The organism is Bradyrhizobium septentrionale (genome assembly GCF_011516645.4).
GTDB classification, from domain to species: domain Bacteria; phylum Pseudomonadota; class Alphaproteobacteria; order Rhizobiales; family Xanthobacteraceae; genus Bradyrhizobium; species Bradyrhizobium septentrionale.
In genome coordinates this window covers 1,428,977-1,539,499 of the sequence record NZ_CP088285.1, presented here as the reverse complement: position 1 = coordinate 1,539,499, position 110,523 = coordinate 1,428,977, and the positions used below count along the sequence as shown (strand labels likewise).

Here is a 110,523-nt window from a genome sequence, read left to right as displayed (position 1 = left end):
CCGGAGACTGATGCAGCGCGTCGATCGCGGCATCGAGGTCGCGGTGCTCTTGTTGCAGACGCGCGAGCTCGGCGTGGAGTTCGCGCTCATCCTGATCGTTCATGGTTGTGTATTAACTGATAAGCACGATGAGATTGTTGCGGCCGAAGCAGCCGCTTGCTGGAATATCCTCCTTGGGCGCGCGCCGCGCAAGCCGGTCCGGTTCCATAGTCACGATTGGTTACAGATAAACCGAAACACGTGCACGCGGCATTTCGCTTTCCCCGTCGACAGCGCCGTCCACTTGTGTACACTCGGGAGTCCGGATCGAACCTGAGGTTTAACGCACCGAGGAGAGTTCGCAATGGCAATACAGGCCCATCTCGTTGAGCTGGAGCGTAAGCACAAAATACTCGAAAACGAACTGCACGAAGCGCTCGTGCACCCCTCAGTCGACGACCTGCATATTTGCGAGCTGAAGCGCCGCAAGTTGATGGTCAAGGATCAAATCGAGCGGTTGAAGAGTTCCGCGGACGATACGGTCCACTAGTTCCCCCACCAACATCAACCAAGCTTATCTGCCGCCGGATGGACGCTTGAGCGCGACCATCCCCCGGCAGGCTATGCTGCACGCGCTCAGAGCTCGGCCAGGTCGCCAACATGGTCGGCGACCGCGAGCGATGACGTCAGTCCGGGCGATTCAATCCCGAACAGGTTGATCAGGCCAGCGACGCCGTGCTCGGCCGGCCCCTGGATCAGGAAATCCTGGGTCGCCACCGCGGGCGGCACGATCTTGGGCCGGATTCCGGAATAGCTCGGCATCAGCGCGCCATCCGGCAGCGTCGGCCAGTATTTCCGGATCGCCGGATAGAACCGCTCGGCCCGCGCCGGATCGACGGCGTAGTCGATGTGATCGATCCATTCGACGTCGGGGCCGAACCTCGCCTGTCCGGCCATGTCGAGCGTCAGGTGCACGCCGAGCCCGCCGGGCTCCGGCACCGGATAGATCAGCCGCGAGAACGGCGCCCGGGCGCTGCAGCTGAAGTAATTGCCCTTGGCCAAATAGGCCGTTGGAATCAATTCGATCGGCATGCCCTCGACACTGCGGGCGACCGCCGTGGCGCCGAGTCCGGCGGCATTGACCAGGAGGTCGCAGGCGAGCGTCATCGGCGCCGCGCCGCCGGTCTCGATCTCGAACCCGTTGGCGGTGGCCCGGGCGTGCAGCAGCGGCGTGTGGAACGCGAATGCCGCGCCGGCGGCCTCGGCGTCGCCGCGCAGCGCCAGCATATAGGCATGGCTGTCGATGATCCCGGTCGAGGGCGACAGCAGCGCGGCGTCGCAATTCAGCGCCGGCTCCAGCGCACGCGCGGCCTCGCCTGACAACAGCTGCATGTCGTCGACGCCGTTGGCCTCGGCATGCGAGCGGATCGACTGCAGCTTCTCGGTCTCCGCTGCTGTGGTGGCGACGATCAGCTTGCCGCAACTCTTGTGCGGGACGCCGTGCTCGGCGCAGTAGCGATAAAGCGCCCGCTTGCCGCTGACGCACATCCGCGCCATCAGGCTGCCGGCGCGATAGTAGATGCCGGCGTGGATCACCTCGCTGTTTCGCGACGAGGTCACCGTGCCGATCGCCTCGGCCTCGTCGATCACAATCACTTCGCGGCCGGCCTGTGCCAGCCGGCGCGCCACGGCGAGGCCGATCACCCCCGCACCGACGATCACGCAATCAACCCTGTCCATCTCGTCCTTCAGGTCCGAATATTTCCGCGTATTGCGGGCTTGCCGCCCTGCGCCAGCATCGTTCAGCCGATCCGGCGCATTTGGGCAAGTGGTTGGGCCATCTCGAATAGTTGGGGAGCCATGCCTTGTTAGTGGAGCATTAATCATGTCAGGGCAATTGCCGTATATTAAGTCACATTTTCCGGTTGCATCCCTACGCGTTTACCCGATCCAAACTGCCGGAGCCGAACACTCGCACCGGAAATCCGCGGGTGATCGATGGCTGGCAGGAAGTGGCAGGCGGGCGGGAAGAATTCGATTCCGGCAAGGGCCGTGCTTTGCCTGATCGCCGCCGTCACCCCGTGCGGTGTCGCCTCGGCCGGCACCGGCGCGTTCGCGCCGTCGACCTATCTCGGTGACCTCGACCCCGGCGTGGTCTGGGAGCTTTTGATCGGCAGCGTGGTGGTCGCGTCCTTCTTCGGTGCGGTCGGGCTCTGGATCCTCTCGGCCCTGCGCAAGGCCAAGCGCGCGCAACTGCGGCGCAACGCCTTTGTCTCGTCGGCGCTCAACCATCTGAACCAGGGCGTCGTGATGACGGATGCGCGCGAGCGCATCGTGTTCTGCAACGACCGCTATCTCGATATCTACGGCCTGTCGCGCGCCGATATCAGGCGCAACATGACCGGCGTCGAGCTGCTGGAGCTGCGCCGCAGCCGCGGCGTGCTCGATATCAGCGCCGTGGATTTCTTTGCCAGGGCCGCGGCGCCGGAGGGGCTGGTCACCGAACTGCCCGGCGGCAGGTCGGTGCTGGTGAGATATTTTCCGCTGCCCAACGGCGGCTCGGTCGCGACCCATCTCGATTGCACCGACCAGCGCAAGCTGTCGCGCAAGCTCGCCTCGACCACGCAATTCCTGGAATCGGTGCTCGACAACGTTCCGGTCTGCGTCGCGGCCAAGAACATCGAGGACGGCCGCTACATCTTCGCCAACCGCGCATTCGAGCGCTTCTCGCGTTTCTCGCGCGAGCACATCGTGGGCAAGCGCGCCGACGAGATCTTCCGTCCCGAGACCGCCGTCAGCATCGACACCGCCGACCGTGCGGCGCTGAACGCGCCGGAAGGCTATCACCGCAGCGAATTCTTCGTGGAGCGCGGTTCGGAGAAACGCATCCTAGCCTCGAACCGGGTGATCGCCCGCAACGAGGCCGGCGAACCGGAATTCCTGATCGCGCTGTTCGAGGACGTCACCGACCGCCGCTCGCTGTCGCGCGAGCTCGAGAACAACAAGAAATTCCTCGAGCTCGTGGTCGACAACATCCCGGTCTCGCTGATCGTCCAGCGCGTCAGCGACGGCCGCTATCTCTTGGCCAACCGCAGCGCCGAGACGATCCTCAATCGCCGCCGCGAGGATGCAGCCGGCCTTACCGCCTCCGACATCTTCAATGCGCGCGAAGCCAAGCTGATCGTCGCCCGCGACGAGGCCGCGATCAGGAAGCGCAGCATGATCGCCGAGGAGCACCCGATCTCGACCAAGGACGGCCTGCGGCTGTTCCTGACCCGCCGCATGACCGTGCTCGACGATGTCGGCGAGCCGCAATATCTGATCAAGACCCATGAGGACGTCACCGACCGGCGCCAGACCGAGTCGCGCATGGCGCACATGGCCTACCACGACGGCCTGACCGATCTGCCGAACCGCGCCGCCTTCCTGCAGGCGCTGACCCAGATGATCGAGGCCTGCGCCGGCACCGACGAGGAGTTCGCCGTGCTCTGCGTCGACCTCGACGGGCTGAAGGAGATCAACGACGTCTACGGCCATGCGATGGGCGACAAGGTGCTGATCGAGGTCGCGCAACGGCTGCAGGGTGCGGCGCGCGGCGGCGTGGTCGCACGCCTGTCCGGCGACGAATTCGGCCTCATCATCGACGGCAAGCAGCCTGCCGCCGGCATTGCGCTGGCCGAGCAGGCCGCCGAGGCGCTCGCGGAGGATTTTGCGATCGACGGCAAGTCGGTGCGCACCGGCCTCACCACCGGCATCGCGGTGTTCCCGCACAACGGATCCGACGCAGCCTCGCTGCTGGCCAATTCCGGCGCGGCGCTGTTCCGCGCCAAGGCGAAATCGCGCGGCACGATCTCGATCTTCGAGCCGGAGATGGATCAGCAGATTCGCGATCGCCGCGTGTTGCACCAGGAGCTGTCGGTCGCGATCAAGAACGGTGAATTGTCGCTCTACTACCAGCCGCAGGCGGCGGCGGGCGCGAGCGTTGCAAGCAGCGAGATCATCGGCTTCGAGGCGCTGGCGCGCTGGCACCATCCGGTGCGCGGCTTCGTGCCGCCCGGCGACTTCATTCCGCTCGCGGAAGAAAGTGGCCTGATCGTCGAGATGGGCGAATGGATCCTGCGCGAAGCCTGCCGGGAAGCGGCCTCCTGGGCGGCTCCGCTGCAGGTCGCGGTCAACCTGTCGCCGGCGCAATTCACCCATGGCGACCTCGTCGGCCTCGTCCATTCGATCCTGCTCGAGACTGGGCTGACGCCCGACCGGCTCGAGCTCGAAATCACGGAAGGCGTGCTGATCGAGGATTTCGACCGCGGCCTGTCGCTGCTGCGGCGGCTGAAGGCGCTCGGCGTCCGCATCTCGATGGACGATTTCGGCAGCGGCTATTCCTCGCTGAGCTACCTGCAGGCGTTTCCGTTCGACAAGATCAAGATCGACCGCGCCTTCGTCATCAATCTCGGCCGCAATCCGCAATCGGCCGCGATCGTGCGCGCGGTCATCGATCTCGGCCACGGCCTCGAAATGTCGATCGTCGCCGAAGGCGTCGAGACCGAGGCGCAGCTCCTCTTCCTCTCGGAAGAAGGCTGTGACGCGGTGCAGGGCTATCTGATCGGCAGGCCGGCCCCGATCAGTCAATTTGCCGCGCTGGTCGGGGGCGACCATCTTGCGGAATCCGTGCGCAAGGCCGGGTAGGCGGGCCTGAACCGCCGGTCCGGACCGGCCGGCGCTGCTTGCCATCCGTTGCATGCCCGGATACATCTTGGGCCACCACAACATGTGAACCGAGAAAGGAGGGCTGCGTCGTGGCGCGATTCACCGATCCCCACCTCAAGCGTGGCCCCGTCAACGCCCTGCAAATGCGTTTGCAGGGCTGACCGGAAACTCGCGTAAAATCTCTGGTCTGCCCTTCGTGGCCGTGCAGCGTCGAACGTTTGCGCCTGCACTTGAATCCCTCGCCGCGCTTCGACACGCACATCCGATGACGGCTGCAAGCCTCCGGATGTCGTGATTGCCGGCAAGACCAGAGATTTGATCGTGACCCTCATCAATGTACGCGGTCTCGGCGTGACGCTGAACGCGCCGCTGTTTTCCGAACTGAATTTTGTCGTCAATGCCGGTGACCGGATCGGGCTGGTGGCCGCCAACGGCCGCGGCAAATCCACGCTGCTGCGCTGCATCGCTGACACGATGGAGCCCAACGAGGGCGATATCACCCGCGCGCGCGGACTGACCGTCGGCCATGTCGCGCAGGATGCGCCGCCAAGACTGCTGGATATGCCGTTCCATGCCGCAGTGCTTGGGGCGCTGCCCGCCGAGCAACGCGCCGGCGAGGGCTGGCGGGTCGACGTCGCCTTGCAGTCGCTCGACGTGCCCGAGGAGCTGTGGGCGAGGCCGCTGAAGCAACTGAGCGGCGGCTGGCTGCGGCTTGCGCTGCTCGCCCGCGTGCTGCTGACCGAGCCGGATGTGTTGCTGCTCGACGAGCCGACCAACCATCTCGACCTCGCCAAGATCGGTAGGCTTGAGGCCTGGCTGAATGCGCTGCCACGCGAGATGCCGGTGGTGATCGCAAGCCACGACCGCGCCTTTCTCGATGCGACCACCAACCGGACGCTGTTCTTGCGCCCGGAGCGGTCGCAGCTGTTCTCGTTGCCCTACACGCCGGCGCGCGCCGCGCTCGACGAATTCGATGCCGCGGACGAGCGGCGCTTTCAGCGCGACATGAAGACCGTGCGGCAGTTGCGGCAGCAGGCCGCGAAGCTCAACAACCTCGGCATCAATTCCGGCAGCGACCTGCTGCTGTCCAAGACCAAGCAATTGAAGCAGCGCGCCGAGAGACTGGAGGAGACGGCGAAGCCGGCGCATCTGGAACGCTCGGCCGGAACGATCCGGCTCGCCAACCGCGACACCCATGCTAGGGTGCTGATCAGGCTGAATAACGCCGCGATCGCCACGCCCGACGGTAGGCTGCTGTTCCGAACCGGGCAGCAGTTCATCTGCAAGGGCGATCGCATCGCGCTGCTCGGACCGAACGGCGCGGGCAAGACCCGGTTCGTCGCGGCGCTGCGGCTGGCAATCAAGAGTCCCGAGGCTGCAATCGCCGAGATCCGCGCCACGGAGTCACTCGTACTTGGCTATTGCGACCAGGCGCTGGCCGATCTCGCGGATAGCGACACGCCGATGCGCATGCTGACCCGGCGCTTCGAGGTCGGCGACCAGCGTGCGCGGGGTCTGCTCGCCGGCGCCGGGCTCTCGATCGAGATGCAGGGCCGTCCGATCGGGCGGCTGTCGGGCGGGCAGAAGGCGCGCCTCGGCATGCTGGTGCTGCGGCTCACCCAGCCCAACTTCTATCTGCTCGATGAGCCGACCAACCACCTCGACATCGAGGGCCAGGAGACGCTGGAGGAGGAACTGATGGAACAGCAGGCCAGCGGCCTGTTGGTGTCGCACGACCGCCAGTTCGTGCGGACGGTCGCCAACCGGTTCTGGGTGATCGAAGGAAAGAAGCTGATCGAGGTCGATGGCCCCGAACACTTCTTCGCCTCGGTCGGCGCAAGCTGACGCCTTTTTTGTGCGAGCACATACTCCGTTCGCATGGAAATGCGATAGGCGTTGCGCATGGCGGACTACGACGTCGCGATCATCGGCGGTGGCCTGAACGGCACGAGCATTGCGCGTGATGCGGCCGGCCGCGGCCTGCGCGTGATCCTGCTGGAGCAGGGCGATCTCGGCTCCGGCGCGTCGCAGGCGTCGCCGCGGCTGGTCCACGGCGACCTGGCGGGGTTGGAACGGCGCGAGTTCTTCCGCGTCCGTCGCGCGCTCAGGGAACGCGACGTGTTGCTGCGCATCGCGCCGCATCTGGTGCGGCCGGCGCGCTTTGCGATCCCGGCGCATGCCGAGGAACGGCCGCTGTGGCAATTGCGGTCGTTGCTGCTGCTTTACGAGCGTCTCGCCTCGCGCAGCGGCCTGCCGCGCTCGGCGACGCTCGACGTCACCCACCATCCGGTCGGCAATGCGTTGAAGCGGCCGTTCGGAACCGCGTTCGAATATTCCGATTGCGTCGTCGACGATTCCCGGCTCGTCGTGCTTACCGCCGTCGATGCCGCGGCGCGCGGCGCCGATATCCGCACCGGCGCCCGCCTGACCCGGGCCGAGCGTGGCGAGACCTGGCGGCTGGTCGCGATCGACCGCGGCTATCGCCGGGTGATCACGGCGCGGTCGCTGGTCAACGCGACCGGCGCGTGGACCGCTTCCGTCGCCGACACCGTGTTGCGCGTGCCGGCGCAACCGCTTGCGACGGTGCAGATCAGCCAGATCGTGGTGCGCCGCCTGTTCGACTGCGACAACGTCTATGCATTCCAGAACAGTGACGGGCAACTGATCTTCGCCAGCCCCTATGAGCGCGACTTCACCCTGATCGGCAGCGTCAGCCATCCCTTCAAGGGCGATCCGGCTATTGTCGCGATGGGGGTGCGAGAAGTGGCGTATCTCTGCGAAGCGGCCAATCGCTACTTTCGCGAACAGATCGCGCCGGTCGATGTGCTGCGAACGATCTCCGGCGCTAATTCCGTCGTTGCGTCAGCGCACCGGCGCGCGAGCGACGGGATCGCGTCGCTCGATTTCAGGCGTGGCAAGGCGCCGCTGCTCACGATCTTCGGTGGCGACGTCACCACCTCGCGTCGCCGCGCCGAGCGGGCGGTCTCCGAGTTCACGCGGTTCTATCCGATGACGCCGCGCTGGACCGCGACAGTGCCGTTGCCGGGCGGCGAATTCGCCTGGCAGCGCTTTGAGACCGAGGTCGACATCGCCCGCGACCGCTGGCGCTTTCTCGGCGAGGCGCAGGCGCGGCGGCTGGTGGCCGCCTATGGGTTGAACGTCAAGGACGTCCTCGGAGACGCGAGGGAGAAGGCCGATCTGGGCCCTGCCTTTGGTCCCGAATTAACCGGCGCGGAGGTGCGCTACCTCATGCGCAAGGAATGGGCGCGCTTTCCGGACGACGTGCTGTGGCGGCGCTCGAAGCTCGGGCTGACCATGCCGCCAGCCGATCGCGCCGCGCTCGCAGCATTCATGGCGAAGCCGGAGTAAGCGCAACTCTCAAACCTCCCCTTGCAAAGGGGAGGTCGCTTGCTCGCCAGAGCAAAGCGGCTGGGGATCCTGTCTCCATGACAACCGGTGTCGCTTGTGGCCGACCCCCATCCCGACCTTCCCCCTTTTCAGGGGGAAGGAGAACAGTTCCCGGCCGGCGCGACAGCGTAGCTCGAATGGAGCGCAGCGAAATCCGGGAACAGGCGGCGAGACAGTCACCAACCGCAACAGCGGCTATTGCCTTGCCGCCTCCTGCGACCAGGCGAGGTCGCGCCGGGACGGACGCCGGTGCAGCCGCTCCGAGATCAGGCCTGTCGCTTGCCGGCCCTGACCGGCACGCAGGCACGCGACGATGAAGGTGTCCTCCCACAATTCGCGCTGCGCATGGCTGCCGCCGATCCGCACCAGCTCGGGCATCAGCGGCGCCAGGATGCGCACGGCGTTGTCGTGGTCGCCGGCGGCGAAGGCCGCGACGCCCCGGCCGAGCCCGATCGCGGCAGGACCGGGCGCCAACTTGCCGTCGGCGTCGCGCACCGCCATCTCGGCGAGCCGCGCCTCGAGCGCGTCATTGTTGCTCGTGGCCGAGACCAGCGCGTGGTGCACATCGGCGAAATGCGCGCCGGCTTTCGGGAAATAGCCGTCGCCATAGGCGGCGACGTCCTTCCAGTGCGACTCGAGACCGCTCTTGCCGGCGACCGACAGCCGCCAGAGCAGCGAGGCCGTGTCGGTGTAGATATTGAGCGGCGGATAGGGCCGGCCGGCCGGCTTGATGTGCTGCTCGTAGATGTCGAGCGCACCGTCGGCGTCGCCTTCCTCGATTGCGATCAAAGCGAGGTGCCAGGCGAGATGGCCCTGCAGGAAGCTGGTGCGATCATTCGCCGGCAACCAGTTGGAGAGGAAGCTGCGGCCTTCCGCCCCGTCGCCCTGCTCGAACAGCGCATGCGCCACGGCGTGCGCGGCGCCGGCGTTCTCCGGCTTCAGCGCATAGCCGCGCTCGGTGACGGCGCGGCCCGAGACGACATCGCCGGCTTCGGTCTTCGACCAGCCGAGATAGGTCAGGAACCACCAGTCATTGCCATAGTCGCTGATGTAGCGTTCGCAGATGGCGAGCCGCGCGGCGTCATGGTCCGGCCGGCCGGAGAAGGCGTAGAGGCCGAAGGCGCCCAGCAAGAGCGACAGCACCTGGGCATCGCGCGGATATTCGGTGAGGTGCTGTTCGGCAGCCGTCATCGCCTTCTTGCCCTGGCCCTCGATCACCGACGCGATGATCTCGATGTGCTGGAGCTCGCGCGGGCTCGCCGCGGCGGCCAGCTGTCGTGCATCGGCCGCCTTGGCGCGGGCCTTAGCACCTTCCATGTTGAGCTGGTGCACGCGGGCGCGCCCGATATGGGCCAGCGCGAAATCCGGGTCCGCGGCAATGGCTGTCTCGAACGCCGCATCGGCGCCGTGCAGCGCCGCCAGCATGCGATCGACGCCGTCGACATAATATGCGGCGGCTCGATCTGAGGCGGTGGTCAGTGGCAGGCCGTAACGGTCGTGAATCATCGGTTGTCCTCCCGAATTTGGCTGCGAAGTCTAGCAGAGGCATGGGAGCCGACAATATTGCGGGAGATGTCCGTGAGACGGTTGAGCCGGCAGCGATCCGCCGCTAGCTTGCGGCCGGGATTGGACCTTGCGGGGAATCGGGGCTGGCGGACGTGACATCAGGCGAAGCGAGTGCGGAGGCGGCAAAGCCGTTGCCTGAACCGGCCGTCTCGGACATGCCCCTGCTGCGGATCGAGGGCGTCGCAAAATCGTTCGGCAATTTCCGTGCGGTCGAAAGGCTCTCGCTCGATATCCGCGCCGGCGAGTTCTTCGCGCTGCTCGGCCCGAGCGGCTGCGGCAAGACCACGCTGCTGCGCATGCTCGCGGGCTTCGAGACGCCGGACGAGGGCCGTATCCTGCTCGCCGGCGGCGACATCGCCCAGGTGCTGCCGCATGAGCGGCCCGTCAACATGATGTTTCAGAATTACGCGCTGTTCCCGCATCTGTCGGTGCGCGACAACATCGCCTTCGGGCTGAAGCGCGCCGGCATGGCGCGTCGCGACATCGCGGCCCGCGTTGCGGAGATGGTGGCCCTCGTCAAGCTCGAGGGGCTCGAGAAGCGCAGGCCCGACCAGCTGTCCGGCGGACAGCGGCAGCGCGTTGCGCTGGCGCGCTCGCTGGCGCGGCGTCCTCAGGTGTTGCTGCTCGACGAGCCGCTCGCCGCGCTCGACAAGAAGCTGCGCGAGAGCACGCAAGGAGAGCTGATGGAGCTGCAGCGCCGGCTCGGCATGACCTTCATCATCGTCACCCACGATCAGGAAGAGGCGATGACGATGGCGGGCCGGATCGGCGTGATGGATGCCGGCCGTCTGGTCCAGGTCGCCACGCCGCGCAATCTCTATGAGGCGCCTGCCTCGCGCTGGATTGCCGAGTTCGTCGGCGACATCAATTTGTTCAACGGCCAGGTCGCCGCCCGCGAGCATGGCCGCCTGACGGTCTCGACCGCGGACGCGGGCCGGCTCGTGGTCAGCGAGTTGTGGCCGCCGGTGACCAAGGAGGCCGTCAGCGTCGCGATCCGTCCCGAGAAGGTGAAGCTGTCGCGCCGCGCGCCAGCAACGGATGAGAGCGGCTCTCACGCGATCAACCGGCTGGAGGGCGTCGTCGTTGACGTCAATTATCTCGGTGGTGTCACGAGCTATCGGGTGAAGCTGGAGTCTGGGGCGCTGGTGCGCTCGTCGATGGCCAATACCGCGCGGCTCGACGTCGATGCCTATCTCGCCGGCCAGCGCGTGGTGGCGTGGTTCACCGCCGACGATTGCCTGGTGCTCGAGCAATGAGCGCGCGCCGCATCTTCGCCCGGCCGGCACGGTTTGCCGCGATCGCGCCCTATCTCTGGATGGTGCTGTTCTTCCTGGTGCCGTTCGGCTTCGTGCTGAAGATCAGCCTGTCGCAGACCGCGATCGCGCAGCCGCCCTATACGCCGGTGTTCGATTTCACCGATGGCCCCGCGGCGCTGGCGGCCGCGTTTGCGCAATTGTCGTTCGACAATTTCCGCCTGCTGCTGCAGGACAATCTGTACATCCTGTCCTATCTGCGCAGCCTCGTCGTCGCGGTGACCTCGACGCTGATCCTGCTCGTGATCGGCTACCCGATCGCGTACGGCATGGCGCGGCTGCCGCAACGCTGGCAGGGCGTGGCGATGATGCTGGTGATCGTGCCGTTCTGGACCTCGTTCCTGATCCGCATCTATGCCTGGATCAACATCCTGCAGCATGACGGCCTGCTCAATAAGATCCTGCTGGCGCTGCATATCGTGTCATCGCCGGTGGTCTGGTTGTCGACCGACAGCGCGATGTATCTCGGCATCGTCTATTCCTATCTGCCGTTCATGATCCTGCCGCTCTATGCGACGCTCTCGAAGATGGATGCGTCGCTGTTGGAGGCCGCAGGCGATCTCGGCGCCTCGCCGCGGCAAGCGTTCTGGCTGGTGACGTTCCCGCTGTCGCTGCCGGGCGTCGGCGCCGGCGCGCTGCTCTGCTTCATTCCGATCGTCGGCGAGTTCGTGATCCCCGATCTGCTCGCCGGCTCCAACTCGCTGATGATCGGGCAGGCGTTGTGGCTCGAGTTCTTCACCAACAAGGACTGGCCGGTGGCGTCCGCCGCCGCGGTCGCGCTGCTGCTTTTGCTGGTGCCGCCGCTCGTGCTCTACGACCGCCTGCAACGCCGCCAGCTTGGGAGCAACCGCTGATGGCAGGCAACGCCACCAGGCTCACGCGCTTCAACATGACCTCGCTGGTGCTCGGGCTGGCGTTCCTCTATCTGCCGATCGTCATCCTCGTGATCTACTCGTTCAACGCCTCGCGGCTGGTGACGGTGTGGGGCGGCTGGTCGCTGCGCTGGTACCACGAGTTCTTCAACGACCGCGCCATGCTGGAGGCAGCCTGGATGAGCCTGTCGGTCGCAGCGGTGTCGGCGACGCTTGCGACCCTGCTCGGCACGCTGGCGGCGGTCGGGCTGGCGCGGGGCGAACGGTTCCGCGGGCGGGCGCTGTTCTCCGGCATGCTGTATTCGCCGCTGGTCATGCCGGAGGTGATCTCCGGCCTGTCGCTGCTCCTGCTGTTCGTGGCGCTCAACGCCGAGCGAGGCTTCTGGACCGTGACGATTGCCCACACCACGCTGACGATGTGCTTCGTCACCGTGGTGGTGCAGTCGCGCCTGACCGCGCTCGACCGCAGCCTGGAGGAAGCCGCGATGGACCTCGGCTGCGATCCGGTGCGCGCGTTCCTGCTGGTCACGCTGCCGCTGATCGTGCCGGCGATCGTTGCCGGCTGGATGCTGGCCTTCATCTTGTCGCTCGACGATGTCGTGATCGCGAGCTTCACCACGGGGCCCGGCTCGGCGACATTGCCGATCCGGATCTATTCCGAGGTTCGGCTCGGCGTGAAGCCCGAGATCAACGCGATCTGCACGCTTGTGATCGCGCTGATCGCCGTGATCATCGTGATCGCCTCGTTCGCCTCGAAGCTATCGAGCGCACGCGGCGAGAGCGCCGCGCCGCTCTAGATTCTTGTTTGACGCGTTTTCTTCACGCGAACCGGCGTCCACTTCGCTCGAAAACGCTCTGAGACCTCACGACTTGACGGCGCCGGCGGTCAGCCCGCCCACCATGTAGCGCTTGAAGGCGTAATACACCGCGGCCGGCGGCAGCGCGTAGATGAAGCCCGTGGTCATCAAGAGCTCCCACGGCGAATCGTCGGCGGCGAGGAAGTTGCCGAGCGCGACCGGCAGCGTGATGTCGGTGTCCTTCGACAGCAAGAGGAACGCGTAGAGATATTCGTTCCAGGCGAGCAGGATCGCATAGGTGCCGACCGCGACCAGCGATGGCATCATCAGCGGCACATAGACCAGGCGGAACAGCTGCAGCGTGGTGGCGCCGTCCATCGTCGCGGCCTCGTCGAGCTCGACCGGCAGCTTGTCGGAGGCCTGTTTCAGCACCCAGATCGCGTAGGGCGCGGCGATCGTCACCATCGCCAGGATCAGCGACCAGTGATTGTTGAGCAGGCCGTAGGTGCCCATGGTGCGGTACATCGGCACGGCGAGGAACGCCGCCGGAATGAAGTAGGTGAACAGCGCCAGGTTCATCACCGCGCGGCCGCCCGGCACCCGCAGCCGCGAGATCGAGAACGCGGCGGCGGTGGCGATGAACAGCGTCAGCGCGCCGACCGCAAGCGCAATCACGGTCGAATTCCAGAACTGGATCCAGAAGTCGCGCAGGAAGTAATGCTGCTGGTGGAACACGATCGAGAAATTGTGGAACGTCGGATGCGTCGGCCACAGCTTGCCGGCGAATGCGTCCTCCTTCGGCGAGATCGCGAACACGAACATGTGGTAGATCGGGATCATGGTCCAGATGAAGACCGGGATGCCGATCAACAGCAGCTTGGCCTCGGTGCCGACTTCGCGGAGGGTAGGCAGCTTCATCGCGACAACCGTTTCATCATGTAATAGACCAGCGGCAGCACGAACGGCATCGCGCAGACGATCGAGGCCATCGCCAGCGAGAGCTGGTCGAGCCTGAGATAGCGGATGCCGAGCGTCGACAGCACGTGGGTGAGGTCGGCGGGCCCGCCGCCGGTGAGCAGATAGACGCTGTTGAAGTCGCCGAGCGTCCAGATCATCGAAAGCAGCGTACAGGTGATGTAGAGCGTCTGCATCGACGGCCAGGTGATGTAGCGGAATTTCTGCCACCAATTGGCGCCGTCGACGTCGGATGCCTCGTACAGATCGTGCGAGATGGCGAGCCGCCCGGTCAGCAGGATCAGCGTCCAGAACGGCAGCGATTTCCAGATGTGGACGCCGATCGCCATCGCGAGCGCGACCGCCGGATCGTTCAGCCAGTTCGGGCCGTCATCACCGGTGAACTTGAAGATCAGCTGGTTGACCACGCCCCATTCGGGATTGAGCATGAAGCGCACGGAGAGAATGGTCGGGATCGACGGCACCGCCCAGGGCAGGATGAAGATCACCGACAGCCATCTGATCCACGGCCGCTGTTGGGCAAAGAAGCCGGACAGGAACAGCGCGATCAGCATCTTGATGTTGATGCCGATGACCAGGAAGATCAGCGTGTTGACGGCGGCACGCGCGAAGATCGGGTCGTGATAGAGCGCGACATAGCTCGCCGGATGGCGCGCCAGCCACAGCCCGTAGCAGACCGGATAGACCACGAAGGCGAGGAAGACGAGCAGATAGGGCGCGAGCAGCACGATGCCCCAGACCTGCGGCGGCGACAGCCGCGCCGACAGCGGCGGCGAGGGGACGTCGGATGCGGAGAGTGTGATCGCCATTCGGTTACTCTAAGAGCGAGATATCGCCTACGACCTATCCGTCGTCCTCGCCTAGTGCGCCGTTGCGCACGGAGCAGGGACCCATAACCACCGGCCTTCGTTGTTACACGAAAGCCGATGACCAGCATCATTCAAAACGACCGCCGCGGCGTATGGGTCCCTGCTTTCGCAGGGACGACGAATACATACGTTCGCGGCGGCCAGCATCGTTTACGTTACCCCGCGACCTGCTTGATGCGGGCGATCAGTTCGTCGACGGCCTTGTCGACCGGCACCTTCTCGCTGACCACGCGGTTCATCGCCTTGGCCCAGACGTTCTCGTTGTTCAGGATGGTGAACTTCCAGTTCTTGGTAAAGTCGAACGGCGCGGTGCCGCCGGTGAACTGATTCCACACCGCCTTGCGATGCCGGTCGGCCTGCCAGAACGGGCTCGCCTGGCTTGCCTTGGTCACCGGGAACCAGCGGCCGAGCGCGCCCTCGACATAGGGCCGCACGTTGTCCTCCTGCATCAGGAACGCGATGAACTGCTTGCCCTCGGCCTTGTTCTTGGCGTTGGCGAAGATCAGCCCGGTCTTGACGTCGGAGCGGTACTTGATGGTCGAGCCGTCTGGTGCCTTCGGGAAGGACGCCGTGATGATGTCCTGCTCATAGGCCTGCTTGCCGGCGGCGCGCTGCGCGTCGGTCAGCGCCGGGTTGGTGGAATCCTCGAACCACTTCGCCGCGATCGAGATCGTGAAATTGTGGGTCATCACGATCGTCTTGTTGTGGAAGGCGACGTTGTTGTCCGGGTCCTTCCAGGTCGTCGAGGAGGGCGGCGTGCAGCCCTTGATGTAAGTGTCGGTGTAATCCTTCAGCGCGTGGATCAGGCCGTCGCGCACCTTGGCATCGTCGACCAGCAGCTTGCCGTCGTCGTCGACCAGCTTGACGTGATAGGCGTCCATGAAGGTGTAGAACGACTGGAACGAGTCGGTGGATTCGACGCCCATCGGCTGGCCGACGCCGTAGGTGCGCTGGCCGGTCGCCTTGCGGATCGCCGGCTGCACTTTGTCGCACCAGAACGTCCAGTAATCCTCCCATTTGGTCGGGATGTCGGCGGCCTTAAAGCCGGCCTTCTCCAGCATGTCGCCCCAGATCTGGACGTGCATGCTCTGCTGCTTCAGCGGGAAGCCGTAATAGGATTTCTTCTTGGTGACGTCATTGTAGAGCAGGGCGGCTTCCAGCGTGTTCGGCGCGAACGCGTCCTTCATCGGCAGCATGATGTCGGAGAGATCCTCGAGCTTGCCCTCGAAGGCCCACTTGCCCTGCGCCAGCACATCGTAGGTGTCGGAATAGGCGACGTCGGGCACGGTGCCGGAATCGAGCGCAGCGACCGTCTTCGGAATCATGTCCTGGATCGCGTATTGCGACAGTTCGACCTTGATGCCGGTCTTGGCTTCGAATTTCTTGATCGTCTCGAGCAGCGCGTCGTCTTCGGACTTGTAGAATCCCTTGCCCCACCAGACCGTGATGGTCTTGCCCTGGGCCAAAGCAGGTGCCGTGGCCGCGAACAGTCCGACCGCAGCGACCGCGAGTGATAGCGCACCGATAACCTTGGATCTCACGTTGTTCTCCCTCATGGCGCCGGTTTTTTAACCGGTTGGATAAAACACTAGCGCATGCCCGTGACCTGATAAAGATGTCGCATCGACGACTTCTGTAGGGGGCTCGCGGCAGGGCGTGGATCAGTCCCGGTGCATCGATGCGGAAAGTGAATGGATCGATCAGTTCGACTTCGCATTGTCGGCTGCCGTCGCCGGTGCGCTGGCGGGCGCGCCGGTCGCAGCATCCGCTGCCGGCTGCCGCGCGGCTCCGCCGGTGAAGCGCTCGATCACCGAGCGCACCGCGTCGCGGGTCTTGCGATCCTTCACCGCATCGAGCAGCGGGGCGGACGCGGGCGAGCGGCGGATCAGGCTTTCCGGATCGGGGAAGATCAGCGGATCGTCCCACGGGCCCTGGATCACGAAAGGCAGATCGAATGCGTTGCCGCCGGCGGACGTCGAGGTCAGGCTGGCGACGCCCTTGAGATCGTATTCGCGCGACGGCACCGATGCGGTGCCGGTCAGCGTGATCTTCGCGGTCGGGCTCTCGACCCGGATGTCATCAGCGGTGGCGACGCCGTCGGCGAATTTCACCGAGATGCTGAGATTGTCATAGGGCGTCGAGCCGGAGCGGAAATTGCCGCCGCCGGACAGCGGCCGCTTCTCTAGCCGCTTCAACAGCTGCTCGACATTGAAGCCGGCTATCGCGCCGTCATGCCCGTTCAGCGTAGCGGTGCCGTCCAGCGATGACGCGAGCCCGAACGGGCTCGAGCCGGAGGCGGTCAGCGAGACGTTGAGGTTGCCGCGGCCGGACAGCTTGTTGATGCCGAACAATTCGCTGGCGCAGGCCTGTAAATCGACATCGGTGAACTGGAACTGGGCCCTGACGTCGGCGACCGCATCGGAGCGCGCGATTGCGAACGAGCCTTTGGCGATGCCGCCATACATCTGCGCCTCGCCGACGCTGAGCGCGAGCGCGCCGCCGCGCAGATTGGCGCCGAACGCGGTGCGGCCGAGCTTGGACGGGCCGACCGTCACCTTGGCGGCCGACAGGCGCATGTCGAGATCGGTCGACGACAGCGAGGTCAGGTCGAACAGCTGCCTGTTCCAGTCGCGCTGGCCGCTGGCCAGAAGGCGGAACGTCGAGATGTAGGGCGTGAAATCGAGATTGCCGGCGGCAAGCGTCGCCTGCAGCGTCTGCCGGCCGTTATTGGCATAGGTCATCACGCCCTCGGCGACATTGCCGTCGAGCTCGACATTGACATTGGTCAGCGCGACCGAGCCGCCGACCACATTGGCGCGGGCTTTCAGGGCGAAGCGGCCGAACCCGCCACCGCCGCCGGGCGGCGCCTGCCCCATCCAGCGCAACGCGTTGCGCAGCGACGGTGAGTCCATGGTGGCGACGCCTTCCATCATCAGGCTGGTGCGGTTGGCGACGGTTCCGTCGAATGCGACCTTGAGCGGCGCGCTGGCGAGCCGGGCCTTGAGGCCGGAACGGTCGCCCGACAGCAGCGCGACGAAATCGCTGGCGCTGATCGAGCCGTCGACGCGCTCGCCGCGCCAGTCGAACTGGCCGGTTGCGGCAAAGGAACGCGATATGGAGGGCCAAGCCAACGAAAGATCGATATCGCCGAGCTGCTCGGAGATGTTGTTGGTCCCATCCTGGTAATTCAGCTCGCCGTCCTGGATCCGGATTTCGGAGAACGACACCTGGTTCTCGGCGCCGGGCGTCATCGCCTTGGCGATGGTCTCGACGAACGGTGTCCAGTTGCTCTCGCCGGCGCCGTCGCGGACCACACGGATATGCGGCCGCAGCATCATGACGTCGGCAATCTCGAACCGCCGCAGCAACAGCGGCAGCAGGCGCAGATTGGCGGTCAGCACATCGACCTGCAGGGCGGGACCGATGGTATCGGCGCCCTTCAGCCCGACATTATGAAAGGAGACATAGCTGCCCGGAAACACGGAAACATCGATCGGGCCGTTGACCACCAGCTCGAGCCCGGTCACGGCGCGAATCTGCGCTTCCACCGCGCGCTGCAGCGCGTCCCGGTTGAGGAACCACGACGTTCCGACCAGTCCGACGAGCGCCAGGCCGAAGAGGGCCGCAATCGGCATCCCCAGGCGCTTAATTCCTTGGGCCATCGTCAATGACATATCCGGGTCGGGTTGAGTTTTGTGGGGTCGTCGTCGAACACTGCCGGCTGCGCGATGGTAGCCGGTGCCAACCCACGCAACTTGAAGGGTTTTCTTGTCGCTTTCAAGGCCATGTTGCTGCCGCGGGCGGCCGCCGGTCGCCGTACGGGCCGTGATTGACGCGCTGCGAAGATTCCGCCTAATAATCCGCTGGTCACAGCCGTTCCGCGCCCTCCATCAGGTATTTGCTGCATGAACAAGGTTTATCCCGACGCCAAATCGGCACTCGATGGTCTCCTCAAGGACGGCATCATGATCATGTCGGGGGGCTTCGGCCTCTGCGGCATCGCCGAAACCCTGTCGGACGCGATCCGCGACTCCGGCGTGAAGGGGCTGACGGTCGTCTCCAACAATGCCGGCGTCGACGGCATCGGCCTCAGCCGGCTGCTGGAAACGCGCCAGATCAGGAAGATGATCTCGTCCTATGTCGGCGAGAACAAGCTGTTCGCCCAGCAATATCTCGCCGGCGAGCTCGAGCTCGAGTTCAACCCGCAGGGCACGCTGGCCGAGCGCATCCGCGCCGGCGGCGCGGGCATCCCGGCCTTCTACACCAAGACCGGCGTCGGCACGCTGATCGCCGAAGGCAAGGAAGTGAAGGAATTCGACGGCGAGAAGTACATCATGGAACGCGGCCTGTTCGCCGACGTCGCCATCGTCCACGCCTGGAAGGGCGACACCGCCGGCAATTTGGTCTACCGCAAGACCGCGCGCAACTTTAACCCGATGATGGCCACCGCTGCCAAGGTCACCGTCGCCGAGGTCGAGCACCTGGTGCCGGCCGGCGAGATCGACCCGGACCACATCCACACCCCCGGCATCTTCGTCAAACGCATCATCGAGGTCGGGACCGGCAAGAAGCGGATCGAGTTCCGCAACACCCGCCCGCGTCCCGCCGCTTAAAACCCAACTCTTCAGGAGAGCCTCATGGCCTGGACCCGTGAACAGATGGCCGCCCGCGCCGCCAAGGAGTTGCGCGACGGCTATTACGTCAATCTCGGCATCGGCATTCCGACGCTGGTCTCGAACTACATCCCCGACGGCATCGACGTCAGCCTGCAGAGCGAGAACGGCATGCTCGGCATGGGCCCGTTCCCCTATGAGGACGAGGTCGACGCCGACCTCATCAACGCCGGCAAGCAGACGGTGAGCGAGCTGCCCTCGACCAGCTATTTCTCCTCGGCCGAATCGTTCGGCATGGTGCGCGGCGGCCATATCGACCTGTCGATCCTCGGCGCCATGCAGGTGGCGCAGAACGGCGACCTCGCCAACTGGATGATCCCCGGCAAGATGGTGAAGGGCATGGGCGGCGCCATGGACCTCGTTGCCGGCGTCAAGCGGGTCGTGGTCGTGATGGAGCATTCCGCCAAGGACGGCGCCAAGCTGCTCAAGCAGTGCAACCTGCCGCTGACCGGCGAGCGCGTGGTCGACATGGTGGTCACCGATCTTGCGGTGTTCACCATCGACAAGCACGGCAAGGACGGCATGGCGCTGATCGAGCTCGCCGACGGCGTCACGCTCGACGAGGTCAAGGCCAAGACCGAGGCCGAATTCCGCGTCGCGCTGAAGAACACCTGAGATGTGTGGTGCGGGACGATCCTCGATCCGTCCCGCACGATCCGCCGACGCTACCTTCATCGCCCGTATCGTGCTGGCCGCGCAGCGCGGCCCGTTGTCGCGCGGCTGGACCGACATCGCGCTGGATCGTCCCGAGCCGGAATGCCTCGACTTCATGGCGCGGCTCGCCATTGCGCGGGTGCGGTCATGGTATCACGTCGCCCATTTCCTGATCGCTGAGGTCGATGGCGTGCCGGCCGCTGCGCTGTGCGCGCTGCCCGCGTCCGGCACCGTCGTCGCGGCCCGCGCCGCGATCGCGGAGGTGGCGCCACAGATCGGGGCCGATCCGGCCGCCATCGTCGCGCGCGGCGGTTATGCCCGCAATTGCTGGGTTCAGGGCGGCGAGGGCGACTGGCTGATCGAGCATGTCGCAACCGAAGCGTCGCATCGTGGCGGCGGCCTGGTGCAGGCCCTGATCGGTCGCGCACTCGCCGACGGCAAGGCCGCGGGCTTTGCGCAGGCGTCGATCTCGTTCGTGATCGGCAACGAAGCGGCCGAGCGCTGCTACGCCCAGGCCGGTTTTTCCTTCGCCGAGGAGAAGCGCGACACCGCATTCGAGGCACTGACCGGCGCGCCGGGCTTCCGCAGATTTGCGCGCGGGATGTGAGGGGCGGCGCGCGGCCACACACACCGCCGTCGTCCTGGCGAAAGCCAGGACCCATATGTGGACGGCCCCCGTGGCACAAGAGCTGTTTGGTGAGATCGGATCGCTTGCATCCATATGTCCGGCCTTTTGAGTGCGATCGAATGGATCGCTGGCCAAGATGGTTTGCGCGATGCGAGTTCCAAACAACCACGCGACCTGTTGGCGGCCGATGGGTCCTGCGGACTGTCTCGCATCGTTGCTCGATCGATCGCTCCATCTGCTCTTGCAGCTCCGGTCGGTCGGCGAGCGAGCCCGCCGGCTGGCCAATCTATTAGGCGGCGGCTGTCATGGGATTCATCCGTGCCGCCTCGTAACTCTCGCCCGTCGCCATCAGCTTCCAGGCGATGCGGGCCACTTTGTTGGCGAGCGCCACGGCCGCAAGCTTCGGCGGCTTGCGCTTGATCAGCGCCAGCAGCCAGCGCGAGTGATGACCGCGTCCCCGCCTCGCCTGCTGGATCACCGCTGTGGCCCCGACCACCAGCAGACGGCGCAGGTCCTCATCGCCCGCCCGCGTGATCTTGCCAAGCCTGGTCTTGCCAGCGGTGGAGTGGTCCTTGGGTGTCAATCCCAGCCAGGCCGCAAAATGACGACCAGAACGGAACGCGCGCGGATCAGGTGTCTTCATCACCAGCGCGGTTGCAACGATCGGACCGACCGAGGGGATCTGAGCCAAGCGCCGGCCCGTGGCATCGGCGCGGTGCCAGGCCATCAGCTTGGCCTCAATCGCCTCCAACTCACCCTCGAGCCTGATGCGCTCCCGGCCCAGCACCACAAACAGCTCGCGCGCCAGAACGGGAAGCGTCTCGTCCTGCGCGATCCGCGCCAGCAGTGGTTCGATCGCGTCCAATCCCTTGGGTGCGATCAGGCCATACTCCGCCGCATGGCCGCGTATCGTATTGGTCAGCTGGGTGCGCCGGACGATCAATCCGTCGCGGACACCCATCAGCATCAGCGCAGCCTGCTGCTCGGCCGTCTTCACCGGCACGAAGCGCATGCTCGGCCGGCTCATCGCTTCACACAGACCTTCTGCATCCCGCCCGTCATTCTTGTTCCGCATCACGTAGGGCTTAACCAATTGCGGTGCCATCAGCTTCACCTCGTGACCGAGCTTGGAAAGCTCCCGCGCCCAATGTTGCGAAGCCCCGCATGCCTCCATCCCGATCACGGTCGGCGGCAATTTGGCGAAGAACTCCAGCACCTGTTTGCGCGACAGCTTCTTGCGCAGCGCCACCTGCTCCCTCGCATCAACCCCATGCAACACAAAAATATACTTCGACGTATCAATCCCAATGCGGATAATCTGGTTCACGGACGGCTCCCATGTATGAGATCTAGACAACCTCATTCTGGCACACTGATGCCGTAGGGGGCCGTCCACACCATCAACCACCGAATTTGCTTGTGAACGGGATCGCGGCCGCAGCGCCGCGCAACAATTGAGATTTGGGGTAATGGGTCCTGGCTTTCGCCAGGACGACAATGGGATTCCGATTCACATGTCAAACAGCCTGTTCAGTGTCATCACCCGCGAAAGCGGGTGATCCAGTATTCCAGAGACGCCGCTGCTTGAGCCGAGAGGCCGCGGCGTACTGGATCGCCCGGTCGAGCCGGGCGACGACAGGTGTGGATGAGGACGCAGCTTCGCATTCTCGCGACCGAGCGCGACATCAATGACGAGCGCAAGCGCGTCTCGGTGACCTATGACGCAGCCGTCAACGTCGCGCTCGGCGCCGGTGATTATGTCGCGGTCGCGATCTATGCCGAGGGCCAGAAGGTCGAAAAGCCGTTCTCGGTCGCCGCCGGCAAGCGCCAGACGCTGGAGATCAAACCGTAGATCGATACGGCGTTGCTCGTCGCGCGTATCTCGGTTCAAGCATTCCGGCGCGCGCGCCGGAATGCTTGACGATCATGCGGTGGGCCGTAGGAGTTTCTGCCGTCTCACGACGCTTCCTGCGGGACCGCGGATGGCGCTTCCTCGCCCTTGAGCTCCTCGAGGCTGCGGTGCCGCGGCTCGATGCCGAGCGCCCATACCGTGATGATCTGCACGATGAGCAGCCCGATCATCAACGCCATCACGCCGGCGACGCCGCGCGCTTCGAACAGCATCACGACCAGGAACGGCGTCACGATGGTGGCGCCGCGGCCGAGCGTGTTGACGATGCCGGACGCGCGCAGCCGCACCTCGGTCGGGAACAGTTCGGGAATATAGATGCCGAACAGCAGCGCGACCAAAACGTAGATCGGCACGGTCAGCGCGAAGCCGACCGCCGGCAGCAGGAACGGATCCGAGATCATCGGATAGATCACGCCGAGGATGATCGTGGTCAGCGACGCGCCGATGATCGTGGGCTTGCGGCCCCAGCGGTCGGCAGTGAGGGCGCCGATCGCCGAGCCGATCGGCGCGCCGAGCGCCATCAGCAGCGAGTAGCCGAACGAGGTCGCGACCGAGAGGCCCTGCTTGATGAAGAACACCGGCAGCCAGGTCACGAAGCCGTAGAGCAGCGTATTGATGGTGATCAGGCAGATCGCGCCGACGATCATGCGCGACAGCAGCGGCGCCGTGAACAGGGTGGCGAGATCGGGCGACACCGGCGCCTTCGTTGCCGCGGCCGGAGCCGGCAAAGGGCGGCCCTGAGCTGCTTCCTTCTCGATCGCCTGCATCAGCGCCTCGGCCTCGGCAGTGCGTCCCACCGCCTCCAGCCAGCGCGGCGATTCCGGCAGCGACTTGCGCAGATACCACACGATCAGGGCGCCGACGCCGCCCAGCACGAACATCGCGCGCCAGCCGAACAGCGGGACGACGACGGACGCCACCAACAGCGCGACCGGCAGGCCGGTCACGACGCAGACCGCGGTGAAGCCGAGCCACTTGCCGCGGCTTCGCGCCGGCACGAACTCGGTCATCGTGGAATAGCCGACGACGTTCTCGGCGCCGAGGCCGACGCCCATCACGAAACGGCAGGCAATCAGGAAAGCCATGCCCGGCGCAAACGCCGCCGCCAGAGACGCGATGCCAAAAAGCAGCAAATTAAACTGGTAGGTGAAGCGCCGTCCGTAACGGTCGCCGAGGAATCCGGTGCCGAATGATCCGAGCATCATGCCGACGAAGGTCGCGGAGATGAACGCGGCGTTCTCGGCGAGCGTCGAGAACCCGGTCTTCAGCGTCACGCCGAGCACGGTGCCGGCGATATAGATGTCGAAGCCGTCGAAGAACATCCCGATCCCGATCAGGATCATGATCCGGCGATGGAATGGTCCGATCGGCAGCCGATCGAGACGGCTCCCCGCGTTGACCGATGTCGACATGTACGCTCTCCCCTTGACTGTTTCCTCGTGGATGCGGCCCGCCATCTGTGGGCGTTTGCCGCTCTTGACTGTTGTGGCTAGTTCAAACGGCGCTGGCTGGCCGTGTCGCGGTACCAATCGAACGGCTGTTCGTGGGTCGCGACCATCACGCTCTTGGTGTTGAAATGGTCGTCGAAGCTTTCGGTGCCGCATTCGCGGCCGATGCCGGAATCGTCGACGCCGCCCCAGGGCGAGGCCGGATCGAGCCGGTGGTGGTCGTTGATCCAGACGATGCCGGCCTTGACCGCGGCGGCGACGCGATGGGCGCGCGCAACGTCGCGGGTGCGAATGGCGGCGGCTAGGCCGAAGGGCGAGTCGTTGGCGAGCCGGAGCGCGTCGGCCTCGTCCTTGAACGGGGTCACCGAGGTGAAGGGACCGAACACCTCCTCCTGGAAAATCCGCATGTCGGATTTGACGTCTGCGAACACCGTCGGCTCGACGAAATAGCCGTTGTCGTGACCCGCGACCTTGGCCGCCACGCCGCCGGTGAGGAGCCGCGCGCCGTCTTCATGGCCATAGCGCGCATAGGTGAGCACGCGGTCGCGCTGCCGCGCCGAAATCACGGGCCCAAGCTGGGTGTTCGGATCGAAGGGATCGCCGATGCGGATGGTGCGGGTCTTGGCCTTCAGCTTTTCGACGAACTCGTCGTAAATCGAGGCCTGCACGATGTGGCGCGACGCGCAAACGCAGGTCTGTCCGGCGCCGATGAAGGCGCCGAATGCGGCATAGTTGACGGCGCGGTCGACGTCGAAATCGTCGAATATCATCACCGGCGTCTTGCCGCCGAGCTCCATGGTCTGGTGCGCGAACACCTTCGCCGCAGCACTTCCCGCGATGCGGCCCGCCTCGGTGCCGCCGGTCAGCACGAGCTTGTTGATGTTGCCGTGCTCGGCCAGCATCTTGCCCGCGCTCTGGCCGAGGCCGAGCACGATGTTGAAGACGCCGGGAGGCAGGCCCGCCTCGCTGAAGATCTGGGCGAGCTTCAGCGTCGTCAGCGGCGTGTATTCCGACGGCTTGACCACAGTGACGCAGCCGGTCGCCAGCACCACGGCAAGCGACTTGCAAAGGATCATCAGCGGATGATTGAACGGCGTGCAGTTGGCGACGATTCCGATCGGCGTACGCAGCGTGTAGTTCAGATAGGAGCCTTCGACCGGGATGACGGAATCACGGCGCGACAGCGCCACGCCGGCGAAATAGCGGAAGAAATCCGGCAGCCGCGACAACTGCGCGCGGGTCTCGTTGACCGGGCGGCCGTTGTTCAACGTCTCCAGCCGGTACAGCGTGTCGAGATTGGCTTCGAACGCGTCGGCGAGCCTGTTGACGAGCCTGGCGCGCGCGCGGGTATCCATTCCGCCCCATGCCTTTCCTTCGAACGCCGTGCGCGCGCTCTTCATCGCGCGGTCGATGTCTTCGGCGGTCGAATTCGGGATCCGGGCGATGACGTCGCCGGTCGCGGGATTGCGGACGTCCAGCAGCTCGCCGTTTCCGGCCTCGACCTCGCGTCCGTCGATGAAATTGCCGTGGATCTCGACGTCGATCGTCGCGGGCTTCGACGGAATATTCATGCTGACCTCTCTTCGACGATGACGGCGTTGCGCTTGAGCGCCGGCAGGACGCGCTTTTCGGTGGCGGCGATGTGCGCCTTGATGATGCGGGCCGCGGTGCGCCCCTCGCGCTGCTGCATGGCGTCGATCAGGGCGACGTGCTCGGCCACGAGCTTCGCCGGGTCGTGGCCCTTCAGGTTGGAGACGCTGACGCGCACCAGCCGGTCGGCCTGACCGATCAGGTCGCAGAGCGTCGTCGCCATCCGGCGGTTGCCCGATGCGTGCGCCAGCGCAGAGTGGAAGCCGCGATTGTAGGCGATGAAGTCCTCATGGCTGCCGGCGAAGCGGCGGAATTCATCGAGCGATTTCAGGGTGCTGTCTGGCGCACTCTCGATCGCTTCGGCGACGCAGGCCGGCTCGAGCGCCAGCCGAAAGCGCAGCAGATCGCGCGCGTCGGACAGCGAGATCGGATTGACCCGGTAGCCCTGGCGGGGCTGCACCGTCACCAGATGCTCGCGTTCGAGCCTCAGCAGGGCGTCCCGGACCGGCTGGCGGCTGACGGCGTAGCGCTCCGCCAGTTCCTGCTCCCGCATTTCATCACCCGGCGCGAAGTGGCATGATAAAATATCAGACCGAAGATTCTCGTAGATATTGTCGCGCAAAAGGATCATTTGGCTCAGGCTCCTGCTATTAAACTGCAGTTTGTGAAATATCACGTCAAGTCCAAAATGCTTGAAATCAGCCCGATTTGATTTATCAATCGTCGCGAAAGGGGCCGCGAGGCCCTCGGCCCGATTTGGAAAGAGACCGGCAATGGACAGGCTTTTCGCCAACCGCACCGTCAACGCAGCCCAGTCGGGCGAGGGGCCGCCGCTGCTCCTGTTTCACTCCCTGCTGTCGGACCGCGCGAGCTTCGATGCGATCGTGCCGGAGCTGGCCCGGTCGTTCCGGACCATCGTGCCGGAACTGCCGGGCTTTGGCCGATCGGCCGCCGTCGAAGGCGGCCTTGCTGCCATCGCCGACCGTATGGCGGAGGCGGTGCACGATGCGGCTGATGGCATGCCTGCCATCGTGCTTGGCAATGGCTATGGCGGGTTCGTCGCGCTGCAGATGGCGATCCGCCACCCGGCGCTTGCGAGCCGGCTGATCCTCGCCGACACCGGGGCCGCATTCTCCGAGCCGGGCCGCGAGGCGTTTCGCACCATGGTAAGAGTTTCCCGCGAGAAGGGGCTTGCCGCGATCACCGACGTTGCGATGCGCCGGCTGTTCGCACCGGACTTCCAGGCGCAGCATCCGGCGCTGATGCAGGATCGCCGCGAAGCCTTCCTGCGCACCGATCCCGACGTGTTCTGTGCGGCCTGCGGTGCGCTGGCGGGCCTCGATCTTCGCACCGAGCTCGCTGGCTTGACCGTCCCGACACTTGTGGTGGTCGGCGAATACGACGAGGCGACGCCGCCGCCGATGTCATACGAATTGGCAGCCGGACTGCCGCGAGCCGAGCTCAGGGTCATTCCGGGATGTGCGCACGTCCCGCAGCTGCAATCGCCAAAACTGTTCCTCGATACGATCGGCGATTTCCTGTCGATCAAGCATGCCGCGCCCACTGCGTGACGGCGCCGCCGCTCGCGCCCGCGCCGCGGCCTGCCGACAATTTGGGCAGAACGCCCAGCTAATCCGTTTCACCTCGACGGTATCTCTGCCTAGTCTGGCGGACACGGAGGCGAAACCAGATGCGCGCGATCCTTGATCACTGCAGCGGAGCGACGCAGCGGAGCTTGCCGGCCGGCACCGATTTCATCGAGGAGGGCGGCAAGACCGGTCACCTGTTCGTGCTGCTCGAGGGCAAGGTCGAGGTCGTCAAGGGCGACAGTCTGGTCGCCGTGATCGACGAGCCCGGCGCGGTGTTCGGCGAGATGAGTGTTCTGCTCGACCGGCCGCACAGCGCGAAGGTGCGCACGGCGTCGGATTGCGTGCTGTATGAATTCGACGACGCGGCGTCGTTCCTGCGCGAGCAGCCTGCGGTCGCACTGCTGATCGCGCAGCTCCTGGCGCAACGGCTGCACGTCGCCACGACCTATCTGGCCGACCTGATGCACCAATATGCCGACCACGGCACCCATCTGGCGATGGTCGGCGAGGTGCTGCAGAGCATGATCAACCTGCCGCCGATGCAGGTCGCGCCAGGCTCGGATCGGCAATCCGATCCAAGGATGTGAGCCAGTCCGGCGCCTCGCGTAGCGGCGTTGCCGGCCGATGCAAGGGGACGTTGAGATCGACGATCTGGGCGTCGCCGGCGGCGAGCCAGAACGCCTTGTCCTGGGTGAGATCGAGCACGATGCAGACCGGCGGCCGGCCCGGCTGCAGGCCGGTATTGAACACCCAGGTCGCGCCGATGCGGTCGAACCACGAGCCGCTCGGAATGAACGGCGATTGATGCACATGGCCCGAGATCACCATCGCCGGGTGGTGGCGTTCGATCCAGCGCAGCAGCTCGACGTCGCCGAAGAAGCGCTTGCCGCCCCAGCTGACCGGGGAATCCGCCGGCGGGGCGTGATGCACCCAGACCCAGCGGCGGTGCGGGATGGCGGCTGCCTCGCGCAACTGGTCGTCGATCCGCGCCTTGACCATCGGGCCATCCCACCACGGGCACACCGTGAACAGCGTATCGCCGATGGTCAGATTGTCGCCGTCGCAGGCCACGCCGGATTCCCTGATGCCGGCGACCCATCGCGCGATCTTCTCGCCCTCCGCGTTGCGCTCGTCGAGGTCATGATTGCCCGAGCAGAAGATCACGCGCGTGAGGCCGGCAAGGCGCGACAGGTATTTCGTGACGACCACGATCTGGGCGCGGAAATCGACCGCCGAGCCGAGGTTGAGCGCATCGCCTGCGAAGATCACCAGATCGAATTGCGGCGCGGCCGCCAGCAGCCAGTCGAACTGCGGCAACGAGTAATGCAAGTCGGCGACGACGAGGCAGCGCATCCGGCAAATCCAAATGCTTGGGACAACGGGGGTGGATTGGTAAGGCAATGAATTTCAAACAATCTGAATTGCAGCAAGATTTATGCCGTGCCGCGCGGGTTAAGCGCGACAGATCTTCGCAGTGTCCTTGCAAATGATCCGTCCTGCTCGCGCGGCAGGCTCAAATTCAAGTGTGACTTGAATCCCGCCGAGGTCTGCTGCCCAAACCAGGTGAGGTGAGCACCCCTGTCAGGCTCCCTCTCCCCTTGTGGGAGAGGGTGGGGAGAGGGGTGGCCCCGGGCGAGATGCTTGACGGAAGCGTCGCGCGCGCAAATCTGCTCGTGTCGTTGAATTGCCAACCGAGAGAGCACGCCGTGTGGCACCCCTCTCCCTAACCCTCTCCCACAAGGGGAGAGGGAATCCTTCCGCTGGTGCGTCCCTCACATGAGTGGCGAGAGAGCACGCGCGCTGCATGCGCGCGGCCCGCGCCCCTCACGCCCTTGCTGCGGCGTGGGAGAACACGATTTCGATCAGCGTGCCGGTGCGGCCGCCGGTCTTGATCTGGAATTTGGCGCGGTTGGCTTCGACCAGCGCCTTGGTCAGCGACAGGCTGACGCCGCCGGAGCCGGCCTGATCCGACGGCGTCGGTGCGCGGAACGGTTCGAGCGCGGCGGCGACCTCGTTGTCGTTGAGGCTCTGTCCGGTGTCGCGCACGCGCAGCATCACCTCGCCGAAATCCGACAGTGCGGTCGAGACGATCACCTGGCCGCCGGCATTGGCGAGATGGATCGAGTTGCCGATCAGGTTCAGCGTGATCTGGCGCAGCGCGCGGGCGTCGGCGACCACGGGCGGCAGCGTGTGCGCCAGCGACGTGCGGATGATGATGCGCTCGCGGTTGGCCTGCGGCTGCATCACCGCGACGCAGCTCTCCACCATCTCGTTGAGGTTCTGGTTGGTGAAGGCGAGGTCGAGCTTGCCGGTCTCGATCCGCGACAGGTCGAGCAGGTCGTTGACGATCGCGATCACCCGCTCGCCGGAGGCGCGGATGTCCTTCATGTATTCGACATAGCGCTCGTTGCCGAGCGCGCCGAAGCGTTCGCCGATCATCACCTCGGAAAAGCCGATGATGGCGTTGAGCGGGGTGCGGAGCTCATGGCTGATCCGCGCCAGCATGTCGGTCTTGGCGTTGCCCGCGCGCTCGGCGAGCCGCCGCGCCTCGCGCAGTTCGACCTCGCTTCGCTTCGCCTGCGACAGATCGCGGAACACGGCGAAGAAGTTCGGCCCGTCGGCGCGGGTGCGGCCCATCGTCACCGACAGCGGGATGATGCCGCCCTGGCGGACGCGGCCGAGCGTCTCGCGGCCGTGGTCGAGCAGGCTGGCGACGCCGGCGGATTTCACGCTGGCGAGATAGTCGAGGATGCCGCGCTGGCTCTCCGGCGCGAACAGGTCGGCGAGGTTGTGCGTGACGAACTCGTCGCCGTCATAGCCGAACAGCGCTTCCGAGCTGCGGTTGCAGGAATGGATGTTGCCCTCGGCATCGAACATGATGATGCCCTCGGCCGCGGTGTCGAGGATTGCGCCGAGCTCCTCGGCATCGGCGTGGCCGGCCTGTGGCTCAGGTGGTGCAAACACCGGCTCCGCGATCGCGGCCGCAGGCTCGGGATCGGACAGCGCGGCGGCGACCGCGGCATCTTCCTCGAGCGTGCGCGAGAAGATCAGCGCCAGCGCGGAATCATCGTCCCAGGTGATGGTGTGCAGCCGCGCTTCCGCAGACACTGCGTCTGCGTGGTTGTCGTCGTTCTGGTTAGCGGAGATCGTGACCGGTGTGCCGGTGCCGGAGGTGCTGCTCGCCTGCGAGACGCCCGGCTCGACATAGAGCGCGTCGAGCCCGCCGGCGGCTTCCAGCGCGTGCAGGCTGTCATAGCCCATGCGCGTGAGGAAGGCGTGGTTGGCATAGAGCAGGCGGTCGAGCCGGTAGATCAGGATGCCGACCGGCAGCAGATCGAGCAGCGCGCGGTCGCGCCGGGAGTCGGCGCGTGGTGCCGGCTCGGCCGCGGCGAGCCAGCTGGCCTTTTGCGGGTCGGCCAGCGGCGCTTGCTGCGCGACCGTCTCTTGCTGCGGCGTCGCCTCCTGCAGCGGCTCGGTCGGGCCGGGCTCCTCGGCAACCGGCTCCGCGGCGGCACTCTGGTTCGTCGACGCGGTGAGGCCGGCCTCGCTCTCGAGCCGCGCCGACAATTGGCGGGCGAGTTCGTTAAAGGCGTTGTTCTCGACCGGCGTCAGCGACGGCGGCCTTGTGTCGCCGGCGGGGCGGAACTGCACCACGTTCAGTGGCGGGTCGTGACGCACTTCGTGCGTTTCCTCGTTCGTTTCCACGGCGTGATCCGGATCGGCTTGGTGTGAAGTCTTTGTTGCTGTCGGCTCGGTCAATTCCTCGGGTGGTGCTATCGCGGTCGTATCGGGCGGCGGCTCCGCGTGCGGCGGAGGAATGTCATGCGGCGGGGCAGCGGGCCCGGGCGCATCGGCGCGCGGCACGGGCGCGACATCAGCCGACAAGGATTGCGGCGCGATCGCGCCGCTGAAGAACTCATAGCGGCGCATTGCTGCGAGTCGCGCAAGCCCGTCGAGGTCGCGACACACACCAAAGCCGCGATAGCCGGCGAAATTCCGGTTGCGATCGAACACCGGCAGGCCGGACAGTTCGACCGGCAGCCGGCCGCCGCCGTCGACCGGCCAGTGCAGCGTGATGCCGCTCCAGGTGTCGTGGCTGGCGAACGCCTGCATGACGCGGCCCTCGGGATCGAGGCCAAAGCTCGCGGCGATGTCGCTCCACAGCCGGCCGAAGCCGGCGGCAGTGTGCAGGCCGATCAGGCGGGTGAACTCGTCGGAGCCAAGCGAGAAGCGCCCCTCATGGTCCATTTGCCACATGAAGCGCAGCGGATGCCGCCGCACCGGCAACGGCTCGTCGAGCCAGGATGGCTTCACCGCCGCCTGCGTCGCGGGCTCCGGCTCGGCGTCGGATGGCGGAAGGGGCGCATCCGCGACCGCATAGGGCGAGGGCGCGTGATCGGCCGGCGGGGATGATATCGCGGCGGCCGGCGCGGTTGCCGTCTCCTCGAGATCGCGCGGGGGCTCAGGCGCAGGTGCTTCGACCTGCGCTGTGGCGGGCATCTCGATCAGCGCTTCCGACAGCGGCTCCTCGACGGCGGGAGTGTCGTCGGGCGCGGTATCGAGAGCCACGGTCTCGATGGGCGCAGGTTCTACCGGCGTCTGTTCGGCTGGCGCGGGAGTTGGAGTAACTTCCGCGGGCTGTTCGACCTGCGCTGCGGCGGGCGCTTCGATGAGCGCGTCCGACAGCGGCTCCTCGACCGCAGGAGTTGCGTCAGGCGTGGTGTCGAAAGCCACGGTCTCGACGGGCGCTGGGTCTAGGTGTGCCTCCGCTGCTGGCGCGGGAGACGTCGCAATATCCGCGGGCTGTTCGGCCTGCGCCTCAGCGGGCATCTCGATGAGCGCTTCCGACAGCGGCTCCTCGACGGCGGGACTTTCATCAGGCGTGGTGTCGAAGGCCGCGGTCTCGACGGGCGCTGTCGCTGCGTGCGCCGGTTCTGCTGTCGCGGGAGAGGGCGCAGCATCCGCTGGCTCGGTTTCAGCCACGCTGATGATCGGCTCGGCTGTGGCTGCTTCTCCGGGCTGCTGATCCAGCGCATCGAACAGCGTGATGGTGGCCGGCGCTTCGCTGGCCGGCGCGGGGGCTTCGTCCTGCGCAACGGGTTGTTCGACAATGGCCGGCGCTGGCGGCGGCTCCACTGCCGCTGCCTCTTGCGGCGTCGCCGCCGCGGGCGCTGGCGCTTCCGGTGCTGCTGTCACCGGCGCAACCGGCTCAGGCACGATCGGCGCCGCCGGTTTTGCGGCAAGATGCGGCGCCGGCTTGATCAGCGCGACCAGTGCGCGATCGGCGCCGCGGCCGATCCGGTGCAGCACGACGCGGCCGATAGCTGTGCTGGCCGAAGCGCGGCCCTGCGCCAGCGCCTCGTCGCGCGCGGCATCGAGGCCGGCCTCGGTGAGATCGTGCAGGCTGGGCAGCGGTCGCGCCGCCTCATTGGCTGCGATCAACAATCCGTCGCCGTTGAAGGCGGCCGCCGGCCGGTCGAGCCCCTGCACCAGCCGCAGCAATCGCTCGGCGAGTGGCATGCCGCGGCCGCCGGCATTGAGCGCCGACACCAGGATGCCGTGGCTGCCGTCTGATAGCTCGAGCCGAGCGCAGCCGCAGGTCGCGAGCATTCCGGGCGCAGCGCCAAACCCGGGCAGCCGCTCCAGCCTGATGGCGCCGGTCGCGGCGAGGCTGCGGCCGAGGCGGGCGACCTGGCGGCGATGCGGATCGGCCGGGCCGAAGGCGCGCTTCGCCAATTCGGCGCCATTGGCGGCACCGAATACCTGCGCCCCGACCGGATTGGCCCACAGGATCCGTGCGCCGTCAGCCGACCACAGCCATGCCGGCTGGGCGCTCGTCGCATGATCCATCAGCCTCACATCGCCGAGTGCCTGGATCTGGAATTCCGCGTCGCTGATCACGCCAGATTTGACCGCATGGGTTGGGCTTTCTTCCTTAGCTTTGCCGAAGGGGCCGGCAGCCGCAGGACGACAGCCTTAACAGAAGGTTAGTATCGCAACTGGGGGGCGGCAGGTCCATGTCCGGAGCCAGCCTGCGTCAGCCAAAGCCGGGATAACGTTAACTTGGCTGAACGATCCACAGCCGTTTGGCGTTGTCGGGCAGAGGCTGCTGCGCGGCGGGTGATTGCGGAACCAGGGCGGCTCCGCGTCACACCTGCGATTGCAGTCCACGATATAACCTGCCGCAGGCCATCGGAGCCAACCGGCGGGCCGATCACCAAGCGAGGGAGAACGACCATGAGCGACAACGCGCGTGACCATTTCGAGATTCCCAAATTCGAAATCCCCACGGACATGCGATCGATGGCCGAGGCGAGCTTTGATCAGGCGCGCAAGGCGTTCGAGCAGTTCGTGACCAACGCCAGGGACACCGCCGGCAAGATCGAGGAGCGCAATGCGGAGATGCGGGCCGGCGCCAAGGACCTTTCCACGAGGGCGCTGTCCTATGCGGAAAGGAACGTGCAGTCGTCGCTGGACTACGCCCAGTCGCTGCTCAAGGCCAAGGACCTCAACGAGGTGATGCGGCTGCACAGCGACTATGTGCAGGGCCAGATGCGTTCGCTTGCCGAGCAGGCCAGCGAGATGGGCCAGGCCGTCAGCCGCGCCGCGATGGATGCGGTCAAGCCCAAGAACTGACGGAGAACTGACGGCGGCTGGACCGCGGCCGACCTTGGTGCACCCAGCCTCGGTCGGCCGCGGTACCCCTATATTCCGCCACACAAAAAATTATGGCGTCGCACACGATCTTACGTTGCGTTGCACAAAATTGACATGATATGGGTGTTTATTAGGCGGGCCCAACACAAAGGGCACTCCCGTGAATCGAAGGCAGCGTGATCCATTTCAGCGCTCCGGCCACTTTGGCTCCGGGGCGTCCGCAATGGTCACATCTCTCACCCGTTGCGAAGGATTACACGTATGACCAACCCGTCCGATCCGTTTTCCGCCTCGATCATCCCGTTCGAGGTCCCCGAGCAGATGCGTGCGTTCGCTGAAAAGGGCGTGCTGCAGGCCCGCGACAGCTACGCCAAGTTCAAGGACGCCGCCGAGACCCACAACTCAACCGTCGAGGCCGTGTTCACGTCGGTGAGCAAGGGCACCAGCGAGTATTCGGCCAAGCTGATCGAGTTCTTCAAGGCCAACACCACCTCGTCGCTCGACTTCGCCCAGGAACTGTTCAGCGTGAAGTCGCCGACCGAAGCGGTCGAGCTGTGGACGTCGCAAGCCCGCAAGCAGTTCGAGACCTACACCGCGCAGGCCAAGGAACTGGCCGAGCTCGGCCAGAAGGTCGCCGCTGAGGCCGCCGAGCCGATCAAGGCCAACGCCTCGAAGTTCTACAAGCCGGCCGCCTGATCTTAACCCGCAAGAGACCAGCGAAAGGCCCGGGCCGAGGCGGTCCGGGCCTTTCTGCTTGAAAATCGGTTATCCAACGGCGCGAAATGCGGGCCGAAAGCCCGCGTTAAAGCCTTGCCAAAGCGCGGCGTTGCACCTAGTTTCCGCCCGAAATCGCCGCCCCCTTTCGGGTCGGGGCGTTGCGTCAGGATGCAGTTGTAGCTCAGTTGGTTAGAGCGCCTGTCTGTGGAACAGGAGGTCGGTGGTTCGAGCCCACCCAACTGTACCATTGCAATTGAGTTACCCGCATCTCCAGCAGCTTACTGATAAGCCGGACGGGTTTTGCGCGGCTTGTTCCCGTTGGCAAAATCTGATTGCCTGAAGGCCATGGGCATCGGTCGCAAACTGGAAGGTGATTTTCCACCAGGTGTCAGCGACGTCGCCGCACTCATTCGCGCCTTCGATTGGCCCGCCACAAGCTTGGGGCCAATCATGGAGTGGCCTGCGCACCTCAAGAGTGCAGTCAGCCTTATGCTGCCGGCCAAAGCACAGATCGTGCTGTTCTGGGGGCCGGAGTTCGTGGCGCTATACAATGACGCCTATGCGCCGACGATAGGTCAGAAGCATCCAAAGGCTCTTGGACGACCAGCTCGCGAGAATTGGACCGAGCTGTGGGACGACTTAGAGCCCCTGCTCCGACGCGTCCTCGATACTGGCGAAACAGTCTTCGCCAAGGACCGCCCCTTCTACATCGAGCGCCATGGCTACCCAGAGACTGTTTACTTCGACATTTCCTATTCTCCGGTACAGGACGAATTTGGTGAAATTGGCGGTGTTCTTTGCATCGTTAGCGAGACGACCGAGCGTGTAGTTGCGCAAGAGCGCCAACGGTTGCTCGCACGGGAGGCGAACCACCGCGTCAAGAACATGTTTGCCGTCTTCCACGGCATCATCAATCTGAGTGCTCGGTCAGCCCGAACGCCGCAGGAAATGGCTCAATCGCTACGGGGCCGTCTGAACGCTCTCATGCAGGCCAAGGATCTCATCCGTCCTGGGATCATGGGTACGGAGGCGCATAGCGAGCGAACAACGGTGGGAGACGTCGTGCGAACGGTGTTGCGGCCTTACGAGGATGACGCGTCTCGCGAACGCATCATGGTGAGAGGACCTCATGTGCCCGTGGGTGCGATGGCCGTGACAAGTCTCGCTCTCGCCCTGCATGAAACAACGACGAATGCGGCCAAATACGGTGCGCTATCGGAGCCGACTGGTTCGGTCAGCATCACATGGGAGACGCATGGCGGGGATCTCCATCTTGAATGGGTGGAAACAGGCGGGCCCGTGATTGTCGCCCCACCGTCAGCCAAAGGCTTTGGTAGCGTGCTTGCAGAGCGCAGCATTGCTGATCAGCTCGGCGGCAAGGTTGAGCATGATTGGCTGCCGAGCGGGCTCAGGTTGAGGGTTTCGGTTCCTTTGGATCGTCTTGCAGTCTGAGGCCCTGCCTCAAAGTGGTAGCCCGCAAACGACGGGACTAGTTGAACGCAAACCAGGCCTTGGCAACGAAGGCCGCGCCGCACCAGTTCGAGACCAGGCCGCCCGGGTTGGTGGCGAGATCGACGCGGCCGCCCGGCCGTGCGTTTGGATCGCCCGTGAAGACGAAGCAATTTTCCTTCGACAAATTGGTGTCGTAGTAGCGCAGGTCGAGGTTGAAGGCCTTATGGGTGAAGGTCACACCCGCCTGCCAATTGAGATAGGCAGGTAGCGGGAAGCCGCCGAGCTGCGAGCTCTGGTTGCCGAACCAGGAGTAGCCGGCAGCGGCCGTGAATGATACGGCCAGGTCGTTCGGCAGCAAGCGGCCCGGCACGTCGAAGCCAGCCCCGGCCGCCACATATTGACTCCAGGCGCCGGTGTTCGAGACGTTCGGCGAGTAAGCGTAGCCGGCGGCGACGCGGACCTGTTCGCCGATCTTTCGATCGCCGCGGATAACCGCCTCCCAATAATTGATGCCGTTGGTCTCGCCGGGAAGCCGTTCACCGGGGTAGGCGAAGTAGGTCACGCCAAGATCAAGATCAATCGTAGCGATCGTCGGGCGGATACCGCCGGCGAAAGTGAGTTCGGCCGCCGGTTGGGTCGGCAGCTTGACGGTGGCGACCGTGGTGCCGGCGTAGAGCGAGCCAAATCTTGCTTCGAAGGCGGCGCCGACCGCAGGCCCATGATCCGACAGCGTGGTCCCGCGATAGATATAGTCGGACGCAGCCCCGGCGCGGGCGCTGAATTCGAACTCGTTCGAAGACGTTGCCTGGTTGGCGCCGGCTGCCGACCAGCCGCGATTGCCAAGGCCGATCGCCCCGCCCGGACTGGGGGCGGCGGTCTGCGCAAGACCGGCGGCCATAGGTGACAGCCAGAACCCGATCAAGGCGGCGATCGAGGCACCGCTTGCACGCTGAACAGATGCAATGCCCCGCTGCCGCACTGTCGATCACCCTCCAAGAGCCACCGCGACACCTACCAGCGCACTGCCAACCGCCACCATCGCAAGACCCGCCGCCCAAGGCCGCAGCCCGCTACGAACTCCGAACACGTAACCACAGCCGAAAAGCATCACAATGGCAATGGCGTAGGAGACGCGCAGCGCCAATCTGGCGTCGCTAAGTAACAGGAACGGGATCACGACAGGGAAGGTCGAAAGGAAGCTTAGCAGGCAAATCCCCAGCGCTCCGGTCCAGTCGCGTGTCGTCAGCCCTCGACCGCCCGACGGTTCCGGCGATTGCTGCAGTTTCTGCCGCATCAAATCGATCTGGTCCGGCGGCAACAGCGCCACCAATTCCGGCGACAGCGCGTTGGCGATGACGCGCCGCGCTGTTTCGGGATTCGGTGCCTGCCGTATCGCGCGGAGCGTCAAGAGCTTGTCTCCCCGATCGTTGATGCGAGCCAGCAGATAAAGGCCGCCGTCGACAATACCCCAGGCCAGATTGCAGCCGAGCGCACCGATCAGCAGTGTTTGAACGTTGACGCTGGCCCCCGTCGCGACACCGAGCGAGCAGATGAAGGTGAGCGCCATGATCAGGCCGAACAGGGTTTCCGAGATCCGCTCCATCGGATCAAGGATGTTACCGGCAGGCGTATCTGAAATCTGCGACATCCCAGCCCCGAAATTCGCTCGATAGGCGACTATGCGAGCGAATGCGTCGGTCTGATGTGTTGATCTATCTCAACATTCTGACGCCGGATCAGAATGCTGATCAGAAAATCTTGCCTCTCTCGCTACTCACCAGGAGGCCCGAAAAGGTCTTCAGGCTGCAGCGGAATTCGCCGCGAATTCGAGCGCGATCGTGGTGGTGGTCGGGCCGGTTCGCACGTCGCAATCCCGCCCCGGCACCCTCAACTGAACTTGAACATCCCCGCGCTCAGCTGTCCCGGCGCTTCACCGATCAGCCACACCGCGCTGCCCGCAGCGTCGGTGATGATGGTGGTGTTGATGTTGGCGGCGTAGAACTCGGCGGCCTGGACGTCCGCGAACGAATGCAGTGACGTGCCTGCGAAATTGACGAAGTCGTTGACCCCGCCGGCGTTGAAGTCCTCGACGACCATCACTTCGGTATCGGACGCCTTGTCGTTGAGGTTGAAGATATCGCTGCCGCCGCCACCCCAGGCGTAGTCGACGCCGCCGCCGCCTGTGATGTTGTCTGCGCCCGAGCCCATCAGGAAGACGTCGACGCCGGTGCCGCCGGTGACGGTGTCCCCGCCGTTCGAGCCGTAGACATAGTTCTGGCCGGAGCCGCCATAGATCAAATTGCCGTCGGTCTCGCCCGACGAGATGAAGATGTTCAGGCCCGAGCCGCCATACATCGTGTCGACGCCGGTGCCGCCATAGAAGTAGTTGGTGCCGGCGCCGCCGAACAGATAGTCGGCGCCGTCGCCGCCATACATCACGTTGACGTCGCTGGCCGACGTGCCTCCCGCGCCGACCAGCGTGTCGTTGCCGCTGCCGCCGAACAAATAGTTGAACCCGGTGCCGCCGTAGATCGCGTCATCGCCGTCTTCGCCGAGCAACACGTCGTTGCCGTTGCCGCCGCTCAGGACGTCAGCGTCGGCGCCCGCATAGACGTAGTCGTTGCCGTCGCCGCCATCGACGGTATCGAAGCCGGCACCCGCAACGATGATGTCATTGCCCGCGCCGCTCGAGATCAGGTCGTTCAACGTAGTCCCGTACAGCGAATCCGCGCCGGCTGTGCCGTTCATGGTGTCGTCGGCATAGCCGCGCACGCTGTATCCAAGGTCCTTCAGCACCCCGAGATCCAGCGGTGAGATGGCGTATTGGTAGTCGTCGAAGAAGACGATGCCATTCATCAGATCCAGCGTGAGCGGATCGGTGACTGTCGATGGCGAGGCGGTGAAGTCGGATTGCTGATTGCCGAAGTGATAGTAATTCTGCGTGGTGCTGTCCGTCGTCAGCGGCACCGGGCCGCCATACGCGGCCTCCGCATGCGAACCGGTGAAATAGGCCAACGATCCGGACTTCTGGATAAAGGTGTCGAAGGTCGATTCATAGGCGCCGGGGAGCTGGCCGCTCTGGCTGTACCAGCCCGTCATTCCGAACCCGTGCATCATCTCGTGCAGGAATACGTCGATGGGGTTGAGTTTGTTGTCCGGGACCGAGCTGCTCCAACTCAGACCGTAGGTCAGATCCAGATATTGCAGATAAGCGGTATCGACATTGATGGTGATGTCGCTCGTCGTGCCGCTGATGTGTTGTCCCGTCGTCAGCTCGTACTGACTCGAAGGTTCATAGACGGCCAGGCCATTGCTTGTTCCGACGTAGTAAGTCGACGTCGGCCCGCCATCTGCCCGCCCCACGGCGGTGGTCGTGATATTGAGATCGACCACCAGATTCCCGATGCCGCCGACGTACTGTTGCCAGACGCTTAACGCCTGTTGCAGGTCGTAAACCAGGGCCGAATCCGTTGCCGCTCCAGCGCCACCGGGGTCGTTGAGCTGAACAGTATAAGTCCACGCCATCTCATAGTCCCTTTAATCTAATCGCCCGTCTAATCTAGTCGCCTGTCGCAAGATGCACTTGAATAATCTGGCCTTATCGGCGCTTGGTACCATTTTTAGTTGGTTGGAGGCGAAAAAATTCTCTCAACGCGGGAGACTTTCGGGGTGCCCAGAACGGACAACCGCCTTGAACAGGGGTGACTTTAGTTCACGATCGAGACGTTCGAGGCCGGGACGATGCTGACCGTGGCGCCGTTCATCCAGACCACAGTGCAGCCATCGGAATGCGTCACGGAATTGCACCACGTCGCGGGGGTGAATCCCGGTGCTGGATCACCCGGACGTCCGGCGCATCGTTGGAGGCGTGATGTGAGGCCATCCGCAATGCTCAGCAACGAACAGCAACATTTGCTCGCAGCCCGGCGCAGAGCAAGCTTGGCTGGTGCGGATGCCTCGTCCTGGCCGAAGCGCTCAGCTGAACTGGAACATGCTTGCGTCGAGCTGTCCCGGTGCGACACCGGTGAGCCAGACCGCATTGCCGGTAGCGTCGGTGATGATGGTGGTGTTGGTACCCGCCACGTAGAATGACGCCGCCTGGACATCCGCGAACGAATGCAGCGACGTGCCGGCGAACTTGATGAGGTCGTTGACGCCGCCGGCGTTGAAGTCCTGGATCACCATCACCTCGGAGGTCGAGTCGTTGAGGGTGAAGGTATCGCTGCCGAGGCCGCCCCAGGCGTAGTCAACGCCGCCGCCGCCGGTGATGCTGTCCGCGCCTGAGCCCATCAGGAAAACGTCGACATTGGTGCCGCCCGTGACGGTGTCGCCGCCGTTCGAGCCATAGACATAGTTCTGGCCCGAGCCGCCATAGATCACATTGCCGTCGGTCTCGCCTGACGAGATGAAGATGTTGAGGCCGGAACCGCCATACATCGTGTCGACGCCGGCGCCGCCATAGAAGTAGTTGGTGCCGGCGCCGCCGTAGAGCAGATCGGCACCATCGTCGCCGTACATCACGTTGACGTCGGCGGGACCGGCGCCTCCCGAGCCGACCAGAATATCGTTGCCGTTGCCGCCAAACAGGTAGTTGAAGCCGGTGCCGCCGTAGAGAACGTCGTTGCCGTCTTCGCCGAGCAGCACATCGAGACCGGCATCGCCGAACAAGATGTCGTTTCCTGCACCTGCATAAAAATAATCGTTGCCGTCGCCGCCATAGCCGATGTCGTCACCGCCCTGGCCAACAAGAATATCGTTGCCGGTGTAACCATACAGCGTGTCCGCGCCGGCATGGCCGTAAATCGAGTCATTCGAAATGCTGCCGACCGCGGTCGGTTGCGCGGCTGTCGCGAAAAACGTCGTCGTGTTGCGATCGTCGTAGATCGATTCCTGCAACGTATCGGCAAAGCCGGGCTGGCGCTGGTCCCAGATGATCTGTTCGCGTCCGTCGCCATACATGCCAATCGCGGCAGCGCCGATCGCGGACGTGTTGGTCGACGTGGTCGTCACCGTGCTGGCATCTGCAAGCGTTCCGGTGCTCGCAATGTGGTAGCGGCTGACCGCGGTCAAACCAAGGAACGCATCATTGTCGCTATAGGTCACGGTCACGCCGCCGTCGGTCGCCGCGGCTGCGTCGATCGAGGTGATGAAATAGCCGGTGCCGACGCCGTCGATCTGGAGGGCCGGTGCGACCGCCGTTCCTGTCGCGTCAAAAATCTGGACGTCGATCACGGGATTGAGGGCAATGATGATCGAATTGGTGTAGTCGCGAACCAGCGCGAAGCCGCCGCCGGAGAGCGCGACGACCTTGTTATAACCTACCGAAGCGCTGGGCCCGGGCGCAGTCGACAGCGTGATCTCCGTCCCGACAGGGACGCCTGCCGAGGTGTAGATCTGTGCTTCGACATTGGCGCCGCTGATCCAGCTGACCAGGATGTTGCCATTGGTGAGCGTCGTCGCCGATGGGTTGGTCTGACTCCCGGCGGTCGTCGTATTGACGGTGAATTGGGTGCCGACCTTGTTTCCGGCGGCATCGAACAGCTGCGCGCTGATGCCCGAGCCGGCGCCGTCGCCGCCGACGCCGCCCGGCCCAGGGGAAACAGCGTCTTGCCAGACGGCAAGGAATCCGCCGCCTGCCACGGCCGTGATCGTTGCGTTGGTTTCGTTGCCCGCGGTGGTATTGAGTTTGATTTCCGCTCCTACGGTACCGTCGGGCGCGACAATCCTCGCGAACACATCGGTCCGCAGCGTGCCCGCGTTGTAGGATCCGAACGTGTAGGAAACGGCGACCGATCCATTGGAAAGCGCGGTCACGTCGGGCGTCGAAACGACCGAGCCGATCAGGGTCGGGCTGACAGCACTGCTGGCGATCGTGATCGGGGACCCGCTGGTATTGCCAAGCGGATCGACGCGTTGAAGCACGACGGATTGGTAGCTGAGGTCCGGGAAGTTGGCATAGCCACCTTGCAGGTAGACCATCGCCATCTGGTCGTTGCCGATGGCGGCCAGCGCGGTTGAACCCAGGCCATTGGTACCGTTGTCGACGCCGTTGGCTGGAGGGTTGGGCTGCACGCTCGCGATGAGCACCGGGGGCCGCCAAACGCTACCCATGGTTCGTTCCTCCAGCTAGGCACGGTCGATGCGATCAAAACGGGCCGCAATTTCTTGCCGTGCAGTGAGACCCACCGGCCTTCAAATTCACCAGCGGGATGATTTCGAACATGCTTGAACACCGTTTGCAACGGGACGCGCAATATCCAGGGGTAGCTTTGGTCCCTATGAGCGACCATGGGTCGCACCAACTTTCGAATGACGATTGCTCTCGGCGATGACGAAATTGCTGATGGTGGAGGTGAGGCATCCTCGTGCGGTGCAGCAACTGTTCCGGCGTATCATCTCGCCCGCTTGCGATTCACGGTGCGTTCACCCACTATCGGTGAAACGACGCTTTAAACGACGCCTTTATGACACCTTTGGGGGACGCGCATGGGGACCGCCGGTGCAAGGAGTTTTTCGTTTGCGTTGATGCTCGGGCTTGCAGCGCTGCTGCTGCCGGACCGGGGCGAGGCTTACACACCCGACCAGCAGCAGGCCTGTACGCCTGACGCGTTTCGGCTTTGTGGGCCGGAGATTCCCGACGTCGATCGCATCACCGCCTGCATGATCAGGAACAAGGCGCAGCTTTCGCCGGCCTGCCGCGTATTCTTCCGGGCCGGTCCCGAGCCACGTGACGCGCGCGAGCGCGTGGAGCGACGGCCTGCTGCCGCCAAGCACAAGGCCACGAAATCGCGCAAGGCGAAGAAGCCGGCCAACTGATCCGGTTCCCATCCTGCGCGGTAGACCCAGTAGCGGCCATTTCAAGGCCGCGATGCGCGACAGACTGACGCCTTGTGACGCTGTCACGCAGCATCATCTGTGGGGCTGTGTTCATTGCAGACTCCGTTTCCGCGATGGGCGAAACGGGTGGAGTGGGACGCGTGAGCGAATACTACAAGCAAGAGATCGATCGGCACTTCGCCTGGTTCGAGGCCAAGCTTCCGCGTGGCCCCTCGCGCTTCGTCGCGTGGCTGCGCAAGCCGTCGTCGCGCTATGTGCGGATTCCGTTGGCGTTCCTTTTGATCATCGGCGGCATCTTCAGCTTCCTGCCGGTGCTCGGACTCTGGATGCTGCCACTCGGACTCCTTTTGTTCGCACAGGACGTGCCGTTCCTGCAGAAACCCACAGCGCAATTGCTCGGCTGGATCGAGCGCAAATGGACCGAGCGCGAGCGGGCCAAAGCTGCCGAAAAACGCTAGCGATGAGTCAAATCAAGCGCTTAGCGCTTCCATTTGCAGTTGTGTCATAGATGAAGTGTGACTCAAAAAGCAGAACGCACCGGTAATCTTGGCCACTTTGCGGATTGCAAGAAGTTTCTTCTTTCGCGAATCAGCGCGCTGATTCATTTTCGCCTCCTGGGGTCAATCTGGAGGCCAAGGTATGAACGTGATTGTTTTCGCTTCGCGTAAGGGGGGCTCGGGAAAAAGTACCCTGGCTGCTCACCTCGCCGCGCAAGTGCACAAGGCAACGAAGCCATGTCTGCTGATCGACGCCGATCCGCAGGGCTCGCTGACTCTCTGGCACAAGCTGCGCGGCACCAACGAGCCCGCGATCAAGACGGCGGTGAATTCGGTCGCCGGGATCATCGCTCAAGCCAAGCGTGACGGCATCGAGTGGGTTTTCATCGACACGCCGCCGAATCTCTCGGCCGTGGTCGACGATTCCATCAAGAACGCCACGATGGTGATCATTCCGGCGCGGCCCGGCGTGTTCGACGTCAACGCGGTGCAGGAAACGATCCAGACCTGCCGCTCGATGCGCAAGCCCTACGCCGTCGTGATCAACGGCGCGCCCGCGCAGCGTGACAACGCCGAAAGCCGGATCGTCGCGATCGCGCGCGAGGCGCTGGCGAAATTCCGCGCTCCGGTGTGGAGCGGCCAGATCACCAACCGCGCCGACCTTCTGATGGCGCTCGGCCAGGGTGAAGGCGCCCGCGAATATTATGCGGAAGGCCGCGCCGCCGCCGAGGTCACTCGGCTGTGGGCCGCGATCGAACGCTCGATCAAGGCGATCCGCGGCACGGCGTCTTCCTCCGGCGCGATGCACAAGCAGGCGGCGTAACAACGCCGCTTCGGTTCGAACTGGAAGAACGCGCGGCTCTCGCGCGTTTTTTGCGCGATCATGCTTGAGCAGCGAGATGTCATTCCGGGGCGATGCGTGAGCATCGAACCCGGAATCTCGAGATTCCCCGATGCGCAATTGCGCATCTGAGGTTCATGCTTCGCATGCCCCGGAATGACAGGGCGCTACGCCACCATCAGCAGATAGAACACGATCACCGGCGCCAGGGTCAGGATCACCGACCAGATGCCGACCGCCCATAAAATGTCCTCGGTCGTAAAGCCCGGCTCGGCAGCCGGCCTCACGGCAAAACCATTCCTCGAATTCACGACGCCCCCGCGTTGGTCTTAAGCGCAATGCAGAGGCTGATACGCGAGCGGCTTTAAAATCCCGGTCGGAAATTCGCGGGCATTTGCGCGCTTGTGCTACTTCGGATTAACCACGGCTCGCCAGGCAGGCCGCGTCGGGCCGGAGGCGTTGCGCCTCAGTGCATCGCTCCGTCCCGGTCGCGGATCGCGCCGAGATGCTCGTTGATCCGGAATACGATCAGGATGAACTCGGCGGCGATGCGCGAGAACACGATACCGACGAACATGCTGGCGATCGACGCGAGCAGCTGGATGAAGCCGACGAACGGGCTGATCGCCATCGCGGTGAGGCTCCACAGGATGCCGGAGATCCCGAACAGCACGATGACCGCGATCACGAGCCAGTAGAACGTCTTGATGATCGTGGGCGTGATGAAGCGGTCCCACTGAAACAGATCCTGGAAATCGAACATCGTGGTTCTCCCGGCCGCCGAAATATGATTCGCATCGCATCCTACTGCGTCATCCCCGGCGTTAGCACTTCATCCCCGCCGCCCGCGGGGAGGCGCCCATCAGGACGAGGCGTTTGGCCGGGCCAACGGTTCGGGACGGCGCCACAGCGCCGGCCGCACCATCGGGATCGATATCGCAGAAGCCCAGTCTGTCCCGCCAAAGGCGAGCCCCGGACCGGGCGCCGGCAGTCCAGGGGCGAGCTATGCGAGTGGGCCGGTTGTGATTGCCGCAAATAACGGCCACAATCGGGCTTCCTTCCGGCTTATCCTTACCCCATGACCACGCTCACCTTCGAAGACTTCAAGCCCGGCCATTTCGGCACGTTCGGCCCCCGCCACGTGTCGCGCGAGGAAATCCTGAGCTTCGCCGCCGAATTCGACCCGCAGCCGATGCATCTCGACGAGGAGGCGGCGAAGAAATCCATGCTCCGCGGCCTGTCGGGCTCAGGCTGGCATCTCGGCTCGCTGATGATGCGGATGCTGTTCGACGGCTTCATCGGCCGCACCGCCTCGCTCGGCTCGCCCGGGGTCAACGAGATGCGCTGGGTGGCGCCGTTGCGTCCGGGCGACGATTTGACGCTGAACGTCGACGTGGTCGAGGCGCGGGTCTCGAAGAGCCGGCCCGAGACCGGCATCGTCACCTTCAAGGGCACGATCCGCAACGCGCGCGGCGAGATGCTGTGCGAGATGGAGTCGCCGATCATCATCAGCCGCCGTGACGCTGCGAGCGCATAGGAGAGGTCATGCGCTTTTTTGAAGACATCGAGATCGGCGCGCGGCGCGAGTTCGGCTCATTCACCTTCACGCCTGAGGACATCAAGCGCTTTGCCGCGCAGTTCGATCCGCAGCGCTTCCATCTCGACGAGGAGGCGGGGCGCAACTCGCTGTTCGGCGGGCTTGCCGCGTCGGGCTGGCATGTCGCCAGCGTCTGCATGAAGCTGCTGGTCGCCGACGGCAAGCAACTCGCCGGCGAAGCCGCGGCGCGCGGCGAAACGGTCGCGGTCTGGGGGCCCTCGCCGGGCTTCCGCGAGCTGCGCTGGATCCGCCCGGTGCTGGCAGGCGACACCATAAGCTTCACCAACCAGATCGAGACCAAGCGCACCTCGGAGAAGCGGCCCGAATGGGGCATCCTCCAGGCGCGCAACACCGGCGTCAATCAGCGCAACGAAGTGGTGTTCTCGTTCCTGGCGACCGCCTTCGTGCCGCGGCGCAATCCCGGTTCCTGATGTTGCCCGCACGCCTCTGATGTTGCATGGACGCCATGGTTAGCAGATTACTTCTGCTGGCCGACGCAGTTGTGCATTGCGTGGAACTCATTTTTTGCTAACGCATTCTGAACCTTTGTCCCTGCCTTATGGTTTGAGGGCACGAACTCCTGACGAAGACTTTGGGGATGACAATGGCGGATCGCAGCGCGCTGAAACTCGTCGGCATTATCTTCGCGACGGTCACGCTTGTGGTGATGCTGGCGACCGGATTGGTCGTGAAGGGCTTTGCCGACGGCAATTATTCCTTCGAAACCACCGCGAGCATCGATCGCTGATTCAGCGTCCATAAGCATCGGCGCTCGAGGAGCGCCGGCCGCGTTTATTTTTTCAATGTGATCTATCGGTAGGCCGCGTCACACTTCCCCGGATCAAGCTCAGCTTCTCGTCGAGCGCATTCCAGTCACGCGAAGCGCTTTTAGCGATTCCAGATCAGCACCATCACGACGGTCGCGGCTGCCAACAGTCCGATAAACCGGATCATGATCGTGCCGATGCCTTGCCGCGGCTGGCGCAGCGGAATCGGATCGGCGTTATCCGGCCGGACGCTCTGCATGAATTTGTCTCCAAAGGGGCGCCCCACCAGGCGCGGTCCGGACGTCTGCTCCGGATTGGACGCGGGCTCGGCATCTAAAGTTCAAATCAAGTTCTGCAAGAATTGACGTCGCGGAATTTACACCGCGCTGAATAACGAATCGTTCTGCGTTGGTATCAGGGCATGCAATACGAAGCCGCCGCCTCCGGTTCGGGGGCGGCGGCTTCTGTTGGCTTGGAGGTCGGTCCGGATCAGCTGTTGCGCAGGCCGTCGGCGGCGCGCTTCCACTGCGAGACGTTGTCGGCGATCATGCGCGTCGACTTCATCGCGGCCTGGCTGAGCTGGGCATAGCCGGAGATCTCGCGCTGGACGCGCTGGCCCTCGGCGTGCAGCAAATCGCGCAGGCTCTCGAGCTCGCCGATCAGCTTCTCGATCTCGGCGAGCGAGGTGCCGGCGACGCGCTGGATCAGCGAGTTGACGTTGTTGACGGTCGCATCGGTGTTCGGATCGGTCGGCGCGGTCTCCGGGCTCGCCACCGGGCGGCGCAGATAGGCGATGTCGTTGCGGACGAAGTCGCGGATGCCGGCTTCGACTTCCGAGACCGCAGCGAGGTTGGTGTCGACCTCGGAAGTCTCCGTTTCGGCTTCCTCGGTACGGTTGGTGGCGTTCATCGGCTTTCCCCTGGTTCGCAATAGCGAAGCGCGGCTTGTCCCCCGCACGACGAATTGATGAAGTTACGGACCTATCAGTGCCGCCGAATTTGACCGCATCTGGGCCAAGTTGGGGCAATGCCTGATCATTAGCGCGACAGGGCTAACAGATCGTTCACCACGTTCGCTTGTAGCCGGCGCTGATGCTCTTGCTGGTCGTGCCCTGGGAGGTCTCGCCGACCGAGCCGGAGACGGTGACGCCGTCGAACAGCTTCTGCTCGGCGCCGACCCGGCGCAGCCATTTGTCGTCGGAGGTCGACTGCGTCTGGCCTGCGGTGATGCTGGTGCCGGAGTCGTTCACCGAGAAGGTTGCCGACTGACCGGTGTCGTAGCTGCGCGACGGGTGGCTGGCGATGCCGGGCACCGGGACCACGCCCTGCTGGATGACGTCGTAGCCGTTCTGCAGCGTCAGCGAATACTGCTCCGACAGCGGCACCGACTTGCTCAGGGAGGTGCCGATCTTGCTCTGGTCGGCGCCCGGATCGACCCGTGCCTCGACCGAGGTCTTGTCCCAGATCGAGGCCACGCCGCCCGCCGAGATCGACGCCCAGGCCGAGCCGCCGGATTGCGGCAGGCTGCCGCCGTTGGCGAGCCGTTCCGACAATTGCTCCGATGTCGTCAAGGTGCCCTGTTTGGCGACCGTCATGTCGGCGCCGATGCGGGTGTCGAGGAACGGCGAGACCGACTGCTTGACCGACACCGCCGAGGAGCCGTTGCCGTTGCGGTTGGTGGACCAGGCCGGATCGTTGGCGGCGACGCTGCCGCGCTTGGCCGCGTTCTTCGGCGCCAGCGTGGGCAGGCTGGTGGAGTCGGTGTCGAGCTGGCTCCAGTCGAGCTTGCTCTCGTCGATGTCCTTCAGGATATCGGCGTCATTGGCATCGGCCGCTGGCGGCGCCTCGTCGGCCGCAGCCCCGGCGTCGGCCGCAGCGTTATCCTGAACGTTATCCTGGACCGGGGGAGTGATCTGCAAGGGCGGGCTCTGCGCGGCGGCCGCAAGCGCCATCGCCATGCTGAAGCCGGCCGCCGCTACCGGCAGCCGCGCCCAGCCAAATCGTGATGTAGAGGTCATTCCCAGCCCGCAATTCCAGAGCCGCAGTATGCGGCTTTCGTGGTGCGAAATTGTGGCAACGGGCCGCTGGAGGCAAGTGAGAGCGACGTGATCGCAGGTGACTGTCAATGTGACCGCCAATGTGACCGTCATGTCCGGGACGAGCGTGCGCGCGCCCACAAGGCGTCCCCGTGCGGCCGGTTCGGGGCTGGCGAAACCGGCCGCGTCCCGCCCGGAGAGCCGAACGCGAAGACGCGCTTCGCGCTTTTGGCCCGGACATGACGAAGGCGTGAAACAGTTGGCGGCGTTAGACCGCGATCCGGGGCAGGTGGATCGGGTAGCCGACGGTCTGCTCGACCAGGTCGAAACTGTCGACCAGCACGCGGAAGCTCGTGAGCTTGCCGGCCTTGAACTGCGCAAAATGCGCGATCCGGAGCGAGATCGGCTTGTTGGAGTCCAGGGCCGTCAGCGAATAGCGCAGCATCGAGGCCGCCGTGTCCGCTCCCAGCATGATGGACTCCCGGTCGAAGCGGTGAACCCTGAGGTTCTCACCGATCTGCTTGATCACCTCGAGCACCGCGGCCTTGCCGCGGCGCGAGCCGAAGAAGGAAAACAGGTCGATAGGCCCGTAGATGGCCCATTCGACCTCGTCATCGAGCAGCGGCTCGACGTCTGCAAGCTGGCGTTCGTTGATCGCGCGATGCAACGCGCGCGAAAAACGCCAGAGGCTGTGCTCTGTCATTTTGGTCTGGTCCTGGAAACTGGAGTTTCAAAGCAAACGAATGGCAGGAGGTCAGCGCCGACGCCCGCCAGGTTGCTGCACATCGCTATTGCCGCCTGAAATAGTCCGGAAGGGCGAAAACGCAAATGACATTTTTGCAATGCACAATTGCGCAGAATTTTACCGGAATGTGACCCCCGCCCGCTGGCGCATCAGGCGGGCCAGTGAGGGACGCACCGGCGGCAGGGTTCCCTCCCCCCTTGCGGGGGAGGGTTAGGGAGAGGGGTGGCCACTCGGCAATCTCTCTCAAATTGCATCTCAACGATGCGAGGCTGGAATTGCGCGAGGCTGGAATTGCAACATCGACGCTGACGTCGACCGTCTCGCCCGGGACTCACCCCTCTCCCCAACCCTCCCCCGCAAAGGGGGAGGGAGCCTGACGTGCGTGCTCACCTTACGTAACGAGTAACATTCGCTTTCGCAATTCAGCGGTCGCGCTGCCGCACCGGCTGCCGCTCGATCACGATCTCGGCGTCGCGGATCGCGACCACCGCGAACAGCAGCGCGCCGCCGACGCCGCCGATCGCGGCGCCGAGCGGCATGAAGGTGAAGAACACCAGCGTTCCGCTGTCGATGCCAGAGGTTCTGGCCAGTCCGATCCAGCTGAGCCCGGCGCCGATGCCGAGAGCGGCGCCGCCAAGGGCGCCCAGTGCAAGACCAAGCACAGCGAGCAATGCGATTTTCATGGTGATTTCAGCCCCGACCGCAACAAGCCCAGTGATAGGTCTTTGCCGGGCCTTCGAGGTTCAACGCCGGCGTGCAAAATTGCGTGCCTGACGGCGCCGGGATCTTCTCTGGCTTTCGGGACTACTCCGCGTTCTGGCCGAGCAGCGCCGCGGCGAGATCGCGCTCCAGCACCTGCTGGATCAGGTCGTAGGTGTCGATGATCTCGCGGATCTCGATGATCTTGCCGTCACGCAGCGTGTAGAACACCGCGACGTCGAACTGCACGACGCGCCGGTTGTGGCGCTTGCGAAAGAACACGCGCAGCTGCGCCGCCACCCGGTCGCCCTGGGCCACCACGATCGGCGCCTCGTAGCGCATCTCGGAATAGCGCTCGTGGATCGTGGTCCACATCTGGCGCAACGCGGGCTTGCCGCGGTGCTGGCCCATATGCGGCAGGATGTCGATCGGCGCATTGGCGAGAAAGGCGACGTCGTCGCTGCAATGGTCGAGCGCGCCCTCGATGCCGCCGGCATAATAGACGTCGAGGAAGTTCAGGATGCGCTGCCGGTTCAAATCCTCGCCCATGATCGACCCCGCCGGTTCCATCCGACTCGCCCTCGGCTCACATTGTGAACCGACGCGTTCCACAATCAACCACATGTTTGACGCGCGAAACGCGATTAGGTTCGGCAACTTGCGCGTGCATTGTGCCCCATCGTGCAAACGGCATTGGGGCGCCGCCCCGCGGTTTATTCCGCGCCCGCGCGGCCAAATCTTCGCGCCCGCGGCCTTGCCGCGGCAAGGCCGGCCCGTATGCTTTGCGGCGCAAGGCGGCCGGACAGAGCCGCCACAATGGGGAGAGACCAATGAAGCGCATCACCCAATTCGCGGCCGTCCTGGCGTTGCTCGCAGGCCCTGCGATCAACCAGGCCCTCGCCCACACGCCGCAGCAGCCTCCGCACCAGCTCTACAATGAAGGCGACCTCAAGCTCGAGAGCGGCGAGGCGATCAAGGATTTTTCGATCTCCTACGTCACCCACGGCACGCTGAACGCCGAGAAGTCCAACGCCATCCTGATGGTGACCGCGATCTCGGGCAATCATCACCGGCTCGATTTCATGATCGGCCCGGGCAAGGCGCTCGACACCGACAAATATTTCATCGTCTGCACCGATGCAATCGGCAACGGGCTGACCAGTTCGCCGAGCAATTCGAAGGCGCAGCCGCGGATGCAGTTTCCGAAATTCGCGATCCGCGACATGGTGGAATCGCAGTACCGGCTGATGAAGGAGAAGCTCGGCATCGACCATGTCATAGCCGTGGTGGGCCCCTCGATGGGCGGCATGCAGGCGCTGCAATGGGGCGTCAGCCATCCCGATTTCATGGACGCGCTGGTGGCGATGGTGCCGCTGTCGAAGACGCCGGCCTGGTCGGTCGCGGTGATGGAGGCCTCGCGCAAGGCGATCATGAACGATCCGGCGTGGCAGGACGGCAATTACGCGGCGCCGCCGGAGAAGGGGCTGAGACTGTTCCGCGACATCGTCGCGCTGCTCACGGCGCGCACGCCCGACATGTATGTGGCGCAATTCAAGTCGGGGCCGGACGTGCTGCCCTGGATGGAGCAGCAGGAGAGCGCGCTGTGGAAGCTGTTCGACGCCAATGACTGGATCTACCAGAGCTGGGCCTATGACCGGCACGATGTCGGCACCACGGCAGGCTTTAACGGCGACACCGCCAAGGCGCTGGCCTCGATCAAGGCGAAGACGCTGATCCTCACCGGCACCAAGGACCTGCTCAATCCCGAGTTCGAGCCGAACGAGATGGGCAAGAACATCCCCGGCGTGACGATCAAGACGATCAGCCCGGGCACCGTGACCGGCCACGCCTCGGCCGGCGGCTTCTTCCCGGCGGATGTCGAGTTTCTCAACCGCGAAGCCGGCGCGTTCCTCGACGGCGTCACCGATGGCGGCAAGAAGCTGAACTGATGAAGCTGAACTGATGAAGCTGAACTGATCGCGTCTCGAAGACGTGAAGCGCGCGGCGGCAGGTGGCCTCGAGTTAATCCCCACGCCCGTGCGGTCGCTTCACCTCGCCCCGCGTGCGGGGAGAGGTCGGAACGCATCGTCAGATGCGTTCCGGGTGAGGGGGAGTCTCCGCGAATCCAGCCGTTGTCGTTTATGCGGAGACAGCCCCTCACCCCAACCCTCTCCCCGTAAGAACGGGGAAAGGGACACGGCGCCGCCGCCTTTCGAACCTAGTCTCGTCTCGCTCTCATCAGTCCGACGGCGCGGCCTTGCCGGTCGCGAGGTCGATGACGAACCGCTTCTTCTTCTCATAGCCTTCCGGCACGAAGGCCTCGCCGGGCAGGAGGTCGTGGAACAGCTCCTTCGGCTTCGGAAAGCCTTCGCCGCAGGCGGTGCGGATGGTCTCATTGTCGGCATAGTCGATGTCGACGGCGACCGTGTTCTGGCGCGGGCCGGCGGCGAGGTTGGAGAGGCCGAAATATTTCGGCCCTTCGTTGCACATCACGACGTTGGAGCCATAGGCGCTGACCGCATCCTCAGCCCTCATCAAAAAGTCGGGCGCAATCTCGATGCGCTTGCCGGATTTTTGGGAAAACGTCATCCGCGCCACTGCGCTTTCGAGGATGCCCTGGCCCATGTGGCCGACCGCGCAGATCAGCGCATCCTGCCGCTCGTCCTTAGGCGTCACAATGCAGTCATGGCCCTGCGCGCCGGGCAGGAAGCGGATGAAGCGGGCCGTCTTGCCGCTCTGCTCGAACAAGGCGACGCCGCCGAAATCGGTCGCGTGTGGCTCGCACTCGCTTTCATAGTTGACGACAAGCAGCGCATGATCAACGAGGAAGCGTCCGGCATAGCGCTCCTCGGTCAGCTTGACGTCGCAGGCGCGGCCTTCGCCGTGCGGATAGGATCTTGCCCGCGTGCAGGCCGATCCCTTGATGTTGGCGGCCGCGCAGAATGTCGAAAGCAGCGCGCGGTCCTTGTCCTGTGCGCGGGCGGGGCTCCCGATGAGGAGGATCGCCGCGCAAAGTGCCGGCGCGAGGAGGGCAACGTTTGATTTACGCATGTTTCTGAAACGCGATGTCGGCAATGCAGTCGTATTTAGAGCATGATCCGGAGCAATCCGCAGCGCTTTTTCTGTAGAGACGGGGCGGGAACCGGTGGGCCGCTTCGCCGTTGATGCCGCAGCATTGCATTGGAGCCACATCATGAAATCGATCGTTCTCGCGTCCGTCATTGCCGTCACTGCGCTTGCCGCCACGTCGCCTGCCGATGCCAAGGGCTGCATCAAGGGCGCGGTCGTCGGTGGCGTCGCCGGCCACTATGCCGGCCATCACGGCGTGCTCGGCGCCGCCGCCGGCTGCCTCTACGGCCGCCATCACGCCAAGGAGCAGGCACGCCAGCAACAGCAGCGGCAGGCGCAGCCCTCGCAGCAGGAGAAGCTGTAGAACAGGCTCAACTGTGAAGTCGCGTTTCCGGAACGTGAAGTCACATCCGGGAACGTGAAGCTACGTTCCGGGAACGCCGCCCGCACCGGCGGCGTTGTCTCGTTGCGCAACGGAGACGATGATGACGAAACCAAAGACTGGAAACATCCAGCCCGTTCCCGCCGACAACCAGAGCCACAAGGGCCCCGGCAGCGCCCCCACCGTTCCCCTCGACACCACCAAGGGCCATCGCGACGACGAGAAGCACAACATCCGCGAGCAGGCCGCCCACGGCAATCTGACCCAGAACACCAGCAACAGGCGGTCGGGGTAGGTTACAGGATCGCACCGCAACCTCCGCTGTCGTCCCTGCGAAAGCAGGGACCCATAACCACAGGATTGAGTTGTCGAAGCATGCTGTGGCCCCAGCGTCGCGCAACAATCGCCATTCGTGGTTATGGGTCCCGGGTCGCGCTGCGCTTGCCCGGGACGACGTGGGTGGGAGTCCGATTCACATGTCAAACAGCCGGTACGGTGTCATCACCCGCGCATGCGGGTGATCCAGTATTCCAGAGACGCTTGAGTTCAATCAGATAGGCCGCGGCGTACTGGATCGCCCGGTCGAGCCGGGCGATGACAGATGAGTATGAGGATACAGCTTCGCGTTCTCGCGGCATGAATCGCCCGAGCTTTGCTCTTCGTTTCGCCCTCATCAAGCAGAGGGCGCAGGGAAAGCCGGGTGCCGATCGCACCCATGGGCCCCGAGCAATGGGTAGGAAGCTCGGGGGTAGGACCACAGGTGTAACCGGAAACAACTCGGCTTTCCCTGCGCGATGGGTTACGGCTTATACGTGCTCTCCCCGGCGAGACTGGGCTTTTTTGTCACCGCCTTCGCATCACGCCTTCGCGTGTTGCGACGAGACACCTACCACTAGGGCGTCAGGACCACACGACTTCACCGTCCGCTTCGCGTGCTCTCGTCAGTCACACGCTCGGCGTCCACCGCATCTCACACCGCGTTCGTGACGACCGCGAAGCGCCCCTCGATCGGGTGAGACGGGAGCATTGAACATCTGAGTTGGGTCAGGTGTCAAGGCAAATTCTGAAAAGCCGAACAAGTTACCGAAGCTGACGGCGCCAAGCTCGTGGGATGGGTAGAGCGCAGCGAAACCCATCAAGCTGCTGACCTATGGCGGCGCGCCGAGCCCGTACTTCCAGCGGCTGGTGCTGATGGGCGAGCCGCCCAAGGGGATGTCAGCTATCATCCGGCGTTTGACATGATCTGAGCACGAGAGACGTTCCCAACATTTAGGTAGAATCAGTCGACGCCAGAAACTCTTCCGCCTGCGCACGCGTCGGAAACCGACCCAGTTCGCGATAGTCCGGACCATGCTCGGCTGAGTCCGGTGACCGGATAGCGACGAATTCATCACCTTCTTGCGCGACAATCTCGGTCAAGTCTTCGCCGCTGAACGGTGACATATGCCGCGCGCCGCAATGCGGGCAATCGTCGTCGCAAGTGCAAGACCACTCGTCAGTCCAGATTTTCGTGCAGCGCTCGCATCGGTAGAGATTCAGAAACCAGGCCATGGCTTCCCTCACGATTTCAGTCGGTAATTGCCTCGCGACAGGAACTCGATGAATCCGCGATCACGCAAATACTGGAGTTGTTGGCGTATCTTCGGCCGGACATTCTGGTTGCCCGGATACAGATCGCCAAGGTGGCGCTCGAACGCATAGACCTCGTCGAGTGTGAAGTCGCGTTTGCCGAGCGACTCCACGCACTTCATGACGTCGAGAAGCCAGCCGCGCGATTCCAGTGACTCGCTTCTGAGAAACAGTGTCTTCTGCCATTCGGCAAGGACCAGCTCCTTGTCGCGGATGACACCGTTTCGGACGATATGGATTTTTCCCGACTCCGGGACCTTCCCGAGCAGGATATTAGACCCGATCCAGCCCGCGCGCCGGGCGGTCGCCGCCAGCGGCTTCCGCTCCTCGATGATGTCCCGGACGAAGAAGTGCTTCGGGACGATCAGCAGATTGACGACCGCAAGCGTCTTGAGGTCGTAGTTCATCAGCAGCAGATTGGGATTATTGCTTGCCGCAAGACGTTCACATTTCGTCTTGTAGGCGCCGTCTGCGACCTTCGGGCCGAACCTTACTTTCTGGCTCTTGAGCTCGAACTCCTCGCTGCACGATCCGCACAGGAAGTCGGCCACCGGACTGTTGTTGGGAAACTGCGACATCCTTGCGCTGCCGCAATGCGGACAATAGGCCCAGGCCTTGACCCAAGCTTCCGTCCAGGCACGGGCGCTCTGTGAGCCGCTGGCATAGGGAGTTTGCGAATCTTCGAAGCCGAGTTTCATGGAGGCCAGCGTAGCTAAACGGAACCAAATTTCTAGCGCTACGCATCTACCCCAATTCGATCTCTTCGATCCGCGGCGGCGCGGCCCCAAAATCGCTGTATCGTACCCACGTCGGTCGCACCCGGACATAGCCGATGTCCGGCCACGTCTCCCGCTCCGGCCCATCGGGCCACCCCGCGAAATAGACCTGCTTGCACCGATCCAGCTCTGCGCCGCTCGGAAAGTCCGCCACGCCCTCGACCTGCGCGGTCTGCTCGGCATCCCAGCCGATCACCAGCGCTATGCGTGGATTGGCGCGGAGGTTCTGGTATTTGCGCGAGGTGGTCAGGGTGTCGAAGATGATCTCGAGGTCGTCACTGACGGCGATGCCGACGACGGCCGCCTGCGGCGCGCAATTGTGAACGGTGCTGACCACCGCGAGCCGGTGCTTCCTCAAGTAAACGAGAAGTTCGGTGCGCGTCATGGCCTACCTCTTCTTCCACCCACCCCGTTTCCCCGGCGCCCCGCCGCTGCTCCGCGGTGCCGGCCCGAACTCCGGCCCCGACTGCCGCGAATCCGTCGGCTGGATGATCCGGCTCGTCGTGCCGAACGGTTTTGCCGGCAGCGCGCCGCTGGGGCGGAAGGGCAGCGATTCCGGGCCGTGCATCTCGTCGAGGTCGGGCTTGTGAACCCGTGAGCCGGACTTGCCGCCGCGGCTCGCCTTGAGCGAGGTCTGCGCGGTCTTGTTCTTCAGCGCGGCCACCGGGAGGTTGGCGGCGTCGCCGTATTTCCTGGTGCCGGCATAGGCGCCGGCCTGCTTCTGCACGTTGCGCTGCTTGGCGGTGGGGTCGTCGACCACGGCCATCTCGGTGGCGCGCAGCCGCTTGACCTCGTCGCGCAGGCGGGCGGCTTCCTCGAAGTTCAGGTCGGCGGCTGCCTCGCGCATCCGCGTTTCGAGGTCGCTCAGCACCGCCTCGAAATTGTGCCCGATCGAGATCACGTCGTCGGCCATGCCGCCGTCGCCGATCTCGACCAGCACGTGGTCGCGCTCGTAGACCGAGTTGAGGATGTCGCCGATCGACTTCTTCACGCTCTCCGGCGTGATGCCGTGGGCCTCGTTGTACTCGACCTGCTTCTCGCGGCGGCGGTTGGTCTCGGCGATGGCGCGCTCCATCGAGCCGGTCATCTGGTCGGCATAGAGGATCACCTTGCCGTCGACATTGCGCGCGGCGCGGCCGATGGTCTGGATCAGCGAGGTCTCGCTGCGCAAAAAACCTTCCTTGTCGGCGTCGAGGATCGCGACCAGCGCGCATTCGGGAATGTCGAGGCCCTCGCGCAGCAGGTTGATGCCGACCAGCGCGTCGAACGCCCCGAGGCGCAGATCGCGGATGATCTCGATGCGCTCGATGGTGTCGATATCAGAGTGCATGTAGCGGACGCGGATGCCCTGCTCATGCAGATATTCGGTGAGGTCCTCCGCCATGCGCTTTGTCAGAACCGTGATCAGCGAGCGATAGCCGGCCTGCGCGGTTGCGCGGACCTCGCCGACGAGGTCGTCGACCTGGGTGCGCGCAGGGCGAATATTGACGGGAGGATCAATCAGGCCGGTCGGGCGGATCACCTGTTCGACGAACACGCCGCCACTCTCGTTCAGCTCCCAGCCGCTCGGCGTCGCCGACACCGCGACCGACTGCGGCCGCATCATGTCCCATTCCTCGAAGCGGAGCGGGCGGTTGTCCATGCAGGAGGGCAGGCGGAAGCCGTATTCGGCCAGCGTCGCCTTGCGGCGGAAGTCGCCGCGGAACATGCCACCGATCTGCGGCACGGTGACGTGGCTCTCGTCGGCAAACACCAGCGCGTTGTCGGGCACGTATTCGAACAGCGTCGGCGGCGGCTCGCCGGGAAGGCGCCCGGTGAGATAGCGCGAATAGTTCTCGATGCCGGCGCAGCTTCCGGTCGCCTCCATCATCTCGAGATCGAAGGTGGTGCGCTGCTCGAGCCGCTGCGCTTCCAAGAGGCGGCCCTGGCCGTTGAGCTGGTCGAGCCGCATCTTCAGCTCGCTCTTGATCGACTTGATCGCCTGCACCAGCGTCGGGCGCGGCGTCACATAGTGCGAGTTGGCGTAGATCTTGATGAACTCGAGCTCGTCCTGCTTGTGGCCGGTGAGCGGATCGAACTCCTCGATATTCTCCACGGTGTCGCCGAACAGGTTCACGCGCCAGGCGCGGTCCTCATAGTGCGCTGGGAAGATGTCGATGACGTCGCCGCGGACGCGGAAGGTGCCGCGGGTGAACTCGGCCTGGGTGCGCTTGTACTGCAGCGCCACGAGATCGGCGATCAACTGGCGCTGGTCGATCCGCTCGCCCTTCTTCAGCGCGAAGGTCATCGCGGTGTAGGTTTCGACCGAGCCGATACCGTAGATGCAGGACACGGACGCTACGATGATGACGTCGTCGCGCTCGAGCAGCGCGCGCGTCGCCGAGTGGCGCATGCGGTCGATCTGCTCGTTGATCGAGGAATCCTTTTCGATATAGGTGTCGGTGCGCGGAACGTAGGCTTCCGGCTGGTAGTAGTCGTAATAGCTGACGAAATACTCGACCGCGTTATCGGGGAAGAAGCTCTTGAACTCGCCATAGAGCTGGGCGGCCAGCGTCTTGTTCGGCGCCAGGATGATGGCGGGGCGCTGCGTCGCCTCGATCACCTTGGCCATGGTGTAGGTCTTGCCCGAGCCGGTGACGCCGAGCAGCACCTGGGTGCGGTCGTTACGCTCGATGCCTTCGACCAACTCCGCAATCGCGGTCGGCTGGTCGCCCCTCGGCTCGTAGGACGACTTGATCTCGAAGCGCACGCCGCCTTCGGATTTCTCCGGGCGCGGCGGCCGGTGCGGGGTCCATACCCGCGTCGAGCCGTCGTCCTTGCGGAATTCCGGGCGGCCGTCGCGGATTAGATTCTCCAGCGCGTCGGCGGTGGCCTTGACGCCGAGCGCCTCCATCTTGCTGCGCGGCGGCCGCGCCAGCGCCTCGTCATCATCCTCGGCGGTCGGCAGCCCAAGCTGCCGCGCCAGCTCCGGATCGAGGGTCGGGATGGTGGCCGAGGTGCCGTAATTGGCCTGCGGAGCCTCGCCGAGGCCGGCGGTATCGCGTTTGGCGACGTCCTCGTTGGTTTCGCGCGTCGAGGCCCGGGCACGATGCGCGGCGGCCTCGCCGCCGGCGCGGCGGTCCCAGGAATTGTCCGGCGGCGGCTGCAGGCCGGTGCCCGAACCCATGCCGGCATCGCCGCGGTTGATCGCGGGATTGAGCAGCTCAGCCAGCGCTGGCCCGATCGGTTGGACGTCGGGCCGATGCGCCTTGGATTTGGGGGATTTGCCGGGCTTTTTCGGAGTGTTTGGTGTCTTCGCCATGCGCCGAATATGGGACGAGTCCGGCAGCGAGAAAAGGGCAAAGGGGGTGTGGATTGGCGTGTTGGTGAGGCTGCTGACAGCAGGGTGTCAGCAGGCGGCGCCTTCGGGGACGTTACGCCCGCGGCCGGTCGACGATGTCGAGATGGATGCCGCCGCAGCCGTCGCAGCGCATGGTCCAATAGTCGGCGGCGCGGCCGGGAATCACCCGCAGCAGCGACAGCGGAGCGGCGCATTCCGGGCAGCTGGTTCTGACCTGCGCCGGCCAGACCGGATCCGGCTCGCATTGCGGGACGACGGCGATCACGACGTTGCCGGTCACGCCGATGCCTCGGCCACCGGCAGTGTCATGCCAGACCGCTGTGGGAACCGGTCGATAGTTCTCTTCGCGTCGGCGATCGCCGCATCCGGATCGGACCACGCAAAGCCGATGTCGAGCATCGGAAACAGAATGCCATCGATGACGACCGGCCTTTGATCGATCCGTTGAATCCTGGCGTGCCATTGCCCCTTCCCCACCTCAAACGACTTGATCTCAAAACCGCTGTAAATCATTGCGCGACCTCGGGATGCCCTGCTCAAGGGAAACACGGGCGCGCGGGGGTAAATGTGAAGCAGATCACAAGCCGCCGGGTTTATTTGTGCGGAGCAATGGAACCCGGATTCCAGCTTTCGTTTTTGACGTTTTCTTCGCGCGAACCGATACTCAATTCGCTCGAAAATGCGCTAGCCGCGGGCGGCGATGTGATCGGCAAGATCGGCCGCGTCGTCGCCGACGCCGGACAGGAACGAGGATTTCATCCGCGACAACCATTGCAGGCCGAGGAAATAGAGGCCGGGCACGTCGGAGACGCCGTGGCGGTGTCGGGGTGCTCCGTTGGCATCCAGCACCGGTATATCGATCCAGTTCAGATCGAGGCCGTAGCCGGTGGCCCAGATCACGGCGGTGATGCCCTCGCTGCGCAGGTCGAGCTCGCACAACGGCGTCGTGAGGCAGACCGGGTCGGGCAGGCGGGCGCGGGCGGCGGGATCAGGCGAGCAATCGAGCCCGCGCGCGGCGATGAAGTCGTCGACCATGGCGAGGAACGTCGCGTAATACGCATCGCCATTGCCGATGTTCTCGGCAAGGTCGGGCGCGATCGTGATCACGCCGTCGTTATAGGCGCTGACGCGGCCGAGCAGCGTGATGCCTTCGGCCGCGAAGCGGCGGAAGTCGACGGTCTGGCCGCCATGGGCGCCCGAGATCACCGGCAGCAGGCGCGACGGGCCGCGTTCCTCGACCGGTCTCTGGTCGATGCCCATCTCGGCGAGCCACCAGATCAGGTCGTGGCCGCGATAGCGGCGCGGCAGCCGGCTGTGCTGTCCGACCGAGAGCAGGACGCGGCGGCCGGCGCGCGCGAGCTCTTCGGCGATCTGCGCGCCGGAGGCGCCGGCGCCGATCACCAGCACGGCGCCGTCAGGCAATTGCGCGGGATTTTTGTAACCGCTGGCGTGGACCTGGAAGATATCGGCGTCGCGCAGGATGTCCGGCCGCAGCGGCCGCTGATAGGGGCCGGTGGCGACGACGACGTTCCGGGCTGTGATGCGTCCGTCCGCGGTCTCGGCGATGAAACCGCCGCTGTCGTTACCGCGCAGCCGTGTCACCGCGACGCCGCAGCGGATCGGCGGCGCGACGAAGGCGGCGTAAGCCTCGATGAAGTCGACGATCGCGCTCGTCGGCGAGAAGCCGTCGGGATCGCGGTGCGGGAACGCGAACTCGGGCAACCGCACCGACCAGTTCGGGAACTGGAACATCAATCCGTCCCAGCGCTCGCTGCGCCAGCGCTCGCCGATGCGCTGTCGCTCGAGCACCAGATGCGCGATGCCGCGCTGCTTCAGCCGGTGGCTCATGGTGAGCCCGGCCTGGCCGCCGCCGATCACCAGCGTATCGATCGTCTCGTCAGGCACTGCGCGTCCCCTTGCGGCGGGCGGCGGGCTCCGCCGCGGCGCGGATGATCCAGCGCCGGAACGCGGCGAAATCGCGCTGCTCGGCATGGAAGCCGCGATAGACCAGATACCAGCGCATCCCCTTCGGCACGCTGAGCGCGAACGGCGCCACCAGCCGGCCGGCGGCGAGATCATCATCGATATAGGGCCGGATCCCCATCGCGATGCCGAGCCCGTCGACCGCGGCCTGCAGCGCCTGGCCGTAGAACTGGAATTCCGGTCCGCGTGCGTTGACCCGCGATACGCCGGCGGCCTTCAGCCATGACGGCCAGTCGTCGGGCGAATGCGCGACGCGGATCAGGCTCGGCCCCTTGAGATCGGCGGGGCGCTTCAAGCCGTTGGCGAGCCGTGCCGTGCACACCGGCATGAGGTCGGCGGCGAACAGCGGTTCGGCGACGAGGCCCGGCCACTGGCCGTCGCCGAGCTGGATGCCGCAGCTCCAGTCGTCGCCGAACGGCGCCGCCATGCCGCCGGTGGTGATGCGCACCTCGATGTCGGGCTCCGCTTTGCGGAATTCGGCGAGGTGCGGGATCATCCATTTCATCGCGAATGTCGGGCCGACGCCGACGGTCAGCACGCGCGCGCTCGCCGACGCGGTGACCTGCGCGGTGAGGCTCGCCAGCGCGTCGAAGATCGGCGTCAGCCCGCCTTGATAGGCGCGGCCGGCCGGTGTGGTGACCAAGCGGTTGGCCTTGCGCTCGAACAGCGCGACGCCGAGCCGCTCTTCCAGGAGATGCACCATCCGGCTGATCGCGGCGGCCGAGACGTTGAGCTCGTGGCCTGCGGCCGCGAAGCTGCCGGTCCGCGCCGCGGCTTCGAACGCCTTGATGCCGTTGAGAAAGAGCAGCCGCCGCATGAACCCTCAGGAAAACTGATGCAAGGGCAAGATAACTCAGTTTGCGGGCGCAGGCCAAGCGCGGCAGAAATATTGGCGGAGATAGAGCATGAGCCCCCTCCTGATCGCAGCACTCGGTGCCCTCATGGTCGCGACGGCGTTCCTGTCGGGACTGTTCGGCATGGCCGGCGGGCTGATCCTGATCGGCGTGCTGCTGGCGATCCTGCCGCTGCCGTCGGCGATGGTGCTGCACGCGATCACCCAGATGGCTTCGAACGGCTGGCGCGCTTTCCTGTGGCGGCGGCACATCCGCTGGCGGCCGGTCGCGGTCTACCTGATCGGCTGTGCGCTGGCGCTTGGGCTGTGGTCGATCACCCGCTACGTGCCGGACAAGCCGGTCGCGCTGCTGCTGCTCGGCGTCACGCCGTTCCTGGCGCGGCTGGTGCCGAAGGGCATCAAGCCGAATCCGGACAGCCTCTGGCAGGGGACATTCTACGGCTCGGTCTGCATGGGGCTGATGCTGATGACCGGCGTCTCCGGTCCGCTGATGGACACCTTCTTCCTCGGCGGCAATTTCGGCCGGCGCGAGACGGTGGCGACCAAGGCGACCTGCCAGGTCGCGAGCCACTTCACCAAGCTGATCTATTTCGGCGGCATCATCGACCAGGCTGCCTCGCTCGATCCCGTGCTGGCGCTGGTTGCGGTCGCGGCATCGATGCTCGGCACCTCGCTGGCGCGGCGGATATTGGAGGCGATGAGCGACCAGCAGTTCCGCACCTGGGCCAACCGCCTGATCACGACGGTTGCGAGCTACTACATCCTTTACGGCGGCTGGCTGATGTTCGCGGGCGATAGCGCCGTCGCGCAATAGCAACGGGAGACCTCCGATGACCGAGACCACCGATGCTCTGGTGCTGGACCTTGTGGAGTGGGTCGCGCGCGAGCCGCGGCGCTATGCCGAGGTGCTCGAGGTCTGGCGCACCTCATGCCCGCGGCTGACGATCTGGGAGGATGCCGTCGACCGCGGCTATGTCGCGCGCCGCCCCTCAGTCGAGGGCATGCGGGTGATGGTGACCGAAACCGGCGAGACGTTTTTGCGCGCGCATGGACGGATGCATTGAGCGGATGCATTAAGAAGTGCGCGGCCGATCCGAGAACTCGCTTCACCTCTCCCGCTTGCGGGGGGCGGTCGGATTGCATCGTAGATACAATCCGGGTGGGGGCTCTCTCCACGAAGCGACTCGCGGTGAGACCCCCACCCCGACCCTCCCCCGCAAGCGCAGGGGAATCGCATATGGATTTTTCTTGTGTTGAGGCTGAATAGGGATTCTTGAGGGAGGCAGTTTTTCGAAGGAGAAACGGCCATCTGCCTGGAAACCTGTTTTGGATCGGTTCCCGACCCCCGAGCCGGAAACGCGACGCATCGGTTGGGCGACCTGATCGTGATGATGGTCGCCGCGAGCCTGTGCGGGGCCGCGACAGCAACCGAATTTGCGTTGTTCGCGGAGACCCGCAGGGCTGTGCTGTCTCGCCTGATCGATTACGACGTGGCCCCCAGCCACGATACTTTCTCGCGGCTTTTGCGGCTGCTGGATCCGCGGGCGTTCGAGCAGGCTTTTGCGTCGTTTGCCGCGGGTTTTGCCCGGGCGCTCGGCGAATCCAGCGGCACGACTGTGGCCACGCCAGACGAGGTGGTCGCGCTCGACGGCAAGGCCTTGCGGCGCGCCTATGAACAAGGCCAGCAGGCCTATCCGCCGCTGACGGTCTCGGCCTTCGCCACGCAAACCCGGCTTTGCCTTGCGGCCGCGTCGCCGACGGCGGCCGAGAACGAGATTGAGGCCGCCCTGAAGGTGATCGCGCTGATTGATCTGACTGACAAGATCGTCACGGCCGACGCGCTGCATTGCCATCGCCGGATGGCCGAGGCGGTCGTCGAACAGAATGCGGACTATGTGCTGGCGCTGAAAGGCAACCGTGGTCACTGGCACAAGGAAGCCGAGAGCCTGCTGGCACGAGCGCCCTCGCCACCGGTTGTCGAGCAGACGGAACGCGGTCATGGCCGCGACGAATGGCGGAAAGCTGAGGTGGTGCCGGTCGAGACCGCGCTGATGCCCGGCCATGCCGCCATCATCCGGATCACTTCCCGGCGTGATCGGTCCGAGCCGCTGACGCGCTTGTTCATGACCTCGCGCGTGTTCTCGCCGCAGCAGGCCCTCGACATCACGCGAGCCCATTGGCAGGTCGAGAACGGCCTGCACTGGATGCTTGATGTTCATCTCGCCGAGGATATGAACCGAGCTCGCAAGGACCACGCACCTGCCAACATCGCCATCCTCAAGCGAATCGCAAAAAATATCCTGCAGATGACCGACCCGCCGAAGGTCCCTATCAGCCACCGCATCAAAAAATGCGCATGGAACGACGACTACCTCCTCAAAGCCCTGGCCCATATGCGATAGCCCTGCCCGCAAGCGGGAGAGGGAGGGCAATTCCGCTGCGGCACTAGCGCGCCGGCTCGGCGAGCCTCGGCCGGATGATCTCGACCATCCGGTCGGCCGACGTGCCGGGCGGGAAGAAGCCGAGATAATTGCCGTCGCGGTCCATCAGATAGATGTAGGCGGTGTGATCGACGGTGTAGTCGTCGTCCTTCAGCGGCACCCTGGCGTAGTAGACCTTGTAGGCATCGGCCAGCTGGCGGATCGCTTCAAAGCTGCCGGTAAGGCCGATCAGCCGCGGATGGAACAGCGGCACATACTCCGCCAGATGCGCGGCGGTGTCGCGCTCGGGATCGACCGTGATGAAGATCGGCTGCACCTGATCGCCGTCAGGGCCGAGCTTGTCGAGAGTTAGCGCGATCGCCTGCAGATCGGTCGGGCAGACGTCGGGGCAATAGGTGAAGCCGAAATAGACCAGCATCAACTTGCCGCGAAACTCCTCGTCGGTGCGCGCATGGCCGGCCTGATCGGTCAGCGCGAACGGGCCTCCGACCGGCTCCCGATTCCACATCAGGATGTCCATGATCTCGGCGGCCGAGCGCGCCGATTGCCCCAGTGCATCGCCGGCGAGTGCTGACGCCAGCGTCAACCATAGACCGGCGCCGGCGCATGCGATAGCGCGCAGGATGTTTCGGGTCATATGCCGAAGGAGAGGCGGCTGCCCGTCGTCGTGACCAGCACCTTGTCGCCCATCTGCGCGGTCGCCTCCTGCACGAAGTTGAGCCCGGAGCAATGCATGGGGATCAATACGTCGGGGTCGAGCTTCTTGATCTCGGCGACGACCTCGGTGAGGTAGTCCTTCGGCGCCGGCCCGAGATGGAAGCCGCCGACGATCGCATGCACCTTCTGGATGCCCGAGACCTCCTGCGCCTGCTTCACCGAATTGACGATGCCGACATGGCCGCAGGACGAGATCACGACCAGGCCGAAATCCTTCACGTTGAAGCAGGTCGCGTGCTCGTGGATGTGCTCGTCCGGCACGATCTTGCCTTCCATCTCGGCCGGCAGATAGTGGCTGGCGTTGCAGCCGAGCCCGTCCTTCATGCTGAACTCGACCCAGGTCTGCGGCAGCACGCGCTCGATGCTGCGGCGGGTGATCTTGCCGGTGGTGAAAGCGTGGCCCGCGATCACGGTCGGGGTCTCGCACAGCACCGTGGTGACGCGCTGCGCGGCGAGCTGGCGGCGGTCGAGCGTGCCGAAATCGGCGAACTGGCCCTTGGTTGGCGTCGCGCTGACGCGGTGGCAGAAATTATCCTCGCCGCCGGCATAGAGCTTCACATCGGCCGGCAGCCTGTCGCGGAATTTGTCGAGGAAGCCGTTGAGGCCGCCGAAATGATCGTAATGCCCATGGCTCACGATCAGTCCGTCGAGCTTGGCGGGATCGACGCCGACCAGTTCCATGTTGTTGAGCAGCACCTCGGGCGTGTAGCCATAGTCCAGCATCAGCGTGCGCTGGCTGCCCGCGGCCTCCGATTCCAGCCACAGCGACAGGCCCCATTCATTGTGCAGCGATTTGCGGAAGTCGGGGCCGCGTGCCGCCGGCGCGATTGAGACGCCGTGCGCCTGCTTGGGCCGCAGGAACAAGTCAAAGCTGGAATCGACGAGGACGCGGATCGACAGCTTGTCGACGGTCGGCACCTGGATCGGCGCCGCGCTCGCGATCTCGACGCAGGAGAAAGCGCCCGCGGCTGCGGCGCCGGCGATCGCCGCCGAACCTTTCAGGAAATCACGTCGTGCCAAATCCCGTGTCATTGCAATGCCCCATTTTCTTGAAAATTCATATCAGCGCGAACCGAGGCGGAGCCTAGGAGCAATCGGGGCGCCGCTCAATCGCGCACTTGCGCTGCCTGCAGATCACATTCGCGCGCGGTGCAATGCGCGCGCCATTGACTCGGGGCGGCTTTGCGCCCAAATCCATGCAATCGCATCTTTCTCGCCGGATGCACGATATCAGCAATCTCCGGAAACGCAGGATCGCCCCATGATCGACCTCCATTACTGGTCCACGCCGAACGGTCACAAGATAACGATGATCCTCGAGGAGACCGGATTGGAATACAGGATCTTCCCGGTCAACATCGGCAAGGGCGATCAGTTCAAGCCGGATTTCCTGCAAGTCGCGCCGAACAACCGCATTCCCGCGATCCTTGATCACGCGCCGAAGGGCGGCGGCAAGCCGATCTCCCTGTTCGAGTCCGGCGCGATCCTGCTCTATCTCGCCGAGAAGACCGGAAAATTCCTGCCTGCGGATCTCTACGGCCGCTATGACGCGATCCAGTGGACGTTCTGGCAGATGGGCGGGCTCGGGCCGATGGCCGGGCAGAACCATCACTTCCGCAACTATGCGGTGGAGAAACTGCCTTACGCGATCGACCGCTATGTCAACGAGACCAACCGGCTCTACGGCGTGCTCAACAAGCGGCTCGCCGACCGCGAGTTTATCGCCGGCGACTATTCGATCGCCGACATGGCAAGCTATCCCTGGGTGGTGCCCTACAAGAACCAGGGCCAGGAGATCGAGGACTTCCCGCATCTGAAGCGCTGGCTGGAGACGATCGGCAAGCGCCCCGCGACCGAGCGCGCCTATGCCAAGGCGAAGGAGGTCAACCCGAATTTCGGCCAGCCCGCGATCCGCACCGAGGAAGAGCGCAAGCTGCTGTTCGGGCAGACCGCGGCGGTGGTGCGGTAAAGTTCTCCATGTGTCATGGCCGGGCTTGACCCGGCCATCCATAGTCTTGGCGTGGAAAGTCGTGGATGCCCGGGTCATAGGCGAGCGGAAGCGACGCCGTCCTTCGGACGGCTATGCCCGGGCATGACGAACTGATATAGATCGCTCACGCCCCAACATATTTCGCCGGCCGCCGCTCCCTCCACGCCGCGAGCCCCTCGGCGAGATCACGGCCCGGCACCAGCGCGGCGAACTGCTCGCTCTCGACCAGAAGGCCCTCGGCAATCGGCATGTTGAGCCCGCGCGTCACCGCGGTGATGGTGCTGGCAACGGCATCGGGCGAATGCCTGATGATGCGGCAGGCGAGTTCGCGCGCGGCCGTCAGCAATTGATCATGCGGCACGATCTGGTTGACCAGTCCGATCTCGCGCGCGTGCTCGGGTGAGAACGGGTCGCCGGCGAGCAGCAATTCCAATCCGCGCTTGCGTCCCGCCAGCCGGGGCAGCCGCTGCGTGCCGCCGAAGGTCGGGGGCATGCCGAGCTTGATCTCGGGTTTTGCAAACAGCGCGCGATCGCTGGCAACAGCAAGGTGCACCGCCTCCGTGATCTCGCAGCCGCCGCCGAAGGCGAGCCCGTTGACCGCGGCGATGACGGGCTTCCTGAACGCCTCCAGCCGCGCGGTCATCGCCTGACCGCGGCGGACGAAGTCGCGCACCGCGACGGCTGCTCCTTGCTTCACGCTACCGGAGAATTCGTGGATGTCGGCGCCCGCCGAGAAGGCGCGCTCGCCGGCGCCGGTCAGGATCACGGCGCGCACGTCGGCGTCGCCCTCGATGCGGTCGAGCGCGGCCATCAGCTGATCGATCAGCGCGTAGTTCAGTGCGTTGAGCTGCGCGGGACGGTTCAGGGTGATCAGGGCGATCCCGTCTTTGGTCTCGAGCAGGATGGGTTCGGGCATGGGCAGTCTCCGGCATTGGCGTGTCAGTGCCGAATGTAGGGTCAGCCGCGATTTGTGTATATTCACTGGTTAGTATACATACGGGCCATGCCCAGACCCTCAGAGCCCACCCGCGCGCGTATTGTCCAGGCGGCAAGCGCGCTGTTCTACAATGAAGGCATCCGCCGCGTCAGCGTCGACGAGGTCGCCGCCAAGGCCGGCCTCACCAAACGCACGCTGTATTATCACTTCAAGAGCAAGGACGACCTGGTCGCGGCCTATCTGGCCGCGCGCGACCAGCCCAATCTCGCGCTGTTCCGAAAATGGTTTGCGGAGGCCGAAGGCGGCCTGCCGGCGAAGGTCGAGGCGATCTTCAAGAACCTCGCGCGCTCGGCGCGGCATCCGAAGTGGAAGGGCTGCGGCTTCCTGCGCACCTCCGCCGAGCTTGCCAACATGCCCGGGCATCCCGCGATCAGGATCGGCGCCGCGCACAAGAAGAAGTTCGAGGACTGGCTGCGCGCGACCTTCGCGGAGCAGGGGACCGCCGATCCGCTGAAGCTGGCGCGGCAGATCCTGCTGCTGCTGGACGGCTCATCCGCGGTCGTGCTGCTGCATCGCGACGCGAGCTATATGGAGACGGCCGGCGAGGCCGCGCGCACGCTGATCGAGACGGCGTTGGCGAAGCCGGGGCGTAAACGAGGCTAGGCGTGTACCTATAAAGGCCGCGTCCGCTGCGCTCTGAAAAGGCGACATAGAATCCGGTCTGAGTGAACGTGGTGGCGTGAAAACCAGCGAGCCTGCCTTAAGCATGTGCGGTAGCGCGCCTGGATAGTCCTTTGCGTCAGGCCGCGTCTCCGCGAAAGTATTGATCTGGATCAATCGAGCCAGGTCGCCTCTTGCTTGTCGAGAGCCCCTGACGACTATGCAAAAACTGCCAAGGCTGTGGCGTCATGGACACAGCCTTTCAATAAAAGGCCGGCTGAACGCGAGTATGCCGATTTCGCATGGACCAACGGCGGCGTCAGCTTATTGTTTCCGAGAGTTTCTACCCCGCCGGAGTAATGGCGGGATCGCGAAAGTCGGGGATCGGCGATGCGGTACCTTGGACCTGGTTTGGGACGCAGATTTTTTTCGCAGTGGCATTTGAGTGTTGGGGCGCTTGCCGCTCTGCTGGTGCTTTCCACCCAAGCGGCTCGCGCCGATGAAAATGGCATCAGCTTTTGGCTACCCGGATTTTTTGGCAGCCTCGCGGCTGTTCCTCAGCAGGCGCCGGGCTGGTCGGTGACCTCGGTTTATTATCACACCTCCGTTTCCGCCGGCGGCGACGTGGCGCGGTCGCGCGAAATCACGCTTGGTCGCTTTCCGGCGAATCTGACGGCCACCGTGAACGCGACCGTCAATGCGAATGTGAATCTTGGCCTTGTGGCCGGGACTTATACTTTTGCGACACCGGTGCTTGGTGGTCAGGCCTCTGCCAGCCTGTTGGCGACCTACGGCTCCAACTCCACGTCGCTGGCGGGATCACTCGTTGGGACATTGACGGGACCGGGCGGCGCCACGTCCCCCTTCTCCCGGTTTGACAGCATCGACAGCTCGCTCATTGCATTCGGCGACCTGATCCCGCAGTTCGCGCTGCGCTGGAATGCCGGCGTCAACAATTACATGACATACGTTACCGCCGACCTCCCGGCCGGCGCCTACCAGTCGGGCCGCCTTGCGAATCTGGGGCTTGGGCACTGGGCAATCGACGCGGGCGGCGGCTACACCTATTTCGATCCAAAGACCGGGCATGAATTTTCGACGGTGCTGGGATTCACCTACAACTTCGTCAACCCCTCCACTGACTATCAAAGCGGCGTCGACATGCACCTCGATTGGGGCGCGTCGCAATTCCTGACCAAGCAGTGGCAGGTCGGCCTCGTCGGTTACCTCTATCAGCAGCTCGGATGCGACAGCGGCTCCGGCGATCGCGTCGGCTGCTTCCGGTCGCGCGTGGCCGGCGTCGGCCCGCAGGTCGGCTACATTTTCCCGGTCGGAGACATGCAGGGATATCTGAACCTGAAGGGCTACGGCGAATTCGCCAATGAAAATCGGCCGGCAGGCTGGAACGTCTGGCTGACGTTCAATCTTCAGCCCGCGGCGCCAACGCCGCCGACATCCACAAGGCCCAGATTCACAAAGTAGCAGCGCCGGTGACGCTGCCACCGGCGCCGTGCTGAAGGATCAATCCGGCGCGGCGGCAGCAACGCAATCAGCCAATAGACACTCCGATGACGGCCGAGCCGAGTGGCATCCGCTTTGCCCTCAGAAGCGGACCTTTATGAACACACGCCCTGGCCGATGGCCTCCGTCGTTGCGAACGTAAGCGACTTTTCTGGCGAGGCCGCAGCGTCAACGCCGCTCGCCGCCCCGTTGACAGCGTAGCGAACTCCCGGCATCCTCGCATCGCTGCATGTAGGGCGCATCGGCGTTCGGCCGAAGGGGCAATGCCCACCTACGCGACGTCAACCGTAGCTGCGCCCATGCCCAATCTCGAAAACCTTCGCAAGCAGGCCAAGCTGATTCTGCGCAGGCATCGCGACCGTTATCATCCGGTCGCCGCCCAGATCAGGTCGGGCTTGTCCCGTTTCAGCCAGATGACAGATTCCGAAATCCTCGCGCACAGCTTCAAGCTGGGCGATGCGCAGGAATTGGTCGCGCGGCAGCACGGGTTCGAGAGCTGGCAGGCGCTCAAGACAGGATCCTTGACCATGACCAATCGTGCAGACGTTCAATCGACCAGACCCTTCATCACCGCTGCCGAGCCGCAGCTGTTCGTGGCCGATATCAATGCGGCGTGCGACTTCTTCGTCGGCAAGCTCGGCTTCACCGTCGCCTTCACCTATGGCGAGCCGCCGTTCTACGCACAGGTCGCGCGCGACGGAGCAAAACTCAATCTGCGCTGCGTCGCGGCGCCGCTGATTGACGGCGCGCTGCGCGATCGCGAACAGTTGCTGGCGGCGTCGCTGACGGTCGCGAGCGCCAACGAGATCAAGGCGCTGTTCCTGGAATTTCAGGCGGCTGATGTGAACTTGTTCCAGACGCTGAAGCGGCAGCCTTGGGGCGCGCGGGATTTTATCGTCAAGGATCCGGACGGCAATTTGCTGCTGTTTGCCGGGCCCGCTGAGTAGCCTCCGTCATTGCGAGCGAAGCGAAGCAATCCATCTCACAAATTGTGGAGTGGGATTGCTTCGTCGCGTCAGCGCAAAATTGCTTCGCAATTTTGTCGCGAGCTCCTCACAATGACGGTTAAAGTGCGCCGCGCTCCTGCAGCAGCGCCAGCACTGCGTTGAGGTCGGGCAGCACGGCTGCGCATTTCGCGCGCGTCGCCTCGGTCGGCGCCGCCATGTCCGGCACCATCAGCGTGATGGCGCCGGCGGCGTGGGCGGCCGTGACGCCGTGGTTGGAGTCTTCCACGGCGATGCACGCCGCCGGCGTCACGTCAAGCCGCGCGGCGGCCTTCAGATAGAGCTCCGGGTTTGGCTTGCCGTGCGTCACGTCGTCGAGCGTCAACAGCGTCTCGAAACGGTCGCGGATTCCGGCGAGCGTGAGATGGCGCTCGGCCGTGCGGCGGGATGAAGAGGTCACGATCGCGGTCCGGCAGTCGGCGGCGGCAAGGCCGTCGAGCAGCTCGAGCGTGCCGGTCTTCAACGGCAGGCCGGCGTCAAACATGCGATCGCGGGTGACGATGAAGGCGCGATTGACGTCAGCGAGCGGAAACGCCGCGCCATAGCGATCGATCAGCATCGCCTCGCAGACCGGGCCGGGCAGTCCGACCATGGAATGACAGAGCGCGGCGACATCATCGGTGTAGCCGCTGGCATTCAGCGCCGCGACCAGGCTGTCGAAGTAAACCTTCTCGGTGTCGAGCAGCGTGCCGTCCATGTCGAGCAGGACGGCGTCGACGGTCCAGCGTGCGTTCACGTTGCGCCCACCGCTGCCTGCTGCTCCGCCAGTTTCCGCAAGCATGAAGGGCACAGGCAGTCGCCGCCGTCGGTCGGCATCGGCAGGCGAAAGCTTTCGTCGGAACACCAGCACGGTCCGCCGAGCGAGCAGGAGAAGTCGCTGCCGCATGCCGTGCAGGCAAGCCGGCGCGCAGAGACTGGTTCGGAACGATCGTTTGAAGAAGGGCGCATTCTAACCGCGATTTAATGCGCGAATTAATCTCGGGTTCATCCCGAACCGCGCTATGATGCCATGCAGCTGATATAGCCGGGTTCGGCCGCCAAGGGAATTGCTGAGGACGCTGTGATGGCCCGTGATTCGCAAGCCGCGCTGGTTGCCCTCAACCGATTTGGATTTGGCGCCCGCGGCGGGGCGGCCGGCGACTTCATCAACGCCGCCTCCGATCCGCGCGGCTTCGTGCTGGCGGAGCTCGTGCGTCCGAACGGCGCGCTGCTCGAAGTGCCCGGCCTGCTCTCGACGCCGGAACTCGGCAAGCAGGTGTTCGACTATCAGTTCGAGATCCAGCAGGCGCGCAACGCCGCGAAGGCCGCGCAATCAGGCGCCAGCGAGACGCCGCAGGGGCCGGACGCAAAGCCGCAGCAGCGGCGCAATCTGTCGCTCTCTTCCGCCGCCAAGGAGATCGATCCTGCGATGCAGACGCAGGCCGTCGACCACGCCAATGCAGCGATGACGCCGCCTCCGACGATGCAACCGGTGGCCGGTCCGCCCAAGCCGCCGGCGCAACCGCTCAACATCATCCAGAAGACGTTCCGCGCCGAGGCACTGGCGCGGCTGCAGCGCGGCGTGGTCGCCGATTGCGGCTTCGTCGAGCGGCTCGTGGTGTTCTGGTCCAACCACCTCTGCATCTCCGCCAACAAGGGCGCGCTGGCGCGGATGTGGGCCGGCTCGTTCGAGCGCGAAGCGATCCGCCCGCATGTGCTTGGCCGCTTCGGCGACATGCTGAAGGCCGTCGAGCAGCATCCGGCGATGCTGTTCTTCCTCGACAATCAGCAATCGCTGGGACCGGAGTCGCGCGCCGGCATCAACCGCAACCGCGGCCTCAACGAAAACCTCGCCCGCGAGATCATGGAGCTGCATACGCTCGGCGTCGGCGGCGGCTACACCCAGGACGACGTGACGTCGCTAGCGCGCGTCATCACCGGCTGGACCTTTGCCGGCCGGCAGGGCCAGCTCGGCACGCCCGGCAGTTTTGTGTTCAATGCCAATGCGCACCAGCCCGGTCCGCAGCAGGTGCTGGGCAAGACCTATACGCAGGCCGGCGTCGCGCAGGGCGAGGCGGTGCTGTCCGATATCGCACGGCATCCCTCGACGGTAAAATTCATCGCGACCAAGTTCGCCCGCCACTTTGTCGCGGATGATCCGCCGCCGGCGCTGGTGGCGAAGCTGCAGGATACGTTCAGCAAGACCGACGGCGATCTCAGGGCGCTCGCCACCGCGCTGGTCGGGTCGAATGAAGCGTGGCAGGCGCCGTTGACGAAGATGCGCTCGCCTTACGAATTCCTGGTCGCCTCTGGCCGGCTGCTGGCGCGCAATCCCGAAGATCCCGCGCGCTATCTCAACGGCCTCAACGTGCTTGGCCAGCCCTTGTGGTCGCCGGCCGGACCGAACGGTTTTCCGGACACCGCTGCAGCCTGGGCGGCGCCTGAGGGCCTCAAGCTCAGGCTCGACATCTCGGCGCAACTGGCGTCCCAGCTCGCCGACCGGTTCGATCCGCGCGACCTGCTCGAGCTGGTGGCCGCGGATGCCGCTTCGCCGGAGACGCGGCGCACCATCGAGCGTGCCGAGTCGCGGCAGCAGGCGCTGGCGTTGCTGTTGATGTCCCCTGAATTCCAGAGGAGATGACGATGGATTGCTCCGAGAGCCTGATGCTGCAGGCGACGTCGCGGCGCGCGCTACTGCTCGGCGGCGCCTCCTTTGCCGCCTGGGCCTATTTGCCGAAATTCGCGCGCGCCGCCGACGGCCGCGATCCCCGCTTTATCGTCGTGATCCTGCGCGGCGCGCTCGACGGCCTCGCCACCGTCGCGCCGATTGGCGATCCGGACTATGCGGGCCTGCACGGCGCGATCGCGCTGAAGGCCGACGGGCCGAACGCGGCGGTGATGCTGGATCCGTTCTTCGGCCTGCACCCGGCGATGCCGGAATTCGCGCGGATGTATCGCGCCAAGCAGGCTGCGGTGGTCCATGCGGTGGCGACCTCCTATCGCGATCGTTCTCACTTTGATGGACAGGATGTGCTGGAGAGCGGTTTCCCCGGTCCCGGCCGCGTGCAGTCCGGCTGGCTCAATCGCGCGCTGGAGGCGCTGCCGAAAGGCGAGCGGGTGACGAGCGCTCTCGCGGTCGGCCCGACCACGCCCCTGGTGTTGCGCGGCGCGGCGCCAACCGTCGGCTGGGCACCGACCGCGCTGCCGCAGGCCGCCGACGACACCGCGATGCGGCTGCTCGATCTCTATCAGCACCGCGATCCGACGCTGGCGAGCGCACTGACGCAGGGATTGCAGCTCGAGAAGCAGGCCCAGGGCGACGAGATGAAGCCGAAGCCCGGCGCAGGCGGCGTGGCGGCGATGCGGCTGGTGGCGCGCGGCGCCGCCAAATTGATGGCGGCGGATGACGGCCCGCGGATCGGCGCGCTCGCCTTCGACGGCTGGGATACGCATGCCAATGAAGGCGGCCCGGTCGGCCGTCTCGCGCAGCTGCTCGGCGGACTCGACGGTGCGCTGGCGGAATTCCAGAGTGGACTCGGCGCGCGCTGGCGCGACACCGTGATCGTGGTCGCCACCGAGTTCGGCCGCACCGCGCGCATCAACGGCACCGACGGCACCGACCACGGCACCGGCACCATCGCGCTGCTCGCCGGCGGCGCGGTGAACGGCGGCCGAATGATCACCGACTGGCCGGGCCTCAAGCCGGCCAATCTCTACCAGGCCCGCGACCTCGCCCCGACCACCGACCTGCGCGCGGTGATCAAGGGCGTGCTGCACGACGAGTTCGGCCTCGGCGAGCGCGTGCTGGCGGAGACGGTGTTTCCCGACAGCGCGCCGGTGCGGGCGATGAAGGGGTTGGTGGTTTAACGGCCAGCCCCAATCACGCTGTCGTCCCGGCGAAGGCCGGGACCCATTATCACCGCTGATTATCGTTGCAGCGCGCTGGGGCCACAGCGCGCCTCAACAACGTAACCCTGTGGTTATGGGTCCCGGCCTTCGCCGGGACGACGACAAGGTTACTTCGTAATCCGATCGATCTCCGCCATCTCCTCGGCACTCAGCTTCCAGCTGATCGCCTTGACGTTCTGCTCGATCTGCTCGGGGCGCGTCGCGCCGGCGATCACGCTTGCGACTTGCGGGCGGGCGGCGAGCCAGGAGAAGGCGAGCTCGAGCATGGTGTGGCCGCGCTCTCTCGCAAAAGCCTGCAGCTTCTCGACGATGTCTTCGTTGCGCGGCGTCACGTAACGATCCTTCAACGCCGGCGCCTTGGCGAAGCGGGTGTCGGCGGGCGCAGCAGTGCCGCGTTGATACTTGCCGGTCAAAAGACCGCTGGCGAGCGGGAAGAACGGCAGCAGGCCGAGATTGTACGCCTGCGCCGCAGGCAGCAAATCCTTCTCGATATCACGCACCACGAGGCTGTATTCGTCCTGGCAGGACACGAAGCGGTTCACGTTCATCTGGTGCGCGACGTACTCCGCCTCCGCGATGCGCCAGGCTGGGAAGTTGGAGTTGCCGATGTAGCGCACCTTGCCCTGGCGCACGAGATCGTCGAGCGCGCGCAGCGTCTCGTCGATCGGCGTCAGCGGATCGTAGTCGTGCTGCTGGTAGAGATCGATGTAGTCGGTCTTCAGGCGGGTGAGGCTCGCTTCGACGGCGGACATGATGTAGCGCCGCGAAGCGCCCTGCCTGGTGCCGTCGCTCGCCATCGGCTTGGAATATTTGGTGGCGAGCACGATGTCCTTGCGGCGGTCGCCCAGCACGGTGCCGAGCACGGTTTCCGAGCCGCCCATGCCGGCATAGATGTCGGCGGTGTCGAACAGCGTGATGCCGAGATCGATCGCCTTGTGGATCACCTTTCGCGAGGTTTCCAGATCGGTGCGCTGGCCGAAATTGTTGCAGCCGATGCCGACCGCGGACACGCGCAGGCCGGAGCCGCCGAGATTACGAATTTCCATGAGATAATCCTGTGGGATAGGCGAGGGGACGGCGCGTATAGTGGCGTGCACGCCGGAGCCCGGCAAGGTGCCGACCTACCGCAGATCACGCATGGCACCTATCACGCACGGCAATGCCGCAAAAAAAGCGGTCCCGGTCAGACGCGGCGACTGACGGGGACCGCTCGGGGCGCAGGATCTGAGACGGGGGGCCTGATCTTACGCGAGCGAAGCCTAGCGGGGCTTTGTAACGTGCCGGTGACATCCCGGTTAATCCACAGGTTGCGCAGCCGTGCTCAGAGAATCTTGCGGTAGATCACGAAGCCCGGCCTGTCCGCGACCTTGTCATAAAGCTGCATCGCGGTGTGGTTGGTCTCATGCGTCTGCCAGTAGACGCGCGGCGAACCCACAAGCTTCGCCTGCGTGTAGACGCCGTTGATCAGGGCGCGGCCGACGCCCTTGCCGCGCGCGGCCTCGCTGGTGAAGAGATCCTGCAAGTAGCAGGTCGGCGCGATCGCCGTGGTCGAGCGATGAAACAGATAGTGCGTCAGCCCAAGCAGTTTTCCGCCGGCGTCGGCGACCAGCGCGTGCACCGGCTCATAGGCGTCGAAGAAGCGCGACCAGGTCATCGCGGTGATCTCGGGCGCGAGCGCCGTCGGTCCGGACCGCTCGTAGAAGGCGTTGTAGCCGTCCCAGAGGGGAAGCCACTGGGCGTAATCGTCGCGCGTGACGAAGCGGATGGTGACGTCGTCGGACATGGAGATCCCTGGATGGCCTGCGTTGCGCGATGCGTGTGCATCGCTTGCGACGTTCTATCGTTGCCGCCGTGTGGGATCAATTGCGAGCGCGATCGCGCCTCACTCGGCGGCGCGCAGCAGCTGCGCCAGATGGCGTTCGCGCCCGGCGCGCTGCGCCCGGTATTCGTCGGCCTTGGCGGGATCGTCGGTGTGCCGCACCAGGTCCGTCACCGGCGTGTAGCTCAGCATGCGGCCGCCGTCGGGCAACGCCGTGCAGCTGAAGCGCAGCACCTGGCCGTCGGCGAGATTGAGGTTGATCGGCGTGGAATCGCCCGCGCGCATCATCTCGATGCGCTTGGCGACGAATGCACTCAGTTCGTCTTCCGGCAATTCATAGGCGCCGGTGTCGCGGCCGTGATACATCAGCGCGACGAACGGCGGCTTGCTCTCGGCCTGCGCATCCGACAGCGCGAAATAATCCCGGAAGGCGCGGTTGATGAATTCGGCGCGGGTGTCGGCGTCGAGCAGCACGATGCCGATGTCGACCTGGTCGAGCGCGGCGGCGAGCCGGGCCGCGGTGGCGTGATGCTGCTGCTCCGCGGCAAAGGCATCGATCCATTTCTGCCGCAGCATCCCGGTGATCACTGCGGTGCCGGCCGTCGTCGCGACCAGCATCAGCATCCGCGCGACGTCGGCGGTGTCATAACCGGGCAGCGCACGATGATCGAGGAAGAACAGTGCCGAGGCGACGACCGCGATCGCGGCGGAGATCAACCCGGAGGTGATGCCGCTGACGGAGCTCGCCAGTGCCACGATGCAGACGAACAGCGGCGCGGGATTGGGAACGGCGACGATCAGCCGATCGATCAGGAAGGCGGCGAGCGCCGTGATCGCCGTCAAGGCCGGTCCTGAAATTGCACGCCAGTCGAACCGCATGCGCGTTCTCATCTCTGTCAAACGAACGATAAAGCCGTAGTTTGACGTCAGAGCCGCGATGGCGCCGGGATTTTGGCCCCGACCGTTAAGGTGGCCTTGTCCCATCCGAACCAGCTTTCGCTGCTTTCAAATCAAATGATATGCAGATCGGCATGGAACCCGGTTCCGTGCCTGCGGGTTACCGCGTGCTTTGCTTGCAAGAGGACATCGATGCCCACCATTTCGCCTTCGCTGTTGCCGATCCTGATGCTGTTCGCCTCGAACGTCTTCATGACCTTCGCCTGGTACGGCCATCTCAAGTTCAAGGATCACTCGCTCCCCATCGTCATCATGGCGAGCTGGGGCATCGCCTTCTTCGAATACTGGCTTGCGGTACCGGCCAATCGCTGGGGCAGCGCGGTCTACTCGGCGGCGCAGCTCAAGACCATGCAGGAGGTGATCACGCTGGTCGTGTTCGCCGGCTTCTCGGTGCTGTATTTGAAGGAGCCGCTGGGCTGGAATCACGCGCTCGGCTTTGCCTTCATCGCCGCCGGCGCGTTCCTGATCTTCCACAAATGGGGTTAGTCGTGTGGGGCCTGCCTGGCGGCAGGCGCCGTGTGCTGCGCGGGGTGCGCGCGGTCTTCACCCTGGGTGCCGGTCACGATCAACAGCGATGCCGCCAGCAGGATTGCCGCCGACAGCGTCACGGTCACCAGTCCGACGGGGGTCTTCAACATGTCGCGCCGCTGTCTCTCCCGCGCCTTGCCGCGGATGAAGGTGCCAAGTGGAATTGCTTGATTACGCCGGGAACGCCGTTGCCATGCCGATGTTGCTCGACAGCACCGTCACGGCGACGACCAGACACAGCGTCAGCGCGCCAAGCGCGAGCGACGCGGCGATCGCGTTGGTCAGCCGGGACGATGCCACTGGGGCAGGGCGGCCATCGAAGCCTGCCGTGCCGGACCACCGTGTCATGGTCTAAATCCTTGGGGTCTAAATCCCTCAGGCCGCGAGCGAATCACTCGCGACATCCGAGCAAATCTGCCTGTGGTCACCGGCAAGATTGCGGCGGCGGCGCCCTTTGAAAACGGCAGAAATGCGGCAATGACGAGGGTTTTGCCCGCCATTTGGGCAGTTTCCCCGCTATTCCCGATATTCAGACCCGGTTGTTCAGACGCCTGCCGTGAGGCGGGCCTCAGGCTCGGCCTCGGTCCCGGGCCGCCAATCCATCGAGACAAATCCGGGGGTCTGCTCGACCCGTTTCAGCCAGGCGCGGACCGACGGAAAGGTCGCGAGGTCGAAGTCGCAGCGGTCGGCGACATGGGTGTAGCCGTAGAGCGCGATGTCGGCGACCGTGAACTGGTCGGCGGCGAAATAGGCGTGCCCCTTGAGGTGATTTTCCATCACCTGCAGCGCGGCATAGCCGCGCTCCATCCAGTCCTCCAGCGCGTGCGTCTGCAGGTCGCGCCCGCCCTTGACCAGCGATAGCCAGAAATAGGCGGCCCCGATGTTCGGCTCCAGCGCATGCTGCTCGAAGAACATCCACTGCAGCGCCTCGGCGCGCTCGATCCGCGACTCCGGCGCCAGCGGCGTGCCGATCGCAACGTACCAGAGGATGGCATTGGACTCGGCGAGATGGCGGCCGTCGACTTCCAGCAGCGGCACCTGGCCGCTCGGATTCTTGGCCAGGAATTCCGGAGTGCGGCTCTCGCCGCGCAGGATGTCGATCTCGATCGCCTCGTACGGCGTGTTCAACACGGCGAGCGCCAGCCGGACCTTGTAGCTGTTGCCAGAGCGCTGCATCGAATAGAGCTTGTACATTGCGTCGGTGTTCACTCGGTGCGTCGGGTTCACTTGGTCTGAGACGGTACGCTTGAAAAATTGCGCGGCCTGTCACACCGCAACGCGCTTAAACAATGATGCCGACAGCGGTGCGTCGCAAGCCCTGCACAGTGGAAAAAGTCGAAACGTCTACCGCACTGCACGCGTTCAGAACGATTCCATCAACACGGCAGAACAACTCGGATCACGGCTGCGCGACGCTGTGCACGGTGCCGGTCGATGCCGTGGTGGATCTGCGGCAATTCACAAACCTTAACGCGCGACGGGCCCGCCGGACCGCACGCCGTCGGCACCGCGAGGTGCGCGCCGCGCGGCACATTGTCCTCGGAGCAATCCGCGCTGGCGCAGGCCGCCGGAAGCCTTGCCGGCTAGGCTGCAGCCGCCGCCGCCGGGCTTGCCGGATATGAGCCATTTGGCTCCGGAACTTGCGGAATGTTGCGCGCGTTGCGGGCCATGCGCGAAAGTTTTCGTGCTTTGCCGCCAAGCTTCTTGCGATGCAGCGGCGACAGGCCTAGGGTGCCGCGATCCCATTCAAATCAAGTCGTGGCCGAACGGCTCACGACGTTTGCCAGGAGATGATTATGGCCTTCCTGTCCGCTGCGCTCGACCGTGTGAAGCCGTCCGCGACGATCGCGGTCACGGACAAAGCACGCGCGCTGAAAGCCGCGGGCCGCAACGTCATCGGCCTCGGTGCCGGCGAGCCGGACTTCGACACGCCCGCCAACATCAAGCTGGCTGCGATCCACGCGATCGAGGCCGGCAAGACCAAGTACACCGATGTCGGCGGCATTCCGGAGCTCAAGGAAGCCATCATCAACAAGTTCTCGCGCGAGAACGGCCTGAGCTACAAGCCGAACCAGATCATCGTCGGCACCGGCGGCAAGCAGGTGCTCTACAATGCGCTGATGGCGACCATCAATCCAGGCGACGAGGTCATCATCCCGGCGCCGTACTGGGTCAGCTATCCCGAGATGGTGGCGCTCGCCGGCGGCGAGTCGGTGCCGGTGATCTGTCCGGCGTCGAGCGGCTTCAAGCTGCGTCCGCAGGATCTCGAAAAGGCGATCACGCCGAAGACCAAGTGGGTGATCCTGTGCTCGCCGTCGAACCCGACCGGTTCGGCCTACACCAGGAGCGAGCTCAAGGCGATCACCGACGTGCTGGTCCGCCATCCGCATGTCTGGGTGATGACCGACGACATGTACGAGCACCTCGTCTATGACGACTTCGTCTTCACCACCGCGGCGCAGGTCGAGCCGAGCCTCTACGATCGCACGCTGACCGTGAACGGCGTGTCGAAGGCCTACTGCATGACCGGCTGGCGCATTGGCTACGCCGGCGGCCCGGCGCAACTGATCAAGGCGATGGCGACGATCCAGTCGCAGTCGACCTCGAACCCGTCGTCGATCGCGCAATGGGCTTCCGTCGAGGCGCTCAACGGTCCGCAGGACTTCATCGCCGCGAACAACAAGGTGTTCAAGGAGCGCCGCGACCTCGTGGTGTCGATGCTCAACCAGGCCAGCGGCATCGAGTGTCCGCGGCCGGAAGGCGCGTTCTACGTGTATCCGTCCTGCGCCGGCACGATCGGCAAGACGGCGCCGTCGGGCAAGGTGATCGACAACGACGAGACCTTCGTCACCGAGCTGCTCGAGAGCGAGGGTGTCGCCGTGGTGCAGGGCTCGGCGTTCGGTCTCGGACCGGCGTTCCGCATCTCCTACGCCACCAAGACCTCAGATCTCGATGATGCCTGCAAGCGCATCCAGCGCTTCTGCGGCAATCTGCGCTAGTCGTTCCGAACTCACGAAACTCAGGAAACGCTCCTGCACCAAGTGCGGGAGCGTTTCTGTTTGTGTCTCGAGATCGCGTGCCGGTAAATTCGACGAGTCAAATCACATCCTGCTCACTTCACGCGCGTGTGCGCGAACGACGATGCCACACGCGCGAAGTTTTTAGGGCGTCTTTGCGGACTGCCTTGTTTTGGACACGAGCCTTCCCTTCTGTCCGCCGCGCTAATTCAGTTCATCTTGCGGAGACAGACCAAATGCGACTTTCGACTCTCACCCTTGCAGCGCTTGCGTTGCTGGCGCCGTTCGCCACCGCCAATGCGGCGCCCGAGGTTCAGGCCGGGGTCCTGCAATGCCAGGGCGGCGAGAATGTCGGCTTCGTCGTCGGCTCCGTCGCCCGCCTCGAATGCGTGTTCCAGAGCGCCAACGCCCGCCGGCCGGAGCCGTATGTTGCGACCGTGAAGCGGATCGGTCTCGACCTCGGCGTCACCGCGACGACGCAGCTCGCCTGGGCCGTCAGCGCGCCGACCACGCAGCTCCCGCGCGGTGCGCTCGCCGGCAGCTACGGCGGCGTCGGCGTCAACGCTTCGGTCGGCCTCGGCGCCGGCGGTAACTTCCTGTTCGGCGGCCCGAACAACGCTTACGCGCTGCAGCCGATCAGCGTGCAGGGCCAGACCGGCCTCAACGTCGCGGCCGGCATCGCCGGCATCGATCTCGAGCCGGTCCGCCTCGCTGGTCCGCGCCGTCATCATCACCACCGTCATCACCACCACCACTAAGCCGGTCGGTGTTTGATCAAAGGGGCCCGCGAAAGCGGGCCTCTTTTTTTGCGTCTGTCGTTTGTTGTGTTTTGCGCGGCAGGTTCTGCACGGCAGCGGGATCATAGCAACATCGCCACATCCCGTAACAATCGGTGGCCGAGCACCGCAAATTCTGGCTGTACATCCGATGTTATGGCATAGGAGGCGACAGGCGCCGCAGACACGGCGCCGTTCTGTTCTCTGCTCGCGTCACGCCTTTCAGCCGGAGACCTCCAACATGCGTCGCTTCATCCTCCTCGCCGGTGCTGCCCTCGCTTCGCTCGCGATCGTTGGCGCCAACGCCCAACAGCCGATCCAGCGCGTGCAGGTCGGTATCCTGGAATGCCGCGGCGGCGCGAGCGTCGGATTCATCGTCGGCTCCGTGACCAATCTCGGCTGCGTGCTGCGCGTCGACGGTGCGCCTGAGGACCGTTACATCGCGACCATTCGCAAGGTCGGCATCGATCTCGGCATCACCCAGGAGTCGGCGCTGGCCTGGGGCGTCTATGCGCCGGTGGCCCAGCTTGGGCCGGGCGCGCTCTCCGGCAACTACGCCGGCGCGCAGGGCAGCGCGACGCTCGGCGTCGGCGTCGGCGGTAACGTGTTGGTCGGCGGTTCCGACAACACCATCGCCTTGCAGCCGCTCAGCTTGCAGGGGCAGGTCGGCATCAATATCGCCGCCGGCCTCGAGAGTCTGGAGCTACGTCCGGGGCGCTAACTCAAGCTGCACCGTTTTGTATTCCGCCGAAGAAGCTGCGGGCTTCTTCGGCAACCACCTCGGGCGCCTCGGCGTGGACATAGTGCCCGGCCTCGACGAACCTGATCGAAGGTTCGGTCCAGTATTCATTCAGCCGGTCCGACCATTCCGGCGCGATCAAGGGATCGCGGCGGCCCCAGAGAAAGCGCGAGGGGATTTCGATGCGCGGCTGCGCCGGCAGCCTGCCTTCCAGCCAGCGCCGGCGATTGGGTGCCGACGAGAGATACCAGTCGAAGCCGCCCTGGATGTTGCCGGGCTTCATGAAGTTATCGACATAGGCTTCCAGCAGGTCGCCGAACACGGCGGAATTGTCGCCCGACCAGTGATCGAGGAAGTGGCGGAAATAAAGTCGGCATGACTCGCGCGAGCTTCCGACCAGTTGCGCCGCCCATGGCAGCTGCTGGAAGTATTGATACCAGACTTCGATCAGGTGACTGGGCTGGCCGTAGCGGTTGCCGAGGCCCGGATAGGGCGTGCACAGATAGAGCGTACCCGTCAGCCGCTGCGGCTGACGATGCGACATCGCCTGCATGACGTAGGCGCCGAGATCGCCGCCGATCACGCCGAACCTGTCATGACCGATCGCATCCATCACCGCGAACATATCCAGCGCGTGGCGCTCCGCGGTGGCGGACGCATCGGGGCCGGCCGTCGGCTTGCCGGTGTCGCCGCAGCCGCGCAGGTCCGGCGAGATCAATTCGAAACGGTCGCCGAGACGCAGCATCACCGGACGCCACACCAGCCAGAACTCCGGCCAGCCGTGCAGCAGGAGCAGCGGCGGGCCCTTGCCGAAGCGCGCGACGTTGACGCTGATGCCGCCGATATCGATCTTCTCCTGCGTGATGCCTGCCGCGGCCGCTTCCGCGAAAGCCTTTTCCAGCGCCGTCATTGCGACCTCCTGTGGTTTGCCGCAGGCTGTCCGCGTTCGCTTCTCCGGTCCAATATTCGTTCGATACGGTAGCAGAGCTATTGCGTATGACCGCAGGCGCGGGCCGCCGTGCTATACCGCCGCAATGGAATTGAGACACCTCAGATATTTCGTGGCGCTCGGCGAAGAATTGAACTTCACGCGCGCGGCCGAGCGGCTGCACATCGCGCAACCGCCGCTGAGCCAGCAAATTCGCCAGCTCGAGGACGAGCTCGGCGTGACGCTGCTGCAGCGGAATAGCCGTCCTGTCAGGCTCACCGAGGCCGGCGAGCTGTTTCTTGCGCGCGCACGTGCGCTGCTCGCCGGTTTCGAGGACGCGGTTGCCGATACCAGGCGCGTCGGCCGCGGTCAGGCTGGAAAGCTCGCGATCGGATTCGTCGGCTCCGCAATGTTTGCCGGCCTTCCCGATATCATAGGCAGCTATCGCGACGCCTGTCCCGATGTCGAGCTCGTGCTTGACGAGATGCTGGCGGCCGAGATCGCCGAGGCGCTGCGGCGGCGCCGGATCGACGTCGGCTTCGTGCGCCCGGCGTTGCTCGCCGAAGCGGGGCTTGCCCAGCGCCTCATCCTGGAGGAGCCCTATGTCGCAGCGTTGCCGCGCGCGCATCCGCTCGCGGCGCGCGATGACATTGCGCTCGCCGAATTGTCCGACGATGCCTTCGTGCTCTATCCGGTGCGGCCGGAGCCGTCGGTCACCGGCCTGATCGTGGCCGCCTGCCAGGTTGCGGGATTCACGCCGCGTCTGGCGCAGGAGGTGCTTCATCTGCAGACCGCGATCGGTCTGATCGCAGCCGGTGTCGGCGTGTCGCTCGTTCCGGAGGCCGCGGCACGCGCGCAGCCCGGTCGCGGCGTGGCTTACGTTCCGCTTGCCGCACCGGCGGTGATGGCACCGCTCACGATCGCATGGCGTGATGAAGACGTCTCGCCTGCCGTGCAGCGCCTGCTCGACATCGCGACGCGCTGGCGCGCGACAGCGGCGGCACCGGCCTAAGGAACTGGTGCACCCGATACGTTCGTCCGGACAATAGTGGTAATTCCCGCCGTCGTGGCCATGGTTAAACGACGCCGCACCGCAGCGACGTTTTCCCGCTTGCCAAACGCGAAACGCAGGCAGAGCATGAATGGTCGCCGACCCAATCATGGGCCGAGCTCCAAAACGAGGAGGCGGCAATGGGACAAGACGTCAGAAGTCCCCGAGGTCCACGGTGCATCGCACTGGTGGGCCCTTTCCAAAGCGGTAAAACCACACTTCTGGAAGCAATCATGGCGCGCACAGGCGCCATCAAGTCTGCCGGCAGCGTCGACGCCGGAACCTCCGTCGGCGATGCCAGCCCCGAGGCGCGTCAGCACAAGATGGGCGTAGGGCTGACCGCCGCCACCACCACCTTCATGGGCGACAGCTACACCTTAATCGATTGCCCCGGCTCGATCGAGTTCGCGCACGACATGCGCGCAGCGCTGCCGGCGGTCGATGCCGCGGTCGTGGTCTGCGAAGCCGATGAGAAGAAGCTGCCGCAGCTGCAGATCATCCTGCGCGAGCTCGAGGAGCTCGGGATTCCCCGTTTCCTGTTCCTGAACAAGATCGACCGCGCCAACAAGCGGGTCCGCGAGACGCTTGCGACGCTGCAACCGGCTTCGCGCGTGCCGCTGGTGTTGCGCCAGATCCCGATCTGGAACGGCGATCTGATCGAAGGCTTTGTCGATCTCGCGCTGGAGCGCGCCTTCGTCTATCGCGAGCACAAGCCGTCGGAGGTGGTCGCGCTGGAAGGCGGCAATCTCGACCGCGAGAAGGAAGCGCGCTTCTCGATGCTGGAGAAGCTCGCCGATCATGACGACGCGCTGATGGAGCAGTTGCTGGAGGATATCCGGCCGCCGCGCGACGCCGTGTTCGACGATCTCGCGCGCGAATTGCGCGAAGGACTGATCTGTCCGGTGCTGCTTGGTGCGGCGAGCCGCGAGAACGGCGTGCTCCGCCTGATGAAGGCGCTGCGCCACGAGGCGCCCGGCGTCACCGATACTGCCAATAGGCTCGGCGTCAAGGATAAGAAGGACGCGCTGGCCTATGTGTTCAAGACCGTGCATCTGCAGCACGGCGGCAAGCTGTCGCTGGCGCGCGTGCTTGCGGGCCGGCTTGACGACGGCGCGACGCTGCAATCCTCAAGCGGCGAGACCGGGCGCATCTCCGGCATCCTCGCGGTCTCGGGCACGCATGACAGCAAGCGGCCGCAGGCCGAGGCCGGCGAGACCGTCGCGCTCGGCAAGCTCGACGCGGTCAAGACCGGCGATACGGTCTCGAGCGGCAAGACGGCCCCGGCCTCGCTGGTCAAGGTCGAGCCGGTGGCGGCGGTGCTGTCGATCTCGATCGCCGCGACCGACCGCAAGGACGACGTCAAGCTCGGCCAGGCCCTGCTGCGGCTCAACGAGGAGGATCCCTCGCTGACGATGATCCAGAACCCGCGCACCCACGACACCGTGCTGTGGGGGCAGGGCGAGATGCATCTGCGGGTGGCGCAGGAGCGGCTGAAGGACCGCTACGGCGTCAACGTCAAATCGCATCCACCGGCGATCGGCTATCAGGAGACCATCCGCAAAGCCATTACCCAGCGTGGCCGACACAAGAAGCAGTCCGGCGGCCACGGCCAGTTCGGCGACGTGGTGCTCGACATCAAGCCGAAGCCGCGCGGCACAGGTTTTGAGTTCCACGAGAAGGTGGTCGGCGGCGCGGTGCCGCGCAACTATATCGGCGCGGTGGAAGAAGGCGTCGTCGACGCACTGGCGCGTGGACCGCTCGGCTTCCCCGTGATCGACCTCGACGTCACGCTGACCGACGGCTCCTATCACAGCGTCGACTCCTCGGATCTCGCGTTCCGCACCGCGGCGCGAGTCGGTGTCAGCGAAGGGTTGCCGCAGTGCCAGCCGGTGCTGCTGGAGCCGATCCATCTGGTCGAGATATTCTGTCCGAACGAGGCGACTGCCAAGGTCAACGCGATCCTGTCGGCGCGCCGCGGCCAGATCCTCGGCTTCGACACCCGCGAAGGCTGGAGCGGCTGGGATTGCGTTCGCGCCACGATGCCGGAATCCGAGATCGGCGACCTCATCGTCGAGCTGCGATCGGCCACCGCCGGCGCCGGCACCTTCACCCGCCAGTTCGACCGCATGGCCGAAGTGACGGGCCGCGCCGCCGACCAGATCATCGCCGCGCATCGCGACGCGGCGTGATCCAATTGTCATTCCGGAGCGCTCGCGCCAGCGAGCGAATCCGGAATCTCGAGATTCCGGGTATGGTCCTTCGGACCATCCCGGAATGACCGATGAGATTCTCTCCCAGCAGTTTCCGACATCATGCTTGAATCCCGCCGTAACCTGGCGCTGGCCTGCGCGCTCAGCGCGCTGGCCGGCTATGTCGACGGCATCGGCTATCTGCATCTCGGCGGGCTGTTCGTCTCCTTCATGAGCGGCAACTCGACGCGGCTCGGCGTGACGTTGGCCGAGGGGCATTGGCAGCATGCCCTGGAGGCGCTGGAGCTGATCGTGCTGTTCGTCGCCGGTGCCGCGGCCGGCAGCCTGGTCGTGCTCAGCCGCATCGGCCATCGCCAGCCGCTGATCCTGCTCGGCGAGGCGCTGCTGCTGACGGCGGCCGCCCTGGCCTATGCCTACGGCCTGCCGAACGCCGCGGTCGCCGCCATCGTGCTGGCGATGGGGCTCGAGAATGCCGTATTCCAGCTCGAAGGCGGCGCCGGGCTCGGCCTCACCTATGTCACCGGGGCGCTGGTCAAGGCCGGCCAGCTGATCGCCGCCGCGCTGACCGGCGGAGCCCGCTGGGCCTGGCTGCCGAACCTCCTGCTGTGGGCGGCGCTGGTCGCAGGCGCGCTTCTTGGCGCACTTGCTTACCACTGGATCAACCTCGCCGCGATCTGGTTTGCCGCGGGCATGGCGCTCGGGCTCAGCGTGCTGGTTGCGGCAACCGCGAAGCGGACGGATTGACAGCGCGGCTGCCTTGGCCAATGTCACGGCTATGACATCATCAAGCAAAACCCGCGCGGCGTGCCTGATCGGGTGGCCAGCGGCGCATTCCCGCTCGCCGCTGATCCATCGCTACTGGCTGCGTACGCTTGGCATCGAGGGCGGCTATGTGATCGAGGCGGTGCCGCCGGATGATTTCAAGGATTTCCTGTTCCGCCTGTCGCTGCGCGGCTTCGTCGGCGCCAACGTCACCATTCCGCACAAGGAGCGCGCGCTGGCGCTGTCGACGCCGGACGAGCGCGCACGCGCCGTCGGCGCCGCCAACACGCTGTGGTTCGCCGACGGCGAGCTGCGTTCGACCAACACCGATGTCGAAGGCTTCATCAACAATCTCGACGCCTGCGCGCCCGGCTGGGACCAGACCGAGGATGCGCTGGTGCTCGGCGCCGGCGGCGCGGCGCGCGCGGTGGTGTTCGGCCTGGTCGAGCGCGGCATCAAGCGCGTGCATCTGGTCAACCGCACCATCGACCGCGCCCGCGCGCTGGCCGACCAGTTCGGCGGGCGCGTTCATCCCGCGACATGGGACACGGTCGGCGAGCTGCTGCCGCGTGCGGGGCTGCTCGTCAACACGACGTCGCTCGGCATGCACGGCCAGCCCGCGCTCGGGATCGATATCGGCCTGTTGCCGCAAAACGCGGTTGTGACCGATCTTGTCTATGTGCCGCTGGTGACGCCATTGCTTGCGGCGGCGCAGGCGCGCGGCCTGAAGACCGCCGATGGCCTCGGCATGCTGCTGCACCAGGCGGTGCGCGGTTTCGAATTGTGGTTCGGGCAGCGTCCGCAGGTGACGCCGGAACTGCGTGCGCTCGTTGAAGCCGATCTCACAAAGACTTGAGGCCTGGAATAGCGCGATACGGCTGGGGTCAGTGTTACATCACCTGCGCCCCTCCCGGAGATCCCCCAATGTCTGCCAGCCGTTCCTCGCTCATTCGCCCGTTCATTGCATTCGCGATGGTGACGGCGTCCACGCTCTACGCACTCGCGCAGCAGCCGCCGACGCCGACGCGGGTGCGTGGAACCGTCGAGAGCGTCGACGGCGATACGCTGGCGGTGAAGTCGCGCAGCGGCGAGGACGTCAAGCTGCACATGGCGAGCAATATGCTGGTGCTCGGGCTCACCAGGATCGCGCTGTCCGACATCAAGGTCGGTTCCTTCATCGGCACGACCACGGTGCCGGGCCCCGATGGCGTGCCGAAGGCGGTCGAGGTGCATGTCTTCCCGGAGCACATGCGCGGGACCGGCGAGGGGTCGCGGCCCTACGATCTGAAGCCGAACAGCAGCATGACCAATGCGACCGTCGCGCAATCCGTCGTCAGCAATGACGGTCATACCCTGATGGTCAAGTACAAGGACGGCGCGAAGACGGTGCAGGTCGCGCCGGATACGCCTGTCGTGACCTATGTTCCCGGCGACAAGGCGGACCTCAAGGCCGGCGCCAAGATCATCGCCTTCATGAAGAAGCTGCCCGACGGCTCGCTCGAAACCGACCGCGTCAGCGTCGGCCGCGACGGGCTCACGCCTCCGATGTGACGCGGCTTCATCCTCTCTTCTTTGTGAAGAGCCTAGCTTCGATGAACGGTTGTTACACAGTAACAGACCCTTCGTCTGGCGCGTAGTTTACCGAGCGAGGCACCTCTCCTGCGAACAGGACGGTGGCTCGCACGGAATACCATCATTTCCCCGGTGTTCCTGACTCCGCCAGCCAAACCCATGAGGGACATCATGCCGAAATCGACGCTATTCGCCGCATTGCTTCTCGTTGCCTTTGCCTCGGCCGCATCGGCGCAGCAGCCGCCGACGGTGCGGATTCGCGGCACCATCGAGGGCGTCGACGGCGCCATGCTGTCGATCAAGTCGCGCGACGGCGCCGACATGAAGGTGCGGACGACCGACAACGTCGCGGTGTTCGGCGTCGCCAAGACCGATCTGTCGGAGATCAAGCCCGGTTCCTATATCGGCGTCACCGCGATGCCCGAGCCCGACGGAACGCAGAAGGCGATCGCGGTTCACATCTTCCCGGAGAACCAGCGCGGCGCGGCCGAAGGCTTCCGTCCCTGGGACCTGCGCGCCAACTCGACCATGACCAACGCCACCGTCGCCGAGACGGTGGAGGGCACCGACGGCCAGAACATCACGGTGAAATACAAGGACGGTGAGAAGAAAGTCGTGGTGCCGCCGGGCACCCCGGTGGTCACTTTCGTCGCCGGCGACAAGGCGGAGCTGAAGCCCGGTGCCAAGATCATCATCTTCGGCGCGGTGAAGAAGGAGGACGGCACGCTGGAAGCCAACCGCGTCAATGTCGGCCGCGACGGAATCGCGCCGCCGATGTGATGCGATTTACCCTCTCCCCTTGTGGGAGAGGGTCGCTTCGCGCAGCGAAGCGGGGTGAGGGGTCTGTTTCCGCGGATAGAGACCCCTCATCCGTCGTGGACTGCGTCCGCGCCACCTTCTCCCACAAGGGGAGAAGGGAAGAGGGCTACACCGCCAGCACGTGATCGTCGATCTCGGCGATGGTGTTGACGCCGCACAGCCCCATCGTGGTGGTGAGCTCCTTGCCCAGGATATCGAGCGCCTTGGCGACGCCTTCCTGGCCTCCGGCACCGAGGCCGTAGGCATAGGCACGGCCGATCATGCAGGACTTGGCGCCGAGCGCGAGCGCGCGCATCACGTCCATGCCAGTGCGGATGCCGCCGTCGAACATGATCTCGAGCTTCGAGCCGACCTCGTCGACGATCTCCGGCAGCACCTCGATCGAGGACGGCGCGCCGTCGAGCTGGCGGCCGCCATGGTTGGACACCACGATCGCCTGCGCACCGGTCTTGGCGGCGAGCTCGGCGTCCTCGACGTCGAGGATGCCTTTGAGGATCAGCTTGCCCGGCCAGATGCTGCGGATCCAGTCGATGTCCTTCCAGTTCAGCGTGGTATCGAACTGCGACGCCGTCCACTCCGACAGCTTGATGAGGTCGTCGGCGCCTTTGACGTGGCCGGCGATGTTGCCGAAGGTGCGGCGTTTGCCGCGCAGCACGCCCGATACCCAGGCCGGCTTGGTGGCGAAATCGACCAGCTTCGACAGCGACCATTCCGGCGGCACCGTCATGCCGTTCTTGATGTCCTGGTGGCGCTGGCCGATCACCTGCAGGTCGACGGTCAAGACCAGCGCCGAGCATTTCGCCGCGATCGCGCGCTCGATCAGCGATTTGATGAAGCCGCGGTCCTTCATGACGTAGAGCTGGAACCAGAACGGCTTGTCGACGGCGGCCGCGATGTCCTCGATCGAGCAGATCGACATCGTGCTCTGGGTGAAGGGAATGCCGGCCGCCTGCGCCGCGCGGCAGGCGTAGATCTCGCCGTCGCCATGCTGCATGCCGAGCAGGCCGACCGGCGCCAGGATCAGCGGCATCGCGGCCGGCTCGCCCAGGATCGTGGTCGCCAGGGTCCGCTTCGAGACATCGACCAGGATACGCTGGCGGAACTTGATCTGCTGCAGGTCCTCGGAGTTGGCGCGCAGCGTGTCCTCGGTGTAGGAGCCGCGATCCGCATAATCGAAGAACGCCTTCGGCACCCGGCGCTTGTGCAGCTGGCGCAGGTCTTCGATGCAGGTAATGTGCTTCATGGACGTTCCCGGCCCTTCTTCTATGTCGCAAGTCGTATGCAGCGAAGTCTTAATCCAGCGAAGTCTTGCGGGTGTTCGCGCTTGCCGTCATCTAGCATGGTTGGATGGCCTGCCAAATCCAAGACGAATGGGAGAGCACGATGACGCAATCAGGCTCCAAGCCGAACTCCAAGCCGGACTCCAAGCCGAAAGCAGACGACAACGCCGAGAAGCGCCGGCTCGACGAGGCCCTGGAAGAGGGGCTGGAGGAGACGTTTCCCGGTTCCGATCCCGTCAATGTCACCCAGCCGGCCCCCAGCAAGGGCGACCAGCACGTCAAGCGAGGCGGCAAGGGTTAGGGCCGGCCCGCGTTTACGGGATTGCGGTTAAGGAGAGAATGTTATATTTTTCAGTGTCTTAAGCTCGAACCATGGGGTTCGATGGCGGTAATGATTCATCATATTTTTTGAAGTCATCTTAGCGCCTGACAGTCTATAAGGCCGATGCACGCTAGACTGGTGGGCGTTCGGGACTCTCTCGCCGGGTGGTTCGAGAGGTCCGTGTTGGGGGTTATATGAGCCGCAAATATTTCGGGACCGATGGAATTCGGGGCCGTGCCAATGGGCTGATCACGCCGGAGCTCGCGCTCAAGGTGGGGCAGGCCGCAGGCTTGGTGTTTCAGCGTGGCGACCATCGCCATCGCGTCGTGATCGGCAAGGACACGCGGCTGTCCGGCTACATGATCGAATACGCCATGGTCGCAGGCTTCACCTCGGTCGGCATGGACGTGCTGCTGGTCGGCCCGATGCCGACGCCGGCGATCGCGATGCTCACCAAGTCGATGCGCGCCGATCTCGGCGTCATGATCTCGGCGTCGCACAATCTCTTCGAGGACAACGGCATCAAGCTGTTCGGCCCGCAGGGCTTCAAGCTCTCCGACGATGTCGAGAAGCAGATCGAGCAGCTGCTCGACGAATCGCTCGACCGCCGCCTGGCGCAAAGCGCAAGCCTCGGCCGCGCCCGCCGCATCGACGGCGTCCATGACCGCTACATCGAATTCGCCAAGCGCACGCTGCCGCGCGACCTCTCGCTCGACGGCCTGCGCGTCGTGGTCGATTGCGCCAATGGCGCCGCCTACAAGGTGGTGCCGGAAGCGCTGTGGGAGCTCGGCGCCGACGTGGTGCCGATGGGCGTCGAGCCCGACGGCTTCAACATCAACAAGGAATGCGGCTCCACCTCGCCGGAAGCGCTGTCGCGGAAGGTGCGCGAGATGCGCGCCGACATCGGCATCGCGCTCGACGGCGACGCCGATCGCGTCATCCTGGTCGACGAGCGCGGCCACATCGTCGACGGCGACCAGCTGCTCGCGGTGATCGCGCAAAGCTGGAAGGAAGAGGGGCGTCTCTCCAAGCCCGGCATCGTCACCACCGTGATGTCCAATCTCGGGCTGGAGCGCTTCCTGCAGGGCCTCGGGCTTTCGATGGTCCGCACCCCGGTCGGCGACCGCTACGTGCTCGAGCAGATGCTGAGCGGCGGCTACAATCTCGGCGGCGAGCCGTCGGGCCATATCATCATGTCGGATTATTCGACGACCGGCGACGGCTTCGTCGCCGCGCTGCAGGTGCTGGCCGTGGTGCAGAAGCTGCGCCGCCCGGTGTCGGAGATCTGCCGGCGTTTCGACCCATTGCCGCAGATCCTGAAGAACGTGCGCTATCGCAGCGGCAAGCCGCTCGACGACGCCGAGGTCAAGTCCGCGATCACCGACGGCGAGAAGCGCCTCAACGGCCATGGCCGCCTGCTGATCCGTCCCTCCGGCACCGAGCCGGTGATCCGCGTCATGGGCGAGGGCGACGATCGCATCCTGGTGGAAGAGGTCGTCGACAACATCGTCAGCGCCCTCGGCCACGCCGCGGCGGCTTAGGGCCTGCAAACTTCCGTCGCCAGCCGCTCATCCCGTCATCCTGAGGAGCGCGCTTGCGCGCGTCTCGAAGGATGCACGGCCCGGCTGGTGGCCGTTCATCCTTCGAGACGCCTGCTGCGCAGGCTCCTCAGGATGACGGGGAGAGAGCTCGCCCGGCGGCCACGGAGCGCATCGCAGCTATCGGCTAACGCAACTGGTCCGGGTCACCTCCGCGTCGTACGACACGGAGGTATTTTTGCGAATCCGTTCCGGGAATGCTGCATTGAACAAGCCGGTCGTGAGCGAGGAGGCACTGGGCGAGCCGGTGCTGGTGCCGGAGTTGCCGCCGTCGCTGGCCGCGAAGGCGGCTGCCGCGGGGCCGGCCTATGTCGTGCTCGCCGGCATCAGCTTCTCGCACTTCCTCAACGACACGATGCAGTCGCTGATCGCCTCGGTCTATCCGATCCTGAAGGACAATTACGCGCTCGACTTCGCGCAGATCGGCATGATCACGCTGGCGTTCCAGTTCACCGCCTCGCTGCTGCAGCCGCTGGTCGGGCATTTCACCGACAAGAAGGCGCAGCCGTTCTCGCTTTCGATCGGCATGGGCTTCACCTTCTTCGGGCTGTTGCTGCTCAGCGTCGCGCATAGTTACGGGATCATCCTGATCGCCGCCTCGCTGGTCGGCCTCGGCTCCGCGGTGTTTCATCCGGAATCGTCGCGCATCGCGCGGCTGGCGTCGGGCGGTCGTTACGGTTTTGCGCAATCGGTGTTCCAGCTCGGCGGCAGTTTCGGCACCTCGATGGGACCGGTGCTCGCGGCGTTGATCGTGGTGCCGTTCGGCCAGCCCTCGATCGCCTGGTTCTCCTCGATCGCGTTCCTCGCCATCGTGATCCTCTGGCGCATCGGCGCCTGGTACAAGCCGCAGATATCAGGCAAGAAGGCGGCCACCATCGAGCGGCATCCTGACCATCCGGACCGGCGGCGCGTGAGGATCGCGCTGATCGTGCTGGTCGCGCTGCTGTTCTCCAAGCAGCTCTATGTCTCGAGCCTGTCGAGCTACTACATCTTCTATCTGATCGACAGGTTCGGCGTTTCGACGCAGGCGGCGCAGCTCTATCTGTTCATTTTCCTTGCGGCCAACGCCGCGGGCGCATTCATCGGCGGGCCGCTCGGCGACCGCTTCGGCCGCAAATACGTGATCTGGTTCTCGATCCTCGGCGCGCTGCCGTTCACGCTGGCGCTGCCCTATGCCGGCCTGTTCGCAAGCGCCGTGCTGACGGTCGTGATCGGCGTGATCATCTCGTCGGCGACCTCGGCGATCATCGTGTTCGCGCAGGAATTGATGCCGCATCGCTTCGGCATGATCTCCGGTGTGTTCTTCGGCGTCGCGTTCGGCATCGGCGGTCTTGGCGCCGCGGTGCTCGGCAAGCTCGCCGACCACACCTCGATCGCCTTCGTCTATCAGCTGTGCGCATTCCTGCCGGCGATCGGCCTGCTCGCGGTGTTCCTGCCGAAGATGCCGAAGGCTGTTCGCTGAGCGCCTTCCGTGAAGCGCGCGCCCCGCGTTAAGCATTCGCTAACACACGCGGGCTGCGTGCGTCGCCAACGGCGCGCCATCGTCAACGCTTCATTAGCACTTGTGGCGGGATCGCCATCTTTCGCTGCCGCATGCGCGTATTGATGGACCCATAAGCACCAGCCGCAGAAAAAGGTGAGAGAAAATCAACCTTAAAAATTAGGGTTAAGTGCCGCTTAAACATTTGCTGGCATCGTCCGCCCGTGAGTTTCAGTCGTGGGGCTTTCGTGTCGCCTCACTTGGCCCAAAAGGACGAAGCCAATGCGTAGCGTAACGACCCTGATTGCCGCAGGCGCGGCATCCCTGCTGTCTTCGGTGGCGTTCGCTGCCGACATGCCGATCATGCCGCCGCCCCCGATGGCGTATGCGCCCCCGCCGGTCCAGGATTTCGGCGGCTGGTATCTGCGCGGCGACATCGGCATGACCAACACCCAGGCCAAGCTGCACGTCAACGCCTACGACACGCTGCCGGCCGGCACCGCGTTCAACCAGTACGGCACCGGCTTCGACAGCGGTATGCTGTTCGGCATCGGCGTCGGCTATCAGTTCAACAGCTGGTTCCGCGCGGACATCACCGGTGAGTACCGCTCGAAGGTCAGCTTCAACGGCACCGACTTCTTCACGTTCCCCGGGCCGAGCTCGCTGGGCGACACCTATCATGGCGGCATGCAGAGCTGGGTCGGCCTCGTGAACGTCTACGCCGATCTCGGCACTTGGGGATGCTTGACCCCGTTCATCGGTGCCGGTGTCGGTGCCGCGACGATCAAGACCTCGGCCTTCTCGGACATCGCCACGTTCCCGAGCGGGTCTGGCCTGACCAGCTCCTTCATCGCAGACGGCGCCACCAAGACCAACTTCGCCTGGGCCGTGCATGCCGGTGTCGCCTACAGGGTCACCAACAACTTCACGGTCGAACTGGCCTATCGCTACCTCGACATGGGCACCGCCGGCCAGGGCCAGGGTCACTTCTTCGACGGCACGCCGGCCGGTCCCTCGAGCTTCCAGTACCGCGACATCACCTCGCAGGACGTGAAGCTCGGTGTGCGCTTCGCCTTGCCCTGCTGCGATGTGCTGCCCCCGCCGCCGCCGCCCCCGCTGATCCGCAAGGGTTAATTCCGACCCTTCACGGTTAACGATTGTAACGGCGCGGGATCATCCCGCGCCGTTTTTCTTTGCCGCGCGACGTCACGAGCTTCTGCAACTTGCGTGGTCGAAAGCGTGCGGCGACAACGATTGGTTAAGGTTAACAGGCGATGATCAACGCGCATTCGGTGAGTGGGATGGAGCGTTGCAATGCGTAGGTTCTTGCTGGCGGCGATGATGATGGGCGCGGTGACGGCTGCGCACGCGGCTGATCTGCCGGACTTCCCGGCTCTGCGCGGCGGCTTCAGCGATGCACCCAGCGCACCCGTCAACTGGCGGGGCTTCTACATCGGCGGCCAGGGCGGCTACGGTTCGTCCGATGAGAATTTCAGCGGCACGAACGCCAACATGCTGGCGGCCCTGCTCGATCACAACGTGATCCAGCAGATGGATGTCTCGAACTGGAATCTCGGGCTCGGCAAAGCGTCCCAACGCTCGGCGGCCTATGGTGCGTTCGCCGGCTACAACTGGCAATACGACGACGTCGTCGTCGGCATCGATGCGAGCTACATGCACGGCAAGTTCGGCGGCTCGTCCACCGCGAGCAAGGAATTGGTCAGCGGCACCGCGCTGACCGACACCCTGTTCCACGATGTGCGCGTCGATTCGTCGGCGGCGATCCAGATCAACGACATGGCGACGATCCGCGGCCGCGCCGGCTACGCCTGGGGTTGCTTCCTGCCGTATATCTTCGGCGGCGTTGCGTTCGGCAATGCGGACATCTCGCGCTCGGTCACGGTTCACGACGCCGTCAGCACCACCATCTCGGGGCCGTTCACGCCGCTCGCGACATTGAACGCGAACGACGTCCAGCACAATCACCTGATCTACGGCTACACCGGCGGTCTCGGTTTCGACGTCAATATCACGGGCGGGCTGTTCATGCGCGCGGAGTGGGAATACGTTCGCTTCACGTCGACCGTCGATACCACCATCAATACAGTGCGCGCGGGTCTCGGTTACAAGTTCTGAGGCCAAGCCGCGCGGCTTGACAGTGCATGGCGTGACTGGTCGGATATCGCTCCGCAAGCGGAGCGACCTCGCATGAAAATCCTCGGCGATTCCAATTCAGGCAATTGCCTGAAGGTGAAATGGGTGTGCGACAAACTGGCGCTGCCCTACACATGGGTCGAGATCGACACCATGAAGGGCGGCAGCCGGACGGCGGAATTCCTCAAGCTGAACGGTTGGGGGCAGGTGCCGACGGTGGAGCTGGATGACGGCCGCACGCTCGCGCAATCCAACGCCATCATCCGCTACCTCGCGCGCGGCAGCGATCTGATCCCCGGCGATCCCTATCGCGCGGCACAGATGGATGCCTGGATGTTCTGGGAGCAGAACAGCCACGAGCCCTATGTCGCCGTCTGCCGGTTTCAGACCGTGTATCTCGGCAAGGCCGTTTCCGAGATCGATCCGAACCTGTTGAAGCGCGGCTATGTGGCGCTCGATCATCTGGAGCGGCATCTTGCGGGGACGCAGTTTTTGGTCGGCGATGCGTTCTCGCTCGCCGACGTCTCGCTGCTTGCCTATACGCGGGTCGCGGAGGATGGCGGCCTCGCGCTCGAGCGCTATCCCATCATCCGCCGCTGGATCGCCGATGCCGAGCGCGTGCTCGGCCTGCCGCCGGTCCGCTGACCTCTGGTGAAGATCGATATGACCGAAACCTCGCTCATCACGATCCGCCGCGCCCGCCGCGAGGATGTCGCGGTCATCGTCGGCATGCTGGCGGATGATCCGCTCGGCCGTGCGCGCGAGCGGATCGAGGATCCGCTGCCACAAAGCTACTACGAGGCCTTCGCGCGGGTTGAGCGCGATCCCAACCTTCAGCTCGTGGTCGCCGTCGACGGCGAGGGCGCCGTGGTCGGCTGCCTGCAGCTCGCGGTGCTGCCGGGCATCAGCTCGCAGGGCGGCTCGCGCGGGCTGCTCGAGGACGTCCGCGTCGCAACCCATTGCCGCAGCCGTGGCATCGGCGAGCAGCTGGTGCGGTGGGCGGTCGCGGAAGCGCGGGCGCGAGGTTGCATGCTCGTCGAGCTCTTGACGCATCACACGCGCATCGATGCGCAACGCTTCTATGAGCGACTCGGATTCGCGCGCAGCCATGTCGGCATGACGTTTCGCTTCTGAGACGTTGCACTTCTGAAATTCGTGCGCGAAGTTGTGCCATGCATATGGCAATGCCTGCGGTAGCTGTTGCTCCGCTATCCGGTTAACAGCCAATAAACTAAGCCGGCCTCCGCGAATTTACGGGTCGGAACGAGTCCGCTATGTCGGGCGTCTCCCACGGGGGCGCGGGCAACTGGGGATTTCGATGTCGGATTATTCGATCGTGCGGGTCGGCAACGAGTACATCGTGCAGGCCGGCGAGAAGAGCATTCTGAAAGTATCGAGCCGGCGCAGGGCGGTTAAGATCATGACTCTCGCGGCAGATTTGCTCGATCAGGAGACGGTGCAGCAGGTCGAGGACTCCCCATCAATCAGCCGTGATCCCCCCATCGTTCCGGACCCTTCTGAACTTCCTTGACGTTTGGGCGCCCGTCCACTATCTCCGGCGGCGGGAAACCTCTCCCCACCGAGAGGCAGCTATCTGGAAGGGTAGATTATGACTGCAGCGAAGCCCGCTTCGCGGCCTGATGTGCCGCATTTCTCCTCCGGTCCCTGTGCCAAGCGCCCCGGCTGGAACCCCAACAATCTCAAGGACGCCGCCCTCGGCCGCTCGCATCGTGCGAAGGTCGGCAAGGCGAAGCTCAAGCTCGCGATCGAACTGACGCGTGAAGTGCTTGAAGTGCCTGCCGATTACAAGATCGGCATCGTGCCGGCGTCGGACACCGGCGCGGTCGAGATGGCGCTGTGGTCGTTGCTCGGTGCGCGGCCCGTCACCACGCTCGCCTGGGAATCCTTCGGCGAGGGCTGGGTCAGCGATATCGTCAAGGAATTGAAGCTGAAGGACGTCACCAAGCTGAACGCGGCTTACGGTGAAATCCCCGATCTCGCCAAGGTCGATCCCGCGTCGGACGTCGTCTTCACCTGGAACGGCACCACCTCCGGTGTGCGCGTTCCGAACGCCGACTGGATCAGCGCGACCCGTGAAGGCCTGACGATTTGCGACGCGACCTCGGCCGCCTTCGCGCAGCCGCTCGATTTCGCCAAGCTCGACGTCGTCACCTTCTCCTGGCAGAAGGCGCTCGGCGGTGAAGCTGCGCACGGCATGCTGATCCTGTCGCCGCGCGCGGTGGAGCGGCTCGAGACCTACAAGCCGGCCTGGCCGCTGCCGAAGATCTTCCGCCTCACCAAGGGCGGCAAGCTCAACCAGGGCATCTTCGAGGGTGAGACCATCAACACCCCGTCGATGCTCTGCGTCGAGGATTATCTCGATGCGTTGAGCTGGGCGAAGTCGATCGGCGGCCTGAAGGCGCTGATCGCCCGCGCCGACGCCAACACCAAGGCGCTCGCCGACTGGAAGGCGAAGACGCCCTGGATCGACTTCTTGGCCAAGGATCCCGCGATCCGCTCCAACACCTCGGTGTGCCTGAAGTTCACCGATCCCGCGATCACCTCGCTTCCCGCTGACGCACAGGCCGACTTCTGCAAGAAGCTGGTCGCGCTGGTCGAGAAGGAGAACGCCGGCTTCGACTTCGCGTATTACCGCGATGCGCCGGTCGGCCTGCGGATCTGGTGCGGCGCCACCGTCGAGGCAAAGGACGTCGAGCTGCTGACGCAGTGGATCGACTGGGCCTTCGCCGAAACCAAGGCCGCGTTGCCCAAGGCGGCCTGACGATGTTCGCCAATCCGCTGACCGAAAGGCTCGCGGATTTCATCTGCGGCATCGGGATCGACGTGCGTCCGGCGCGCTTGCCGGACGCGACGTTCCTGCCCGGACTTCGCATCAGTGACGGCGTCATTTTCGTCGATGAGGAGAAGCTCGCTCATCCCGGCGATCTCCTGCACGAGGCCGGTCATCTCGCGGTGACCGATCCGTCGATGCGGAACACACCGGAGCTGGCAACGCCGTCCGACGGCGACGAGATCGCGGCCATTGCCTGGTCCTACGCGGCGGCGAAGCACCTCGATATCGATCCGGCGATCGTTTTCCACGAACACGGCTATCGAGGCAGCTCGAAAGCCCTGGTCGCGGACTTCGACACCGAACGCACCTTCGGTCAGCCGCTGCTGCAGTACTACGGCATGACCTTCGAAAAGCGGCAGGCCGCCGAGAACGGCGTCCCGCCATTTCCGTTCATGGTGCGCTGGCTGCGCTGACCGCCCGCGCATTCGTTGCAAGCACCCATTCAAGGGCCGCTGCTCGCGGCTTAACCGGACTGATCACAAGGATTGCAATCATGGCTCCCAAAGTTCTGATTTCCGACGCGCTGTCTCCCGCCGCTGTGCAGATCTTCAAGGATCGCGGCGTCGAGGTCGACTTCCAGCCCAACCTCGGCAAGGACAAGGAAAAGCTCGCCGAGATCATCGGCAATTATGACGGTCTGGCGATCCGCTCGGCCACCAAGGCGACCGCCAAGATCATCGAGAAGGCGACCAGGCTGAAGGTGATCGGCCGTGCCGGCATCGGCGTCGACAATGTCGAGATTCCGGCCGCGACCGCCAAGGGCATCATCGTGATGAACACGCCGTTCGGCAATTCGATCACGACCGCCGAGCATGCCATCACCTTGATGCTGGCGCTGGCGCGCGAGATTCCGCAGGCCGACGCCTCGACCCAGGCCGGCAAGTGGGAGAAGAACCGCTTCATGGGCGTCGAGATCACCGCCAAGACGTTAGGGGTGATCGGCTGTGGCAATATCGGCACGATCGTCGCCGACCGCGCGCTCGGCCTGCGCATGAAGGTGATCGCGTTCGATCCGTTCCTGTCGCCGGAGCGCGCCAAGGACATCGGCGTCGAGAAGGTCGAGCTCGACGATCTGTTGAAGCGCGCCGATTTCATCACGCTGCACACGCCGCTGACCGAGAAAACCCGCAACGTCATCGACGCGGCTGCGATCGCCAAGATGAAGAAGGGCGTGCGCATCATCAACTGCGCCCGCGGCGGGCTGGTCGACGAGCAGGCGCTGGTCGATGCGCTCAATTCCAAGCATGTCGCGGGCGCCGCCTTCGACGTGTTCGTCGAGGAGCCGGCGACCTCGAACGTGCTGTTCGGTCATCCCAACGTGATCTGCACCCCGCATCTCGGCGCCTCCACCACCGAGGCGCAGGAGAACGTCGCGCTGCAGGTCGCCGAGCAGATGTCGGACTATCTGCTGTCGGGCGCGATCTCGAACGCGGTCAACTTCCCCTCGATCACCGCGGAAGAGGCGCCGAAGCTGAAGCCGTTCATCGAGCTCGCCGAGAAGCTCGGCTCGTTCGCCGGCCAGCTCACCGAGAGCGGCATCCTCAAGACCCAGATCACCTATGAGGGCCATGTCGCCGAAATGAAGATCAAGGCTATCACCTCGGCGGTGCTGTCCGGCCTGCTGCGCCCGATGCTGGGCGAGGTCAACGTGGTCTCGGCGCCGGTTGTCGCCAAGGAGCGCGGCATGGTGGTGGACGAGGTGGTCCGCGCCGCGCAGAGCGACTATGAAAGCCTGATCACGGTCACCGTCACCACCGAGCGCCAGGAGCGTTCGGTGTCCGGCACCGTCTACGCCGACGGCAAGCCGCGCCTCGTCGACATCAAGGGCATCCGCGTCGACGCCGAGTTCGGCAAGTCGATGATCTACGTGACCAACGAGGACAAGCCGGGCTTCATCGGCGCGTTCGCGAGCCTGCTCGGCGATGCCAAGATCAACATCGCGACCTTCCATCTCGGCCGCGTCAAGCAGGGCGGCGACGCCATTGCGCTGGTCGAGGTCGACGGCGCGGTGCCGGCGGAACTGCTTGCCAAGGTGCAGACGCTGCCGCAGGTGAAGCAGGCCAAGGCGCTGACGTTTTAACCTGGTTCCGCCGACGCCGGGCCATAGGTCCAGCGTCGGCGGATCGTCTGCACGGACGTTTGTTTGTGCCGAGATGGTTTCGCCCTTCCATCGGGTTGCATGAGCAAGCCCGACGGTATCGATTTCAGCGACGAGGCTACGCGCGCTCCATCAGATCACCCAAAGTATTTTCGGACGATGTCCTTGTTCACCTTGCAGATATAGGTGTATTTCGGATTGACCACCTGCGTGCATCGCGCCTCCGCGATTTGACCGAGCAGCATGTAGCCTTCGGCTGCGGGTATCCTCCATTCCTCTTCAAGCCAGTAAACCATTTCTTCGAATGCAAGCCGCATGGCGTCTTCGAGCGGACGCGCACAGCCGAGCGTGCAGATGTGGGTTGGCGTTTCGATCCGGGGATGGTTCAGGCGCGCTGGAGCTTTTTCGAGCGACACTTTGACGGTGAGGGTGGCTGCGATCTCGATGGCGCCCATGCCGTTGCATTCCCCGTCCCCCTGGATTGCGTGGCAGTCGCCGAGGAACAGATGCGCACCGTCGGCATGGACCCGGAGCATGACGGTGTTGCCGGTGGTGATTTCCTGAACATCCAGGTTTCCGCCGTGCGTGCCGTTGTCCACGGTGAGAACCGCGCCATGAAGCGGTGCGACTCCGATCACGCCTATCATCGGTTTGACCGGAAGTTTTAGATGCTCGTTCCAGCGCACAAGGCCATCCTTGACCTCGACAACACGCGTCTGGATGCCGAACTCCCTGCGGCGCACCCAGTCGGGGAACATACCGATGCCGGGCCACAGTGCCGTAAATCCAAGCCCCCCAACCTCCATGCTGACGATCTCGACCTTCAGCATGTCGTCGGCCTTGGCGCCGCGAACCTCGATGGGCCCCGTCGCCCCGTTGACGAACGGCATAGTGATGTCGGCTTCGGTCAGTTGCTGCCCGAGATGACGGATCGTTCCGTCGTTGGCATTGATCGCGCATTCGACGACGAACGTTTCGCCGGGAGAGACGCTGGCAATGAAACGGTCCAGGCCCGACAGGGCATACTTGATATTGCCTTCTTTCGCGACGCGCTGCGACATCTCCACGTTCCTTTTCTTGCTGTTGCCGAAATAGGGGAATCTATTGAACCTTGCGCCAGGGCATGAGCAGCCGTTCAAGGCGGCCCACCACGAACGTCAGCAGCAATGCCAGGCCGATCGTTGCAATCAGCGCTGCAAACACCTTGGGAATGATGTAGAGCGAGCCGGCCTTGAAGATTGCGTGTCCTAGACCCTCTGACGACGACATGAATTCGCCGACGATCGCACCGATCAGCGCAAATCCGACGGTGAGCTTCAATCCTGCAAAAATATCGGTGAGCGATGCGGGCACCACCAATTTGCGGAATATCTGGAACTTCGAGGCTCCCAGTGTTCGCATCAGGTTGACCTGGTCGGCGTCAACGCCCGTCGCGCCCTTGTAGGACGTCACGAGCGCCACGATCACGACCGACAGCGTCGACATCGCGACTTTCGAGATCAGTCCTGTGCCGAACCAGATGATGATGATCGGCGCAAGCGCGATGATGGGAATCGATCCCAAGGCGATGATGAAAGGTTCGACCACGCGCGATACGAAACGCGAGTACCAGAGCAGAAGCCCGATCAGCGTTCCGAAGAAATTACCGATCACGAAGCCGAGCAGGGTTTCGAAGCCGGTGACATAGATATCGCGCCACAGCGAGCCATCGCGCGCCGACTGGCCCAGAAAGCCGAAGATCGCCGAGGGCGACCCGAACATGAAGGCTGCCTGCTTGTCCTGCCCTGTCGCGCGCTCCCACAACGCAAGCAGCGCAGCCAAGAGCGCGACCTGAGTGAGCAGGACGAGTCCGGCTACCCGCCAACGCTTCCAGCGGTGCGCCGGCGGCGCCGGTGATCCTTGCACAACGTTCCCAAAATCGTCCTGTGCATTCGCGGTCATTGGAGTACGACGTCGAGATCGGCCCATATCTGCCGAACGTAGGCGCTGAATTGCCGGCTTTCGCGAGCGGCGATCATGTCAGTTCGTTCACCGTCCAGATCTATGTCGTACGTCGCCTTGACGGTTGTCGGCCTCTTCGACAGCACGATGACCCTGTCCGCCAGAGAGACGGCCTCCTCGATATCGTGGGTAATCAGCAACAGGGAGCGCCCGCGCTCGCGAACCAGCTTTGCCGTGTCACTTTCGATCAGCAGCTTGTTCTGAAAGTCCAACGCGGCAAACGGCTCGTCGAGAAGCAGCACCTCCGGATCATTGACCAATGTGCGGGCGAGTGCGACCCGTTGGCGCATGCCGCCTGACAATGTCGACGGATAGTGATCGGAGAAGCCGTGCAATCCGAGTTGATCCAGCATCGCGCGGCTGCGGTCATGCGCTTCGCTCGCCGCAAGGCCGCGGATTTCCAGTCCCAGCTTGACGTTGCTCAATGCAGTGCGCCAGGGAAACAGCAGATCCTTCTGCAGCATGTAGCCTACGTTCTGCGGCTGGCCGACGATCTCGTGCCCGTACCAGCGGATACGCCCCAAGTCAGCCGGTATCAGTCCGCACAGCGTATTGAGCAATGTCGTCTTTCCGCATCCCGATGGACCAACGATGCTGACAATCTCGCCCTTTTTCAGCGTCAAGCTAAGATTGCCGATCACCGGGACAAATCGCCCCGCAACATCGTAGCCCTTGGCGACGCCTTCCACGGTCAACGGCACCAGGGACGCCGCGGATGTTCCGGTGCCGCCGTGGCCGGTGGTGATCGCAACTGTCATTTCAGACTGGCGACGGCCTTGTCGGCAAAGGAATTGTCGATGATCTGGTCGAACGGGATCGTGCCCTTGGCGTTGCCGAGGTAGACCTGCATCTCCATCAGATTCTTCCATTGATCCGGCTTGGTCACCACGGACTGTGCCGGGATCAGATACTGCAATTCGGCATCGATCGCCTTGTCGACAACCTCGCCCGGCAGATCCGGAAATTCCCTGCGCGCGACTTCCTTTGCGAAGGCGGGGTCTGCGTAGGTCTTGCGCGAGGCTTCCTCGAACGATGTCACCAGGGCTTGAACCATCGCGGGGTCTTTCTGGATCGTCGATGGAAGGACCATGATTCCCGTATTGCAGAACGGGCCGATGTAGGTGGAGAAGTCGAACACCACCTTGGCTCCCTGGGCCTCGGCCGCGGCCACGCTGGGCTGATAGGCGATGGCAATGTCCGCCTGACCGGCCAGCATCGCAGCAATTTCGGTTCCCGGATTCACCGGCACGATGGTGGCATCCACGCCGACCTTGAGGCCGGCTTTTTCTAGCAGGCGCTTCGCCACGCTGAAATTCGTATTCGGTTCCGGCGAGGTTGCGATCTTCAGGCCCTTGAACTCTTTCGGATCGGTGATGGGCTTTAACGTCTTTGAGACGCCGAAATAGTGTGCACGCTGGACGACCGTGCCGACGACAACGCCCGGGCCACCGTTCTCCCGCGAGATCTGCGCCATGGTCGCATCGCCGATGGCAAAGTCAGCCGATCCGCCAAGCACTGCAGCGAACGTTTGCGTGTCGCCTCCAGCGGCGCTGACCTTCATGTCGAGACCGTTCTTCTCGAAGATCTTTGCATGCATGCCGACGTAGAGATTGATGTAACCGAGGTTGTGGACTGCTTCGCTGAAACGAACTTCTTTCAAGCCGGCCGCCGTGGCCGTCCTGATCGCCATCGGTCCGCCGAGCGCGAAACCACAAGCAAGACCAGCGGAAGCGGTGAGGATGTTGCGGCGGCTGACGCCGGTCTTGACGTCGGTAAAATCGCGGACAAAGCCAGTCATGATCTCAACTCCCTGCAGGACCGTTGGCGTTCGCGGCGAGGGTAATCGGTCGTTCGGATTTGCGACAAGAAGAAAGTACAGACAGCTGCTGCCGGGTTTTGTGCAAGATTTGGATTTGCGTCAGCGGCGTGCCAGCTCTTGCCTTGAGTGTGGCCCCGGATCGAAAAATTGCGCTCGATGCAGGGGCAGCTTGATCAAATCCCCGCCACGGTGTAGCGCATTATGTCACTTTTGCCAGAATGGCTGCCTGAATTGTTATCGTCGAGATCAGCGATTGACGCGGATTGATGCGAAGCGGCCCGTCACAGCGCCTCCGCACTTTTCCGCGGCGATGCTGATCGCACGACGGCCCCGGCCGTCGACGTCCTTCAGCGCGTTCGTTTGCGGCGTGCTGCCGCTTGCGATTTCGCCGGCCGGCGTCGCCTTGAGGCAGGCAGATAGATTGTCGATGACGTTTCGCAGCCTGACATTCTCGACGGCAAGTCCACGCATGTCGAGCACGGCTGGGTGGTCTAGACCGCCATACCGCCGCCTCCATCGGTAGAATGTTCGAAGCGAGATGCCGGATGTCGTGCAAATCTCGGCCACCGAGACGCCGGTATTCGCCTCGTACAGGAGATGCCGGATCTCATTTTCCGTGAATTGAGACCGCCTCATCAGAGTCTCCTTTTGTCGCGCGGCCGCCCGGAAAGGTGGCGCACGGCGTCCGCGCATCGGGTTACCAGGGCCACCCTACCATGGACCAGGAATGCTCAAAGGGGCCCAAACCGCGGCTGTTTTTGACATCAAGTCTTGCCTAGGATGATGGCCGACATTTCCCGAGGGCAACTGCTTTGGAGGAGCGATGCCGCGCCGCCATGAAATTCCCGCTACCCCTGAGAACATGGTATGGGGATACCTAGACAGTGCTAGTCCGCCGGTTCTTACAGTGGAGTCCGGTGACTCGGTCACGCTGCATAGTTTCCCGGCGGGTGGGAAAGAAACCTTGCCGGACGATTTCGGTCGGGTCCCCGCCGATTATCTCCATGCGCTGAACACGCTGCCGCCGGGACCTGGGCCGCATTTCATCACCGGGCCGATCTACGTGAAGGGTGCCCAGGTAGGCGACACGCTTCAGGTCGACATTCTCGACGTGAACGTCAGACAGGACTGGGGATTTGTTTCGATCCTGCCTCTGCTCGGCACGCTGCCGGACGAATTCACCGACTACGAAACCATTCATCCGACCATCGACCGCGATGGAAATTTTTGTACGATGCCCTGGGGCAGCAGGATCGAGCTCAGTCCGTTTTTCGGAATCCTGGCAACCGCGCCGCCGCCGGCGTGGGGCCGGTGCGGATCGCCGGTCCCGCGCGCGTTCGGCGGCAACATGGACAACAAGGAGCTCCGCGCGGGCACCACGCTGTATCTGCCGGTATTCAATGAGGGCGCTCTGTTTTTCGCCGGCGATGGGCACGCCGTTCAGGGTGACGGCGAAGTCTGTATCACGGCCCTGGAGACCGGAGTCACAGGCACGGTCCGCCTGACCGTGCGGAAGGACATGCGGGTCAAATGGCCGTTTGCAGAAAATGCAACCCATCTCATCTCGATCGGACTGGACGAAGACCTGGACGACGCCGCCAAACAAGCCGTCCGCGAGATGGTCAACCACATCTGCGCGCGCACGAATCTCACGCGCAACGAGGCGTACATGCTGTGTTCTCTCGCAGGCAATCTGCGCGTGACGCAATTGGTCGACGGCAATAAGGGAATTCACATGATGCTCGCGAAATCGGCCCTGTGAGGAGCACCTCGGAATTCCAGGCACGTTAGTAGGCTTCATCCGCGCCGCCACGTGATCCTGCTTCGTCGGTTGCGTCGGGGCCACTTCCGTTCCGCAGGGCGGTATTTTGATGGCGCTTATTTCTGTTGCCTTGACGCCCCATGTGTACGAAGACAGCATCCAAGCTGAAATCATCCATTTTGAGGGAGAAAACAATGCGTGAAGCCGTAATCGTTTCCTACGCGCGCACTGGCCTGGCGAAGTCCGGCCGTGGCGGATTCAACATCACCCCGCCGATGTCGCTGGCCGGGCATGCCATCAAGCACGCGGTCGAGCGCGCCGGCGTCGACAAGGATTATGTCGAGGATTGCTATCTCGGCAATTGCGCGCATGGCGCGCCGAACATCGGCCGTCAGGCGGCGCTGCTCGCCGGCCTGCCGAAGACGACCGCGGGCGTCTCGGTGAACCGCTTCTGCTCGTCGGGCCTGCAGACCATCGCGATGGCCGCCAACTCGATCCGCTCCGACGGCTCCGATTGCATCGTCGCCGGCGGCGTCGAGAGCATCTCGATTCCCGGTGGCGGCACGCCGAAGGAATCGGTCGATCCGGACTTGCTCAAGACCGCGCCTGCCATCTTCATGGCGATGATCGATACCGCCGACATCGTCGCCGAGCGCTACAAGCTCAGCCGCGAATACCAGGACGAGTATTCGCTGGAGTCGCAGCGCCGCATGGCGGCCGCGCAGCAGGCCAACAAGTTCAAGGACGAAATCGTCCCGATGAAGACCAGGATGAAGGTGGTCGACAAGGCGACCAAGGCCGAGTCGATCGTCGACTACGTCGTCGATCGCGACGAGTGCAACCGCCCCGAGACCACGCTGGAGGGCCTTGCCAAGCTCGAGCCGGTCAAGGGTCCGGGCAAGTTCGTCACCGCCGGCAATGCCAGCCAGCTGTCCGACGGCGCCGCCGCGGTGGTGCTGATGGAAGCCAAGGACGCCGAGAAGCGCGGCCTCAACCCGCTCGGCCGCTTCGTGGCCTGGGCCTCGGCCGGCTGCGAGCCCGATGAGATGGCCATCGGTCCGGTCTTCGCCGTGCCGAAGCTCTTGAAGCGCCACGGCCTGAAGATCGACGACATCGATCTCTGGGAGCTCAATGAGGCGTTCGCCAGCCAGTGCCTCTATTCGCGCGACCAGCTCGGCATCGATCCCGAGAAGTACAACGTCAATGGCGGCTCGATCGCGATCGGCCATCCCTTCGGCATGACGGGTGCCCGGCTCACCGGCCACCTGCTGCAGGAAGGCCGCCGCCGGAAGGCCAAGTGGGGCGTCGTGACCATGTGCATCGGCGGTGGTCAGGGCGGCGCTGGCCTGTTCGAGATCTACAGCTAAGCGCGATCGATCCTGATCGTGCGAGAATGAGCGGCCTGGCGGCAACGCCGGGCCGCTTTTCGTTTGAAGTGGCTACGAAGCCGGCAAATCCGCCGCGCGTTCGCCAAATTCGAGCGCGGCGACCAGTTCGAGCGTCTGCCTGAGATCGGCGGCCTGTTTTGCGCCAAAGGCTCCCTCGAAGCGCTCCTGTGCCTCACGCCAGGCGGCCTGCGACTCGTCAAGCCGGGCTTCGCCGCGCTTGGTCAGCCGCACCAGGCGGCTGCGGCGGTCGTTCTTGTCGACAGTGATGGTCAGGAGGCCGTCGCGCGCGAGCGGCTTGAGGTTGTGGTTGAGCGCGGTGCGGTCGAGCACCAGCGCGGCTGCGAGCTCCCCCATCGTCGGGGATCCCGATCGCCTGACGTAGACCAGAATCGCCCGTTGCGTGCCACGCAGGCCTGACGTCGCGAGGATCGAATCGTAGAGCTGCGACACGCGCCGCGTCGCCTTGCGCAACGCCGTGAGATTGCACCGGCCGGGTTCGATTTTCGCCATGCTGCCTCCAGATCGGACTTGACATATACATGCATATGCACCTAATGGCAACAGATGCATATGCACGTATCTGGAGGGTATGATGTCGGAGGTGGAAGTGGAGACGATCGGGCTGGCCGTCGGGACTGACGCGCAGCCGCGCGCGGCGACGGCATCCCCACGCCAGGTGCTCGCAATCGTGTCGGTCGGGATCTGCCTCGCCAATCTCGACCTGTTCATCGTCAATGTCGGGCTGCCGAACATCGCGCAGGAATTCCGCGGCGCCTCGCTCGAGGATTTGTCCTGGATCCTCAACGGCTATGCGATCGCCTATGCGGCGCTGCTGGTGTTCTTCGGCCGGCTGGCGGAGCGGCACAGCCGCAATCTGAGCTTCCTGCTCGGCGTTGCGCTGTTCACCGCAGCGTCGGCGGCGTGCGCGCTTGCGCCCAACGTCGAATTCCTGGTCGCCGCCCGCATCGCGCAGGCCGCCGGTGCGGCGCTGATGACCCCGACCTCGATCGGCCTGCTGCTGGCGTCGTTTCCGCCCGAGCAGCGCCCTGGCGCGGTGCGCACCTGGACCGCGATCGGCGGCCTTGCCGCCGCGCTCGGGCCGCTGGCGGGCGGCGTGCTTGTGACCTTCGACTGGCGCTGGATCTTCATCGTCAACGTCCCGATCGGCGTGGTCGCGCTCATCATCGGCTGGCTGAAATTGCCTGAAGTGCCCGGCCACGACGTGCCGCGTCCCAGTTTCTGGGCGGCGCTGCAGGTGACCTCTGGCATCGGTGCGCTGACCTTTGCGATCGTGAAGGCCAATGACTGGGGATGGAGTTCGCGCGGCGTCGTCCTCGGCTTTGCCGTCGCAGCGGTCTCGCTTGCCGCCTTCGCGTGGCACTGTCTCAGATCGAAGAACCCGTTCGTCGATCCCGCGCTGTTCGCGGTCAGGCCGTTCACCGGCGCCTCGCTGGTGATGGCGCCTTACTCGGCGGCGTTTGGCGCGATGTTGCTGTCGGTCGCGCTGTGGGACCAGACCGTATGGGGCTGGTCTGCGTTGCAGACCGGACTTGCGATCGCACCGGGTCCCTTGCT

111 protein-coding genes and 1 tRNA gene (2 of these 112 only partly in view) are annotated in these 110,523 nt (G+C 64.6%); 60 read left to right on the top strand and 52 right to left on the bottom strand.

Features of this window, described 5'->3' with window-relative positions; translation table 11 throughout:
* Positions 1-103 carry the 5' end (the start) of a YdcH family protein gene (locus HAP48_RS09265; protein WP_029085523.1) on the bottom strand. It extends 104 nt beyond the left edge of the window, so 103 of the gene's 207 nt are visible here — the first part of the coding sequence; it begins with the start codon at positions 101-103; the stop codon falls past the left edge of the window.
* A 240-nt stretch (positions 104-343) separates the two neighbouring features.
* On the opposite strand from HAP48_RS09265, the gene HAP48_RS09260 reads away from it, so the two are divergent.
* A complete protein-coding gene (locus tag HAP48_RS09260; RefSeq protein WP_029085524.1) occupies positions 344-529 on the top strand; it encodes a YdcH family protein in 186 nt (61 codons plus the stop codon).
* An 86-nt stretch (positions 530-615) separates the two neighbouring features.
* Here the strand turns inward: HAP48_RS09260 and HAP48_RS09255 are convergent, their stop codons facing one another.
* Positions 616-1,785: an NAD(P)/FAD-dependent oxidoreductase gene (locus tag HAP48_RS09255; RefSeq protein WP_224497145.1), complete on the bottom strand. Its 1,170-nt coding sequence runs from the start codon at positions 1,783-1,785 to the stop codon at positions 616-618.
* Between the two features lie 192 nt (positions 1,786-1,977).
* Between HAP48_RS09255 and HAP48_RS09250 the strand changes: the two genes are divergently transcribed.
* The 3 genes from HAP48_RS09250 to HAP48_RS09240 all read left to right on the top strand — a co-directional run bounded on the left by HAP48_RS09250 (position 1,978) and on the right by HAP48_RS09240 (position 8,055).
* Complete coding sequence (locus HAP48_RS09250) at positions 1,978-4,665, top strand: sensor domain-containing protein (RefSeq protein WP_166214022.1); 2,688 nt, start codon at positions 1,978-1,980, stop codon at positions 4,663-4,665.
* Between the two features lie 342 nt (positions 4,666-5,007).
* On the top strand, positions 5,008-6,531 hold the full coding sequence (locus HAP48_RS09245) for an ABC-F family ATP-binding cassette domain-containing protein (protein WP_166214023.1): 1,524 nt from the start codon (positions 5,008-5,010) through the stop codon (positions 6,529-6,531).
* A 57-nt stretch (positions 6,532-6,588) separates the two neighbouring features.
* Positions 6,589-8,055: a glycerol-3-phosphate dehydrogenase gene (locus tag HAP48_RS09240; protein ID WP_166214024.1), complete on the top strand. Its 1,467-nt coding sequence runs from the start codon at positions 6,589-6,591 to the stop codon at positions 8,053-8,055.
* A 234-nt stretch (positions 8,056-8,289) separates the two neighbouring features.
* On the opposite strand, the gene HAP48_RS09235 is transcribed toward HAP48_RS09240, so the two are convergent.
* Positions 8,290-9,519, bottom strand: coding sequence for a tetratricopeptide repeat protein (locus tag HAP48_RS09235; RefSeq protein ID WP_166216674.1), 1,230 nt, complete (start codon positions 9,517-9,519; stop codon positions 8,290-8,292).
* A 296-nt stretch (positions 9,520-9,815) separates the two neighbouring features.
* On the opposite strand from HAP48_RS09235, the gene HAP48_RS09230 reads away from it, so the two are divergent.
* From HAP48_RS09230 to HAP48_RS09220, 3 genes are read left to right on the top strand one after another with little or no spacing between them, the layout of a single operon-like run.
* Positions 9,816-10,916, top strand: coding sequence for an ABC transporter ATP-binding protein (locus HAP48_RS09230; RefSeq protein WP_420869893.1), 1,101 nt, complete (start codon positions 9,816-9,818; stop codon positions 10,914-10,916).
* Complete coding sequence (locus HAP48_RS09225; protein WP_166214025.1) at positions 10,913-11,827, top strand: ABC transporter permease; 915 nt, start codon at positions 10,913-10,915, stop codon at positions 11,825-11,827. Before HAP48_RS09230 ends, HAP48_RS09225 begins: the two co-directional genes overlap by 4 nt.
* Positions 11,827-12,642, top strand: a complete 816-nt coding sequence (locus HAP48_RS09220) for an ABC transporter permease (protein ID WP_166214026.1) — start codon at positions 11,827-11,829, stop codon at positions 12,640-12,642. Before HAP48_RS09225 ends, HAP48_RS09220 begins: the two co-directional genes overlap by 1 nt.
* 66 nt (positions 12,643-12,708) lie before the next feature.
* On the opposite strand, the gene HAP48_RS09215 is transcribed toward HAP48_RS09220, so the two are convergent.
* From HAP48_RS09215 to HAP48_RS09200, 4 genes are all read right to left on the bottom strand, one after another.
* Entirely contained in the window at positions 12,709-13,560 is an 852-nt protein-coding gene (locus HAP48_RS09215; RefSeq protein ID WP_166214027.1) for a carbohydrate ABC transporter permease, read from the bottom strand.
* Positions 13,557-14,426 (bottom strand): carbohydrate ABC transporter permease, encoded by an 870-nt coding sequence (locus tag HAP48_RS09210; protein WP_029085534.1) that lies wholly within the window; start codon positions 14,424-14,426, stop codon positions 13,557-13,559. The genes HAP48_RS09215 and HAP48_RS09210 overlap by 4 nt, the downstream gene beginning before the upstream one ends.
* Positions 14,427-14,641: 215 nt before the next feature.
* On the bottom strand, positions 14,642-16,027 hold the full coding sequence (locus tag HAP48_RS09205; protein ID WP_166214028.1) for an ABC transporter substrate-binding protein: 1,386 nt from the start codon (positions 16,025-16,027) through the stop codon (positions 14,642-14,644).
* Between the two features lie 159 nt (positions 16,028-16,186).
* Entirely contained in the window at positions 16,187-18,148 is a 1,962-nt protein-coding gene (locus HAP48_RS09200) for an AsmA family protein (protein ID WP_166214029.1), read from the bottom strand.
* Between the two features lie 243 nt (positions 18,149-18,391).
* On the opposite strand from HAP48_RS09200, the gene HAP48_RS09195 reads away from it, so the two are divergent.
* Genes HAP48_RS09195 through HAP48_RS09185 form a run of 3 tightly spaced genes read left to right on the top strand, consistent with a single transcriptional unit; the run spans position 18,392 to position 20,420 of the window.
* A complete protein-coding gene (locus HAP48_RS09195; RefSeq protein ID WP_166214030.1) occupies positions 18,392-19,099 on the top strand; it encodes a CoA transferase subunit A in 708 nt (235 codons plus the stop codon).
* Positions 19,100-19,123: 24 nt separating this feature from the next.
* A complete protein-coding gene (locus HAP48_RS09190; RefSeq protein WP_166214031.1) occupies positions 19,124-19,774 on the top strand; it encodes a 3-oxoacid CoA-transferase subunit B in 651 nt (216 codons plus the stop codon).
* A 1-nt stretch (position 19,775) separates the two neighbouring features.
* Complete coding sequence (locus tag HAP48_RS09185) at positions 19,776-20,420, top strand: GNAT family N-acetyltransferase (RefSeq protein ID WP_166214032.1); 645 nt, start codon at positions 19,776-19,778, stop codon at positions 20,418-20,420.
* Positions 20,421-20,730: 310 nt separating this feature from the next.
* Here HAP48_RS09185 and HAP48_RS09180 read toward each other — a convergent pair whose 3' ends face one another.
* Complete coding sequence (locus HAP48_RS09180; protein WP_166211463.1) at positions 20,731-21,768, bottom strand: IS110 family RNA-guided transposase; 1,038 nt, start codon at positions 21,766-21,768, stop codon at positions 20,731-20,733.
* Positions 21,769-22,086: 318 nt separating this feature from the next.
* Here HAP48_RS09180 and HAP48_RS09175 point away from each other — a divergent pair, with 318 nt between their 5' ends.
* The gene (locus HAP48_RS09175; RefSeq protein WP_166214033.1) at positions 22,087-22,293 is read left to right on the top strand and encodes a hypothetical protein; all 207 of its coding nucleotides are present in this window, start codon (positions 22,087-22,089) and stop codon (positions 22,291-22,293) included.
* Between the two features lie 104 nt (positions 22,294-22,397).
* On the opposite strand, the gene HAP48_RS09170 is transcribed toward HAP48_RS09175, so the two are convergent.
* The 3 genes from HAP48_RS09170 to HAP48_RS09160 all read right to left on the bottom strand — a co-directional run bounded on the left by HAP48_RS09170 (position 22,398) and on the right by HAP48_RS09160 (position 26,022).
* Positions 22,398-23,765, bottom strand: a complete 1,368-nt coding sequence (locus HAP48_RS09170; RefSeq protein WP_166214034.1) for an MFS transporter — start codon at positions 23,763-23,765, stop codon at positions 22,398-22,400.
* Between the two features lie 77 nt (positions 23,766-23,842).
* The gene (locus HAP48_RS09165) at positions 23,843-25,372 is read right to left on the bottom strand and encodes an aldehyde dehydrogenase (RefSeq protein ID WP_166214035.1); all 1,530 of its coding nucleotides are present in this window, start codon (positions 25,370-25,372) and stop codon (positions 23,843-23,845) included.
* Positions 25,369-26,022, bottom strand: a complete 654-nt coding sequence (locus HAP48_RS09160; RefSeq protein WP_166214036.1) for a GntR family transcriptional regulator — start codon at positions 26,020-26,022, stop codon at positions 25,369-25,371. Before HAP48_RS09160 ends, HAP48_RS09165 begins: the two co-directional genes overlap by 4 nt.
* A gap of 142 nt (positions 26,023-26,164) precedes the next feature.
* Between HAP48_RS09160 and HAP48_RS09155 the strand changes: the two genes are divergently transcribed.
* Positions 26,165-26,962: an alpha/beta fold hydrolase gene (locus HAP48_RS09155; RefSeq protein ID WP_166214037.1), complete on the top strand. Its 798-nt coding sequence runs from the start codon at positions 26,165-26,167 to the stop codon at positions 26,960-26,962.
* 119 nt (positions 26,963-27,081) lie between these two features.
* Positions 27,082-27,567: a Crp/Fnr family transcriptional regulator gene (locus HAP48_RS09150; RefSeq protein ID WP_166214038.1), complete on the top strand. Its 486-nt coding sequence runs from the start codon at positions 27,082-27,084 to the stop codon at positions 27,565-27,567.
* On the opposite strand, the gene HAP48_RS09145 is transcribed toward HAP48_RS09150, so the two are convergent.
* Together HAP48_RS09145 and HAP48_RS09140 are read right to left on the bottom strand one after the other, a co-directional pair.
* Entirely contained in the window at positions 27,506-28,333 is an 828-nt protein-coding gene (locus HAP48_RS09145; protein ID WP_166214039.1) for a metallophosphoesterase family protein, read from the bottom strand. The genes HAP48_RS09150 and HAP48_RS09145 overlap by 62 nt on opposite strands.
* A gap of 471 nt (positions 28,334-28,804) precedes the next feature.
* Complete coding sequence (locus HAP48_RS09140) at positions 28,805-32,878, bottom strand: histidine kinase dimerization/phospho-acceptor domain-containing protein (protein WP_166216680.1); 4,074 nt, start codon at positions 32,876-32,878, stop codon at positions 28,805-28,807.
* 339 nt (positions 32,879-33,217) lie between these two features.
* Here HAP48_RS09140 and HAP48_RS09135 point away from each other — a divergent pair, with 339 nt between their 5' ends.
* The 4 genes from HAP48_RS09135 to HAP48_RS09120 all read left to right on the top strand — a co-directional run bounded on the left by HAP48_RS09135 (position 33,218) and on the right by HAP48_RS09120 (position 35,806).
* Complete coding sequence (locus HAP48_RS09135; protein WP_166214040.1) at positions 33,218-33,616, top strand: phasin family protein; 399 nt, start codon at positions 33,218-33,220, stop codon at positions 33,614-33,616.
* A 282-nt stretch (positions 33,617-33,898) separates the two neighbouring features.
* Positions 33,899-34,333, top strand: coding sequence for a phasin (locus HAP48_RS09130; RefSeq protein ID WP_166214041.1), 435 nt, complete (start codon positions 33,899-33,901; stop codon positions 34,331-34,333).
* 191 nt (positions 34,334-34,524) lie between these two features.
* Positions 34,525-34,601 (top strand) — tRNA-His (locus HAP48_RS09125).
* Positions 34,602-34,654: 53 nt separating this feature from the next.
* Positions 34,655-35,806: an HWE histidine kinase domain-containing protein gene (locus HAP48_RS09120; RefSeq protein WP_166214042.1), complete on the top strand. Its 1,152-nt coding sequence runs from the start codon at positions 34,655-34,657 to the stop codon at positions 35,804-35,806.
* 37 nt (positions 35,807-35,843) lie between these two features.
* On the opposite strand, the gene HAP48_RS09115 is transcribed toward HAP48_RS09120, so the two are convergent.
* The 4 genes from HAP48_RS09115 to HAP48_RS09100 form a co-directional block, all read right to left on the bottom strand.
* Positions 35,844-36,704 (bottom strand): TorF family putative porin, encoded by an 861-nt coding sequence (locus tag HAP48_RS09115; RefSeq protein ID WP_166214043.1) that lies wholly within the window; start codon positions 36,702-36,704, stop codon positions 35,844-35,846.
* 87 nt (positions 36,705-36,791) lie between these two features.
* Entirely contained in the window at positions 36,792-37,454 is a 663-nt protein-coding gene (locus tag HAP48_RS09110) for a VIT1/CCC1 transporter family protein (RefSeq protein ID WP_166214044.1), read from the bottom strand.
* A gap of 239 nt (positions 37,455-37,693) precedes the next feature.
* Positions 37,694-39,331 (bottom strand): calcium-binding protein, encoded by a 1,638-nt coding sequence (locus HAP48_RS09105; protein WP_166214045.1) that lies wholly within the window; start codon positions 39,329-39,331, stop codon positions 37,694-37,696.
* Between the two features lie 450 nt (positions 39,332-39,781).
* Entirely contained in the window at positions 39,782-41,917 is a 2,136-nt protein-coding gene (locus tag HAP48_RS09100; protein WP_166214046.1) for a calcium-binding protein, read from the bottom strand.
* A gap of 375 nt (positions 41,918-42,292) precedes the next feature.
* Here HAP48_RS09100 and HAP48_RS09095 point away from each other — a divergent pair, with 375 nt between their 5' ends.
* The 3 genes from HAP48_RS09095 (at position 42,293) to HAP48_RS09085 (ending at position 43,963) form a co-directional block, all read left to right on the top strand.
* The gene (locus tag HAP48_RS09095) at positions 42,293-42,622 is read left to right on the top strand and encodes a hypothetical protein (protein ID WP_224496981.1); all 330 of its coding nucleotides are present in this window, start codon (positions 42,293-42,295) and stop codon (positions 42,620-42,622) included.
* 134 nt (positions 42,623-42,756) lie between these two features.
* Positions 42,757-43,101, top strand: coding sequence for a hypothetical protein (locus HAP48_RS09090; protein ID WP_166214047.1), 345 nt, complete (start codon positions 42,757-42,759; stop codon positions 43,099-43,101).
* A 181-nt stretch (positions 43,102-43,282) separates the two neighbouring features.
* Positions 43,283-43,963, top strand: a complete 681-nt coding sequence (locus HAP48_RS09085) for a ParA family protein (RefSeq protein WP_166214048.1) — start codon at positions 43,283-43,285, stop codon at positions 43,961-43,963.
* Between the two features lie 185 nt (positions 43,964-44,148).
* On the opposite strand, the gene HAP48_RS09080 is transcribed toward HAP48_RS09085, so the two are convergent.
* Positions 44,149-44,292, bottom strand: coding sequence for a hypothetical protein (locus HAP48_RS09080; RefSeq protein ID WP_165127734.1), 144 nt, complete (start codon positions 44,290-44,292; stop codon positions 44,149-44,151).
* A 155-nt stretch (positions 44,293-44,447) separates the two neighbouring features.
* The gene (locus HAP48_RS09075) at positions 44,448-44,744 is read right to left on the bottom strand and encodes a DUF4282 domain-containing protein (protein WP_029083497.1); all 297 of its coding nucleotides are present in this window, start codon (positions 44,742-44,744) and stop codon (positions 44,448-44,450) included.
* Between the two features lie 315 nt (positions 44,745-45,059).
* On the opposite strand from HAP48_RS09075, the gene HAP48_RS09070 reads away from it, so the two are divergent.
* From HAP48_RS09070 to HAP48_RS09060, 3 genes are all read left to right on the top strand, one after another.
* Positions 45,060-45,518, top strand: a complete 459-nt coding sequence (locus HAP48_RS09070) for a MaoC family dehydratase (protein ID WP_166214049.1) — start codon at positions 45,060-45,062, stop codon at positions 45,516-45,518.
* Between the two features lie 8 nt (positions 45,519-45,526).
* Positions 45,527-46,009: a MaoC family dehydratase gene (locus tag HAP48_RS09065; RefSeq protein ID WP_166214050.1), complete on the top strand. Its 483-nt coding sequence runs from the start codon at positions 45,527-45,529 to the stop codon at positions 46,007-46,009.
* Between the two features lie 173 nt (positions 46,010-46,182).
* Positions 46,183-46,326, top strand: coding sequence for a hypothetical protein (locus HAP48_RS09060; protein ID WP_024584466.1), 144 nt, complete (start codon positions 46,183-46,185; stop codon positions 46,324-46,326).
* Positions 46,327-46,466: 140 nt separating this feature from the next.
* Here the strand turns inward: HAP48_RS09060 and HAP48_RS09055 are convergent, their stop codons facing one another.
* The 6 genes from HAP48_RS09055 to HAP48_RS09030 form a co-directional block, all read right to left on the bottom strand.
* Complete coding sequence (locus HAP48_RS09055; RefSeq protein WP_165127736.1) at positions 46,467-46,604, bottom strand: hypothetical protein; 138 nt, start codon at positions 46,602-46,604, stop codon at positions 46,467-46,469.
* Between the two features lie 230 nt (positions 46,605-46,834).
* The gene (locus HAP48_RS09050; protein ID WP_029083494.1) at positions 46,835-47,254 is read right to left on the bottom strand and encodes a hypothetical protein; all 420 of its coding nucleotides are present in this window, start codon (positions 47,252-47,254) and stop codon (positions 46,835-46,837) included.
* A gap of 154 nt (positions 47,255-47,408) precedes the next feature.
* On the bottom strand, positions 47,409-48,362 hold the full coding sequence (locus HAP48_RS09045; protein ID WP_166214051.1) for a hypothetical protein: 954 nt from the start codon (positions 48,360-48,362) through the stop codon (positions 47,409-47,411).
* A gap of 286 nt (positions 48,363-48,648) precedes the next feature.
* A complete protein-coding gene (locus HAP48_RS09040) occupies positions 48,649-49,083 on the bottom strand; it encodes a nuclear transport factor 2 family protein (protein WP_029083492.1) in 435 nt (144 codons plus the stop codon).
* A gap of 464 nt (positions 49,084-49,547) precedes the next feature.
* A complete protein-coding gene (locus HAP48_RS09035; RefSeq protein WP_029083491.1) occupies positions 49,548-49,808 on the bottom strand; it encodes a hypothetical protein in 261 nt (86 codons plus the stop codon).
* Positions 49,809-49,929: 121 nt separating this feature from the next.
* On the bottom strand, positions 49,930-50,373 hold the full coding sequence (locus HAP48_RS09030; protein ID WP_166216686.1) for a nuclear transport factor 2 family protein: 444 nt from the start codon (positions 50,371-50,373) through the stop codon (positions 49,930-49,932).
* Between the two features lie 281 nt (positions 50,374-50,654).
* Between HAP48_RS09030 and HAP48_RS09025 the strand changes: the two genes are divergently transcribed.
* Positions 50,655-51,773, top strand: coding sequence for an alpha/beta fold hydrolase (locus HAP48_RS09025; protein ID WP_166214052.1), 1,119 nt, complete (start codon positions 50,655-50,657; stop codon positions 51,771-51,773).
* A 289-nt stretch (positions 51,774-52,062) separates the two neighbouring features.
* Here the strand turns inward: HAP48_RS09025 and HAP48_RS09020 are convergent, their stop codons facing one another.
* The gene (locus HAP48_RS09020) at positions 52,063-52,875 is read right to left on the bottom strand and encodes a hypothetical protein (protein WP_166214053.1); all 813 of its coding nucleotides are present in this window, start codon (positions 52,873-52,875) and stop codon (positions 52,063-52,065) included.
* A gap of 142 nt (positions 52,876-53,017) precedes the next feature.
* On the opposite strand from HAP48_RS09020, the gene HAP48_RS09015 reads away from it, so the two are divergent.
* Both HAP48_RS09015 and HAP48_RS09010 read left to right on the top strand, forming a co-directional pair.
* Positions 53,018-53,257, top strand: coding sequence for a hypothetical protein (locus tag HAP48_RS09015; RefSeq protein WP_029083488.1), 240 nt, complete (start codon positions 53,018-53,020; stop codon positions 53,255-53,257).
* 121 nt (positions 53,258-53,378) lie between these two features.
* Positions 53,379-53,570 carry a hypothetical protein gene (locus HAP48_RS09010; RefSeq protein ID WP_224496979.1) on the top strand — a complete coding sequence of 64 codons (192 nt, stop codon included), beginning with the start codon at positions 53,379-53,381 and terminating at the stop codon, positions 53,568-53,570.
* Between the two features lie 974 nt (positions 53,571-54,544).
* Here the strand turns inward: HAP48_RS09010 and HAP48_RS09005 are convergent.
* The 8 genes from HAP48_RS09005 to HAP48_RS08970 all read right to left on the bottom strand — a co-directional run bounded on the left by HAP48_RS09005 (position 54,545) and on the right by HAP48_RS08970 (position 61,820).
* Entirely contained in the window at positions 54,545-54,826 is a 282-nt protein-coding gene (locus HAP48_RS09005; RefSeq protein WP_166214055.1) for a hydrogenase maturation nickel metallochaperone HypA, read from the bottom strand.
* A gap of 8 nt (positions 54,827-54,834) precedes the next feature.
* A complete protein-coding gene (locus HAP48_RS09000; protein ID WP_224496978.1) occupies positions 54,835-55,692 on the bottom strand; it encodes a DpnI domain-containing protein in 858 nt (285 codons plus the stop codon).
* Complete coding sequence (locus HAP48_RS08995; protein WP_166214056.1) at positions 55,649-56,065, bottom strand: pyridoxamine 5'-phosphate oxidase family protein; 417 nt, start codon at positions 56,063-56,065, stop codon at positions 55,649-55,651. Before HAP48_RS08995 ends, HAP48_RS09000 begins: the two co-directional genes overlap by 44 nt.
* Positions 56,066-56,068: 3 nt before the next feature.
* Positions 56,069-58,981 carry an excinuclease ABC subunit UvrB gene (gene uvrB, locus HAP48_RS08990; protein WP_166214057.1) on the bottom strand — a complete coding sequence of 971 codons (2,913 nt, stop codon included), beginning with the start codon at positions 58,979-58,981 and terminating at the stop codon, positions 56,069-56,071.
* Between the two features lie 112 nt (positions 58,982-59,093).
* Complete coding sequence (locus HAP48_RS08985) at positions 59,094-59,300, bottom strand: hypothetical protein (protein WP_221345280.1); 207 nt, start codon at positions 59,298-59,300, stop codon at positions 59,094-59,096.
* Positions 59,297-59,533, bottom strand: a complete 237-nt coding sequence (locus HAP48_RS08980; protein ID WP_166214058.1) for a hypothetical protein — start codon at positions 59,531-59,533, stop codon at positions 59,297-59,299. The genes HAP48_RS08985 and HAP48_RS08980 overlap by 4 nt, the downstream gene beginning before the upstream one ends.
* 171 nt (positions 59,534-59,704) lie before the next feature.
* Positions 59,705-60,925: an NAD(P)-binding domain-containing protein gene (locus HAP48_RS08975; protein ID WP_166214059.1), complete on the bottom strand. Its 1,221-nt coding sequence runs from the start codon at positions 60,923-60,925 to the stop codon at positions 59,705-59,707.
* Entirely contained in the window at positions 60,918-61,820 is a 903-nt protein-coding gene (locus HAP48_RS08970) for a LysR substrate-binding domain-containing protein (RefSeq protein WP_166214060.1), read from the bottom strand. Before HAP48_RS08970 ends, HAP48_RS08975 begins: the two co-directional genes overlap by 8 nt.
* 88 nt (positions 61,821-61,908) lie before the next feature.
* Between HAP48_RS08970 and HAP48_RS08965 the strand changes: the two genes are divergently transcribed.
* From HAP48_RS08965 to HAP48_RS08955, 3 genes are all read left to right on the top strand, one after another.
* A complete protein-coding gene (locus tag HAP48_RS08965) occupies positions 61,909-62,670 on the top strand; it encodes a sulfite exporter TauE/SafE family protein (RefSeq protein ID WP_166214061.1) in 762 nt (253 codons plus the stop codon).
* Positions 62,671-62,686: 16 nt separating this feature from the next.
* Positions 62,687-62,920: a hypothetical protein gene (locus HAP48_RS08960; protein ID WP_074130215.1), complete on the top strand. Its 234-nt coding sequence runs from the start codon at positions 62,687-62,689 to the stop codon at positions 62,918-62,920.
* A 243-nt stretch (positions 62,921-63,163) separates the two neighbouring features.
* Positions 63,164-64,258, top strand: coding sequence for an ISAs1 family transposase (locus tag HAP48_RS08955; RefSeq protein ID WP_166216142.1), 1,095 nt, complete (start codon positions 63,164-63,166; stop codon positions 64,256-64,258).
* A gap of 43 nt (positions 64,259-64,301) precedes the next feature.
* Here the strand turns inward: HAP48_RS08955 and HAP48_RS08950 are convergent, their stop codons facing one another.
* Together HAP48_RS08950 and HAP48_RS08945 are read right to left on the bottom strand one after the other, a co-directional pair.
* Positions 64,302-64,934 (bottom strand): SCO family protein, encoded by a 633-nt coding sequence (locus HAP48_RS08950; RefSeq protein WP_166214062.1) that lies wholly within the window; start codon positions 64,932-64,934, stop codon positions 64,302-64,304.
* On the bottom strand, positions 64,931-66,046 hold the full coding sequence (locus tag HAP48_RS08945) for an MBL fold metallo-hydrolase (RefSeq protein ID WP_166214063.1): 1,116 nt from the start codon (positions 66,044-66,046) through the stop codon (positions 64,931-64,933). The genes HAP48_RS08950 and HAP48_RS08945 overlap by 4 nt, the downstream gene beginning before the upstream one ends.
* Before the next feature lie 229 nt (positions 66,047-66,275).
* On the opposite strand from HAP48_RS08945, the gene HAP48_RS08940 reads away from it, so the two are divergent.
* Positions 66,276-66,983: a glutathione binding-like protein gene (locus HAP48_RS08940; protein WP_166214064.1), complete on the top strand. Its 708-nt coding sequence runs from the start codon at positions 66,276-66,278 to the stop codon at positions 66,981-66,983.
* A gap of 145 nt (positions 66,984-67,128) precedes the next feature.
* Here HAP48_RS08940 and HAP48_RS08935 read toward each other — a convergent pair whose 3' ends face one another.
* Complete coding sequence (locus tag HAP48_RS08935; protein ID WP_166214065.1) at positions 67,129-67,920, bottom strand: crotonase/enoyl-CoA hydratase family protein; 792 nt, start codon at positions 67,918-67,920, stop codon at positions 67,129-67,131.
* Positions 67,921-68,007: 87 nt separating this feature from the next.
* Here HAP48_RS08935 and HAP48_RS08930 point away from each other — a divergent pair, with 87 nt between their 5' ends.
* From HAP48_RS08930 to HAP48_RS08920, 3 genes are all read left to right on the top strand, one after another.
* Positions 68,008-68,604 (top strand): TetR/AcrR family transcriptional regulator, encoded by a 597-nt coding sequence (locus tag HAP48_RS08930; RefSeq protein ID WP_166214066.1) that lies wholly within the window; start codon positions 68,008-68,010, stop codon positions 68,602-68,604.
* 387 nt (positions 68,605-68,991) lie between these two features.
* The gene (locus HAP48_RS08925; RefSeq protein ID WP_224496977.1) at positions 68,992-70,083 is read left to right on the top strand and encodes a SphA family protein; all 1,092 of its coding nucleotides are present in this window, start codon (positions 68,992-68,994) and stop codon (positions 70,081-70,083) included.
* Positions 70,084-70,421: 338 nt separating this feature from the next.
* Entirely contained in the window at positions 70,422-71,069 is a 648-nt protein-coding gene (locus HAP48_RS08920; RefSeq protein ID WP_166214067.1) for a VOC family protein, read from the top strand.
* Between the two features lie 118 nt (positions 71,070-71,187).
* Here HAP48_RS08920 and HAP48_RS08915 read toward each other — a convergent pair whose 3' ends face one another.
* Positions 71,188-71,862: an HAD family hydrolase gene (locus HAP48_RS08915; protein ID WP_166214068.1), complete on the bottom strand. Its 675-nt coding sequence runs from the start codon at positions 71,860-71,862 to the stop codon at positions 71,188-71,190.
* A 327-nt stretch (positions 71,863-72,189) separates the two neighbouring features.
* On the opposite strand from HAP48_RS08915, the gene HAP48_RS08905 reads away from it, so the two are divergent.
* Both HAP48_RS08905 and HAP48_RS08900 read left to right on the top strand, forming a co-directional pair.
* Positions 72,190-73,746, top strand: coding sequence for a DUF1800 domain-containing protein (locus tag HAP48_RS08905; RefSeq protein ID WP_166214069.1), 1,557 nt, complete (start codon positions 72,190-72,192; stop codon positions 73,744-73,746).
* Complete coding sequence (locus HAP48_RS08900; protein WP_166214070.1) at positions 73,743-74,972, top strand: DUF1501 domain-containing protein; 1,230 nt, start codon at positions 73,743-73,745, stop codon at positions 74,970-74,972. Before HAP48_RS08905 ends, HAP48_RS08900 begins: the two co-directional genes overlap by 4 nt.
* A gap of 149 nt (positions 74,973-75,121) precedes the next feature.
* Here HAP48_RS08900 and HAP48_RS08895 read toward each other — a convergent pair whose 3' ends face one another.
* From HAP48_RS08895 to HAP48_RS08885, 3 genes are all read right to left on the bottom strand, one after another.
* Positions 75,122-76,060, bottom strand: a complete 939-nt coding sequence (locus HAP48_RS08895; protein ID WP_166214071.1) for an aldo/keto reductase — start codon at positions 76,058-76,060, stop codon at positions 75,122-75,124.
* A 275-nt stretch (positions 76,061-76,335) separates the two neighbouring features.
* A complete protein-coding gene (locus HAP48_RS08890) occupies positions 76,336-76,797 on the bottom strand; it encodes a GNAT family N-acetyltransferase (protein WP_166214072.1) in 462 nt (153 codons plus the stop codon).
* A gap of 99 nt (positions 76,798-76,896) precedes the next feature.
* Positions 76,897-77,712, bottom strand: coding sequence for a PAS domain-containing protein (locus tag HAP48_RS08885; RefSeq protein ID WP_166214073.1), 816 nt, complete (start codon positions 77,710-77,712; stop codon positions 76,897-76,899).
* A gap of 210 nt (positions 77,713-77,922) precedes the next feature.
* Between HAP48_RS08885 and HAP48_RS08880 the strand changes: the two genes are divergently transcribed.
* Complete coding sequence (locus tag HAP48_RS08880; RefSeq protein ID WP_166214074.1) at positions 77,923-78,276, top strand: DMT family protein; 354 nt, start codon at positions 77,923-77,925, stop codon at positions 78,274-78,276.
* On the opposite strand, the gene HAP48_RS08875 is transcribed toward HAP48_RS08880, so the two are convergent.
* The 3 genes from HAP48_RS08875 to HAP48_RS08865 all read right to left on the bottom strand — a co-directional run bounded on the left by HAP48_RS08875 (position 78,273) and on the right by HAP48_RS08865 (position 79,512).
* Positions 78,273-78,428, bottom strand: a complete 156-nt coding sequence (locus tag HAP48_RS08875) for a hypothetical protein (protein ID WP_166214075.1) — start codon at positions 78,426-78,428, stop codon at positions 78,273-78,275. The two genes, HAP48_RS08880 and HAP48_RS08875, sit on opposite strands and share 4 nt — an antisense overlap.
* Positions 78,429-78,489: 61 nt before the next feature.
* Positions 78,490-78,666: a hypothetical protein gene (locus HAP48_RS08870; protein WP_166214076.1), complete on the bottom strand. Its 177-nt coding sequence runs from the start codon at positions 78,664-78,666 to the stop codon at positions 78,490-78,492.
* Positions 78,667-78,861: 195 nt separating this feature from the next.
* On the bottom strand, positions 78,862-79,512 hold the full coding sequence (locus HAP48_RS08865) for a glutathione S-transferase family protein (RefSeq protein WP_166216699.1): 651 nt from the start codon (positions 79,510-79,512) through the stop codon (positions 78,862-78,864).
* 602 nt (positions 79,513-80,114) lie between these two features.
* Between HAP48_RS08865 and HAP48_RS08860 the strand changes: the two genes are divergently transcribed.
* From HAP48_RS08860 to HAP48_RS08850, 3 genes are all read left to right on the top strand, one after another.
* Positions 80,115-81,317 (top strand): pyridoxal phosphate-dependent aminotransferase, encoded by a 1,203-nt coding sequence (locus HAP48_RS08860; protein ID WP_029083465.1) that lies wholly within the window; start codon positions 80,115-80,117, stop codon positions 81,315-81,317.
* Between the two features lie 254 nt (positions 81,318-81,571).
* Positions 81,572-82,093 (top strand): DUF992 domain-containing protein, encoded by a 522-nt coding sequence (locus HAP48_RS08855; protein WP_166214077.1) that lies wholly within the window; start codon positions 81,572-81,574, stop codon positions 82,091-82,093.
* Positions 82,094-82,352: 259 nt separating this feature from the next.
* Entirely contained in the window at positions 82,353-82,832 is a 480-nt protein-coding gene (locus HAP48_RS08850) for a DUF992 domain-containing protein (RefSeq protein ID WP_166214078.1), read from the top strand.
* Between the two features lies 1 nt (position 82,833).
* Here HAP48_RS08850 and HAP48_RS08845 read toward each other — a convergent pair whose 3' ends face one another.
* Positions 82,834-83,760 (bottom strand): alpha/beta fold hydrolase, encoded by a 927-nt coding sequence (locus HAP48_RS08845; protein WP_175612344.1) that lies wholly within the window; start codon positions 83,758-83,760, stop codon positions 82,834-82,836.
* A 124-nt stretch (positions 83,761-83,884) separates the two neighbouring features.
* On the opposite strand from HAP48_RS08845, the gene HAP48_RS08840 reads away from it, so the two are divergent.
* The 6 genes from HAP48_RS08840 (at position 83,885) to HAP48_RS08815 (ending at position 90,153) form a co-directional block, all read left to right on the top strand.
* Positions 83,885-84,790 (top strand): LysR substrate-binding domain-containing protein, encoded by a 906-nt coding sequence (locus HAP48_RS08840; RefSeq protein WP_166214079.1) that lies wholly within the window; start codon positions 83,885-83,887, stop codon positions 84,788-84,790.
* A gap of 179 nt (positions 84,791-84,969) precedes the next feature.
* Positions 84,970-87,018: an elongation factor G gene (locus tag HAP48_RS08835; protein ID WP_166214080.1), complete on the top strand. Its 2,049-nt coding sequence runs from the start codon at positions 84,970-84,972 to the stop codon at positions 87,016-87,018.
* Between the two features lie 123 nt (positions 87,019-87,141).
* A complete protein-coding gene (locus HAP48_RS08830; protein ID WP_166214081.1) occupies positions 87,142-87,783 on the top strand; it encodes a YoaK family protein in 642 nt (213 codons plus the stop codon).
* Between the two features lie 31 nt (positions 87,784-87,814).
* Entirely contained in the window at positions 87,815-88,657 is an 843-nt protein-coding gene (locus HAP48_RS08825) for a shikimate dehydrogenase (protein ID WP_166214082.1), read from the top strand.
* 116 nt (positions 88,658-88,773) lie between these two features.
* Entirely contained in the window at positions 88,774-89,352 is a 579-nt protein-coding gene (locus HAP48_RS08820) for a hypothetical protein (protein WP_420869892.1), read from the top strand.
* A 192-nt stretch (positions 89,353-89,544) separates the two neighbouring features.
* Positions 89,545-90,153, top strand: a complete 609-nt coding sequence (locus HAP48_RS08815) for a single stranded DNA-binding domain-containing protein (RefSeq protein ID WP_166214084.1) — start codon at positions 89,545-89,547, stop codon at positions 90,151-90,153.
* Between the two features lie 145 nt (positions 90,154-90,298).
* Here HAP48_RS08815 and HAP48_RS08810 read toward each other — a convergent pair whose 3' ends face one another.
* Positions 90,299-91,435 carry an alpha-hydroxy acid oxidase gene (locus HAP48_RS08810; protein WP_166214085.1) on the bottom strand — a complete coding sequence of 379 codons (1,137 nt, stop codon included), beginning with the start codon at positions 91,433-91,435 and terminating at the stop codon, positions 90,299-90,301.
* A 140-nt stretch (positions 91,436-91,575) separates the two neighbouring features.
* Here HAP48_RS08810 and HAP48_RS08805 point away from each other — a divergent pair, with 140 nt between their 5' ends.
* The 11 genes from HAP48_RS08805 (at position 91,576) to serA (ending at position 101,960) form a co-directional block, all read left to right on the top strand.
* Complete coding sequence (locus tag HAP48_RS08805) at positions 91,576-91,773, top strand: hypothetical protein (protein WP_166214086.1); 198 nt, start codon at positions 91,576-91,578, stop codon at positions 91,771-91,773.
* A 215-nt stretch (positions 91,774-91,988) separates the two neighbouring features.
* Positions 91,989-93,335 carry a phosphoglucosamine mutase gene (gene glmM, locus HAP48_RS08800; protein ID WP_029081915.1) on the top strand — a complete coding sequence of 449 codons (1,347 nt, stop codon included), beginning with the start codon at positions 91,989-91,991 and terminating at the stop codon, positions 93,333-93,335.
* A gap of 262 nt (positions 93,336-93,597) precedes the next feature.
* A complete protein-coding gene (locus HAP48_RS08795; protein WP_166214087.1) occupies positions 93,598-94,854 on the top strand; it encodes an MFS transporter in 1,257 nt (418 codons plus the stop codon).
* Between the two features lie 300 nt (positions 94,855-95,154).
* Complete coding sequence (locus HAP48_RS08790) at positions 95,155-96,006, top strand: outer membrane protein (protein WP_166214088.1); 852 nt, start codon at positions 95,155-95,157, stop codon at positions 96,004-96,006.
* 180 nt (positions 96,007-96,186) lie between these two features.
* The gene (locus HAP48_RS08785; RefSeq protein WP_175612345.1) at positions 96,187-97,008 is read left to right on the top strand and encodes an outer membrane protein; all 822 of its coding nucleotides are present in this window, start codon (positions 96,187-96,189) and stop codon (positions 97,006-97,008) included.
* 72 nt (positions 97,009-97,080) lie between these two features.
* Positions 97,081-97,671 carry a glutathione S-transferase family protein gene (locus HAP48_RS08780; RefSeq protein ID WP_166214089.1) on the top strand — a complete coding sequence of 197 codons (591 nt, stop codon included), beginning with the start codon at positions 97,081-97,083 and terminating at the stop codon, positions 97,669-97,671.
* Between the two features lie 18 nt (positions 97,672-97,689).
* The gene (locus tag HAP48_RS08775; RefSeq protein WP_166214090.1) at positions 97,690-98,160 is read left to right on the top strand and encodes a GNAT family N-acetyltransferase; all 471 of its coding nucleotides are present in this window, start codon (positions 97,690-97,692) and stop codon (positions 98,158-98,160) included.
* A gap of 184 nt (positions 98,161-98,344) precedes the next feature.
* On the top strand, positions 98,345-98,557 hold the full coding sequence (locus HAP48_RS08770; protein ID WP_176399262.1) for a hypothetical protein: 213 nt from the start codon (positions 98,345-98,347) through the stop codon (positions 98,555-98,557).
* A 78-nt stretch (positions 98,558-98,635) separates the two neighbouring features.
* A complete protein-coding gene (locus HAP48_RS08765) occupies positions 98,636-99,808 on the top strand; it encodes a phosphoserine transaminase (protein WP_166214091.1) in 1,173 nt (390 codons plus the stop codon).
* Positions 99,809-99,810: 2 nt separating this feature from the next.
* Positions 99,811-100,293, top strand: a complete 483-nt coding sequence (locus HAP48_RS08760; RefSeq protein WP_166214092.1) for a hypothetical protein — start codon at positions 99,811-99,813, stop codon at positions 100,291-100,293.
* A gap of 77 nt (positions 100,294-100,370) precedes the next feature.
* Entirely contained in the window at positions 100,371-101,960 is a 1,590-nt protein-coding gene (serA, locus tag HAP48_RS08755) for a phosphoglycerate dehydrogenase (RefSeq protein ID WP_166216708.1), read from the top strand.
* A 155-nt stretch (positions 101,961-102,115) separates the two neighbouring features.
* On the opposite strand, the gene HAP48_RS08750 is transcribed toward serA, so the two are convergent.
* The 4 genes from HAP48_RS08750 to HAP48_RS08735 are packed head-to-tail and all read right to left on the bottom strand — an operon-like array spanning position 102,116 to position 105,540.
* On the bottom strand, positions 102,116-103,039 hold the full coding sequence (locus HAP48_RS08750) for an acetamidase/formamidase family protein (RefSeq protein ID WP_166214093.1): 924 nt from the start codon (positions 103,037-103,039) through the stop codon (positions 102,116-102,118).
* Positions 103,040-103,079: 40 nt separating this feature from the next.
* Entirely contained in the window at positions 103,080-103,919 is an 840-nt protein-coding gene (locus HAP48_RS08745) for an ABC transporter permease (RefSeq protein WP_175612347.1), read from the bottom strand.
* Complete coding sequence (locus HAP48_RS08740; protein ID WP_166214095.1) at positions 103,916-104,737, bottom strand: ABC transporter ATP-binding protein; 822 nt, start codon at positions 104,735-104,737, stop codon at positions 103,916-103,918. Before HAP48_RS08740 ends, HAP48_RS08745 begins: the two co-directional genes overlap by 4 nt.
* The gene (locus HAP48_RS08735) at positions 104,734-105,540 is read right to left on the bottom strand and encodes an ABC transporter substrate-binding protein (protein ID WP_234622356.1); all 807 of its coding nucleotides are present in this window, start codon (positions 105,538-105,540) and stop codon (positions 104,734-104,736) included. The genes HAP48_RS08740 and HAP48_RS08735 overlap by 4 nt, the downstream gene beginning before the upstream one ends.
* A gap of 30 nt (positions 105,541-105,570) precedes the next feature.
* On the opposite strand from HAP48_RS08735, the gene HAP48_RS08730 reads away from it, so the two are divergent.
* Complete coding sequence (locus HAP48_RS08730) at positions 105,571-105,822, top strand: hypothetical protein (RefSeq protein WP_224497172.1); 252 nt, start codon at positions 105,571-105,573, stop codon at positions 105,820-105,822.
* Positions 105,823-106,044: 222 nt separating this feature from the next.
* Here HAP48_RS08730 and HAP48_RS08725 read toward each other — a convergent pair whose 3' ends face one another.
* Entirely contained in the window at positions 106,045-106,434 is a 390-nt protein-coding gene (locus tag HAP48_RS08725; RefSeq protein WP_166214097.1) for a transposase, read from the bottom strand.
* 187 nt (positions 106,435-106,621) lie between these two features.
* On the opposite strand from HAP48_RS08725, the gene HAP48_RS08720 reads away from it, so the two are divergent.
* Positions 106,622-107,560: an acetamidase/formamidase family protein gene (locus HAP48_RS08720; protein WP_166214098.1), complete on the top strand. Its 939-nt coding sequence runs from the start codon at positions 106,622-106,624 to the stop codon at positions 107,558-107,560.
* A gap of 194 nt (positions 107,561-107,754) precedes the next feature.
* Entirely contained in the window at positions 107,755-108,927 is a 1,173-nt protein-coding gene (locus HAP48_RS08715; protein WP_166214099.1) for a thiolase family protein, read from the top strand.
* 72 nt (positions 108,928-108,999) lie between these two features.
* Here the strand turns inward: HAP48_RS08715 and HAP48_RS08710 are convergent, their stop codons facing one another.
* The gene (locus HAP48_RS08710) at positions 109,000-109,458 is read right to left on the bottom strand and encodes a MarR family winged helix-turn-helix transcriptional regulator (protein ID WP_166214100.1); all 459 of its coding nucleotides are present in this window, start codon (positions 109,456-109,458) and stop codon (positions 109,000-109,002) included.
* Between the two features lie 82 nt (positions 109,459-109,540).
* Between HAP48_RS08710 and HAP48_RS08705 the strand changes: the two genes are divergently transcribed.
* On the top strand, positions 109,541-110,523 hold the 5' portion of the coding sequence (locus tag HAP48_RS08705) for an MFS transporter (RefSeq protein WP_166214101.1). Its footprint extends 445 nt past the window's final position; only the first 983 of its 1,428 coding nucleotides appear in the window; it begins with the start codon at positions 109,541-109,543; its stop codon lies beyond the right edge, outside the window.

What these genes read in the sequence shown, in the direction of transcription:
- HAP48_RS08740 (WP_166214095.1), bottom strand. Translation starts at nt 104,737, where the DNA reads ATGACAGTTGCGATCACCACCGGCCACGGCGGCACCGGAACATCCGCG.
- HAP48_RS08810 (WP_166214085.1), bottom strand. Translation starts at nt 91,435, where the DNA reads ATGAAGCACATTACCTGCATCGAAGACCTGCGCCAGCTGCACAAGCGC.
- HAP48_RS09235 (WP_166216674.1), bottom strand. Translation starts at nt 9,519, where the DNA reads ATGCTGGCGGCGCTGCACGGCGCCGATGCGGCGTTCGAGACAGCCATT.
- HAP48_RS08780 (WP_166214089.1), top strand. Translation starts at nt 97,081, where the DNA reads ATGAAAATCCTCGGCGATTCCAATTCAGGCAATTGCCTGAAGGTGAAA.
- HAP48_RS09165 (WP_166214035.1), bottom strand. Translation starts at nt 25,372, where the DNA reads ATGAATATTCCGTCGAAGCCCGCGACGATCGACGTCGAGATCCACGGC.
- HAP48_RS09185 (WP_166214032.1), top strand. Translation starts at nt 19,776, where the DNA reads ATGTGTGGTGCGGGACGATCCTCGATCCGTCCCGCACGATCCGCCGAC.
- HAP48_RS09100 (WP_166214046.1), bottom strand. Translation starts at nt 41,917, where the DNA reads ATGGGTAGCGTTTGGCGGCCCCCGGTGCTCATCGCGAGCGTGCAGCCC.
- HAP48_RS08925 (WP_224496977.1), top strand. Translation starts at nt 68,992, where the DNA reads ATGCGGTACCTTGGACCTGGTTTGGGACGCAGATTTTTTTCGCAGTGG.
- HAP48_RS09095 (WP_224496981.1), top strand. Translation starts at nt 42,293, where the DNA reads ATGGGGACCGCCGGTGCAAGGAGTTTTTCGTTTGCGTTGATGCTCGGG.
- HAP48_RS09015 (WP_029083488.1), top strand. Translation starts at nt 53,018, where the DNA reads ATGAAATCGATCGTTCTCGCGTCCGTCATTGCCGTCACTGCGCTTGCC.
- HAP48_RS08840 (WP_166214079.1), top strand. Translation starts at nt 83,885, where the DNA reads ATGGAATTGAGACACCTCAGATATTTCGTGGCGCTCGGCGAAGAATTG.
- HAP48_RS08720 (WP_166214098.1), top strand. Translation starts at nt 106,622, where the DNA reads ATGCCGCGCCGCCATGAAATTCCCGCTACCCCTGAGAACATGGTATGG.
- HAP48_RS09210 (WP_029085534.1), bottom strand. Translation starts at nt 14,426, where the DNA reads ATGGCGATCACACTCTCCGCATCCGACGTCCCCTCGCCGCCGCTGTCG.
- HAP48_RS09035 (WP_029083491.1), bottom strand. Translation starts at nt 49,808, where the DNA reads ATGAAAATCGCATTGCTCGCTGTGCTTGGTCTTGCACTGGGCGCCCTT.
- HAP48_RS09200 (WP_166214029.1), bottom strand. Translation starts at nt 18,148, where the DNA reads ATGGCCCAAGGAATTAAGCGCCTGGGGATGCCGATTGCGGCCCTCTTC.
- HAP48_RS08730 (WP_224497172.1), top strand. Translation starts at nt 105,571, where the DNA reads ATGCATGCCGACGTAGAGATTGATGTAACCGAGGTTGTGGACTGCTTC.
- HAP48_RS09130 (WP_166214041.1), top strand. Translation starts at nt 33,899, where the DNA reads ATGACCAACCCGTCCGATCCGTTTTCCGCCTCGATCATCCCGTTCGAG.
- HAP48_RS09105 (WP_166214045.1), bottom strand. Translation starts at nt 39,331, where the DNA reads ATGGCGTGGACTTATACTGTTCAGCTCAACGACCCCGGTGGCGCTGGA.
- HAP48_RS09065 (WP_166214050.1), top strand. Translation starts at nt 45,527, where the DNA reads ATGCGCTTTTTTGAAGACATCGAGATCGGCGCGCGGCGCGAGTTCGGC.
- HAP48_RS09145 (WP_166214039.1), bottom strand. Translation starts at nt 28,333, where the DNA reads ATGCGCTGCCTCGTCGTCGCCGACTTGCATTACTCGTTGCCGCAGTTC.
- HAP48_RS08775 (WP_166214090.1), top strand. Translation starts at nt 97,690, where the DNA reads ATGACCGAAACCTCGCTCATCACGATCCGCCGCGCCCGCCGCGAGGAT.
- uvrB (WP_166214057.1), bottom strand. Translation starts at nt 58,981, where the DNA reads ATGGCGAAGACACCAAACACTCCGAAAAAGCCCGGCAAATCCCCCAAA.
- HAP48_RS08980 (WP_166214058.1), bottom strand. Translation starts at nt 59,533, where the DNA reads ATGATTTACAGCGGTTTTGAGATCAAGTCGTTTGAGGTGGGGAAGGGG.
- HAP48_RS08890 (WP_166214072.1), bottom strand. Translation starts at nt 76,797, where the DNA reads ATGTCCGACGACGTCACCATCCGCTTCGTCACGCGCGACGATTACGCC.
- HAP48_RS08765 (WP_166214091.1), top strand. Translation starts at nt 98,636, where the DNA reads ATGACTGCAGCGAAGCCCGCTTCGCGGCCTGATGTGCCGCATTTCTCC.
- HAP48_RS08715 (WP_166214099.1), top strand. Translation starts at nt 107,755, where the DNA reads ATGCGTGAAGCCGTAATCGTTTCCTACGCGCGCACTGGCCTGGCGAAG.
- HAP48_RS08960 (WP_074130215.1), top strand. Translation starts at nt 62,687, where the DNA reads ATGACCGAGACCACCGATGCTCTGGTGCTGGACCTTGTGGAGTGGGTC.
- HAP48_RS08820 (WP_420869892.1), top strand. Translation starts at nt 88,774, where the DNA reads ATGGTGACGGCGTCCACGCTCTACGCACTCGCGCAGCAGCCGCCGACG.
- HAP48_RS09220 (WP_166214026.1), top strand. Translation starts at nt 11,827, where the DNA reads ATGGCAGGCAACGCCACCAGGCTCACGCGCTTCAACATGACCTCGCTG.
- HAP48_RS08735 (WP_234622356.1), bottom strand. Translation starts at nt 105,540, where the DNA reads ATGAAGGTCAGCGCCGCTGGAGGCGACACGCAAACGTTCGCTGCAGTG.
- HAP48_RS09190 (WP_166214031.1), top strand. Translation starts at nt 19,124, where the DNA reads ATGGCCTGGACCCGTGAACAGATGGCCGCCCGCGCCGCCAAGGAGTTG.
- HAP48_RS08745 (WP_175612347.1), bottom strand. Translation starts at nt 103,919, where the DNA reads ATGACCGCGAATGCACAGGACGATTTTGGGAACGTTGTGCAAGGATCA.
- HAP48_RS08945 (WP_166214063.1), bottom strand. Translation starts at nt 66,046, where the DNA reads ATGACACGGGATTTGGCACGACGTGATTTCCTGAAAGGTTCGGCGGCG.
- HAP48_RS09150 (WP_166214038.1), top strand. Translation starts at nt 27,082, where the DNA reads ATGCGCGCGATCCTTGATCACTGCAGCGGAGCGACGCAGCGGAGCTTG.
- HAP48_RS09240 (WP_166214024.1), top strand. Translation starts at nt 6,589, where the DNA reads ATGGCGGACTACGACGTCGCGATCATCGGCGGTGGCCTGAACGGCACG.
- HAP48_RS09250 (WP_166214022.1), top strand. Translation starts at nt 1,978, where the DNA reads ATGGCTGGCAGGAAGTGGCAGGCGGGCGGGAAGAATTCGATTCCGGCA.
- glmM (WP_029081915.1), top strand. Translation starts at nt 91,989, where the DNA reads ATGAGCCGCAAATATTTCGGGACCGATGGAATTCGGGGCCGTGCCAAT.
- HAP48_RS08785 (WP_175612345.1), top strand. Translation starts at nt 96,187, where the DNA reads ATGCGTAGGTTCTTGCTGGCGGCGATGATGATGGGCGCGGTGACGGCT.
- HAP48_RS08855 (WP_166214077.1), top strand. Translation starts at nt 81,572, where the DNA reads ATGCGACTTTCGACTCTCACCCTTGCAGCGCTTGCGTTGCTGGCGCCG.
- HAP48_RS09050 (WP_029083494.1), bottom strand. Translation starts at nt 47,254, where the DNA reads ATGAACGCCACCAACCGTACCGAGGAAGCCGAAACGGAGACTTCCGAG.
- HAP48_RS08850 (WP_166214078.1), top strand. Translation starts at nt 82,353, where the DNA reads ATGCGTCGCTTCATCCTCCTCGCCGGTGCTGCCCTCGCTTCGCTCGCG.
- HAP48_RS09225 (WP_166214025.1), top strand. Translation starts at nt 10,913, where the DNA reads ATGAGCGCGCGCCGCATCTTCGCCCGGCCGGCACGGTTTGCCGCGATC.
- HAP48_RS09160 (WP_166214036.1), bottom strand. Translation starts at nt 26,022, where the DNA reads ATGATCCTTTTGCGCGACAATATCTACGAGAATCTTCGGTCTGATATT.
- HAP48_RS09170 (WP_166214034.1), bottom strand. Translation starts at nt 23,765, where the DNA reads ATGTCGACATCGGTCAACGCGGGGAGCCGTCTCGATCGGCTGCCGATC.
- HAP48_RS08880 (WP_166214074.1), top strand. Translation starts at nt 77,923, where the DNA reads ATGCCCACCATTTCGCCTTCGCTGTTGCCGATCCTGATGCTGTTCGCC.
- HAP48_RS09090 (WP_166214047.1), top strand. Translation starts at nt 42,757, where the DNA reads ATGGGCGAAACGGGTGGAGTGGGACGCGTGAGCGAATACTACAAGCAA.
- HAP48_RS09175 (WP_166214033.1), top strand. Translation starts at nt 22,087, where the DNA reads ATGAGGACGCAGCTTCGCATTCTCGCGACCGAGCGCGACATCAATGAC.
- HAP48_RS09260 (WP_029085524.1), top strand. Translation starts at nt 344, where the DNA reads ATGGCAATACAGGCCCATCTCGTTGAGCTGGAGCGTAAGCACAAAATA.
- HAP48_RS08935 (WP_166214065.1), bottom strand. Translation starts at nt 67,920, where the DNA reads ATGCCCGAACCCATCCTGCTCGAGACCAAAGACGGGATCGCCCTGATC.
- HAP48_RS09045 (WP_166214051.1), bottom strand. Translation starts at nt 48,362, where the DNA reads ATGACCTCTACATCACGATTTGGCTGGGCGCGGCTGCCGGTAGCGGCG.
- HAP48_RS08815 (WP_166214084.1), top strand. Translation starts at nt 89,545, where the DNA reads ATGCCGAAATCGACGCTATTCGCCGCATTGCTTCTCGTTGCCTTTGCC.
- HAP48_RS09075 (WP_029083497.1), bottom strand. Translation starts at nt 44,744, where the DNA reads ATGTTCGATTTCCAGGATCTGTTTCAGTGGGACCGCTTCATCACGCCC.
- HAP48_RS09215 (WP_166214027.1), bottom strand. Translation starts at nt 13,560, where the DNA reads ATGAAGCTGCCTACCCTCCGCGAAGTCGGCACCGAGGCCAAGCTGCTG.
- HAP48_RS08710 (WP_166214100.1), bottom strand. Translation starts at nt 109,458, where the DNA reads ATGGCGAAAATCGAACCCGGCCGGTGCAATCTCACGGCGTTGCGCAAG.
- HAP48_RS08950 (WP_166214062.1), bottom strand. Translation starts at nt 64,934, where the DNA reads ATGACCCGAAACATCCTGCGCGCTATCGCATGCGCCGGCGCCGGTCTA.
- HAP48_RS08930 (WP_166214066.1), top strand. Translation starts at nt 68,008, where the DNA reads ATGCCCAGACCCTCAGAGCCCACCCGCGCGCGTATTGTCCAGGCGGCA.
- HAP48_RS09195 (WP_166214030.1), top strand. Translation starts at nt 18,392, where the DNA reads ATGAACAAGGTTTATCCCGACGCCAAATCGGCACTCGATGGTCTCCTC.
- HAP48_RS08805 (WP_166214086.1), top strand. Translation starts at nt 91,576, where the DNA reads ATGACGCAATCAGGCTCCAAGCCGAACTCCAAGCCGGACTCCAAGCCG.
- HAP48_RS09230 (WP_420869893.1), top strand. Translation starts at nt 9,816, where the DNA reads ATGCCCCTGCTGCGGATCGAGGGCGTCGCAAAATCGTTCGGCAATTTC.
- HAP48_RS08920 (WP_166214067.1), top strand. Translation starts at nt 70,422, where the DNA reads ATGCCCAATCTCGAAAACCTTCGCAAGCAGGCCAAGCTGATTCTGCGC.
- HAP48_RS08905 (WP_166214069.1), top strand. Translation starts at nt 72,190, where the DNA reads ATGGCCCGTGATTCGCAAGCCGCGCTGGTTGCCCTCAACCGATTTGGA.
- HAP48_RS09085 (WP_166214048.1), top strand. Translation starts at nt 43,283, where the DNA reads ATGAACGTGATTGTTTTCGCTTCGCGTAAGGGGGGCTCGGGAAAAAGT.
- HAP48_RS09115 (WP_166214043.1), bottom strand. Translation starts at nt 36,704, where the DNA reads ATGGCCGCCGGTCTTGCGCAGACCGCCGCCCCCAGTCCGGGCGGGGCG.
- HAP48_RS09005 (WP_166214055.1), bottom strand. Translation starts at nt 54,826, where the DNA reads ATGGCCTGGTTTCTGAATCTCTACCGATGCGAGCGCTGCACGAAAATC.
- HAP48_RS08845 (WP_175612344.1), bottom strand. Translation starts at nt 83,760, where the DNA reads ATGACGGCGCTGGAAAAGGCTTTCGCGGAAGCGGCCGCGGCAGGCATC.
- HAP48_RS08895 (WP_166214071.1), bottom strand. Translation starts at nt 76,060, where the DNA reads ATGGAAATTCGTAATCTCGGCGGCTCCGGCCTGCGCGTGTCCGCGGTC.
- HAP48_RS09025 (WP_166214052.1), top strand. Translation starts at nt 50,655, where the DNA reads ATGAAGCGCATCACCCAATTCGCGGCCGTCCTGGCGTTGCTCGCAGGC.
- HAP48_RS08875 (WP_166214075.1), bottom strand. Translation starts at nt 78,428, where the DNA reads ATGTTGAAGACCCCCGTCGGACTGGTGACCGTGACGCTGTCGGCGGCA.
- HAP48_RS09110 (WP_166214044.1), bottom strand. Translation starts at nt 37,454, where the DNA reads ATGTCGCAGATTTCAGATACGCCTGCCGGTAACATCCTTGATCCGATG.
- HAP48_RS08965 (WP_166214061.1), top strand. Translation starts at nt 61,909, where the DNA reads ATGAGCCCCCTCCTGATCGCAGCACTCGGTGCCCTCATGGTCGCGACG.
- HAP48_RS09010 (WP_224496979.1), top strand. Translation starts at nt 53,379, where the DNA reads ATGACGAAACCAAAGACTGGAAACATCCAGCCCGTTCCCGCCGACAAC.
- HAP48_RS08860 (WP_029083465.1), top strand. Translation starts at nt 80,115, where the DNA reads ATGGCCTTCCTGTCCGCTGCGCTCGACCGTGTGAAGCCGTCCGCGACG.
- HAP48_RS09055 (WP_165127736.1), bottom strand. Translation starts at nt 46,604, where the DNA reads ATGCAGAGCGTCCGGCCGGATAACGCCGATCCGATTCCGCTGCGCCAG.
- HAP48_RS09070 (WP_166214049.1), top strand. Translation starts at nt 45,060, where the DNA reads ATGACCACGCTCACCTTCGAAGACTTCAAGCCCGGCCATTTCGGCACG.
- HAP48_RS08870 (WP_166214076.1), bottom strand. Translation starts at nt 78,666, where the DNA reads ATGACACGGTGGTCCGGCACGGCAGGCTTCGATGGCCGCCCTGCCCCA.
- HAP48_RS08835 (WP_166214080.1), top strand. Translation starts at nt 84,970, where the DNA reads ATGGGACAAGACGTCAGAAGTCCCCGAGGTCCACGGTGCATCGCACTG.
- HAP48_RS09135 (WP_166214040.1), top strand. Translation starts at nt 33,218, where the DNA reads ATGAGCGACAACGCGCGTGACCATTTCGAGATTCCCAAATTCGAAATC.
- HAP48_RS08995 (WP_166214056.1), bottom strand. Translation starts at nt 56,065, where the DNA reads ATGACGCGCACCGAACTTCTCGTTTACTTGAGGAAGCACCGGCTCGCG.
- HAP48_RS08750 (WP_166214093.1), bottom strand. Translation starts at nt 103,039, where the DNA reads ATGTCGCAGCGCGTCGCGAAAGAAGGCAATATCAAGTATGCCCTGTCG.
- HAP48_RS08865 (WP_166216699.1), bottom strand. Translation starts at nt 79,512, where the DNA reads ATGTACAAGCTCTATTCGATGCAGCGCTCTGGCAACAGCTACAAGGTC.
- HAP48_RS08970 (WP_166214060.1), bottom strand. Translation starts at nt 61,820, where the DNA reads ATGCGGCGGCTGCTCTTTCTCAACGGCATCAAGGCGTTCGAAGCCGCG.
- HAP48_RS09020 (WP_166214053.1), bottom strand. Translation starts at nt 52,875, where the DNA reads ATGCGTAAATCAAACGTTGCCCTCCTCGCGCCGGCACTTTGCGCGGCG.
- HAP48_RS08790 (WP_166214088.1), top strand. Translation starts at nt 95,155, where the DNA reads ATGCGTAGCGTAACGACCCTGATTGCCGCAGGCGCGGCATCCCTGCTG.
- HAP48_RS08900 (WP_166214070.1), top strand. Translation starts at nt 73,743, where the DNA reads ATGACGATGGATTGCTCCGAGAGCCTGATGCTGCAGGCGACGTCGCGG.
- HAP48_RS08725 (WP_166214097.1), bottom strand. Translation starts at nt 106,434, where the DNA reads ATGAGGCGGTCTCAATTCACGGAAAATGAGATCCGGCATCTCCTGTAC.
- HAP48_RS09040 (WP_029083492.1), bottom strand. Translation starts at nt 49,083, where the DNA reads ATGACAGAGCACAGCCTCTGGCGTTTTTCGCGCGCGTTGCATCGCGCG.
- HAP48_RS09060 (WP_024584466.1), top strand. Translation starts at nt 46,183, where the DNA reads ATGGCGGATCGCAGCGCGCTGAAACTCGTCGGCATTATCTTCGCGACG.
- HAP48_RS09155 (WP_166214037.1), top strand. Translation starts at nt 26,165, where the DNA reads ATGGACAGGCTTTTCGCCAACCGCACCGTCAACGCAGCCCAGTCGGGC.
- HAP48_RS09030 (WP_166216686.1), bottom strand. Translation starts at nt 50,373, where the DNA reads ATGGGCGAGGATTTGAACCGGCAGCGCATCCTGAACTTCCTCGACGTC.
- HAP48_RS08940 (WP_166214064.1), top strand. Translation starts at nt 66,276, where the DNA reads ATGATCGACCTCCATTACTGGTCCACGCCGAACGGTCACAAGATAACG.
- HAP48_RS08770 (WP_176399262.1), top strand. Translation starts at nt 98,345, where the DNA reads ATGTCGGATTATTCGATCGTGCGGGTCGGCAACGAGTACATCGTGCAG.
- HAP48_RS08825 (WP_166214082.1), top strand. Translation starts at nt 87,815, where the DNA reads ATGACATCATCAAGCAAAACCCGCGCGGCGTGCCTGATCGGGTGGCCA.
- HAP48_RS08760 (WP_166214092.1), top strand. Translation starts at nt 99,811, where the DNA reads ATGTTCGCCAATCCGCTGACCGAAAGGCTCGCGGATTTCATCTGCGGC.
- HAP48_RS08830 (WP_166214081.1), top strand. Translation starts at nt 87,142, where the DNA reads ATGCTTGAATCCCGCCGTAACCTGGCGCTGGCCTGCGCGCTCAGCGCG.
- HAP48_RS08885 (WP_166214073.1), bottom strand. Translation starts at nt 77,712, where the DNA reads ATGCGGTTCGACTGGCGTGCAATTTCAGGACCGGCCTTGACGGCGATC.